Raw genomic sequence first — 115,343 nt, 5'->3', positions numbered from 1 at the left:
AGCCGGTTATTTCAGCCGCAGATCAGCAAGGTACTGTTTGCCGCCAGTAAGGCGGATCATGTGACGCCGGATCAGCATAAGGCCCTGACGTTATTGCTGCAGCAGTTATTGCAGCAACCGATCAAACAAAGTGTCTATGCCAGTGCAGCCACTGAAGCGATGGCGATTGCTGCTGTGCGCGCCAGTCAGGCCGGCTTTGTGCTGCAGCAGGGACAACGCCAGCCTTGTATCAGCGGCCGTGACCTGGCAACGGGCGAGCCGGTGACCCTGTATCCGGGCGAAGTGCCGGCGCAGATCCCGCCGGCCGGTTTGTATCAGCAACATCAGTTTCAATTTCCAGCCTTATTGCCGACAACGCAGGCCGCCGCCTTACCTTTACCCCATGTCCGGATGGATCATGTGCTGGAATTTTTGCTCGGAGACAAACTACGATGAAACCCTTAAAGTCGGCCCAGCATTTTAGCCAGGAGCAGATAGCAGCAGTCGAGCTCCCGAAAGCCCGTCAGCAGTTAGAACCCCAGCCGCTGTTACCGCTGGATGACGTGGCGCCGCCAGAGCCTTCCTCCTCCAGCCGGTTCAGTGTGTTATGGCTGGCGGTACTGTTCGCCTTGCTGGCATTAATCTCACTGGGGCTTTGGCAGTGGACTGCCTGGCTGACACAGCATTGGCAGCAAAGCCTGCTGGCTGGTGCCCTGGTAAGTCTGTTCAGTGGCGCTATGCTGACCATCCTGCTGGTGCTGTGTTACCGCGAGTGGCGCTTGTGGCGGCAACTGCAACGTAATCAGCAGTGGCAGCAACAGGCGCAGCGTATTGCGGCAAATGTGCAGTTTGGCGAGGCCTCACCGCTTTGCGATGCCATTTTGCGCGCTTTGCCGCCGGACGCGCTGACGCAAACTGCGATAGCTGACTGGCGTGCAGCGATCAAACCTGAACACAGCGACATCGAGATCCTGACCTTATTCGAGCAGCAACTGCTGCAACCCTTGGATCGGCAGGCGCAACAGCTGATCTGGCGCGGTGCGACCGACAGCAGTCTGGCTGTGGCGATCAGTCCGTTCGCGCTGGCAGATATGTTACTGGTGCTGTGGCGCAGCAGCCGGATGTTACGCCAGCTGGCCAGGCTCTACGGCGCACCTGTTGGTCAGTTACGTAGTCTGGTATTAATCAAGCAGGCGATAGCAACCTTACTTTGGGCCGGTAGCTCAGAATTGGCGCTGGACATGGCGGCGGATGTGTTGAGCAGTGAATTAACGGCAAAACTCTCTGCCCGGGCCGGGCAGGGCGTGGTTGCCGGTTTATTGGTAGCGCGGCTGGGCAATATCGCCATGACGCAATTACGGCCTTTACCCTTAGCGCAAAGTCAGAAAATTCAGCCCGCACAGCTGGCAAAAGCCCTGGTTGGACGTTTTAGCCCGGCTGAGCCGACTGCCAACAAAAGCTGACAGCAGTCACTGGTCAGAGTTTTTATTACTTCAGACAGCAAGCCGTCTGGCTTGCTTCCCATTTTAGCGTTTTCTGTTAATGCTGAAGAGAGTTGCAGTCATTAGCAGAACACCCTTATGAAAAATAATAATAAACATGCTGAAACCCTGTGTATCCATGCCGGCAAAACCAAACAGCCCTATGGCGCGCTCAGTACACCGATTTACCAAACCTCGACCTTCGTGTTTGACAACGCCGAGCAGGGCGCAGCCCGTTTCGCCGGCGAGCAGGACGGTTATATTTATACCCGCTTAGGTAACCCGACCACCCGCGAGCTGGAGCTTAAAGTGGCAGCACTGGAAGGCATGGCAGATGCTGCAGCGACGGCGACCGGTATGGGCGCCGTGGCAGCCGCGACACTGGCGTTTTTACAACAGGGCGATCACCTGATTGCCAGTAAAGCCATTTATGGCTGCAGCTTTGCGTTGTTTAGCCATCAGTTTGCCCGCTATGGTATTGAAGTCAGTTTTGTTGATATGACCGACCATGCGGCTGTGATTGCCGCCATTAAGCCTAATACCAAAATGCTGTTTGCCGAAACGCCGATTAACCCGCATTTGGTGGTATTGGATCTGGCTTTCTTATGTGGTCTGTGCCGGCAACATAATATCCTGTCGGTGATTGATAATACCTTCCTGACGCCACTATTACAGCAGCCGGCGAAATTTGGCGCTGATATTATTATCCACAGCGCGACCAAATATCTGAATGGTCATGGAGATGTGGTGGCCGGCATTATTGTCTCGGATGAAGAGAAAATCCGCACCATCAAACTGACGACGCTAAAAGATATGGGCGCCACTATCAGCCCACACGATGCCTGGCTGATTATCCGTGGTTTAAAAACCTTATCGGTACGGTTAGAGCGGCATTGCAGTAATGCGCAAAAGGTCGCCGAATATCTGGCGGCGCACCCGGCAGTGGCTGTGGTGCATTATCCGGGCCTGCCTGGTCATCCGGGCTATCGCTTTCTTGGTACGCAGATGCAGGCCGCCGGTGGCGTGCTGGCGTTTGAGCTCAACGCTAGCCTGGAGCAAAGCCGGGAGATGATTAACCGTTGCCGTTTGCTTAGCCTCGCGGTCAGTCTGGGCGATGCCGAGTCGTTGATTCAGCATCCGGCCTCGATGACCCATAGTCCCTATACTGCAGAAGAGCGGGCCGCCGCCGGGATCAGCGATGGCCTGATCCGGATCTCTGTTGGCCTGGAGCATGTTGATGATATTTTGGCCGATCTACAGCAGGCCTTGGCACCTTTGAGTGAAAACTTAGCAAAAGTCACCACAAAGCTTGCGCTAAATCCAAAACAGAGGCCGGAAACCTGCTATAACTAGACTGAGTCGACGTTATTTCCGGGAAGCCTTGCATGAGTAATCTGTTAAATTCGGTAAACCAAAGAACCAATCTGGCTGGGCAGAATCGTTTCGAATTGTTGCTGTTCCGGCTGAATGGGCCGCAGCCATTCGGGATCAACGTGTTTAAGGTGCGGGAGGTGATCCAGTGCCCGCAACTGACCGAGATGCCGGGATCTCATCCCTGTGTCAAAGGTATTGCGCATTTGCGTGGCGAACCGGTGATGGTGCTGGATTTAGCTGAAGCCACCACCGGCAAGGGCATAGGTAAAACTGAAAATGCCTTTGTGATTGTTACCGAGTACAACCGCAGTGTGCAGGGGTTTCTGGTCTCCAGTGTCGACAAGATCGTTAACCTGACCTGGGAGCAGATCAAACCGCCACCACAAGGTGCCGGTAAATCGCACTATCTGACGGCTGTTACTGAGATTGAAAATAAGCTGGTACAGATTATTGATGTTGAAAAAGTCTATGCCGAGATTATGCCGGTAGATGAAGATGTCAGTGAGGAAACCAAAGCCCAGTCGCAAGGACTGACCCTGGATAAAATCCTGGTGTTGGTCGCGGATGACTCGGCAGTGGCCCGTAATCAGGTGAAAAGAGCGCTTGATAGCATCAACGTTAAATCAGAACTGATGAAAGATGGCCAGGAAGCGCTTGATTGGCTACGTAACAAAGCCAAAGAGTGGGGGGATGACATCACCCGGCGGGTGCCGCTGCTGATTTCTGATATCGAGATGCCACGGATGGATGGCTATACGCTGGCGGCAGAAATTAAGGCTGAGCCGGCACTGCGTCCGATCCATATTATTCTGCATTCTTCGTTAAGCGGGGTGTTCAACGAGGCGATGGTGAAAAAAGTCGGCGCCGACCAATTTATTGCCAAGTTTCACCCGGATGAATTACTGACTGCCGTCAATCATTGGTTGGCAGAAAGTCAGCACGCTTAGTCCTGCGGGGCAGCATTGCCCCCATCATCACCGTGAAATGATTAGGGTGTAATGCTTTTGTTACACCTTAACCGTGGCTTTTTCCGGCATCAAAGATTAACACCGTCGCCACTATCGTCTAGTATCCGCTGCATCGGCTCCCTTTAAAAAAATATCAAAATACTGAGCCAGCAGCCATGCGCTGTTAACGATCAAGACAACAGGTAGTGTATGACTAAGACCAGTAAATATGTGTCGCGCCAATCGGATGCCAACGGCATTATCCATTGGAGTGATGAAGAAAATCAGATTTGGCACGAGTTGATCACCCGGCAGCTGGGTGTGATCGAAGGTAAAGCCTGTGATGAATATATGGCGGGGCTGCAACGCCTGAATTTACCCACCGATCGCATTCCGCAGTTGGAGGAAGTCAGTAAGGTATTACGTGCAACCACTGGCTGGGAATGTGCTGAGGTGCCGGCACTGATTAGCTTTGATCGCTTTTTTGAGTTGCTGGCTAATAAGAAATTTCCGGTTGCTACCTTTATTCGTAGCCGCGAAGAATTTGACTATCTGCAAGAGCCGGATATTTTCCATGAAATTTTTGGCCACTGCGCAATGTTAACCAACCCGGCTTTTGCTGAGTTTACTCATATTTATGGTCAGCTTGGCTTAGCGGCGAATAAGCAGGATCGGGTGTATCTGGCCAGACTGTACTGGTTTACCATTGAGTTCGGTTTGCTGCAAACGCCGGACGGGCTTCGCATTTATGGTGGCGGTATTCTGTCATCGCCGGGTGAAACCCGTTATGCGCTGGAGTCCGAGCTGCCAGAGCGCAAGCCGTTTGATGCGCTGGATGTGCTGCGTACGCCTTACCGTATTGATATTATGCAACCGATTTATTTTATGATTAACCGGATCGATGATCTGTTTGATATCGCCCATCTGGATCTGATGGCGCTGGTTGAGCAGGCGCGCGCCCTGGGTTTACATGCCCCGAAATTTCCCCCTAAAGAAAAGCAAGCAAGCTAGGAAACTAAGCATGACCGAATTAACTGCAATGAAATGTGAAGCCTGCCGTGCTGATGCACCAAAAGTATCAGAGGCCGAGTTGCCGGAATTAATGCGCCAGATCCCGGATTGGACGCCGGTGGTTCGGGACGGTATCTTACAGCTGGAACGCGAGTACAAATTTAAAAACTTCAAACAAGCCTGGGCCTTTCACAATAAAGTGGCCGAAATGGCAGAAGCGGAAGGCCATCATCCGGCGCTGCTGCTAGAGTGGGGCAAGCTGACCGTAACCTGGTGGTCACACTCGATCAAAGGCCTGCACAAGAATGATTTTATTTGTGCTGCCAAGACGGATGCGCTGCTGTCAGCCTAAGCCTACTGTCTTATTGTAACAGGACGCCAGAGGCGTCCTTTTTTGTTCATAATTCTTTACAAAAAAACTGGTCTGTCTGCTTTAATTTACCGTATGATGCAGCATCGGTCAGGCCAGAGGTGTAAGGCGGCTATGCGTTTAGAAATACAGTGTCAAAATCGATTAGGGCTGGCGCAAGATGTCCTCAATGTGCTGGTTAGCTATCAGTTGGATCTGCGCGGTATCGAAGTCGATCCGTCGTTAAATAAGATCTATGTGTCTTTCCCAACCGTGAATTTTGAGCAGTTTCAGGAATTGATGGCCAGGATGCGCCGCATCCAGGGCGTGGAGGATGTGAAAACTACCGCCTTTATGCCATCTGAGCGTGAACATAACGAAGTGATGACGCTGCTGCGCACCTTGCCCGATGGTTTGATTGCCATTGACCTGAAAGCCAATGTTACCGTGATCAATGAAGCGGCATTAGAAGCCTTGTCGGTGAGCTATGACGCTATCATTGGTCAGTCATTGCAAGGTATGGTGAAAGGTTTTAATTTCCAGCGTTGGCTGGAGGGCGAGGATGTGCTGGCGCAAACCCGGCGTTTAGAAATTCATAGTAAACGTTTTATCGCCGATATTTTGCCGGTCTTGGTGCCGGATGAAACCGGCCAGGACATTTTAGCCGGGGCGGTAATTAACCTGAAATCGGAAAGCCGGCTCGGTCAGCATATGATTGCCTTTAAAAAAGGCGATGCCGAGAGCTTTAACAGTATACAGGCCAGCAGTAATACCATGCGCAAGGTAGTACGGGAAGCCCGGCGCATGGCGCAGCTGGATGCGCCCATTTTAATCGTCGGCGAAACCGGTACCGGTAAAGAATTGTTAGCGCGGGCCTGTCATGCCGCCGGTGGCCGCAATGGCAAACCCTTTTTAACCGTACCCTGTGCCTCGATGCCGGATAATGTGGCCGAGTCTGAGCTGTTTGGTTATGGGCCTAATGCCTTCCCCGGCACCGCTGAGGGCAAGAAAGGGATCTTTGAACAAGCCAATGGCGGCACGGTGTTTCTGGATGAAGTGGGTGAGATGTCACCGCAACTGCAAACCAAATTACTGCGCTTTTTGCAGGATGGCAGTTTCCGCCGGGTGGCAGAAGAAAAAGAAGTGCGGGTTGATGTGCGGGTGATCTGTACTACCCAGAAAGATTTACCGGCGATGGTGCAGGAAGGCAAGTTTCGTGAAGATTTGTTCTACCGTCTGAATGTGCTGACGCTAAGCATACCGCCGCTACGTGATCGCAAACAGGATGTCCTGCCGCTGGCGGAGTTCTTTATTGCCCGTTACGCGGCACGGCTCGGGCGCAAAGCGCCGAAACTGACGGATAACTGCAGCCAGTTTTTGCAGCAGTATCCGTGGCCGGGAAATGTGCGGCAGCTGGAAAACGCGCTGTATCGGGCCGTTACCCTGCTGGATGGTAATGAGCTGGAAAAGCAACATCTGCAGCTGCCAAGCTATACCAATGACTTTGGTTACCTGGAGCAGGATTTTGATGGCACCCTGGATGAGGCGGTAAAACGTTTTGAGGCCAATTTACTACGTAAGTTGTTTCCGGCTTACCCCAGCTCACGGCAGCTGGCGAAAAAGCTCGGTTTAAGCCATACCGCGGTGGCGAATAAACTGCGTGATTATGGTATTAGCCGGAAGACTGTAAAAATTTAATTACGCTTTGTGTTGACTTCTATACGCTATTTTGGCCGCCGCTGCATAGTGGCGGCCTTTCCATTCATGTCGCTGCCGCTAAGTTAGCCACTGTATCACTAATTTTACACTTGCCAGGTCAGCGCCTGATATCGCAACAATAATGCCGCCTCTTCCTTTTTTCTGGCGCTACCGCATGATAGCGCTCAAGCGCTTGGCGCCATAAATAAAAGACAGGAGTAGACACATGACCGATATGATTAATCCGCTGGGTACCGATGGTTTTGAATTTGTGGAATATACCGCAGCCGATGCCGGGGGTATTCAGAAGCTGAAAGACTTATTCAGTTCACTCGGTTTTACTGAAGTGGCGAAACATCGCTCGAAAGAAGCCTGGCTGTATAAGCAGGGCGATATCAATTTTATTATCAACGCCGAGCCGAATTCACAGGCGGAAGAGTTTGCCCGTAAGCATGGCCCATCAGTCTGTGCCATGGCATTTCGGGTAAAAGATGCGGCTGCGGCGCTAAAACATGCCTTAGCAAACGGTGCCAAAGAATATAAGAATCAGATTGGCCCGATGGAGCTGAATATTCCGGCCGTGTATGGCATCGGTAGTAGCCTGCTGTACTTTGTTGATCGCTATGGTGCCAGCTCAGTCTATGATATCGACTTTAAATACTACGATAACTGGCAGGTCGAGATGGCCAAGCATGGTGTGGGTCTGGAGGTGCTGGACCATTTAACGCATAACGTGATGCGCGGTAATATGAACCTGTGGGCTGGTTTCTATGAACAGATCGGTAACTTCCGTGAAATCCGTTACTTTGATATTGAAGGCAAGTTGACCGGCCTGGTATCAAAGGCGATGACCGCACCTTGTGGCAAGATCCGTATTCCAATTAACGAATCTTCTGACGATAAGTCACAGATTGAAGAATTTATCCGCGAATACAAAGGTGAGGGCATTCAGCATATTGCCCTGACCACGGACGATATCTATCAAACGGTACGTACCTTACGTGAACGCGGCATGGACTTTATGCCAACGCCGGATACCTACTATGCCAAGGTCAATGAGCGGGTTGAAGGCCATACTGAAGATCTGGAGCAGTTAAAAGCGCTGCGCATTTTGATTGACGGCGCACCGATGAAAGACGGTATTTTGTTGCAGATCTTTACCAAGACGGTCATTGGCCCGGTGTTTTTCGAGATTATCCAGCGTAAAGGCAACGAAGGCTTTGGCGAGGGTAACTTTAAAGCCTTGTTTGAGTCGATTGAAGAAGATCAGATCCAGCGCGGAGTGTTGAGCAATGCGTAAATGGGCGTCCTTTCCATTAAAAGAAGGTGATGTATCACGTCAGGCGCATGCCGATTTCCCCGAGCAGGCGATTTACGAGCGGGAAACCGGTCGTAGTGGCTTTTTCGGTCCGGCTACGCATTTCCATCACCGCCATGCACCAACCGGTTGGAGTGACTGGCAGGGGCCACTGCGTCCCCGCTTGTTTGATTTTAACAACCTGGAAGTGAGTACCGACTCACCCTGGGCGGTCCCTTTGCTGCTACATAATGCGCATTGTAAATTCCGCACCTGGCGTTTGAGCGATAAGATGACGCGGCTGGTGCGCAATGCTGACGGCGATGAGTTACTGTTTATCCATGAGGGCAGTGCCGAGCTGTATTGCGATTATGGGCATCTGACCCTGCGCGATGGCGACTATGTGGTCATTCCGCGCTCCACCATGTGGCGGTTAGAGCCGCTGGAGCCGTTGTATGTGGTGCTGATTGAAGCCACTAACGACAGCTATCAGTTGCCGGAAAAAGGCCTGGTCGGCAATCATGCGATCTTTGATCCGGCGATGCTGGATACCCCGAAAATCGATGATGCTTTTAAAGCTCAGTACAGCGAAGATAGCTGGCAGGTTGAGGTAAAACGCCACGGCCAGGTGTCAGTGATTACTTACCCCTATAACCCACTGGATGCGATAGGCTGGCATGGTGATTTAGCCGTAATGCGTATCAACTGGCGCGATATCAGGCCCTTGATGAGTCACCGCTATCATTTACCGCCATCAGCGCATACCACCTTTGTAGCGCAGCGCTTTGTGGTCTGTACCTTTGTCCCCCGGCCAATTGAAAGCGATCCGGGCGCGTTAAAAGTGCCGTTCTATCATAATAACGACGATTATGATGAAGTGCTGTTCTATCATGCCGGCGATTTCTTCAGTCGCGATAATATCGAAAAAGGCATGGTCACCTTCCATCCGGCCGGTTTTACCCATGGTCCGCATCCGAAAGCCTTTCAGGCGGGTTTAGAGTACCGGAAAAAGTTTACCGATGAAGTTGCAGTGATGCTGGATACCCGGGATGCGCTGGAAGTCGGTGAGGCGGCCTTGGCTACCGAAAACCCGGAATATGTGAATAGCTGGAAAGTTAAAGCCTGAGCGCTCAGTTAAGGAATTGAGATGAAGTTAGCAACGTTAAAAAATCAGACCCGTGATGGGCAGTTAGTGGTAGTAAGCCGAGATCTGAGCCGCTGTATTGCTATTCCGCATATCGCCGCCACCATGCAGCAATTATTGGATCATTGGTCCAGCCTGGCGCCGAAGGCGGCTGAAATTTATCAGGCATTAAATGCCGGCACAGTACCGGGTGAGCAACGTTTTGTGCAGGCCGACTGTGAGTCGCCACTGCCACGTGCTTATCAGTGGGCAGACGGCAGTGCCTATGTTAACCACGTCGAGCTGGTGCGTAAGGCGCGTAACGCCGAGATGCCGGAAACCTTCTGGACGGATCCGCTGATGTATCAGGGCGGCTCGGATGATTTTATCGGCCCGCGCGATCCTATTGCTGCCGTCAGTGAGCAGCACGGGATCGACTTTGAAGGTGAAGTGGCCGTGGTGACGGATGATGTCCCTATGGGCATCAGTGCCGAACAGGCATTAAGCCGGATCCGGTTACTGATGCTGGTCAACGACGTATCGCTGCGCGGTTTGATCCCAAATGAACTGGCCAAGGGCTTTGGTTTTTTCCAATCCAAGCCGGCATCCAGCTTTAGCCCGGTGGCCGTGACGCCGGATGAATTGGGTAAATACTGGCAGGGGGGGCGCTTGCATCTACCACTGCTGTCGCATTACAACGGCATTGCTTTTGGTAAACCTAATGCCGGCCTTGATATGACCTTCCACTTTGGCGAATTGGTAGCACATGCGGCGAAAACCCGCAATCTGGGCGCCGGTGCTATTATTGGTTCGGGTACGGTATCGAATAAGCAAGGTACTGCCTACGGTACCTCGATTGAAGAAGGTGGTGTGGGTTATAGCTGTATCGCCGAAATCCGGATGATTGAAACCATTCGGGATGGCAAACCCAGTACCAACTTTATGCGCTTTGGCGATAGTATCCGCTTGGAAATGCTGGATGAGCAAGGCCAGAGTATTTTTGGCGCCATTGACCAGCAAGTGGTGGAGTATCAGGGGCAATGAAACTCTACAGCTACTGGCGATCTTCTGCCGCTTATCGGGTGCGGATCGCCCTGAATCTGAAGCAGCTGAGCTTTGAAACCATTCCGGTGCATCTGCTCAAGGACGGTGGTCAGCAGCATAGCAGCGCCTATCAGGCGCTAAATCCGGCTGAGCTGGTACCAACCCTGGTCGATGAGCAAGGTAGCCTGAGTCAGTCACTGGCGATTATCGAGTATCTGGATGAAACCTATCCCGAGCCGCGCCTGTTGCCGCAAGAGCCGTTTGCCCGTGCTAAAGTGCGGGCACTGGCGCTGGATATTGCTTGCGATCTGCATCCGTTAAATAATCTACGGGTGCTGCAGTATCTGACCGGGGAGCTGGCGTTGGATGAAGCGCAAAAGCTGCGCTGGATCCAACATTGGCTGACACTGGGCTTTAATGCGCTGGAGCAAAAGCTACAGCAAACGGCAGGTCAGTATTGCTATGGTGATGACGTTAGTCTGGCGGATCTGTGCCTGGTACCTCAGGTTTATAACGCGCTGCGTTTTAACCTGGATCTGAGCCGCTATCCGCTGATCAGCCGTATTTATCAGCATTGTCTGCAACTTGCTGCTTTTGCGTTGGCGGCTCCCGAACAACAGCCTGACGCACAACTTTAATTGCTGGCGCCCGGTATGGGCGCCAGCTTTTATCTATCACATTGCAGACCTATTCTGAAAGCTACTGCAAACATAGTGCCGCCGATTGTGTCCCGCACCGGGATCCGCTAAGCTGTGGTGTGGCTGTCATCTGCGCTGTGTGGCAAAATTCAGCCCGCTATGCCACAACCTGGTTACCGCAGTCAGTCTATTGCAGTTGTCATTTCTGAACAGGCAGGGAGTTATCAGTCACGGATGTCAATTATGGATCACTTTAGCTGGTGGCGTCAGGCGCCCTTTGCCAGTGCGCTGTTTCAGGATCTGCCCGCCAGTACCACGCAGAATCGTTGTATCGCTGCCAATGCAGTATTTAAAATTGTTACCGGGCTGGATGAGCAGCAACTGGCGCAGGCGCCGGCTGAAAACTTCAATGTCCGGGCAGTATTTTATTCGGCAAACACCCATCTTTATTATCAGGTAAACAGCTTTGCGCCTGAGCCGGGCTATCAGTTAGTCACCTTACACCAGTTGCCGGAGTTACCGGTCAGCCGTCAGGCTAGCATTCAACCTGACGCGGCTCGCCTTAGTGCCACCTTATTGGAAATTACCGAGCGTTTTATCGGTTTGCAGCCTGCTGCTGTGCCGGCAATGCTGCAACTGACGTTACAGCAGTTAGGCGAAGTGGTGCGGGCTGACCGGGCCTATTTGTTTGATTACGATTTTATCCGGCAAAGCTGCTCCAACACCTTTGAATGGTGTGCACCTGGTATTGCGCCCGAAATTCAGACATTACAACAAGTACCGCTGGCGGCCATTCCTCAGTGGCTAAATACCCACCGACATGGCCGGGAGATGTATCTGCCAGATGTACCCTCTTTGCCCGATGACGATGCACTAAAGCAGCTATTGCAACCGCAGGGGATAAAAAGTTTATTGACGATACCTATTGCTGATGAGCAGCAGTTATATGGTTTTGTCGGTTTTGATTCTGTTCGTCAGTATCACTACTATACTGAACAGGAGAGGTTGTTGTTGGGGATGTTTGCCCGCATTTTGGTTAAGCTGAAACACCAGGCCGCTGTTTTGGGGGAGGAGTGACGATGCTAAGATTTCCACAACGTTGGTTAAACCGGCTATTATGCTATGTTGGCTTGTTTGGGGTGCTGTTTCAGCTCACTGCCGCCTTGCATGCCTGGTGGCATCAGATCCCGTTACCCCATTTCTGGTTGTTGTTAGTGGCACCGTTATTATGCCTGGTATCCGGGCTTTGGTCACCATTACAGCCACAGCAAGAGCCGCAGTCGTGATAATTCAGCGTCGGGGTTTAAACATACCCTGGACGGTTACATCCTTTACTCCGTTCTGGTCGAAAATAAAGTTAATCTGTCCCGGGCCCCTGCTGAAATAAAAGATCTCACCATCCAGCTTTAACACATAGCGACCACGTGCGGTGCGGGCCAGTGGATCCCGGCTAACTTCAAGCCGACGCTCAGCAATCTCCAGGATAAAGGCTCGCAATGGCAGCTGACTGAAGTCAGTGATAAAAAGATCTTCATCATTTTGCAAAATAATATAGAGTGAATATTTTTGCGGTGGTGCCGGCAAGCGGGTTTGTTGCTCGCCGATACTAAACAGGTAACTGCCCTCTTCCCGAAACAGTGTTAACGGGAAGGTTTTCTGTATTTTCTGACCATCAGCCTGCTCCAGTTTGAGTTTGCCTTCAACCAAAAAGTCTGCCGCTGCGCTAAAGCTCAGTAATATCGCTATTAACGCCAGCAGAACTCTGATCATGGTGCTTAACCTCAACAATTAGACTGTACCAGCGTCGACTAACAAGGTGAGTTGTTGGCCAGGCTGTAAAAAGGTTTCTGTATTAATATTATTCCACTTTACAATATCTGCCACTGATACGCTGAATCTTTGCGCGATTTTTGATAAGGAGTCGCCAGGCCTGACCCGATAATTTAGCGTGCGGGTTGTTGCCAGTACCAGAGGTTGCTGCTTGCTGTAAATGGTGAGCTGCTGACCTTCACGAAGGGGAGCGCCAGCGGCAAGCTTATTCCACTCCCGGATCTGGGCTACCGTCACGTCATATTTTCGGCTCAGATCCCACAGCGTATCACCGCGTTGGATCTGATGCTTAACTGCCGTTGCCGGGGTCTGACCGCTGGTATTTGCCAATTGTGTCTGTTGCTCAGTATCAATGTTGTTGCCTCTTGGAAGCAACAGATTCTGGCCAATTCGGATATTGTTGTTTGTCAGATTATTCAGTTTCTGTATCGCTGCGACACTGATGCCATAACGTTTGGCGATCGCACCGAGGGTATCGCCGCTTTTAACCTGATACGGCTGCCACTGCATCATTTTTTCTACCGGCGTTTGGGCTAGCTGGGCAGAGAAATGTTCGGCTTTTTCTACCGGTAATACCAGTTGGTGTGGTCCTTCCGGTGCGGTTGCCCACTGGCTGTAGCCGGGATTTAACGCCTGTAAATCGGCAATACTAATGCCAGCCAGCTCCGCGGCGACGACCAGATCCAATTGCCGGCCGGCATCGACTATTGCAATCTTGGGTTCGTTAGCAATAAATTTCCAGACAATTTCAAACTCTTCCGGTCGCTTTAGAATGTCAACCAGTGCCAGTAATTTTGGGATATAGGCGGTAGTTTCAGCGGGTAAGTCAAGCGACCAGAAGTCTGTCGGTAAGCGCCGCTTTTTGTTAGCCTGGATCGCCCGCATAATACGACCTTCACCGGCGTTATAAGCGGCAATAGCGTTGAGCCAGTCATGCTCCAGGGTGTTATACAGATACTCTAAATAATCTAACGCCGCCCGGGTAGATTGCACCACATCTTTACGGCCATCGTACCAACTATTTTGCGCTAAACCAAAACGCTTAGCGGTGGCCGGCATAAACTGCCACATACCGGCAGCACGTGATGGCGATTGGGCGTAAGGGTCAAAGGCACTCTCAACGATAGGCAATAACGCCAGTTCGAGTGGCATTTGCCGTTTTTCCAGCTCTTCGACGATAAAAAACAAAAAGGGTTGCGCCCGACCGGCAATCCGATCCAGATAACCCTGGTTATCGGCATAAAAATTACGTTGCTCAATAATAGGGCGCGTTTGCGGAACTTTAAAAGATAACTGCGCCTGGATCCGTTGCCAGAGGTCTTCCAGCTCGGATGCCTCCAACAATTGCTCCTCAGTGAGGCCGGCACTCCACAAGCGTTCAGCAATCAATTCGGCAGATGCAGTATCTTTATGAAAATCAGTGGTTTTGGGTTTTACTGCAGGCTGAACCGCAGTATCAGCCGTGTTATCAGCGTTAGACCCTGTCGTACTGACACAGCCACTAAGCAGTGCCAGCAAAACTACGGCAGAGATTCTTACAGTCATAACAAGGTTCCAAATGTAAAACGACGATATTACCTGTCTGACCAGACATTGCAAGTCAGGATTTAAACTGGTCTTTGGCTTGTCTTAATAGGGTAAACAATGCCAACGCCGAGTTTTGGTTAAATTTACGCTGTAACACTATGTTTTCACAGCGTAAAAATGGATTAACTTTTCTCTCGTTCGCCAATAGCGCCGGTAGTGTAGGCTCAGATAACTGACGTTTTTGCTGGCAATGCTTTAGGTACAGCTGCAACTCGGTATTCTCTGGCTCTATGCTCAGGGCAAAGGCAATATTGGCAAGGGTGTATTCGTGGGTACAGCAGAGCAGGGTATCATCCGGCAGTGCCGTCAGGGATTGCAAAGACTGATACAGCTGCTTTGCGGTCCCCTCAAATAAGCGGCCACAACCAACGCTGAACAGGGTATCACCACAAAACAGAACGGGCGCTGAATAAAAACCAATATGACCGGCAGTGTGGCCGGGTAAGTCGAACACCCGGCATTGCCAGTTCAGCTCTGGCACAGTGACGCTATCACCACCCACGACAAGCTGTTCAAGCTCTTGAATTTTCGATTTTTCTGCAGCAGGTCCTATTACCCGGCAGGCTGGGTATTGTTGTTTTAATTGCCGGATACCTCCGGTATGATCAGCATGGTGATGGGTGATCAGGATCGCAGCCAGTGTTTTTTGCTGTTGCTGCAGAAACTGGATCACGACTTCAGCATCACCCGGATCGACAACTAAACAGTAGGGGTTGTGTTGCTCGGTCAGAACCCAGATATAATTATCATTAAAGGCAGGTAGCGGGATCAGTTCTGGCATTTGAAGGCTCCATGCATCGCAAACAAGGCTGCACCTTAACATGAAACCGGCATTACGTGAAAATCAGCTGCAAGCGCCGAAACACTGGCAAAGTTTTCGTCAGGGCCCGGCCTTGGCTGCGGCACTGGAACAGCAGCTGGCACCCTGGTGGCAGCAGATTTTCGGCTACTATTTGTTAAAGGTCGGCGATCTTAGCTGCCAGTTGGCCACGCCGGAATGCCGGGTGCGCCATCAGTTACGGCTGGGGTCCGGCAGTATTACCCCGGATTTGGTGGCTGAACCGGATGCCTTGCCGATCGCCAGTAGCAGTGTCGATGCGGTGTTATTGAGTCATTGTCTGGAGTTTCAGAATGATCCGCATCATGTGATCCGCGAAGCACACCGGGTGCTGGTTGCCGACGGCTATTTACTACTCAGTGGCTTTAACCCACATAGCTGGTTGGGGTTGTGGCGCTGTTTGCCTGCGTATCAGCAGCAACTACCCTGGCTGGGGCATTTCTTTAGCGCAGCCCGGATCAAAGATTGGCTGCATTTGATCGGTTTTGAAGTGATTGCCGAGCAGCGGTTTTTTTGCAGTGCCATGCTGGCGCAGGAGTTTAGGCAGAACAGCTGGCAGAAGTTTAACGAACGCTTTCTAAACCTGTTTGCCTCCAGTTACTTATTAGTAGCGCGTAAAAGAGAATTACCGCTGACTCCGATCCGTCCGAAGTGGCGGGTACAAAGTAGTTTTAGCCCGGCGCAGCAGGGCATCCGCGCCAGAGAAAAACTCTAGCCGACGCCTAAAACTACGCCCGCAATAGCGGGCGTGTTCTTGGAATGTAAGGGGGCTGATTTTATTCCGTCAGTTGTGTCAACTGATATCCCTGATCAGCTAGTAACTTCAGTAAGCCATCTTTGCCCGGCAAGTGCAGGGCGCCAACCAATACCATCACATGATTTTGTTCCAACGTGGTCAGGGTTTGCATCCAGGCATGATTACGTTTGGTCAATAAAATGGCTTCTATTTCCGGATATTGCTGCATTTCGGTTAAAAATAGCTTGTCCAGAGCGGCAACGTCACCGCTGCGCCAGGCCGCGATCATGTCATCTAACATTGCGGCAATCTTATCGATATCTCTTAAGGCAGAGCTAATAACTTCATCAGCATCTAACTGGTTCATGGCATCCAGCACCGCCAGATGTTCATCCAGGGTTTCCAAACCACCAAGCGTCTTATTTTGTTGCTGGCCTAATTGCCAGTAATGCATATCAACGCCGGTACCGGCCGCCCCCAGCCGTTGCAATTCCAGTACTGTCATGGTCATAGCAGTAAAGGCAGGTTTAAATTGCTCTAACGAGGTCAGTGGCCATTGCCGTTTTTCGGCTTCGGCTTTTAATTTGGCATAGATTTCTGGTGATAAGACTTGTTGCAGACTTTGCCCCGGGGCAAAGGTATTCTGCGACATCAGTTGCATCATGCCTTGCGGCTGGGTCATAGCGCCAAGATCGGTCTCAAACAGCAGCTTAGAGCTGGCATTAAAAGCGGTATCGTAGGCTTTGGGCAGCGGAAAATCACTTTCACTAAGTAGATGTACTGTACCTGCCAGATAAAAGGTTTTATCCCCTTTACTGACTTGCCAAACCGACGCGGCCGACAGCGACTGGCTGACGAATAGTAATAAAAGCAGGCTAAACTGAATCAGAAACCGCATACTCTTGCTCCTTCTGTTAGCGGTAAGGATGAACTGCAAGTTACCACATCAGATCATCCGGGATTTGATAGGCAGCGTAAGGGTCGTCCTCAGCCGCTACCTGGTGTTCCTGCCGGCTATTTAGTAACACTATACTTTCCGGCTGGCGCTGCTGGATCTTTTCAGCAATCTGCGCCGGCACCAGTGCATAGTGCTCACCTAAGCGGGCAATGGCTAGTAAACCACGGGTTAATTCACTATGCAACTTATCATTAACGTAAAGCCGTTTCACCAGCTTGCCATCGGTAAAGTTAAACGCCATTTCACCACTCATCTTAATCTGATTGCTTTCAATCAGCTGTTTCACCTGGGCGGCGATGGCTTTTTTCTGCAGTTCAGCCTGCTTTTGCCGGTTTAGCTCCTGATCCCGGGCGACCTGTTCCTGCCGACGTTGCTCAGCCAGCATGCTGGCTTCATTGACCACTTTTTGATTCTTCGGTGCCTGCACCCGTTGCTGATGTTGCTGCTTTTTTACGGCTTTGAGTTTCTTGGCATCAGCCAGGCCGGCTTTCAGCAATTGTTCTTTCAGAGCATTACTCATCGTTAATTTATCCAGGTGTTGCGAAAGGTGCCGCTATACTAGCGCGATGGGCGGGCGCAGACAATTAGGGTATAATAGGCGCCAGATTTTTGGAGAAAGATATTTTGCAATTTCAGGATATGGGGCTGGACCCGCGTTTGCTACGGTCTGTACAACATTTAGGCTTTGCCCGGCCCACCGAGATCCAGCAGGAAGCCATACCGGCAGTGATGGTTGGGCGCGATCTGCTGGTATCGTCAAAAACCGGCTCGGGTAAAACGCTGGCCTATTTGCTGCCGATGATGCAGCGGTTGTTAAAAAGTCGGGCATTATCGAAACAGGATGCGCGGGCGCTGATCCTAACGCCGACCCGTGAGCTGGCTAAACAAGTCTATGCCCAGTTACGACTATTCGTGGCCAATACCCCGGTGACTGCCGTGTTGCTGGTGGGAGGCGAGAATTTTAATGATCAGGAAAAGCTGCTGAAACGCCAGCCAGACATTATCGTGGCCACGCCTGGTCGCTTTGTTGATCACCTGGAGCATAAGTCGGTATTTTTACAGGGCCTGGAAATGCTGATCCTCGATGAAGCGGATCGGATGCTGGATCTGGGTTTCTTGCCACAACTGACCATCATTAATAAAGCCGCCGCTCACCGCTTACGGCAGACCTTGTTGTTTTCCGCCACGCTCGAGCATACCGACTTAGATGCGTTATCGCTGGCGCTGTTAATGAATCCGTTTCGGGTTAGTGTAAATAGCGGGCACGAGATACATAGTGATATCAGTCAGCGCTTTTATTTTGCCGATCATTTAACGCACAAAGAAGCGCTGCTAGCGAAGTTGTTACAGCAGGAAAGCCTGAAGCAATTGATTATCTTTACCGCAACCCGCGACGATGCCGGCCGGCTGGCCGAGTTTTGTCAGCAAGCCGGTTTGCCCGCTATCGGGCTAAGTGCGCGTTTAAATCAGGCACAGCGTAATAAAGTGATGCAGGATTTCGCCAGCGGCAAGTATCAGGTGTTGGTCACGACCGATTTGGCCTCGCGCGGCTTGGATCTGTTGCAAGTATCGCATGTCATTAACTTCGATTTGCCAAAACATCCGGAAGAATATGTACACCGCATAGGGCGTACCGGTCGTGCTGGTGCCAAGGGGACCGCAATCTCGCTGGTGGGGCCAAAGGATTGGTCAGCACTACAGAAAATAGAAGCCTTCTTGCGACGGCCAGCAGAATTCAGTGCCCTGGAGGGGTTGGCAGCACGCTTTAATGGTCAGCCGGTAGTTAAGGTGGCGCCGAAGAAAGCCGCGCAAACTAAGCTGACTAAACCAGGTGCTGGCAAGGCAGCACGGGTAGCGGCAAAACCTGCCGCCAGCCCAGCGGACACGGGCAAGCGTTTCTTTCAGGGCGGCGATGATGGCAGTGCACCGGTGCGGCGGAAAAAAATTCAGCCGGAGTGATTATTTTTTCAACATCTGCTGCTACACTCAAAAGGTGACATAGCAAAACTTGCCATGTCGCCGGTACGGCCTGTGCAGCAACGAAAGTTCTGCTCGCTCCGGTATTTATGTTGACCACAGCATCAGCGCCACTGATAATGCGGTTGAATATCTATCAGCTCGATTACCTGGCCGGTAATATTTAAGACGCCGGAGCTCCGGCAAACTTTTGTTTAAGTAAGAGAATGTTATGTCACAGTTAATTTCTGGTACAGTGAAGTGGTTCAACGAGGAAAAAGGTTTTGGTTTTATCGCCCGTGACGGCGGCAAAGACGTGTTTGTACACTTCCGCGCCATCAACGGCACTGGTCGTAAAACGCTGGTTGAAGGTCAGAAAGTAACTTTCGAAGTTACTGAAGGTCAAAAAGGCCCACAGGCTGAAAACGTCACTGTTACCGGTTAATTAGTCTCGTTTTTGTAAAAGAGCCGGCCTAGCGCCGGCTTTTTATTGCAGCCGACTTTATTGCCGGTTTAGTTGGCACTGCTGCTATGCTTTAAACCTGCAGGCTTAACCAGGCAGACAGACTGCACTATTATTAAATTCATTAGGATGCGTTAGCGCCACCTCAAATGGCAGACTTAACTGCTCTTCGCACTGTGTTTTAAAGCCCAATTGCAATCCCAGCAAGCGAATACCCTGATCCGCGCGTCTTTGCCAGGCCTGTGCTAACAGCTCGTTTAGTAAAACCGGATCCAGATGCTGGCTTTGCGTCTCGACTGTGGTCAGCCGAAAATCACTAAACTTTAATTTCACGCCGATTTTGGCCAGTAAATGCGCCTTGCCGCTTTGCTCGAGCCGGCATTGTAAATCCGGCAATAACTGTTGCAGCATCTGCTGGGCGTCAGTTAGCTGGTGTAAATCGCTGGCCAGGGTGCGCTCCACCGCAACCGATTTGCGCTCCCGGCTCGGTTGCACCTCCCGCAGATCGATACCCTGACAGCGCTCTAATAAACTGGCAGTTTGACTGCCGAACTCTTTGAGTAGGGCGCTTAGTAACGGCAGCGGCACTTCACCACCCGGCGGTACGATATCGCGGCAAAATTGCAATCCCAGCCTGGCCAGTTTCTCTGCTGCCTTAGGGCCGACACCGGGAATTTTGCGTAGTGGCAGAGCGGCAACAAAGTCAGCTACCTTAGCCGGCGTTAACACAAAAAGCCCATCCGGCTTATTTTCATCACTGGCAATTTTTGCCAGAAATTTATTTGGTGCCACCCCGGCGGAGACGGTCAGACCGGTTTCCGCGAACACGCTACGGCGGATATCTTCGGCAATCAGTGTCGCGCTGCCGGCAAAATGTGGGCTGGCACTGACATCAAGATAGGCTTCATCCAGGGATAAGGGTTCGACTAACGGCGTGTAGCGCAAAAAAATCTGGCGGATCTGCTTACTGACTGCCTGATATTTATCCATATTGCCGCGGACAAAAGTCAGCTGTGGGCAACGCTTTAACGCCTCATGACTGGACATCGCGGAGCGCACACCAAAGGCCCGCGCCGGATAATTACAGGTGGCGACAACACCCCGTTTACCGTCACTGCCGATGGCAAGCGGAATATCACGCAGCCGCGGATTATCGCGCATCTCCACGGCGGCGAAGAAGCAGTCCATATCCAGATGAATAATTTTCCGCGTCGAAGTCATCGTTACTTACAGCGCTGTATGAATAACCAGTAATGTAGCCGATGGTCGCGGCTTTGGCAACTTTGCTGCACATTTTTAGCCTGGTAAAAACGGCGCGGGTGGCAGATTTTGTTTTGCAGAAGTCTGGACGGCTGTTTTTTCGGTGCAACAATTTTTATTTCAGGGTAGAATAGCCGCCAGTTTTTCAGACTGTCGTTAACGTTAAGCGTGATAGCCGCGCCCAGGAGAAAGCATGTTAAAGCGTGATATGAATATTGCGGATTTTGATCCGGAATTATGGCAATCCATGGTTCAGGAAACTGAGCGGCAGGAGGCTCACATTGAGCTGATCGCGTCAGAAAACTATGCCAGCCCCCGGGTGCTGCAGGCGCAAGGTTCACAATTAACCAATAAATATGCTGAAGGTTATCCGCACAAACGTTACTACGGCGGCTGTGAATATGTGGATATCGCGGAAGATTTAGCCATTGCCCGCGCGAAAGAATTATTTGGTGCTGACTACGCCAACGTGCAACCGCACTCAGGTTCGCAGGCGAACTCTGCGGTATTCCTGGCCTTATTAAATGCTGGCGATACCATTCTGGGCATGAGTTTGGCCCATGGCGGTCACCTGACGCACGGTGCCACAGTAAGCGCCTCGGGTAAGCTCTATCACGCGGTACAGTACGGTCTGCATCCTGAAACCGGTGTGATTGATTATGATCAGGCTGAAGCCCTGGCCTTAGAGCACAAGCCGAAGCTGATTATTGCCGGCTTCTCGGCATACTCAGGTATTGTTGACTGGCAGCGCTTCCGTGAGATTGCGGATAAAGTCGGTGCCTACCTGATGGTGGATATGGCGCACGTTGCCGGTCTGGTGGCGGCGGGTCTGTATCCAAACCCGGTACCTATCGCCGATGTGGTGACCACCACCACCCATAAAACCCTGGCCGGCCCTCGTGGCGGTCTGATCCTGGCCCGGAAGAATGAAGCCATTGAGAAGAAACTGAATTCAGCAGTTTTCCCGGGCGGACAGGGTGGCCCGTTAATGCATGTCATCGCGGCGAAAGCGGTAGCCTTTAAAGAAGCGCTGCAGCCGGAATTTAAAGTTTATCAGCAGCAGGTGCTGGTAAACGCTAAAGCTATGTGTGCTGAGATGATCAGCCGTGGCTATAAGATCGTATCCGGTGGGACCGAGAACCATCTGTTCCTGATGGATCTGATTGATAAAGATATCACCGGTAAAGATGCCGATGCCTGGTTAGGGCAGGCGCATATTACGGTAAACAAGAACTCAGTACCGAACGACCCGCGTTCGCCATTTGTTACCAGCGGTCTGCGCATCGGTACTCCGGCCATTACCCGCCGTGGTTTTAAAGAAGCCGAAGCGCGTCTGGTTGCCAGCCTGATTTGTGATGTGCTGGATAGCCGTGGTGACGAGGCGGTAATTGCCAGGGTACGGGCTCAGGTGGCTGAAGTCTGTGGCCGCTTCCCGGTTTATGCCTAAGGCATAACTCGTGCTATGCTGTGATGGCCGCTAATGCGGCCATTCTTTTATGCAAAGCGCCGGCTAAACAGGCTGTTAGCGCCTTGTCCTGAACAGTTAGCTAGGGGGTAAAAGGTCAGTATGTATTGTCCCTTTTGTAATGCCGATGATACCAAGGTCATTGACTCGCGTCTGGTCGCCGATGGTCATCAGGTACGCCGTCGTCGCGAGTGCCTGGCTTGCCACGAACGCTTTACTACCTTTGAAGCGGCAGAGCTGGTGATGCCACGAATTATTAAACGTGACGGCTCCCGCGAACCCTTTAATGAAGATAAGTTACGCAGCGGTTTATTACGCTCGCTGGAAAAGCGGCCGGTGGCCACCGAACAAATTGAGCAACTGATTAATAAAATTAAATCCCAGCTCCGGGCTACCGGTGAACGTGAAGTCGCCAGTAATTTGCTGGGAAATCTGATTATGGATGAGCTGGTGAAAGTTGATAAAGTTGCTTATGTGCGCTTTGCCTCGGTGTACCGCTCCTTTAAAGATATCCGCGAATTTGGTGAAGAAATTGCCCGTCTCGGAGAGCAATAAGGTGAGTTTTAGTCAGGCCGATTATGCTTTTATGCGCCGCGCGCTGGCGCTGGCAGCACAGGGCCGTTTTACTACTGATCCCAACCCCAATGTGGGGGCGCTGGTGGTTAAAGATGGCCAGGTGCTCGGCGAAGGCTTTCATCAGCAAGCCGGCGGCCCACATGCTGAAGTCTTTGCCTTGCAACAAGCCGGTAGCGCCGCCCTGGGTTCGACCTGTTATGTGACGCTGGAGCCCTGTGCCCACTATGGTCGCACACCACCTTGTGCGGAAGCCCTGGTAAAAGCCGGTGTCGCCCGGGTGGTGATTGCCATGCTGGATCCGAATCCGCTGGTCGCCGGTAAGGGCGTCGCCATATTGCAACAAGCTGGCATTAGCGTTGCACACGGTTTATTAACTGAGGAAGCCAGAGCGCTTAATCCGGGTTTTTTAAGCCGGATGGAGCGGCAGCGGCCTTATCTGTATCTGAAACTGGCGGCCAGTCTGGATGGGCGTACTGCCCTGGCGAATGGCCAGAGTCAATGGCTAACCAGTGACGCCGCACGCGCTGACGTGCAGCTATGGCGGGCGCAGGTTAGCGCGATTTTATCCACTGCCAGTACTGTACTCGCCGATGCGGCACGTTTAACGGTACGGCAAAGTAGCGATGCCGCTGCAGAGCCGGCAGCCTTGATCCGGCCGCTCACCGATGGCAGTTTACGCCAGCCACTGCGGGTGATTCTGGACCGGCAGCAGCGGTTAAGCGGCAACGAGCCGCTATTCAATGAAGGTGGTCCGGTGCTGCTGTGTTATGCCGCTGACGCCGCGCCACGTAAGTTAGCCGTGACAAGGGTAACAGTGGAACAACTGCCACTGGCGCTAAGTGCTGACGGTCAGTTGGACCTGGCTCAGCTGCTAACTTTACTCGCAGCGCGACAGATTAATAGTCTGTGGACGGAAGCCGGCGCGATATTAGCGGGCAGTTTGCTAAAAGCTGGCTTAGTCGATGAATTACTGCTGTATCAGGCCCCACTGCTGCTGGGCGAGCAGGGCCGGCCGCTGGCGGTACTGGGTGATTTTCAGCAACTGGCGCAGACGCCAAAACTGGCGTTTAATGAGGTCATTAGTCTGGGGCCGGACCTGCGCCTGCGCGCCCGCCTTAGCGAGGAATAAGATGTTTACCGGTATTATTGAAGCCACTGGCACCCTTAGCCGGCTTAGCCCTAAGGGCGGCGATCTGAGTGTCACCATCCAGAGCAGTAGTCTGGATTTTAGCGACGTCAAATTGGGTGACAGTATCGCGACGAATGGCGTCTGTCTGACGGTCACTGCGCTGGGTAGCCAGTCATTTAGTGCCGACTTGTCGGCTGAAACCTTAGCCCTGACCCGCTTTGGTGAATATAAGGTCGGGCAGTTGCTGAATCTGGAGAAGGCACTGCTGGCAACCGGGCGTCTCGGCGGGCATCTGGTAAGTGGTCATGTCGATGGGGTGACGTCCTTGCTGGCTATGGAACAAAGCGCCCGTGCCTGGCAACTGTGGTTTGCGCTGCCGGCAGAACTGGCGCCCTTTATTGCCCACAAAGGCTCGGTGACTATCGATGGCATTAGTTTGACCGTAAATGAAGTACTGACTGACCGTTTTCGCTTAACCATAGTGCCGCATACGGCAGCACAAACTACCTTACTGACCTTGCAAAAAGGTAGTCGGGTGCATATAGAGGTGGATCTGTTAGCCCGCTATATCCAGCGGCTGTTAACCACACCGGTTGCGGCGCCTAAGGGCGGTGTTGATTTGGCGTTGCTGGCGCAGCGCGGCTTTTTATAAGAAGGTTAGTTATGCAACTGAATACCCCCGCTGAAATTATTGAAGATATCCGTCAGGGCAAGATGGTGATCCTAATGGATGATGAAGATCGTGAGAATGAAGGCGATCTGGTGATGGCGGCCGAATATGTCACGCCGGAAGCCATTAACTTTATGGCCAAATATGGCCGCGGTCTGATTTGTTTAACCCTGACCAAAAAGCGCTGCAAGCAGCTTAATCTGGCGTTAATGGTTGATGCCAACAAATCGCCGTTTTCGACCAATTTTACCGTATCGATTGAAGCCGCCGAAGGCGTTACCACCGGTATTTCGGCAGCCGATCGCGCCCGCACTGTGAAAGCGGCGGTCGCACGTGATGCCAGTCCGGCAGATATCGTGCAGCCCGGCCATATTTTTCCGTTAATGGCGCAGGACGGCGGTGTGCTGGTGCGGGCGGGTCATACCGAAGCCGGCTGTGACTTAGCGCGTCTGGCTGGTTTGGAACCGGCCGCCGTGATTGTCGAGATCCTGAATGATGACGGTACCATGGCGCGGCGCCCGGATCTGGAAGTCTTTGCCAAGCAACATGATATTAAGATTGGCACCATTGCCGATCTGATTGAATACCGTAATCTGAATGAAACTACCATCGAAAAGGTGGCAACCTGCCAGCTGCCAACGGAGATGGGTGAGTTTGAACTGGTGACCTTTAAAGATACTATCGATAATCAGCTGCATTTTGCGCTGGTGAAAGGGGAAATCCAGCCAGAACAACCAACCTTGGTGCGGGTACATTTACACAACACCTTCAGTGATTTATTACTGAGCAACCGTGGCGCTAACCTGAGTTTCCCATTGCATACCGCCATGCAGCGTATTGCTGATGAGGGCGGGGTGCTGGTGCTACTGGGTAAGCACGAGTCGACTGACGAGCTGGTGCAAATGGTGCAGAATTTCCAGGCCGAAGATAAAGGTGAAAAGCCCCGCTCTGCGCCCTGGAAAGGTACCTCCCGTAATGTTGGCGTTGGTTCGCAAATTCTGGCCAGCCTTGGTGTGCGGAAAATGCGGCTGTTAAGCCAACCGAAAAAGTATCATGCGCTGTCGGGTTTTGGCCTGGAAGTGGTGGATTACGTTTCTGAATAAGCCTCTGCCAGAACGTCGCAAACTATGCTATTATGCGCGGCTGATTTTAGTGGCAGTTAACAAGTAAGGACTGGCAATGCAGGTGATTGAAGCAGGCTATGCTGCAACAGGTAAAAAGATCGCGATCGTGGTCGCGCGCTTTAACAGTTTTATCGTCGAAAGTTTGCTTAGCGGCGCCGTAGATACCTTACAGCGTGTCGGCAATATCGCCGCTGAAGATATTACCGTGGTGCGGATCCCCGGTGCCTTCGAACTGCCATTAGCGGTGCAGCGGGTTGCCGCCAGCAAAAAATATGACGCTATCGTTGCGCTGGGCGCGGTGATCCGTGGTGGCACGCCGCACTTTGAATATGTGTCCGGCGAATGTGTCAAAGGTATCGCCCAGGTCGCGATGCAGTTTGACCTGCCAGTGGCCTTCGGTGTGCTGACTGTCGACAGTATCGAGCAGGCGATTGAGCGTGCCGGAACCAAGGCAGGCAATAAAGGCGGTGAAGCAGCGATGTCGGCACTGGAAATGATTAATGTGCTTGAGCAGCTGTAACAGGAAACCGGCATGAAACCAAATGTGCGTCGTCAGTCCCGCTCGTTAGCGGTACAAGGCATCTACAGCTGGCAAGTCAGCCAGAATCCGATTGCCGATATTGAACAGCAACTGTTGCTGGAAAACAATGTCAAACATCTGGATGTGCCTTACTTCCAGGATATTCTGCGTGGCGTGGTGTTACATCACAGCAAGCTCGATGAAGCCATTAAACCCTTTCTGGAACGGCCGTTTGAAGATATCGATCTGGTCGAGAAAGCCGTGTTACGGGTATCGGCTTATGAGCTGAAGTACCGCCTGGATGTGCCCTATAAGGTTGTCATTAATGAGGCGATCGAACTGGCCAAAGCCTTCGCCGCGGATGACAGCCACAAATTCGTCAATGGTATCCTGGACAAAGCCGTCCGGGTATTACGACCAGCATAACCTGCTTTATGGAGGCCGACGTAAGTCGGCTTTTTAATCTGTATGGGTGAATTTGATTTAATTGCCCGGTACTTTAGTCAGGCCGGGGCGAAACGCGCTGATACCCAAGTGGGGATCGGTGACGACGGTGCTGTACTGCAGGTGCGGGATGGCTTTGATCTGGTGATCACCACCGATACTATGGTGTGTGGCACCCATTTCTTTGCCGATGTGGATCCCCGGGCTTTGGGGCATAAGTTGGTGGCGGTCAATGTCAGTGATTTGGCGGCGATGGGCGCGGAACCCGCCTGGCTATCGTTAGCCTTAACCTTGCCGGAAGTTAACGAAGACTGGCTGGCGGAATTTGCTGCCGGTTTACATGAAACCGCCGATTATTATCACTGCCAGCTGATCGGTGGCGATACCACCCGCGGACCACTTAGTCTGACCATGATCGCCAAGGGTTTGGTGCCGCATGGTAAAGCCATTACCCGTAGCGGAGCCAAGGTCGGTGATTATATCTATGTCACCGGCACTTTGGGCGATGCGGCGCTTGGTTTAAAGTTAGTGCAAGGCCAACATCAGGTCAGTAAAAAGCATCAGGCCCACCTGCTGCAACGCTTTCATTATCCATCAGCCCGGGTCGCCCTGGGGCAGGCGCTGCGCAATCTGGCGAGCAGTGCGATGGATATCTCTGATGGTCTGGCCGGTGATTTGCCGCATATTCTGCGCCGCTCTGGCGTTGGCGCCTTTATTGATGTCAATCGCATTCCGATGTCACAAGCATTAAAAGACAGCTGTGATCAGGCCGAGGCCTTACAGTTAGCTTTATCCGGTGGTGAGGACTATGAGCTGCTGTTTACGGTGCCGGAGAGCCGCCGTGGTGCCCTTGATGTGCTGTTAAGTCCTTATGGCGTGCCCGTTACCTGTATCGGCCGTATTACCGGCGCCAGTGGCAAACTGGAATTAAAAGCCGGGGAACAGGCCATTAGTTATCAACATACCGGCTTTGTTCATTTCTGATGCAAAACACAAAATTTCAGCTGTCTAAATGGCAGCATTTCTTAGCTCTGGGTTTTGGCAGTGGTTTAGCGCCAAAAGCACCCGGCACCTTTGGTACCTTAGCTGCGGTGCCACTGATCTTATTATTCAGCCAGTTAGGCACGCTGTGGTACGGGCTGTTTTTGCTATTTGGCACCGCACTGGGTTGCTATATTTGTGGCAAGGCTGCGGCTGATGCCGGCGAGCATGATCACGGTGCTATTGTCTGGGATGAGATTATCGGCTTTATGCTAACGATGCTGCTGGTGCCGATTTCGGTGAGCAGTCTGTTAGTGGGCTTTGTATTATTCCGCTTCTTTGATATTGTCAAACCCTGGCCGATCCGTTGGTTTGATCAGCGGGTGCATGGTGGAGTTGGCATTATGCTGGACGACCTGTTGGCAGCAATACCGGCCTTACTGATTATGCACGCCTTGCTGAAGCAGGGTTGGTTATAAGGACACCTAATCTACGGAGGGGAGATGCGACTACTCTGCATGTTACTGGCGTTGTGCTATTTGTTGCCCGTGCAGGCCGCCACCTCTTCGGTGTTCGATTACGATATTAAACACTGGACCAGTGCCAACGGTCTGGCCAGTAACTCAGTACGTACCATCACGCAAGACCAGCAAGGTTATTTATGGTTCGGCACCCTCTACGGCTTGCATCGCTTCGATGGCCAGCAATTTGAAATCTTCACCACTGAAACTCATCCTCAGCTGGCCAGTAATGCGATTACCCAGCTACTAACCGATAAAGAAGGCCGGATTTGGGTCGGTACCAAAGCCGGTTTATCGGTGTTCCATCCGCAGCAATGGCAATTTCAGCGTTTACCGCTCTACAACGAAGTCACGTCATTACTCGAGCTGGATAACGGTGAAATCTGGGTTGCTGCCGACCAACTGTTCAGTGTCAGTCAGGGCCAGGTGAAACGGGTGGAACATATCAAAGCCGTTGTCAGCCAGCTAACGTATTTTCAGCAACAGCTGTGGGTTGCCGCGGCGGAATATTTGTATCAGCGGACCCCTGAGGGCGAGTGGTTACAACATGCGTTGCCAACAGAGTTAATGCAAACCCCACTCTACGATCTCAGTGGTACCGATGAGGGCTTATTTCTGGCCAGTGAATCCGGGCTATACCGGCTGACTGAACAGGGAGTAAGAGCGCAGTCTTTGCCGGACGGTAGTGTAGCACCGGTGTATCAGGTTATGCAGGATGCGCATGGCGCAACCTGGATCTCAGCCTATCGCAAGTTGTTCTACCGTTTCGGCCAGGAACATTGGCAAACTGTTACGCTGGAGGAGTTGGGCAGTTCGCCATGGTTTAGTGCGCTGTATCAGGATCAACAACAACATCTGTGGCTAAGCAGTTTTAGTGACGGCGTGTTTCGTGCCAGCCTGGCGCAGATCCGGCGATTATTGCCTGGTCATGATGCTGTGGTCCGCAGCCTCGGGCTGACACCACAGGGACAATTGCTGATAGCGGCCCAGACTGAGTTAGGTATTCTCGATAAGGCCGGCTTCTACCGGCAATTACTGGCGGAAGAGGCGTTGCAGGCGCAAACAGTCCATGACATGTTCTGGCCGGATGGTCAGACGCTGTGGTTGGCCATGGAGCGCGGACTGTATCAGCTGGATGAGGAGCAGGCGCGTTTACTGCCGGTATTCCCGCAGTTACAGGGACAAACGGTGAGAGCTATTTTGCCGGATCAGAAGGGACAGATTTGGATCGCGGCCTTGCAGGGCCTGTATCAGGTTATTGATGGCGAACTCCATTTCTCAGAGCTGAATCAGCAGCTTGAATCACGTCAGATCACCACCCTGAATCGTAACGAGCGGCAGCTATTACTGGGCACCAGCCGCGGTTTGTACCGCTGGCAGAATAACAGATTAAGCCGGCAGGGATCAGGTACTGCGCTCTACAACGCCTATATACTGGCGGCGCTGCTACTACCGGATGATACTATGCTGGTCAGTACTCTGGATGACGGGATCTTTATTATGTTACCAGGGCAGAGCTGGCAGCATTTGCACGGTGGTAATGGCCTGGTGCATGGTCCGGCAGTGAGTTTTTACTATCATCAACATAGCGGCTGGATTTGGGTTAGTACCCACAAGGGGATCTTTCGTTTGCAACGCGCCAGTTTGGAATCCGCCCGCACTGAAGGCTACCGGCTGGAAGAGATTTTATCGCCATTCGATCGGCAAATGGGCTCGCTGTCAAGCCGATGCTGCAATGGCGCTGGTGCAGCCAAGGTCGTGTACTGGCAGCAGCAGCTTTGGTACCCGACGTTAAAAGGCGTCGTCAGTGTGCCTGAGCTGCCGGCAGTCAGTGCGTTACCAGAGCCAAGGCCGCACCTGAAATCGGTTAATGCGCAGCATTTTTACCCGGTTTCCGCCACGCAGCGTAGTGTGGTGCTGGAGCAATATGAGCGCAATATGCAGCTTAACTTTACCGCGCTGGAGTTTGACCGGCCGGAAAGTCTGGTATTTCGCTATAAGTTAGAGGGTTTTGATCAGGATTGGCAAGTCAGCCCGCTGCGCCGCGAAGCGGTGTATACTAACCTGCCGCCGGGTAATTTTGAATTCTTATTGCAGGTAAAGTACCGGCATCAGCAATGGCAGGATGCGGCACAGACGCAACTGCAGCTGGTGATCCCACGCCGTTTTGATGAGACGCTGCTCTATCGTCTACTCTGGTTATTGCTATTTATCAGTACCCTCTACGGTTTGTTCTGGTTATACCGGCAGAACGCTCTGCTAAAACAAGAGCAATTGGCGCGTCTGGTGCAACAGCGTACGCAGGAATTGGAGAACAGCAATCAGCGATTGAATGTGCTGAACGAACAACTGCAGCAACTAACCCACCGTGATAGCCTGACCGGTTTACGCAATAGCCGTTTTCTGTCTGAGCAACTGCCAAAAGACATTGAGCACTTTCAGCGCAATATCGACAGCCTGCAACAGCAAGGCAAGATTATTGCGTTGCTGGTGCTGCAAGCGGATGGGCTGGATCAGCTGCTGGCCACTCATGGTAAAGGTCTGGCGGATAGCCTGTTGCAACACTTTAGTGCGGTGTTAAGCCGCGAAACCCGCGGCTCAGACTATGTTGTGCGCTTAGACGACGGGCGTTTTGTGGTAGTGTTTCGGGAAATTTTGCAACAACAAGTAGGCCCCTATAGCCGGCGGCTGTTGGATTTACTGTCCGGTAGCGACTTAGCGCTGGGTGATGGTAGTCCGTTGACCTTGTCCGTGTCGGGCGCCTATGCCTGGTATCCTTTGCCATTACTCGGTGGCAGCCTGTTAAGTTGGGAGTTTTCATTGCAGTTGGCCAGCCTGGCATTGCGACAATTGCAGCAGCATGGCCGGGTTGCCAGAGTCGCCAGTCTGCAGTTTGCCAGTCAGTTGGATGCGTTTGAATTTGAAGAAACTGCGGATTTAGAGCAACAGGTCAATCGCTTGCAGGCTGAGGGCCTGATTTGGCTTAAGACCGAATAACAAAGGCTCCGTCAGGAGCCTTTAGTTGCAGTGCATTATGATGATCAGGCTTTGCCTGGCTTACTTTGCCTGGCTTAGCGCGGTCAGCGCTTGCGCCTGTGTCAGGATCCCCTGGCTATCCAGGCCCAGCTCCTGATAAATTTCCTGCTGGCTGCCATGTTTAATAAACTCGTCCGGCAGTCCCAGGTTCATCACTTTACCTTGATAGTGATGCTGCACCAGGTATTCATTCACTGCCGAACCGGCACCACCCATCAGTGCATTGTCTTCCACGGTCAGGATCTGGCCATGGCTGCGCATCAGCTGCTGTAATAGCTGCTCATCCAGCGGTTTTACAAAACGCATATCTACCAGGGTTGCGTTAAGGGTGTCGGCCGCTAACTGACAGGCTGCCAATAAGGGGCCAAAGGCCAGGATCGCCAGCTGTTCGCCCTGACGCACCAGCCGGGCTTTACCGATAGGTAGTAATTCCATCTTTTCTTCTGCAGCAATACCGGTACCACTGCCTCTTGGATAGCGCACCGCTGCAACACCGGGATGTTGATAGCCGGTATACAACATCTGCCGGCATTCGTTTTCATCCGATGGCACCATAATGGTGATATTCGGGATGCAGCGCATAAAACTGATATCGAAGGCACCCTGATGCGTAGGGCCATCCGCGCCAACAATGCCGGCTCGGTCAATGGCGAATAACACATCCAGTTGCTGTAGAGCAACGTCGTGAATTAACTGATCATAGCCACGTTGTAAGAAACTGGAGTAAATAGCGACGACTGGCTTCAGACCCTCAATCGCCATCCCTGCGGCAAGGGTAACAGCATGCTGTTCGGCAATGGCGACATCGAAATAGCGTTTAGGAAAACGTCTGGAGTAGGCCACCAGATCTGACCCCTCGCGCATGGCCGGGGTTATTGCCTGCAGTCGTTCATCCTGCTCAGCCATATCGCAAATCCACTGGCCGAAAATATTCGAAAAGCTCGGTAAACCGGCTTTTTTGGCTGGTTGGCTGCTGGCACTGGGGTCAAACTTGGAGACTGCGTGATAGCCGATAGGATCGGCCTCGGCCGGGGCATAGCCTTTACCTTTTTTGGTGACTATATGCAGCAGTTGCGGCCCCTTTAGCTGACGCATATTGCGAATGGTGTCAACCAGCGACAGCACATCGTGACCGTCTATCGGGCCAATATAGTTAAAACCCAGCTCCTCAAAGAAGGTACCTGGTGTCACCATGCCTTTAAAATGTTCTTCAGCTTTGCTGGCCAGTTCATGCAACGGCGGCATACCACGCAGGATCTTTTTACCCCCTTCACGCAGGCTGGTGTAAAAACTGCCGGACAGAATGCGGGCAAAATACTGATTCAGCGCGCCAACGTTCTCAGAAATCGACATTTCGTTGTCGTTCAGGATCACCAGCATGTCGGGTTTGACCTCACCGGCATGATTTAGTGCTTCAAATGCCATACCGGCGGTAATGGCGCCATCACCAATTACGGCCACGACTTTACGCTGGCTTTTGGCTTGCTGTGCGGCAATAGCCATGCCCAGAGCCGCACTGATCGAGGTGCTGGAGTGACCGACGGATAATACGTCATACTCGCTTTCTTCGCGGTACGGAAACGGATGCAGGCCATCTTTTTGCCGGATGGTGTGCATCCGCTCACGACGACCAGTCAGGATTTTGTGTGGATAGGCCTGATGGCCGACATCCCAGATCACCCGATCAAAGGGGGTATTGTAGACATAATGCAGGGCGACAGTTAACTCTACCGTACCCAGGCCTGAGGCGAAGTGACCACTGCTCTGGCTGACCGTTTTTAATAAAAACTGGCGCAATTCCTGACTCAGTTGCGGTAATTGCTCCTGCGGCAGCAACCTGAGTTGCTCCGGCAGGTTAGCCTTGTCCAGTAGCGGATAATCCGTCATATCAATATGCATAGCTTAGTTACCAAATACCTTGGTTAAAACGTTCTGGCGATTATATAGTGGGCAAAGGCCCGCAGTTCAGTTGTCTCGAATGGTAAGCTGTCGAGAGCCCGCAGCGCCTGTTGATACAGTTCATCCGCTTTAGCTCTGGCGCCATCCAAACCTAACAGTGCCGGATAGGTTGCCTTGTTAGCCCGTAAATCTGAGCCTTGCGGCTTGCCGAGTGTCAGGGTGTCGCCCTCAATATCCAGAATATCGTCCTGAACCTGAAATGCCAGACCCAGAGCACCGGCGAAAGTGGTCAGATGATGCAGGATCTGCTCATCCTGCAGCGGACTGCAATAATAGGCCAGCTTTACACTACACTCAATTAAGGCGCCGGTTTTTAGCCGGTGCATTTGCTCCAGTCTGGCCAGACTGATCTGCTGATTGGTTTGCGCTAAATCAATGGCTTGCCCACCACACATGCCGGCGGCACCCGCTGCGCTTGCCAGTGCCCGCATCATCTGCACTTGCCGCTCTGCAGCGAGGTGCTGATAAGGGTGTGAACTTAGCACCTCGAACGCCAGTGCCTGTAACGCATCACCGGCCAGGATAGCTGTGGCTTCATCAAAGGCCTTGTGGCAGGTTGGCTTGCCACGGCGTAAATCGTCATTATCCATCGCCGGCAGGTCGTCATGGATCAGCGAATAGGTATGCAGCATTTCGATGGCCATCGCCGGGCCATCCAGGTCCGCCAGACTGGCACCGAGTAACTGGCCACACTGATAAACCAGATAAGGGCGCACCCGCTTACCACCAAGCAACAGGCTGTATGCCATCGCCGGGCAGAGTTCGGGGCTGGAAGACTTTCTGGCGTCCAACAAAAGGGTCAGTTGCTGCTCCAGACGTTGCTGGAACAGCGGCAGGCTGGCTGGGGTCAAATTAGTCTCCTGTCTCCGGACTAAAGGCCGCCAGACTCTCTTGCTGCTGCTGTTGCAGTAAAATCTGGACTTTCTGTTCGGCACCTTGCAGTTGCAGTTGACTGTGTTTAACCAGCGCTATGCCACGTTCAAATTGGCTCAGCGCCTGCTCTAACGACAGCTCGCCCTGCTCCAGTTGCTGGACAATGAGCTCCAGTTCCTGCATCGACTGTTCAAACGGCATGGTGTCTGCGTTTTTTTTATTCATCCGACTCCCCAAAAACTGTGCGCAACCTTATCCTAGCAGGCTATTATGGTCAATGCTGCACGACTTGGAAACGACTAAATTGGTATTTTGCGTTGAATTATTGCTTAATGTTCAGCAACTGAAGTCGATAACAGAGTGTTGGCTAAGGTAAAATTAAGCTATACGTATAAAAGTTAGTCAGCACAATTTCTGTCGGTTAAGGAGTGAGATGTGGATTTAGCGACGCTGATCGGAATGTTAGGCGCTATCGGCTTTGTGGTGATGGCGATGATTATCGGTAGTGCCGGTGATCCTGGGATGTTTGGCGATCTGGTCTCGGTGTTAATTGTGGTTGGCGGCTCAGTTTTTGTTGTGCTGTCAAAATTTACCCTGACACAGTTTCTCGGTGCCGGTAAGGCTGCGGTAAAAGCCTTTATGTTTAAGATTGAAGCCCCGGAAGAGCTGATTGAAAAGGCCGTGCAGCTGGGTGACTCAGCGCGCAAAGGTGGCTTCCTGGCGCTGGAAGAGGCGGAGATCCCGAATGCCTTTATGCAAAAAGGTATCAATATGCTGGTTGACGGCCACGATGCTGATGTGGTGCGGGCGACCTTGCAAAAAGATATTGCGCTGACCGAGAAACGGCATGAAAACGCTATCGGCGTATTTAAGAGTCTCGGCGATGTGGCGCCGGCGATGGGGATGATTGGTACTCTAATCGGTTTGGTGGCGATGCTATCCAATATGGACGATCCGAAAGCGATAGGCCCGGCGATGGCGGTTGCACTGTTAACTACGCTTTATGGTGCCTTTATTGCCAACGTTATTGCCATCCCATTGGCCGATAAACTGGCCATTCGCAATCAACAGGAAAAGCTTAATAATATGCTGATTTTGGATGCCGTACTGGGGATCCAGGATGGCCAGAACCCGAAAGTGATCGAAGGGATCCTGCGCAATTATCTGGCTCAGGGTAAACGTGAGGTCGCCGGAGAAGCCGCATGAGTGATAGCGAGCAAGAGTGTAAATGCCCACCCCCTGGTTTACCCCAGTATATGGGCACCTTTGCCGATCTGATGGCATTGTTAATGTGCTTCTTTGTGCTACTGCTGGCCTTTTCCGAAATGGATGTGTTGAAATTTAAGCAGATTGCCGGCTCCATGAAGTTTGCCTTTGGTGTGCAAAATAAAATTGAAGTGGATGATATTCCCAAGGGCACCAGTGTTATTGCGATGGAATTCCGGCCTGGCCGGCCCGATCCGACGCCGATTGAAACCATCCAGCAGCAAACAATGGAAATGACGCAACAGGTGATTGAATTTCAGGCGGGCGAAGAAGATTCGGCCGGTGGACGCCAGGAACAGCGAGAAGATCAGACTGGTGGCCAGTCTGCGTTAAATGCGGAAGAAACCGAAACCGCGGAAGCTATGGCTGAGGCTGCGCAGGAACAGATTAATGAAACGGTTAAGAAGATGGCGCAGGAGCTGGAGCAGCAGATTGTCGACGGAGCCATTGAACTGGAATCGCTGGGGCAGCAGATTATTATCCGTATTCGGGAAAATGGCTCTTTTCCGTCAGGCTCTTCCTTTCTACAACCCAGATTTAAACCCATTGTGCTGCAAATTGGCCGGATGCTGGTGGATATTCCGGGTGAAATTACTGTCAGTGGTCACACTGATGATTTCCAGGTCGCGGATGAGCTACATCTGAACAACTGGGATTTATCGGCAAAACGCGCGGTGTCGGTTGCCAGTGAGTTGCTGCGGGCGCCCGGCTTTGACCGTAATCGCTTAATCGTGGTAGGACATGCCGATACCAGGCCCCTGGTACCCAATAATAGCGAGCTAAACCGGCGCCGGAACCGGCGGGTAGAAATTGCGATTATGCAGGGTAAAGCCAAGGAGTCGGAGCCGGTCAGTTTACAACCGGTAAGCCCGCCTTAGGCTAACCTACAATCAGCTACGTAGCCAGCATGTGCCTTGTTCGCACTTTGCTGGCTTTTTCGCTATAATGCGCGCCTTTTTTTGCTACCGACAAGCCATCATGCTGGAATTTATTATCAAGCTGCACCCGGAAATCTCGATCAAAAGTAAGTCAGTGCGAAAACGGCAGACCATGCTGTTGGAGCGCAACCTGAGAACCATCCTGAAACAACTGGATGAGCAGGTAGAAGTGCTGAATAACTTTGACCACCTTACCGTGCGCAGCCAGCAGGCAACGGCGTCATTGCGCAGCCAGATGATTGAACGTTTGAGCTGTATTCCCGGTATCGTCAGTTTTTCCCAGATGCAAACCCGGCAGTTTACCGATCTGCACGATATTTTTCTGCAGGTGGCGGCGGTTTATGAAGCTCAGTTGCCGGGCAAGACATTCTGTGTCCGGGTCAGGCGGCAGGGGAGCCACAGTTTTAGCTCGCTGGAAGCCGAGCGTTATATCGGTGGCGGGCTGAACCAGCGGGTCGGCAGTGCCAGGGTACAACTGAAAAAGCCTGAGCTGACAATTAAGCTGGAAATTAAACAGGATCAGTTTTTACTGGTCAGCGAAAGCTTTGCTGGTATGGGCGGCTTCCCGCTACCGTCGCAATCTGATGTCTTGTCCTTGATTTCGGGCGGCTATGATTCAGCGGTGGCCAGCTATCTGATGATCCGCAAGGGGTTACGCACGCACTACCTGTTCTTCAATTTAGGTGGTGCCGCGCATGAAACTGGTGTGCGCGAAATGGCATTTTATCTGTGGCAAAAATACAGTTTGTCGCATCGGGTGAAATTTGTTAGTGTTGATTTTGCACCGGTAGTAACCGAAATTCTGGAGAAAGTGGAATCCGGCCTGATGGGCGTGGTGTTAAAACGGATGATGATGCGTGCCGCCAGTCAGGTAGCAGCAGATTTGGGTATCAAAGCGCTGGTGACCGGTGAGAGTATCGGTCAGGTTGCCAGCCAGACCATTGCCAACCTGGCGGTCATTGACCGGGTCACCGATACACTGATCCTGCGACCACTGATTTATCAGGATAAGCAAGAAATCATCGATCTGGCCAAGCAGATTGGTGCTGAGGAGTTAGCCCGTACCATGCCGGAATACTGTGGCGTGATTTCAAAAAGCCCGACTGTCAATGCTGTGCTGTCTGAGGTGGAGGCGACAGAAGCTGCCTTTGACAGTGCCATCCTGCAGCAGGTGGTCCGGGAGGCGAAAATTCTGGATATTCGCACCGTCGAGTATCAGGCTGAGCAACAGGCCCGTACCGTGGCGGTAGAAGAGGTCTTGCCCGCGGATGCGGTGGTGCTGGATATCCGAGCACCGGATGAAACTGAGGCTAAACCTTTGCAATTGCATAGCCACCAGGTACAACAGATCCCCTTTTTCCGTCTGGCATCGCAATTCCCGCAACTGGATCAGAGCAAACAATATTACTGTTATTGTGAGCGCGGCGTAATGAGCCGGCTACAGGCCTTACTGCTGCAGGAAATGGGTTATCAAAATGTGGCGGTGTACCGGCCCTGATAGCTCAGGCGGTATGACGAAGCGCCTGCCATAAGGCCAGGTTCTCTGGTACCGCCAAACCGTGACGGGCTGCGCGTGAGACAATATAGCCGGTGATAGCGGCGATTTCCGTTTGACGCCCGGCGTTGACATCTTGCTGCATCGATGAATAGTTGTGCGCAGTATTGGCGATCACCTGTTGTACTAACGCCAGTGTCGGCGCTGGCAACAGGCTGATACCTTCGGCCCCGGCTACCAGACAGACCTCATTCACAATAGCTGCCAATAAGGGTTGATAGTCTGCTGCGGCCAAAGCGCCGTTGCGACACTGATGAATTGCCGTCAGTGGATTGATCGCTGCATTGACAGCCAGTTTGCGCCACAAAGCCGGCCGGATATCGTCAGTCAATGTCACCGGTCCCAGCGCCGTATCCAGCATCGCCACCACGCTCGTCGTGGCTTGCTGTGCCTTAGCGTTTAAAGGCGCCAGTACGCTTTGCCCCAAACCACTATGTTGCACACCATCAGAGCTGCGCAAAGCCGCATGGCTGGTTGACAGAAACCACAATCCCTGGCCAGGAGCCAGCTGCTGTTGCAGCCACCCCAGATCCGGCATGCCGTTGTGGCTGACAATCAGCTGGGCATCGGCGGCAAGTACTGGCGCCAGTTGCCGCAAGCAGTTTTGCACGGCATAGGCTTTTACTGGGACTAGCAACAGCGTTAACGGTGCTTCGGCCGCGGGGAAATGCAGTGACCGTGGCTCTCCCTTTGCTGGTACAAAAATACAATCAAGGTTTGCTGCTTGCCGCAGCCAGAGATTGACCTGCCAGCCGGCTAGCTGCAACCGACTGGCAGCGAGCAAGCCGATGGCGCCACGGCCAACTATCTGACAGCGCGGCTGCGCGGACGGCAAAAGTGCCATAGCTTACGTCCAAGGTAAAATGCCAGGATGCCAGCGATATCTGCCAGCCAATCCCAGATATCGCCGTGGCGACGGGTGAAGTGCTCCTGCACGACTTCAATCAGCGCGCCATACAGTGCCAGCAAAAGAAACAATTTCCAGAATACCAGGCGAAAGCCTTTGAAAAACAGCCAACTTAGTACAACAAAAATCAGAAAGTGCGCCAGTTTATCCAGGTTAGCAATACCGGCACCGACGCGGTGACCACTGATTTCAGCCAGAAAACCTACAGTAGAAACAATTAACACCAGCACGCATAACAGACGATAAAAGGATTGGGGCACGTTACAACCTCCGCGAAAGTCGCTCGGATTGTAACAGTTTTCTGGTTATAATCGCCAGTAAACCGCATACAGGAGAATAAGATGCCGTCCTTTGATATTGTCTCAGAAGTCGATCAGCAGGAAGTGTTGAATGCTGTTGATAATGCCAATCGGGAATTACAAACCCGCTTTGACTTTCGCGGTGTCACCGCAGAATTTGCGTTAAAAGACAAAGTGGTGACCCTGACCGCTGATGCCGAGTTTCAGCTGCAGCAAATGGTGGAGATTTTTCTGACTAAGGCTGTGAAACGCGGTATTGATATCCGTTCATTCAAAGAGGGTAGTGTCACCTTCTCAGGTAAAACCTGTAGTAAGACCTTGAATCTGTTACAAGGTATTGAAACCGAGATGGCGAAAAAACTGGTTAAGCTGATTAAAGACAGCAAAGCCAAGGTACAGGCTTCGATCCAGGGCGAGCAGGTACGGGTGACCGGCAAAAAGCGCGACGACCTGCAGGAAGTCATTGCACTGGTGCGTGGCGCCGAGCTGGAGCAAGCGTTTCAGTTCACCAACTTTCGCGATTAAGGTTCAGCCATCCAGAAGTCTGTTGACATTCTGAGAGAAGGGCGTAAACTGCGACGGCTTTTATCTTCGGATAGAAGCCGTTTTTATTTTCAGGTGCCCCGGCAGATGCTGCCGAGGGTTAAACGGGAATCTGGTGTAACACCAGAGCTGCCCCCGCAACGGTAAGTGACTGTACCTGTTTCTGATGCCACTGTCGCAAGATGGGAAGGTGAAGCAGGTGGTGGCCCACAGCTGCCAGGTAACAAGCCCGGAGACCGGCCTGACAATCCGACCAACCTGATGCAATGTGCGGTGGGCACATTGGGAGATGCTATGTTGCAATTTCGTCTGGCAGCACCGCTGCTACTTACGCTTTGTTCAGCCACAACTATGGCTGAGTCTGTTGAACGCATTAATATTCACGCCAGCCGCACTGCCTTAGCAGAAGCCGATGTATTGGCCAGTATCTCAGTGCTGGAGCGTGAAGATATTCTGGCCCGGCAAGCTGCCGACTTACCGGCCCTATTAGCACAGTTGCCGGGCATTAACCTGTCGCGGGATGGTGGCCGTGGCCAAAGTACTGGTCTTTATCTGCGCGGCGGTAATACCGGTTACACCCTGGTGTTGATTGACGGCGTGCGCGCTGGCTCGGCCACCACCGGTGCCAAAGCCCTGAGTATGGTGCCGCTGGAATTAATTGAGCGGATTGAGGTGATCCGTGGACCCCGCGCGGCCTGGTATGGCGCCGATGCACTCGCTGGGGTGATCGTCATTAGTACCCGCCAGGGGCAGGGCGCTGAGCTGCAACTGAATGCCGGCAGTTACGGACAGGCCGCTGCCGATCTGGCGCTGGGCCAGCAATTTGGGGCGCTGCAGTTAAACAGCGCTTTCGGCTACAGCCGGGCCGACGGTTTTGACGTGCGGGATGGTCTGGATCCGGACCGGGATGGCTATCAACAGCGTTTTGCCAAATTTGCTGCTGCCCTGACCACGGTAGCGGGGGACTTTAATGCCCAGTTTGATATTAACTCCGGCACCTATCAGTATGATACCGCCTGGGGGAGTGAAGATCAGGGCGATGTATTGCATCGCAGCTATATTTTGGGTTGGCAGTATGCTGCCGACCAGCTGCAACAGCAGGCTCAGCTTAGCCGTAGCCTGGATGATGAGACCAGCTTTGGTCCAGACTCCCGCAGCCCCTTTGTCACCGAGCGCGAGGAGTTTAACTATCAGGCCAACCTGGCATTGAGCGAGGCGCTGAATTGGTTAGCGGGTGTTAACTGGTATAGCGAAGATGTACAGCGCTCGGGTGTCGGTTATCTGGAAAGCCGGCGCATCAATCAGGCGCTATTCAGTGGTGTGCATCTGAAGCAGGATAGCTGGTTACTAGAGGGCTCGGCCAGGCGCGATCTGACCGACCAATATGGCGCCAATAATACCTGGCAACTGGCGGCTGGTTATCGTTTTGCCGAACATTGGTTAGTACGGACCAGCCGTGGTGCGGCCTTTAAAGCGCCGACCTTTAATGATTTATACTATCCGGGCAGCGGCAATGCAGAGCTTGCGCCAGAGCGCAGTGTGGCGGATGAGATTGCGCTTAGCTATCAGGTTGCCAATGGTAGTTTTGAACTGGCCTGGTTCGAAACCCAGGTGCAGGATCTGATCCAGTTTGATATGACCAGTTTCCGGCCGGAAAATATCAGCCGGGCGCGTTTGTCCGGTGTCGAGTTCGCCGTGACCGCAGAGCTGGGCAGTTTGACCCAACAGCTGGCCTATACCTTGTTGAATACCAAAAATCAGTTAAGTGGTCAGCGTTTGGTGCGCCGGCCCAAACATACGTTACACTGGCGATTAGAGCAGCAATGGCAGGCGCTGAGCGCCTTTGTGACAGCGGATTATCAGAGTGATACCTATCAGGGCGATTTTGCCAGCCGCAGCGAGCTGGGCGGCTTTACGCTGTGGGGGCTGGGCCTGGCCTATCAGCTGCAACCTGCGCTGACGCTACGGGCCAAAGTGGATAACCTGCTGGATAAACAGTATCAAACCAGTGACGGTTACAATACCGCCGGTGTGAATCTGAATCTTAGCCTGCAATACCGCTTATTCTAAGCGATATGGTGCGCCAGAGGCCGTCGTTATGACGGCCTTTGTTTTAGCTGAGCTAAAAACTGCTGGCGAAACTTCTGCAGCTTCGGGGTGATGATCCAGTGGCAATAGCCTTGTTGCGGATTCTGGCGGTAATAGCCCTGATGATAGGCCTCTGCCGGATAAAAGGTACTGGCCGGACTGAGCTCGGTGACGATAGCGGCATCGAACAGACCGGCCTGATTGAGCTCGCTAATAAAGGCCTCCGCCTGTTGCTGTTGGCTGCCGCTGTGATAAAAAATGACTGAGCGGTATTGGCTGCCAATATCATTGCCCTGGCGGTTTAGCTGGGTCGGGTCATGCAGGGCAAAAAATACCTGACAGAGCTCGGCAAAGCTGATGCGCTCCCGGTCATAGCTAACCTGCACCACTTCTGCATGACCTGTCTGGCCACTGCAGACACTCTGATAATCCGGCGCTAACGTATGGCCGCCCATATAACCACTGAGCGCGCTGTGCACGCCATCAAGTTCATTCAGTGCTGCCTCCAGACACCAAAAGCAGCCGGCACCAAAGGTTGCCACTTCGTTTGCCATTTTTGATACTCCCTGCGCTGTGATTTGATCATCTACCTTAAGTTTAACGTAAGTAACACATTATTAGTTTAGATGGGATCAGTAAAAGATGACGATCGCTGTAGTCGGTGCCGGTATCGCCGGCCTGGCTTGTGCTAACCGGCTGCAACAACTGGGCAAGCCGGTTCAGCTATTTGATAAAGCCCGCGGGCCGGGTGGGCGTATGACCAGTAAACGCAGCGCTGAGGGTTATCTGGATTTAGGTGCGCAGTATTTTACCGCCCGGCATCCGTCTTTTATGGCACAGGTTCAACAATGGCAACAGCAAGGCGTGGTTGCGCCCTGGTTGGCAGCCATGTCGCAGTTTGTGGCGGGTAAACTGCTGCCATCTCCGGACGCTCAGCTGCGTTTTGTCGGTGTGCCGGCGATGCATAGCCCACTGCGACAGCTGGCGCAGGGGCTGGATATCCGCTATCAATGTCAACTGCAACGGATCTGGCAGCAAGATCATTATTGGTGGCTGCAGGATACAACAGGTCAGGACTATGGCCCTTTTAGCCAGGTCGTACTGACAGTACCACCTCAGCAAGCCGCAGCACTATTGCCAGCTGAGTTCAGCACACTGTTACCGCAACAGATACTGACCCCCTGTTGGGCGGTTGATTTGCAATTGACAAGGCCAAGCGGTAGCAATGTTGGCGGGATCTTTGTGAAAGACCCGCAACTGCCGTTGTCGTGGCTTTGCCGGCAAAATAGTAAACCCGGGCGTGCAGGCCCGGAGCATTGGCTATTGCATTTTACGGCCGCCTTTAGTCAGCAGCATCTGGAGCAGGCGGCCAGCTTCTGGCAGGAGCTGGCTGCCGAATTGCTGACTAAGGTTTTGGCACAGCCGGTCGAGGTTGCGGCTGCTATCTGCCATCGCTGGCGCTTTGCTCAGATTGCGGAGGTTGCACAGCCAGTACCGCCGGTTAGTCTTGCAGCTGGCCTTTGGCTGGCTGGTGACTGGTTGCGCGGCGGAAGGGTAGAAAATGCCTGGTTAAGTGGTACTGAGGTGGCGGAGCAGATACAAAATGACTGAACACTGGTTAATTATTGGCGCCAGCGGCGGTATTGCGCAGGGCCTGCTACAGAATTTATTGGCTGCCGGGCATCAGGTTTCGGCGATCAGCCGCCAGCCGTTAGCTGAGCCGATATCCGGTGTGAGCTGGTACCAACTACAGAGTGCAGAGCAGGGCGCAGCTGACGCGGTTTTGGCCAGGATTTTTCAGCTGCCCGTTACCGCCGTTGTGATATGCCAGGGCTGGTTGCATGGCGATGGGCATTTGCCGGAGAAAAGTCTGCAGCAAGTAAGCCGAGAGGCGCTGCAGCAGAGTATGGAGATTAATCTGTTTAGCCCGGTTTTCTATTTGCAGGCACTACAGCCCTGGCTACAGAAACAACCGGGGATCCGGGTAGCGGTACTCAGTGCTAAGGTCGGGAGTATCAGTGATAATCAGCTCGGTGGTTGGTACAGTTACCGGATGGCCAAGGCGGCGCTGAATATGCTGGTACGCTGCGCCAGTATTGAGCTTGGCCGTGTGAATAAAACTGCAGCGCTGTTTAGCCTGCATCCGGGCACCACCGACAGCGCTTTGTCAGCACCTTTTCAGCAGCGGCTGCCGGCAGGGCAGTTGCAAAGCGCAGCGGCAACGGCGGAACGTTTGCTAAGCGTGATCCGGCAAAGCCAGCTGACGGACTCCGGTTTGCTGCTGAATTGGGACGGGCAGCCGATCCCTTTTTAATGCTCTGATGCGGCACAATAAAAAACGGGAGCACCAGGCTCCCGTTTTTTATTGTTAATCTTAATCCACCTCCTATAGAGGTGGATTGTTACTTACGCCAGTTAGGACTTCGCAGGCGAGTTATCGCTATCGATAGCGCCCGGCACCACCTCATCAGCCGCATGTTCGTCCGGCGCAGCCGCTTCCAGACGTTCCAGCTCACGACTTAATGCTTTCGGTGAGCCAGTGTTACGGGCAATCGCAATATAGGTCACAGGCACTACGTAGAGCGTCAGCAGGGTCGCAAAGGCGACACCGCTTAAAATTACCATACCAATCACCATCCGGCTTTCTGAGCCCGGGCCTGTTGCCAGTACTAACGGCAAGCTACTCATCACGGTTGTAAAGGCAGTCATCACGATAGGGCGCAGCCGCTGCGCCGCAGCGCGCTTTACCGCCTCTTCAAAGGCGATCCCGGCATCACGCAGCTGGTTGGCGAACTCCACAATCAGGATGCCGTTCTTCGCCACTAAGCCTATCAGCATCACGAGTCCGATTTGACTGTAGATATTCAGTGTCATACCAGAGAAATACAGACCTGACAGGGCACCAACCAGACCAAGTGGCACGGTGATCATAATGACCAGCGGATGGATAAAGCTTTCAAACTGAGCCGCCAGTACCAGATAGGTGATAATCAATGCCAGTACAAATACCAGTGTTGTCGATTTACCACTTTCCTGGAACAGTAACGACTCGCCTTTGTAATCAATACCGACCGGCTCATCAATTTCGGTTCGGACAATCGTCTCCAGATACTCCAGTGCTTCCCCCAGACTGTAGCCGGGCGCCAGACCACCAGTGATAGTAATGGCACGCATCCGGTTATAGCGGTTCAGGCTTGAAGCCGTAGCTTCTTCACGCAAGGTCACCAGGTTATCCAGCGGAATTAACTCCCGGCTGCTGTCTGAGCGAATATAGACATTGCTGATTTTACCAGGGGCGCGGAAGTCATCATCCAGGCCCTCGATAATCACATCATATTCCCGGCCACGATCCAGGAAGGTGGTCACCCGACGGCCACCCAGCATCGCTTCCAGCGCCCGGCCAATGGCGCCGACCGAGACACCTAAATCACCGGCACGGTCGGTATCGATTTCTACCAATACCTGCGGTACCGTTTCTTTGTAATCGTGATCCAGCATCAATAAATTCGGATTCTCTGCTGCTCGGCGTAAAATAATATCGCGCCACTGTGCCAGTTCCTCATAGGTATTGCCCTGAATCACGAACTGCACCGGCCGGTTACCGCCGCCACCGCCGCCTAATCCACCACGCATAAAGGTGAAGGCCCTAACATCTGGCAGTTCGTTAATTTTTTGGCCAATTTCAGTCACTAGCTCCTGAGTCGGTCGTTTACCGTTATACCAATTCTCGGTACCCACTATGGCAATACCACCGCTGTTGCCCCAGCCTGGTACCCGGATCAGCATTCGCGTCAACTGACCGTCCTGGTAATAAGGGGTCAGGATATCTTCAATTAACCGCATATTGCGGCTATTGCTCTGATAGCTGGCGCCTTCAGCCGGACTCATCATTACAAAGAAGGTACCACGATCCTCTTGTGGGGCCAGTTCGCTTGGCAGCATTCGTACCAATTGATAGCTGGCCAGAAAACACAGCGCTACGACGATGAGTACCGGCCAACGGGTGTTGCAGACCACGGCTAACTGGCTCTTATAAGCGGCTTCCAGCTTAGCAAAAGCAGCGTGCAGCCAGGTACCCAGCTTGCTCTCGCGTTTGCGGTGACTCAGGATTTTTGAGCACAGCATAGGTGATAACGTCAGCGCCACCACACTGGAAAACGCCACCGCTGCTGCCACCGCCAGCGCAAATTCAGTGAATAGCTTACCCAACTGGCCCTGCATAAAGACCAGTGGCACAAAGACGGAAATCAGTACCAAGGTAGTGGCAACCACCGCAAAACCCACTTCACGGGCACCGCGATAGGCTGCCAACAATGGTGCTTCGCCCTGTTCAATCCGGCGGTAGATATTCTCCAATACCACGATAGAGTCATCTACCACCAGACCAATCGCCAGTACCATTGCCAGCAAGGTCAACAGGTTAATGGAGAAATCCAGAGCGAAGAGTACTGTTACCGCAGAGACCAGTGCCACCGGTACGGTAATAGCCGGAATAAAGGTGGCTCTGATATTGCCGAGGAACAGGAAAATCACCAAAATAACCATACACATGGCGATACCGAGGGTGTTATAAACTTCTTTAATCGACTGGGCAATAAAGACTGAAGAGTCATAGCCTGGCTCAATGGTCATGCCCGGCGGCAGATTAGCCTTGATGCGTTCCATTTCCGCCCGGGCGTTGCGTACCACTTCCAGCGTATTGGCTTTTGACTGTTTGATAATACCGATACCCAGGATATTCTTACCGTCACTGCGGAATTCACCTTCCTCATCTTCTGCCGTTAACATGACATCGGCAATTTCTGCCAGTCGTACCAGATAGTTATTAGCTCCGCGTTTAACGACGATGCGTTCAAAGTCCTGCTGGGTGCGGAAAGAGCGCACCACCCGAACCGTAAAATCGCGATCGATCGATTTAATATTACCGGCTGGCAGTTCGACGTTTTCGGCGCGAAGTACCGCCTCAACATCTTGTACTGTGACACCACGGGCAGCCATCGCGTCGCGATCTAACCAAATCCGCATCGCATAATCGCGGGCACCACCAAACTGCAGGCGAGCCACGCCATCGACTACCGAAAACCGCTCTGCAATATAGCGGTTGGCATAATCAGTCAGTTCCAGCGTGGTCATATTGTCGCTGTTAAGCAAAAACCAGGCGATGGTATCTTCGTCAGCATTGGCTTTAAAGACTTCTGGTGGGTCCGCTTGATCTGGCAGGTTATTCAGTGCGCGTGAAACCCGCTCGCGTACATCGTTAGCGGCTGCGTCGATGTCCCGCTCTACGTTAAACTCAATGGTAATGCTGGAGCGGCCATTGCGGCTGCTGGAGTTAATGCTTTTAATGCCTTCAACACCGCTGATCCGGTCTTCCAGCATTTGCGTTATTTTGCTCTCAACGATTTCGGCGGAGGCGCCCGGATAATTGGTATTGATACTAACAACAGGCGTATCGATATCCGGATATTCCCGCAGCGGCAGCATAGTGAAGCAAACAATGCCGAAAATCACCAGTAACAGGTTGATTACAGTAGCAAAAACCGGGCGTTTGACTGAGGTATCAGATAACCACATAGTTAGCCCTCAATTTTGCTGATAGTGACGCCGGTGCGGACCTTTTGCACCCCTTCGACAATAATTTCATCGCCCTCAGCTAAGCCTGATTCCACTTCTACCCAGCCAGGGATCCGCTGGCCAATTTGCACTTCCCGTTGTTGCACACGGTTTTCGGCATCGACAACAAACACATATTGCCGGTTCTGTTGCGGCACCAAAGCTTTTTCAGAGATTTGCAGCACCTGCCGGTTATCCAGTTGCAAACGGACATTGAGCAGCATACCTGGTCTTAACATCAGGTTATCGTTCGCAATCCGGCCATGAATAGTCACTGAGCGGGTCACCGGATCTAATCGGGTATCAATGGCGGTCACTTCACCTTCAAAAGGTAATTTGCCGTACGCAACGTTAGTTACAGTAAGCGGCATACCGACGGCCACATCGGCCAGATGCCGCTCAGCGATCCGAAATTCTACCCGTAACTGTTGAATATCATCCAGCGTAGTGATCACGGTGCCAGCATTAACGAAGGCGCCGCGGCTAATTTGACGCAAGCCGAGAAAACCACTGAATGGGGCGCGGATAGTCATGTCATTGAGCTGTTGTCTGGCAATATCCAGTTGTGCCAGGGTGCTGTTAACCCGGGTCTGTTGCTCATCCAGCAAGGATTGGGCGGTAGCCTGGGTGGTAGCCAGATTTTTTAAACGGTCAAGTTGCCGGCGCTGCTCGGTTAGTACAGCTTCCAGTTCGGCGACCCTGGCTTTTTGCTGCACGTTATTTAAACGTGCTATCACATCGCCGGCATTCACTTTCTGGCCTTCGCTAACATTGAGTTCGATTAAGAATTCGCTGCTTGGTGCAATTAGCTGTACCGAGTTATTGGCGATACCGGTACCTATGGCACTGACTTCCCGCATCATTTGCTGAGTGCTAACGGTGGCAGTTTTAACGGCAACAGCACCGCCAGGCCCACGGCTATTGCCATTGCTTTGTTGAGATTGCCAGTACAAAAAGCCAACAAAACACAATAAGGCCAATAAAATGAACCATATCAAGCGAGAGTGTAAAGGCGCCAAGGGAACTCCAATTTAATCAAAAAATAAACTCAGGGTATTGTATGGAAAGAATCGCCGTTCAGATTTCCTGTTATCGCACTCATCCTGCGGTCTGTCGTATCAGTCTAGCTGGTTCATGACGGTTAACCCAGAAGCGGTGAAATAACGTAAGATAATACAACAAGATTATGACAACGCGAGGTCGCAGTATGAAACAGGGGTTTGCTGGTTCTGCCAGTAGTGGCGGTGCCAGATTATTATTGAGTAGTTTGGCTGTATTACTGTTACTGCTGTTGTACACCCTGTTGTTCGCCAGCCAGTTTAGCTGGTGGTTGGGTATTGCTTATATGGCGTCTTTATTGGCAGCATTTCTGGGTTGGGCAAAATTGGCTGAGCCCAAATATAGTTTGGAACTTGATGAGTATGGCATCCGCTACTGTCACCGGGCAGGCAGTTGCCGTCTGGATTTTAGTGCCTTTGCTTATTGTGCGGTGCCGGAGCTGGATGGTAAGCCACTGGCTTTTATCGGCTTTAAGATCACAGATTTCGATGCGTTACTGCAGCAATTGCCGTTGCGGTTAGCGGTCAGAATGATGACAGAGCAGCGACCGCTGTATCTGGAAGCGATCCGGCAAAGCTGTGCCAGCGGCCAGTGTGCCACTGAGTTGTTAAAAGAAAAGGACTTTTTCAACAGTGGTAAACAGCGCTATGACGGTGTTCGAGCCGCCTTTGCGCAGCGTATGCAACGTCTGGCAGAGGCTTGCGGCTTTGAGTTTATGGTGCCGGTTAATGTATCGGCAGAGGTGGCCCAGCAATGGTGTCAGGCGATAAACAAGCAGCGGTTGGCCAGCTTACAAACAGGGAACTAGACACTGCTAAACTGCTGTATCATAATAACCTTAATCTAAACAACCGGCAGAGTAGTAATGAATAATTATGAAAAAGCTTTTCTGGTCAGTGGCCGGAATACCATCATTCATAAAAATAAAAAGCTGGACCTGGTGATTATTAACGATGATCAGGACCCGCCAATTTTGGTATCTCGACACGGCGTAAAAGTTTTTGAGGACGCAGTGCCATCTAGTCGCAGCGAAGCCAAGGAACGCTACCTGGAGTTGGTGGACGTATCGAGTGTCGATGTGTTCGGTGAGACTAAGACGTTGTTGTTTATTCAGGCGCTAAACAACAAAGAATATAAAATCGAGTATACTAAAAAGGGTACGGATATGTTTATCCGGGTTCACCAGGATAACTATATTTAACTACCCTTGGTGAGGTAGATAGCCAGAATAACGCGCTGACCAGCAGACAGCGCTTGCTTTTATGTAAAAAATTTGGTTCAGTAACGGCATCTTGTCTCAGGTAATGCTTTTTTCTTATAACGGATAGTGAAGTCCGGCCAGCACAGGGTGATAGCAGGAAGTAACTGACAAAAGCAATACCTGATAACTCCCTGAAGTAATGGGAATATTTATGGAATTTACTGAGCACGACCTCAATATAATAATCAAAGTGCCGGTTTCTGCTGCACCTCTGACTGCTGACGCCCTAAAACAAGCCATCATTGATGCCGGTTACGGCCGCTGCTTCCTAAACCAGAATAATCTGGCGAATCTCATCGCAGAATATCAGGAATACCAACAAAAAGTTAAAGCCATGACTTTGGCCGAAAACGCCAGGGTATTGACCTATCCGATTGCTGAGAAACGCCCTGCTCAGTTGGCATTTGAGATCGCCGAAGACAAGATGGCCGCCTATGCGATTATTACTGCTGCTTGGGGCGGTGCACCTATCTCCGCTAACGAGCTGGTGAAGGGCGCACAACAAGCCGGTATCGTCTTTGGTTTTCAAAAAGAAAATATTATCCGGTTGGTGCAACAAGCCAGCCGGGCCGAACCCGGTAGTCGTTTGAAGCTGGAAATTGCGACCGGCCGAGCCGTGGTCAATGGTATGAACTCGCGTTTTGAACCATTGATTCCGGATATGGTGCGGCGTCGTAATCAACCCTTGGTGGAGTCGGAGGCGAAAGCCGACTTACGTGACTTTGGCGCTATTCCTGCGGTTGCTGCGGGCCAGCCACTCATGCGCCGCTTTCCACCCACTTCTGGTGAGCCCGGTATCAATGTTGTTGGAGAAGCACTGCCGGCAGTGCCTGGCATCTTAATGGAGTGGCAATTAGGGCCTGGTGTCGGACTGAGTGCCGAAGATCCGGATCTGTTATTGGCAACTCAGGACGGTTTACCCCGAGCCATCGACAATGGTGCAACCGTTGACGAAGTTTTTACCGTCAAAAATGTTGATCTCACCACGGGGCATATTATTTTCAAAGGCTCAGTGGTTGTCACCGGTAATGTGATTTCTGGTATGAAAGTGGTCGCCGGTGGTAATGTCATTATTCAAGGTGTTATGGAAGGGGACTTAGTCGAAGCGGGTGGTGATATTAATATTGTCGGCTCCATTATCGGTCATCAACTTAATCCGCAGAGCGAGTCCCCTGAATACAGCACAGTGATCAGAGCGCAGGGCGATATTAATTGCAATATTGCGCAGTATTCTGCTTTTTTCTGCGGTGGCCAACTGATGGCGACCAAGTATCTGATGCATTGTTCGGTAGAGGCTGACACCGTGTTAGCGGGCAGTGGCGATAAAATTACCGGAAAAATTGTCGGTGGTCATTACCTGCTTGGTAAAACCTTGAGCTGCGGACAACTGGGATCTCCCTCCAGCGGTGTCGTGGTAATTAAAGTCAACCGTCATCTGACCCCATTATTGCAGCAACAAGAGTTAATGCGCAGTCAATTGAGCCAGGCCAGAGCGGTTTTAGATGAGCTAAAGCAGCGTATTGATAAGCAACGTAAATTACTGGCTGGCCAGACCGACGAGTTAATTCAGAAGCTGGAGCAGGAGTTTGCTGAGCAAAAAGAGCTGGCTAAAGCACTGATTGACGAGGTGCGGGCGTTGGAAGAGCAGCGGTTATTGTTGTTACCGGAGTTAAAGGTAAAAGCCATCCAGCAGTTATTCTCGGCAGTTGAAGTGCAATTTGGTAAAGAAATTATCCGTAGTCGCCGTGAGTACGGGCCTTCAGTTATTGAAATTCAGGATGGCCATCCGGCGATCAATCCACTGTAGTGCGACCAGGGGTAGCGTCTATGCGGTATTGAGTAATGCGCTCTGCTGGCTTTTTCTCTAAGCTATTCTCAGGTCTGGTTGGTAGGTGTCTGGTTGTGCGAGTTATCTGTTTTTTATTACTGCTAGTCAGTTCACCGCTGCTTGCCGACTGTAATATGGCCTTCCGCTATGGTGTGCTGATCTCTCCGGATCAGATCCGCATTATGCAAAATAACCGCACCTTCGTTCAAATCAATGAAGATAAACAGCTTTTTATCAAAGGCGAATGGTTTGAGCTTGAAGATGATTCGCAACAGTTACTCCAGCTCTATGCCCAGGGCTTGCGTCGTTTTGTACCGGAAATTGTTAGCCTGGCAGTGGATGGCGTTGAAGTTGGCTTATCCAGTATCGAGGCGATGTTGGCTGGTGTGGGTAATAAGTCGCAGCAAGCCGAGTGGCGTGCCCTGATCCGCGAAACCACCTTTCAATTTTTATCGCGCTTTGTGCGCACCGGTGATCATTTTTATCTGGCACCACAAAGCTTAAACGAGCTGGATAATTTCCTAAACGGTGAACTTAAACCGCAATTAACCATGCTAGCCCGCCATACTGTTGGTGCTGTCTGGGGCGCTTTGCGTGATGCACTGCGCCAGTCAGACAGCAACTTTGAAAAGGCCGACAGTCAGGATTGGCAAGCAGTAAATCAACTGATGGATAAAATCACCCTGGGTATGGATCAGAAAATGGTTGAGCTGGAAGCGAAATCAGCGCTGTTTTGTCAGCGAATGCGTGAGCTGGATGACATCGAAACCAAGCTGCAGCAGCAACTGCCTGAGCTGGCTGAATTTGATGTAGTGGTCGAAAAGGCGCCCTAGCTCGTGTTGAGTTTCTAGCTTAGACCACGCCATATTCATCGGTCAGCGATAACGGCATCGCATTGTCTACTTCGTCACTGATCGCATCCAGCGTCTTCTCGGCCTCCTCCAGTGAACTGACCTCCGCAATATGAAACAGCGCTTCGCCTTCATTCACCAGCGGCAGATTAGTGCGGCCGATAATCACCCCGGATAGCGTCGCCGTAACGGCAACCTCAAAGTCGGAATAAGGCGAATAGATATGCGCCAGCAGATCGCCCTGCTGTACGGTTTGCCCCAAGCTGACATAATAACGGGCGATGCCATCATGCTCGGCCCGCACCCAGCTGCTCTTCTTCGAAAACAGCGAGCGGGTTTTACCGAGTCGCTTGCCGCGACTTAGCATACCCAGTTGCTGCATCACATTGACGATACCGCGTACCCCAATCTTAATGGATTGCTCATCAAAGCGCAGTGCTTCGCCGGCTTCATAGAGTAAAATCGGGATCCCTAAATTGTTGGCGGTACCGCGCATGGTGCCATCGCGGCTGGCCGCCTTGATAATAATCGGCGCGTTAAAGCTTTCAGCCATACTCAGTGCCACCTTATCCTTGGCACTGGCTCTGACTTGCGGCAGGTTACTGCGGTGAATGGCACCGGTATGTAAGTCTATGGCATGGGTACATTTACTAAGGATTTGTTCGGTAAACTGAAACGCCATCCGGCTACCCAGGGAACCTTTTTCACTGCCGGGAAAGCTGCGATTCAGATCCCGGCGGTCCGGTAAATAACGCGATTGCTGCACAAAGCCGTAAGTATTAACAATGGGTACCACCACCAAAGTACCGCGCAACCGGTTCAGGCGGGGGACTTTCAGTAAGCGGCGGCAAATTTCGACCCCGTTAATTTCGTCGCCATGCAGCGCGGCCGTGACCAGCAACACCGGGCCGTCCTGGCGGCCATGCACCACATGGGCGCCGATATTCAGCTCAGTATGGGTATAGAGCTTACCAAAGGGGATGTCTACTACCGCCCGGCTTCCGGCCGGGATCTGACTTTCAGCGAGGAAAAAGGGGGCGCGTAGTTCGGACATTAGCCGGTTCCTTTGGTTCGGGCCGGTTTGCGGCTTTTTTGACTCAGCACCCGCTTCTCCAGATGCTGGATAATGGCAGCGGCAACATCTTTGTTGGTCGCCGCTTCAATACCTTCCAGGCCAGGTGAACTGTTGACTTCCATCACCACTGGGCCGTGATTAGAGCGTAATAAATCGACACCGGCAACATCCAGCCCCATAGTTTTCGCGGCAGCCAAGGCGGTGCGCCGCTCCTCTGGGGTCAGACTGACTTTGGTCGCGGTGCCGCCACGATGCAGATTGGAGCGAAACTCGCCGGCTTTCGCCTGCCGCTTCATCGCTGCAACCACCTTATCGCCAACGACAAAGCAGCGGATATCAGCGCCATTGGCTTCTTTAATATACTCCTGCACCAGAATATGCGCATTGAGCCCCATAAAAGCATCAATCACGCTCTCGGCCGCGGTACGGGTCTCGGCCAGCACCACACCAATGCCCTGAGTTCCCTCCAGCAATTTAATCACTAAGGGCGCACCGCCAACCATCTCAATCAGATCGGGGATATCGCCGGGCTTATCGGCAAAACCGGTGATCGGTAAGCCAATACCCTGACGGGCCAGTAGCTGCATTGAACGCAACTTATCGCGGGCGCGGCCAATGGCGACAGATTCATTCAGCGCATATACGCCCATCATTTCAAATTGCCGTAGCACGGCAGTGCCATAAAAGGTGATGGAAGCGCCAATGCGCGGGATCACCGCATCAAAACCTTCCAGTACCTCACCTTTATAGTGAATGGAAGAGCTAATGCGGTTAATATTCATATAACACATCAGGGGATCAATCACCCGTACTTCATGTCCGGCCGATGTCGCCGCTTCAACCAGACGTTTGGTGGAGTAGAGTTCTGCGTTGCGCGATAAGATCGCTATTTTCATGTTAGCTCCTGCTCAGTGATAACTACTGAACAACAGTGAGAACTGCCTGTTCTGGCAATGATGCCTGATATTATGCCAGTAAAAACAATGAACCTAAGCCAAGGAAAGCAAAAAAACCCACTACGTCGGTTACTGTGGTCAGTATTACAGAGCCAGAGAGTGCCGGATCGATATTCAGTTTATCTAACCAGCGCGGTATATAAACACCTGACACCGCAGCAATCACGATATTAATGACAATAGCGGCGCCAATAATACCGCCGATTAACCAATCACCAAACCAGAAGTAGGTAATAACGGCAATAACGATTGACCAGAGTACGCCGTTTAGCGCCGCTACGCCCATCTCTTTGCGTAGTAGTGCCATATAGGTTTGCTCGGTAATTTGCTCCAGTGCCAAGCCCCGAATCATCAAGGTTAAGGTTTGGCTACCGGCAATTCCGCCCATACTGGCAACAATCGGCATCAACACCGCCAGCGCAACTACCTGTTGTAAGGTGGCTTCAAAAAGACCAATGGTCCAGGCAGCCAGAAAAGCCGTCAGCAAATTAATACCAAGCCACAGCGCGCGGCGTTTGGCGCTGATCATAATGGGGGCAAATAAGTCCTCTTCTTCGTCCAAACCTGCGGTATGCATAAACTGGCTTTCTAGACTGCGGCGGACATTCTCCAGCGCTTCGCCAATGGATAGCCGCCCTAATAACTTGCCGTCACTATCGACTACCGCCAGTGCAGTATAACCCGAACGTGAGACGATATCGGAGCCCTGGTCCAGATCCAGCTCACCTTCAACCACAGGCGCATCAGGATCAATCAGCGGATCGACCGGTAAATGTGTCGCCTGACCGAGCAGGCGGCTGGCCTGGATCTGACCGGCATAGCGGCCAGTGCGGTCGATAACAAATAATGTATCCTGATATTCGGCATCATCCGGTAAATTCTGGAATAAACGGATTGCATCCCGCACCCTGGCATTTTTATTGATAATCAACAGGTCATGGTCGGCATAGCGCCCACACTGATCCTCATCATAGGTCAGTGCTGTCTCTAACCAGCGCCGTTGACTGGCATCGAGTCTGGAGCAGGCGTAATCATAAAATCGGGTTGGTAGCTCATCCAAAAGCTCCAGCAACGCATCAACGTCCATTTCTTCAACCAAAGTGCGCAGTTGCTGGTCATCCAACTGGCGGAAAATATTCTCCCGGGCATCGACCCGCATGTACATCAGGGCGTCAATCTGGTCGCTGACCGCCAGGCCCAAGTAGCAATTGAGCCGTTGCTCCAGCGGCATCGATTCCAATGCCAGTGCCAGCTCGGCAGGCTCCAGCTCAGTTAAGCGCGCCAGTAGTTGTTGCAGCTCATCCTCGTCAAAGCTGTCACGAACAATTTCTTCCAGATCTAAATGCGGGTGGTCAACCATAGATACTCCTGGGTGGTAACTGTGTTACCACCATTTTCTGAATTTAAACCACAACAGGCTGCCACAGCCGAGAAGGCCCATCATAAACAAGGTGATGAAGTAACCATTTTCACTTTCTAACTCTGGCATATAGCGGAAGTTCATGCCATAAACGCCGGCCAGAAAGGTCAGTGGAATAAAGATGCTACTGACGATAGTCAGTACCTTCATCCGCTCGTTGATTTGATGTGAGGTGGTCGACAGATAGCCCTGTACCAGATCACTAAGCTGGTCATAATACATCTCAGTCATCGAATGCAGCCGTTCAAATTTTTCATAAAAGTCGCGCAAATCGGCCAGCGCAAAACGCCGCAGCAGACTGTGCTGCTCTTCAAACAGGGCATCAGCAAAGAGATCTTTTTGATAGGCCAGGTTGCGACTGACTTTACGCAATACGGAGCGATAACGCATCATCATCGTCATCAGCTCGTCATTACCTTTATGCAGCATTCGGTCTTCCAGCTCACCCAATTCATCCTCAAACACCAGTAGTTTTTCCAGATAACTGGCTGCGACGATCAGCGTAAGTTGCTTCACCCAGTCGCTGATCTGGTTAGCACTAGGCTTTGCTAATTGTGGTTGCAGTTGGCTACACAGCGGTTGCTGGCGGCAATGCAGCTTGGTGATCAGAATGTCATGACAGAATAGCAGGTTAAGCTGAGCACTTTCGGTCAGTTCACTAAAGCCAGCGTCAGCATAAGCCCTTAAAATCAGTAAGTTAAATTCACCCACTGCTTCAAATTTTGGCGGGTGCCGGGATTTGCTAAAATCTTCGGCCATGGTAGCGGCGATGCCCAGGTCCTGCAGCAGTTGTTGCTCTTCTGCTGCGCTGGCCTGTTGTAAATCAAGCCACAGCGGCGGCGTATGCCGCGCATTCACTGGCAGGCGGCTGACCTGCTGTTGTTGCCAGCCTCCCAGCTCGGGATCATAATAATTGACGCTGATCATCCGTTATCCTCCATGGCGAGTGCCGCACCGCCAGGCAGTACGGCTGCTGCCCACCGCTATTTAGGCGCGTTTGCTGGCGATATAATCTTTTACCAGTTGCTCTAATACATCGAGCGGTACAGCGCCATTTTTTAGCACCACATTGTGAAACTCGCGGATATCAAAGCGCTCACCCAGTTCACTTTTCGCCAGCTCGCGCAGTTCCAGCAGTTTGATCATGCCCACCATATAGGCGGTGGCCTGGCCCGGCATCACAATATAACGCTCAATGGCTTTTACCGCATCGCCTTCTGGATTAGGGGTATTGTCGACCAGATACTGGATCGCTTGTTCACGGCTCCACTTTTTAGCGTGAATACCGGTATCGACCACTAAGCGGGCGGCACGCCATAATTCCATCGCCAGCCGGCCAAAATCAGCGTAGGGGTCCTGATAAAGGCCAACTTCTTTCGGTAGCAATTCAGAATACAGGCCCCAACCCTCAATATAGGCGGTGGCACCACCAAAGCGGCGGAATTTCGGAATACCGTCCAGCTCCTGCGCAATGGCCAGTTGCATATGGTGGCCCGGTATGCCCTCATGGTAGGCCAGCGCTTCCAACTGATACTTTGGCATATCGCTCATACGGTACAAATTGGCGTAATACACGCCGGGGCGGCTGCCATCCATCGAAGGGCGTTGGTAAAAGGCTTTGCCCGCGGTTTGTTCGCGAAATGGCTCAACCGCTTTGACTATCATCTCTGCCTTGGGCTTAACCAAGAACAGCTCGTCCAGCCGGGTACGCATATGGTCAATGACGGCAGTGGCTTCAGCCAGATAAGCCGCACGGCCTTCCTCGGTATCCGGATAGTAAAACTGGGGTGCCTCGCGCATAAACACAAAAAACTCCGCCAGATCGCCGGCAAAGCCCACCTGCTGCATAATTTGCCGCATCTCGCCATGAATGCGCTCAACCTGTTGGAGTCCCAACTGGTGGATCTGCTCGGCACTGTAATCGGTGGTGGTCATCCGGGCCAGACGGTTCTGATAAAAGGCCGCCCCATCCGGAAAGCGCCAGGCGCCATCATCGGTACCAGCTTGCTGCTCTAACTGCTGTAAAAAGCTGATCAGGCTGCGATAGGCTGGCCCAACACTGGTAATGAGTGCCACTCTGGCTTCATCCAGCAACAGCTTTTGCTCGTGCTCTGTTAACGGCAGCGCTGCCACCTTGCTGCTAAAATCTGCCAGCAGAGTACTGTCACCTTGCTCTGAAAACGGTGCGCCCTGCAGTAGATTTTCGCTGGCCGAATATAGGTGTGGAAACACAAATTTCGGCACTATGATGCCGGCTTCGGCACTTTGCGTGAGCAGGTGCTGTAACTGGCGAAATAATTCCGGTACCGCATTTAAGCGGGCGATGTAGGCTTTGGCATCGTCGACGGAGTCGATTTTATGTTGATTGATCAGCAGCGCCGGCACCTGCGAATGCACGCCAAACATCTGATTCACTGGATAGCTGTACAGGCGCCAGCGCGCATCTTCCAGCATTTCCCGCAGCTGCTTGTGCATTAACTGATAACTCAAACGGGTTTGGTTATCCAGCGCGGCAACATCAATCGCTTCCAGTAAAGCCAGATGCTGGCGGGTGAGTGCCAGTTCTGCTTCGAACGCCGCATCAGACAGATCCTGCCATTTGTCATAGTCATCTTTTATGCCGAGGCTGGTTTGTAATACCGGGTTGCGCTGCACCCGCTCGTTAAAGATTTGCTCAAACAGCTGGTTCGCGCGTTCATTCATATCCACCTGTTGCTGTGCAACCGTCGGCACTACGGCGCTGGGTTCAGCCGTTTTCGGGCCGCAGCCACTGATTAGCAGGCTACCGAGTAGCAGCGGCAGGGTGGCAGTTCGGAAAGTCAAATGTTGTCGCATAACAGACCTCTGTTTGGTTATTTAAATAAAGAGTGTCAGTAAATCATTCAGATAGCGGGCACCTTTGGCAGTAATTTGCCAATGCTCGTGGCTGACCGTTATAAGTTGTTTTTGCTCGGCTTTAGCTAGGGGGCTACTGATAACACTTAGCGGCAAACCGGTCAGGGCGCTAAAGTCACTGATTGGGCAGGGCTCCAGTAAGCGAAAGCGGTTCATAAAAAACTCAAAGGGCCGGTCTTCCGGCTCAACCTGAGTGCGCTCGTCCAGATAACCACGGCTTAAATCCATATAGCCCTTCGGGTGTTTAATCTTTACTGTACGCAAAATACTATTACGGCTGGGCAGGGTGATTTTACCGTGGGCGCCACAGCCGATGCCCAAATAATCGCCATAGCGCCAATAATTCAGGTTATGCCGGCACTGATGGCCGGCTTTACTGTAGGCTGAGGTTTCATATTGTTGATAACCGGCCGCAGCCAGCAGCTCAGCGCCGTGCTGCTGGATATCCCATAACAACTCATCCTCAGGTAACACCGGTGGCCGGCTGGCAAAGGCGGTATTCGGCTCAATCGTCAGCTGATACCAGGATAAATGCGGAGGGTTAAGGTCGATGGCTTGCTGTAAATCAGCCAGAGCGCCTGTTAGTGTCTGACCAGGCAAACCATGCATCAGATCCAGATTAAAGCTCTGTAGTGGCAGGGTCGCAGCCAGCCGCGCCGCGGCTTTGGCTTCTTCGGCATTATGAATGCGCCCCAGCGCGCTCAGTTGCTGCGTTTGAAAACTCTGCACCCCAATCGAAAAACGCGTCACTCCGCCAGCGACATAGCCGGCAAAGCGCTCCGCTTCAAAGGTGCCCGGATTGGCCTCCATTGTCACTTCTAAATCCGCAGCGACAGGGAGCCGCTGTTTAACCCCGTCCAGAATTTGGGTGATGCCGGCCGCGCTAAATACACTGGGGGTGCCGCCGCCGATAAAAATGCTGCTAAGTTGGCGGCCAGCGACCAGTGGCAGATCCTGATCTAAATCGGCCAGCAGGTGCGCAATATATTCCTGCTCCGGGATCCCTTGTTTCACAGCATGGGAATTAAAATCACAGTAAGGACATTTCTGAATACACCAGGGAATATGGATATAAAGTGATAGCGGCGGCAGGCTTAAACTCAAAGCGCGCGCTCCTTAACCTGCAGCGCGGCCACCAGTTGTCGCAGTGCCTGCCCACGATGGCTTAGCTGTTGCTTTTCTGCTTTGGTCAGTTCGGCTGCGGTTTTGCCAAGCTTTGGCAAATAAAACACCGGATCATAACCAAAGCCGCCATTGCCACTTTGCGTCAAGGCAATCTCACCTTGCCAGCTACCGTGGCAAATTAGCGGTGTCGGGTCTGCAGCATGTTGCAAATACACCAAAACACAATGAAAAGCGGCTTGCCGATGACTGGCAGTGATGCCGGTCATTGCCTCGAGTAGTTTGTCGATGTTGGCCTGATCGCCAGCGCCAACACCGGCATAGCGGGCAGAGTAAATACCGGGGGCGCCGCCCAGGGCCGCAACCGCCAGGCCTGAGTCGTCGGCAATTGCCGGCAAGCCGGTGATCCGGGCAGCATGGCGGGCTTTTAAGATGGCATTTTCAACAAAGGTCAAACCGGTTTCGTCGGCATCGCTTACGCCCAGTGCGGTTTGTGGCACAATGTCCAGCGCAAAGGGCGCCAGCATTGCCGACAGTTCTGCGACCTTACCGGCATTACCGGTGGCCAATACCACTTTTTGCATCAGCAAGTCCTATTCGGTATAGAGTTTTTGTTCAAAGTTCAGTTGCTGACGCTGATTACCCTGGCGGATATCCAGGCTAAAGCGGAACTGCTCTTCATTACGAAATGGCATGACGGCGATATAGTAAATGGCCTCGCCATCTTTAATTTCGCGAAAGGTCAGCTCACGTTGCTGACCGAGTAAGTTGCGGGCAATACCACTGATCACCACTTGCTGTGCCTGCTGGCTTTGGCTATCCAGTACCGAAATATTAATAATGGCGTTGCTTTTGTTGCGGCTTAAATTGGCGGCCCGCGCCACTTCCGGCGTTAAGAAGGTCGAGTTAAACGCGATATAATGCACATCCCAGTTACCCAACTGTTTCTTTTGTTCAGCCTGGGCGTTCGGGGTTAACAGTAGAGCAAGCAGCAAAGCGCTAATCAGCTTAAGTAGTGGGTGCATAATGGGACTCCTGTTAAACAAATCTTAACCAGTCGCTGAGCAGAATATTAATAAACTGCAGGGCGACCAGTACCACCAATACTGACAAATCCAGGCCGCCCAGTGGCGGAATAATCCGACGAACCGGCGCTAAAAAGGGTTCAGTTAACTGATGGAACACCCGTTCCATCGGGTTCCGGCCCTGACTAAACCAACTCATAATGGCCCGGATCACCAACACCCAAAACAGCAGGTTCAAGGCTTCTTTTAGTAATAACAGACCGCCTAACACAAAGCTGACACCAAGATTAAGTGACGGTGAAAACACCAGTTGCAGCACAATAAATTTGGCCGTGGCAATCAGATAGGCTAGCAGTAGGGTGGCGGTGTCTAACTGACCGAGGCTGGGGATCACCTTGCGTAATGGCAGTACCAGCGGGTTAGTGGCCTTGACCACAAACTGGCTAAACGGATTATAAAAATCGGCCCGCGCCAGCTGTAACCACAGGCGGAGCATTACCACCATCAGATAGAGCGTAAAGGCGGTATTAATAAGAAAAATTACTGCATTCATCAGATCACTCCCTGCTTAAAGCGTTTTCGCCATTTCTTCTGCACGGTCAATTGCCGCCTGCATCGCCGCAGCGACCATCTGTTCTAGGCCGGCAGCGCTGAAGCTGCTTATGGCTTCATGCGTGGTGCCGCCTTTCGACGTCACTTGCTGCCGTAATTCGTCGAAGCTGTGGTCGCTTTGTAGCGCCATGGTGGCAGCACCGAGCGCGGTTTGAGCGATCATGGCTTTTGCTTCGCTGCTGCTAAAACCGAGCTGCTCGGCTTTTTGCTGCATGGCTTGCATAAAATAGAAAAAGTAAGCCGGGGCACTGCCGGTCGCGGCGATAATATGATTAATCTGTGCTTCGTGCTCTAACCAGACCCGCATACCGGTACCGCTGAAAATATGGTCAACAAAGGCGCGCTCGTAGTTGGAGCAGCGACTGGGGAAGAGCCCTGTTACGCCCAGGCTAACAAGCGCCGGTGTATTCGGCATCGCCCGTACCAGGCGGATATCACCTAACCACTGCTCATAGCGCGCGACCGGTAAACCCGCCGCCAGGGTGATAAACAGCTTCTCCTGACATTCTGGTGCTTCGGCCAACAGTTGTTCGCACACCTGCTGCATCATTTGTGGTTTGACCGCCAGCACTATCACATCAGCCCAGCGGGCGGCCTCAATATTGCTGAGGCTGGTGGCAATCGCAAAGTCAGCCTTAAGCGCGGTCAGCTTGGGTTCACTGCGATTGGCTGCCAGAATATTTTCCGCCGGATAGCCGGCTTTTACCATAGCGGCGATGACACAACGTGCCATATTACCTGCGCCGATAAAGGCGACCCTGTTGTCATTCATGCTTGTCATAATTCCTTGCGCCAAAAATAGCCGTACCTAATCTTATCATAGTTGCGCCATATCGCAGAGCCAGTGGCCAGTCATCGGACATTCCCATCGATAATTCAACAGCTTGAGGATAGTGCTGCTGCAATAAGCGCGACAGTTGTTGCATTTGGGCAAAGTCGGCTTCCAGTCGTGCCGGGTCGGGTTCCGGAATCGCCATCAGTCCACTGAGTGTCAGGCCAGGCAAAGTGGCCACGACAGCTGCCAGCGGCAGCATCTGCTCTGCAGTGATACCTGCCTTACTGACTTCGGCACTGATATTAATCTGTAGCAACACCTTTAATGGCGGCAGATGTGCCGGGCGCTGCTCGGACAAGCGGCGGGCGATTTTCTCGCGCTCAAGGCTGTGTACCCAGCTGGCGGTTTCCGCCACCAGTTTGGTCTTATTTGACTGTAACGGCCCGATAAAGTGCCACTCCAGCTCACCCAAATGGGTAAGCGCAGCGGCTTTGCTGGCCAGTTCCTGCGGATAATTTTCGCCAAAGCGCCGCTGACCGGCAGCATAGGCCGCTTCAATATCTGCCGCAGTCTTGGTTTTACTGACCGCGATCAATTTTGGCGCCGGCCAGTCGCTGGGCCGGCTTTCGCTGAATTTGTGCAGTTGCTGATAGGCGAGGGCCAGTTGTTCTGCTATGTTATTCATCATAAATAGGTAAATTGGAGTGACTGGTTGTGGATATTACCGAATTATTAGCCTTTAGTGTTGAACATAAAGCCTCAGATTTGCACCTTTCTGCCGGTGTACCGCCGTTGATCCGCGTTGATGGTGATGTACGCAAACTGAATATTCCACCGCTAACCCATAAAGAAGTGCATGCGCTGGTTTATGAAATTATGACCGACAAGCAGCGTAAAGAATACGAAGAACGGCTGGAGTCGGATTTCTCATTTGAAATCCCCAATTTAGCCCGCTTCCGGGTCAATGCCTTTGTGCAAAATCGCGGTGCGGCGGCGGTATTCCGGACCATTCCCAGCGAAGTCCTGACGCTGGACGATTTGGGCGCGCCGGAGATTTTTAAAACCATTTCTGAGAATCCACGCGGTCTGGTGCTGGTTACCGGGCCTACCGGTTCGGGTAAGAGTACTACCCTGGCGGCGATGATCGACTATATCAACAGTACCCGCTTTGACCATATTCTGACTATCGAAGATCCGATTGAATTCGTACACAGCAATAAATTCAGCCTGATTAATCAGCGTGAAGTGCATCGCGATACCCATAGTTTTAGCAATGCTCTGCGCTCAGCGCTGCGGGAAGATCCGGATGTGATCCTGGTCGGTGAGTTGCGGGATCTGGAAACCATTCGTCTGGCGATGACGGCAGCAGAAACCGGCCACCTGGTGTTTGGTACCCTGCATACCACCTCAGCGCCTAAAACTATCGACCGGATTATCGACGTCTTCCCCGGTGAAGAAAAAGATATGGTGCGTTCGATGTTGTCTGAATCATTAAGAGCCGTTATTTCGCAGACGCTGCTGAAAAAGGTCGGTGGCGGTCGGATCGCGGCGCATGAAATTATGGTTGGGGTACCGGCGATCCGTAACCTGATCCGTGAAGATAAGATTGCCCAGATGTATTCCGTGATTCAAACCGGCGCCGCCCATGGCATGCAAACCATGGATCAATGCCTGGTGAACCTGGTAAACCGTGGTTTGGTCACACAGAAAGACGCCGCGGCCAAAGCTCAGGATAAGAATACCTTTGGCGCCATGGGCCGAATCTAGAGGTAGGTATGCAACTAGTTGATTATTTAAAGAAAATGGTTGAAGTTAAAGCTTCAGACCTTTTTGTTACCGCAGGCATGCCAGTGGCGGCCAAAATCAATGGCGAGCTGACACCGCTGGATGACAAGGCGCTGACCGAGATGGACTCATTAGCCTTGGTGTTGTCATCGATGAATGAAAAGCAGCAGCACGAATTTAATACGCAAAAAGAATGTAACTTTGCCATTCATAACGATGCTGGTCGCTTCCGGGTGTCGGCTTTCTGGCAGCGTGATAAGGCCGGTATGGTGATGCGGCGCATTGTGACCACCATCCCCAATGTTGAAGATCTGGGCCTGCCACCGATCATGAAAGAAGTGATCATGACCAAAAGGGGCCTGGTACTCTTTGTTGGCGGCACCGGTACCGGTAAGTCGACGTCTCTGGCCGCCCTGATTGGTTATCGCAACAAAAATGCCCGTGGTCATATTCTGACCATTGAAGACCCAATCGAATTTGTCCACGAACATGGTCGCAGTTTAATTACGCAACGTGAAGTTGGTATTGATACCGAATCCTTTGATGCGGCGCTGAAAAGCTCACTGCGCCAGGCGCCGGATGTGATCCTGATCGGTGAAATCCGTTCGCAGGAAACGATGGAGTTTGCGCTCTCTTTCGCCGAAACCGGCCATCTTTGTATTGCAACCCTGCACGCCAACAATGCGAACCAGGCCATTGACCGTATTATGCACTTAGTGCCGAAAGAGATGCACGATAAGTTATTGTTTGACCTGTCGTTGAACCTGAGGGCTATCGTTGCTCAGCAACTGGTCCCAACTGCAGACGGCAATGGCCGGGTAGCGGCGATAGAGGTGTTGTTGAATTCGCCGTTCGTGGCGGACTTAATCAGCAAGGGCGAAGTCGGAGAGATTAAGAGCGTGATGGCCAAGTCACGCGAGCTTGGTATGCAAACCTTTGACCAGGCACTGTATGACCTTTATCAACGCGGCACCATCAGCTATACCGACGCCATCCACCATGCTGATTCACCGAACGATTTACGTTTGATGATTAAGCTGCGTAATAACGAGGTTAAGGGCTCGGGTTTCCTATCTGGTGTGACGCTGGATGGGATGGATAAAGAATAGTGAGGTAAGCAGATGTCTTTACTAGCCATTATGACCCCAAGAACCAGACTGGTGACAACAACCGGGGAGGCTAATCTGGCATCATTGCGGGCTGTGTTTAGTCAGGCCCGTTTCCAGCATGTGCCGGTGGTGGACAGTATGGACCGCGTGGTAGGCATAGTGTCGGTTAAAGACTACTTTAAAGAGTTAAGTCCGATGATGGAGGCGGCCAGTGAACAGGCGATTGGCCTGATGATGCGCAGCCGTAAAGTCAGCCAGGTGATGTCGGCTCCGGTGTTTACCGTCGCACCTGATACCAGTGTCCGTCAGGCTGCCAGCATGCTGGTGGAGCGTAATATCAGTTGTTTACTGGTTACCGATGCCCAGCAACGCCTGTTGGGGCTGGTATCCTGGAAAGATCTGATGAAAGCCGCCTTACTGGCTAAACCAAAGCCTGCTCAGCCACCGGTATAACGCTGCTTTAAAATCATGACCCGTTCGATATAGGCGGTGGTTTCGGCGTAGGGCGGTACACCGCCAAAACGCCGGACTGCACCAGGTCCGGCATTGTAGGCAGCCAGCGCCAGTCTGAGATCGCCATCAAAGCTCTGCAGTAACTGTTGCAGATATAAGCTGCCGCCACGAATATTCTGTTCTGGCTGGCTGGGGTCCTGCACCCCAAGCATAGCGGCCGTTTCTGGCATCAGCTGCATTAGGCCCTGGGCACCACGACGCGAAATGGCTTGCGGATTAAAGGCCGACTCGGCATGGATCACGGCCCGGATTAAAGCCGGCTCAAGCACCAACTCGGCAGCAACCTGCTCAATCACCCGTGCAAAGCGGCGCTGGAACAAGGGCGTGGTATGCCAGTTGATTGGCGAACGCACCGCACAGGCAAAGCAATCAAACCGTAGCAGCTCATACTGCTGATCAACAGGTGGCCGGTCGGAAAAAACGGCAGAACCATCCTGGCGTAGGCTTTTATACACCAGGATCTGTGGTGCCGTTGGCTTGCTAACAGGCATAGCGGTGCTGTGCGGACTTAACCGCTGTACCGGTTTTGCTTCATCTGCTGTTAATGGCTGCACCAGCAGTGCCAACAGCAAAGGAGACCACTTCAGATTGCTAATCAAGCTACCCTTTCCTTAAAGACTCCGTTTTAAGCGGGCCGCCTGATAGCGCAGCAGCACCGCCACGCTAATAATAATGACAGGAATAGCGAGACTTTGCCAGCGCTCGGCGTTAAGCCCAGGCCACCAATATTGCAAGCTGCTCAGCAGTTTAGCCGCCAACTGCACGGCATAATAACTGATGGCAACCAGTGAAAACCCCTCCACCATCTGTTGTAGCTTCAGCTGCAACTTGGCTTTTTGCTCCATTGAGCTTAGCAGTTGCTGATTTTGTTGCTCCAGCTTCAGATTCAGCCGGGTGCGCAACAACTCAGTACAGCGACCCAGGCGGCTGGAGAGCAGTTGTTGCCGGCGCTGTACTGCCTCACTGGTTCGGTAGGCCGGGGTGAGGCGTTTTTCGGTAAAGTCCTGCAATGACAAATGATCCGGCAGTGGGCTTTCCTGCAACGCCTTTAGCCTGTCCAGTGTCAGCTGATAATAGGCTGCGGTAGCCTGTAAGCGGTTGCTGTTCTCGGCGATCAGCCGCTCGGTCGCAGCGGCCAGACCGGTGATATCATGCAGCAACTGCTCATCGCTACGTTTTTGCAGCTCAATACTCTGGGTTAGGCCTGCCAGCTGCAATTCCAGTTCGCTTAATTTTTGCAGGCTCTGGCGGGCCAGCGGCCAGCCGAGCAGTGACAGCTTACGGTAATTGCCGAGATCAAACAGCTGTTGTGCCAGCCGGCCAAGTGCATCGCCGGTTAAGCCTTTACTTAATAGCAGCATCCGGCCGGCACCTTCGGCATGCTTTTGAAAGTCAGTCCAGATCCGCGCCCGCCCAGCCGCTAACTCGCTGCTGATACAGTTATCGGCATTAAAACTTTGCCGGATCAAGCTCTCAGCGGGTGGCTGCTCTGCGGTCAGAATAGTAAGCTGCACAATGCGGAAAATCTGTCCGGGCAGCTCGCTGAACCAGTCGCGGCTGGGCAAAAAGCTAAGTGGATCATCAAACCAGGGCTCGGCCATGCCGGGGCGGATAAAGGTATAGCTGGAGAACTCGCCATGCCGCTCCCAGCGTAGCCATAGACCGTACAGCGGCAGCGTCAAATCCTGGGCATTGTCACTCAGCTGCTGACCTTGCTGCTGTGCCAGTTGCTGCATTTGCGACAGCTCTAGGCTACGTAGCGCCGGGCTAACGGTCAGCATAAAATGGCACAGCCGGCAGGGGGCGCTAACAGAGCCAAAGGTTCGCTGCTGCAATTCTTTATCCAGTACATCGCGTAACGGATGATTACGGCGGGATAAGCTTTCCATAGTGCACTCCGCTGTGGCTGAGATCATTAGCTTAACAGTAGGTACCAAAGCAGGTACTGTGCCAGCTTGCTTATGTTGATGCTTGGTGATGACAAAGCCTTAACAAAACGATGAATTTGCCAAGACAATGACCTGGCTTAATGCCGGTTTGTTATTGCCTGCCTGCGCCAGAAGCAGGCATTTTGCCTGTTTTCGGTGCAATCTGGTCAATACGCCCCGGCAAACCCAACACGCAGGGCCGGGAATGGCGTAAAATAATGCTAATCAGGTAATAAACAGGGCAGTTATGCAAAGCAACAAGGCCGTTTGGCTGGCAGTCGCCAGCGTATTATTGGCGATGGTCACCATTCAAAGTGGAGCCTCAATTGCCAAACAACTGTTTCCGCTGATTGGTCCGGCGGGGACTACAGCGCTGCGGGTCGGATTTTCAGCTCTGATGCTGTGGCTGGTATTCCGGCCCTGGCGGCAGTTACCACAGGGGCGCAGTTGGCGCGCGGTGATTGTCTATGGCGCTTGCCTCGGCGGCATGAATCTGCTGTTTTACCTGGCGATTGCCCGTATTCCACTGGGGATTGGTGTGGCGCTGGAATTTACCGGCCCTTTGGCGGTGGCGTTATTTAGCTCGCGGCGCAAATTAGACTTAGCTTGGGTCGCGCTGGCATTGGGCGGTATTTTGTTACTGTTACCGGATATGACCAGTGTCGATGCGTTGGATCCGGTTGGGGTGATGTTAGCGCTTGCCGCTGGTGCCTGCTGGGCCGGCTATATTCTATTTGGTCAGCGCGCTGGTAATCTGGCCTCGGGTGGCATTACGGTGGCCCTTGGCATGACGGTGGCCGCCGCCTTTTTAGTACCGATTGGTCTGGTCAGTGCCGGTAGCAGTTTATTCAGCTGGCAGGTGATCCCACTGGCTATCGCCGTAGCGGCGCTGTCCAGTGCCTTACCCTATAGTCTGGAGATGGTGGCATTAAAGGCGCTGACGGCCAAAAGTTTTAGTGTACTGATGAGTATGGAGCCGGCGATCGCTGCCTTGGCCGGTTTTTTATTGCTGGCGGAGTTGCTCAGTGTCACACAGTGGTTAGCGATCTTACTGGTGATCAGTGCCTCTTTGGGGAGCACCTTAAGTAAAACGAAAGAGAGCTAACCGCGTTATCCGCTTTAAGGCAGCAGTGGCGCATCGCTCAATTTAGCCAAGGCGCTAGCATAAAAAAGCGGCCCGAGGGCCGCTTAGTCGAATGAGTTGAATGAGTTGAGTGGCTTACGACTTACTGCGCATCGGTCTGAGCAGCGGCGACGATGGCATCCGGCTGTTGCCGGTAGTCACGGGCCAATAGCAAATACATCGCCGGTACTACATAGAGGGTAAAGAAGGTACCAATGGTCATACCGCTGGCAATGACCACCCCCATCGCATAGCGCGAGGCCGCGCCGGCCCCGGTGGCAACCAACAGTGGGATCACGGCCAGAACCGTTGCTGCCGTGGTCATCAGAATAGGACGCAGCCGCAGCGCAGTCGCTTCCTCAATGGCATCGCGTTTTGATTTGCCTTCCTGCTGCAGCTGGTTGGCGAATTCAACAATCAGGATACCGTGCTTGGCAATCAGACCGACCAGCGTCAGCAGACCGACCTGGGTGTAGATATTGATACTGGTAAAGCCCAGACTGGTAAAGATCAAGGCGCCGCAGACACTCATCGGTACTGTTACCATAATAATAATGGCATTTTTGTACGATTCGAACTGGGCAGCCAGCACCAGGAAAATTACAATCAGCGCAAAGAAGAAGGTAATCACCAGTTGCTGGCCTTCCTGCTTGTACTGCCGCGACTGGCCGGCGTAATCAATACTAAAACCTGCCGGCATCACTTCAGCCGCAATATTATCCAGCACTGCTAACGCCTCCCCCAGGGGCACGCCCGGTCGGGGTACGCCGGAGATTTTTACCGCATTCAGCTGCTGAAAACCGCGCAGGGCTTGCGGCTGTACCGACTCCTGTAAGGTTACCAGCGTCGATAACGGGATCAGTTCGCCTTGCTGATTACGGGTATAGTAGTCCTTTAACTGCGCCGGATTCAGCCGCTCACTGCGCTCAATTTGCGGAATAACCCGGTAAGAGCGGTTATCCAGCGCAAAGCGGCCAGCGTCGGCACCGGCCAGTAACGAGCCCAAATCTGCCGCCAATTGCTGCATAGACACACCCATTAAGGCGGCCTTTTCCCGGTCGACCAGCACGGTTTGCTTCGGCTTATCGATCTTTAAATCGCTATCGACAAAGATAAAGCGACCTGACGCCATCGCCCGGCCCAGCACTTCCTGTACCACTTCCTGCAGCGCAGCAAAGGGTTGGGTCGAACCAATAATAAATTCAATCGGGGTACCATCACCGGAAGAGGGCAGCGAAGGTGGCACCAGCGCAAAGGCATTCAGGCCCGGAATACCGGCCAGATGCGGCTGAATATTCTGCTCCAGTACCTGAGCGGTAGTGCGTTCGCGCTGATCCCAGGGCGCCAGGACAAAGCCGGCGATAGCGGTATTGGTGCCGCCCATGCCATTAATGATAAAGACGTTACGGATCTCCGGTGCCTGCTCCGGTAATTGATTCAGCTTAGCGGTATTACGCTCCAGATAATCCAGGGTGGCAAAGCTGTCCGCCTGTAAAATCGAGAACACAAAGCCCTGATCTTCAGCCGGTTCCAGTTCGGATGGGCTGGTAACAAACAGGAAGTAGCAGGACACCAGCACTATGGCAGCAAAGGTCAGTACCACTGGCATGGTATTCAGGGTGTTATGTAACTGGCGCTGATAAGCGGCGCGCAACTGCTCAAAGCGCGCATCCAGCCAGGCTTCCAGCGATTTTTCTTTTTTACCGTCTGCGCTGTGTGGCTTCAGAATATAGGCACACATTACCGGTGACAGCGTCAGCGCCACCACGCCAGAGAGGATCACCGAAGCAGCCAGTGTAAAGGCAAACTCAACAAACAACACTCCGGTTAAACCGCCAACAAAACCTATCGGCAGGAATACCGCCACCAGCGTGGTCGACATCGAGATAATCGGCCAGGCCAGTTGTCGCGCGCCCATAATGGCAGCATCGATGCGGGAATGGCCCTCTTCGATAAAGCGGTGAATATTTTCCAGCATAATGATCGCATCATCGACCACGATACCGATCGCTAATACCATCGCCAGCAGCGTCAGCAGGTTAATCGAAAAACCCAGGATCCACATCAGGAAGAAGGTGCCGACCAATGACACCGGAATGGCCACGGCGGGGATAATGACGCTACGGATTGAGCCTAAGAAGGCGTAAATCACCAGTACGACAATCACCAGTGCCAGCACGATAGAGATCACCACCTCGTCAATGGCGTTTTCAATATACTCGGTTGAGTCATACGGAATATCGGCGTCCAGACCCTGCGGCAGCTGCGGGATAATATCGCGATCCCAGACCTTGCGCACCTCAGCAATCACATCCAGGGCGTTAGCATCCGGCGAAATCTCAATACCCATAAAGGTCGCTGCCAGACCATTAAAACTCACGGAGCTGTCATAACTTTCCGCGCCCAGCTCGACAGTGGCGACATCGCTTAACCTTACTACCGCCTTACCGTCGCTGCTGATAATCAGCTGTTTAAATTCTTCCGGTGAGCGCAGATCAGTCGCTGCATTCAGATCGACGGCGACCATCTGCCCTTTGGTGGAACCCAGCGCCGCCAGCACATTGTTACCACGCAGCGCAGCATTAACATCCGAGCCGGTCAGGTTGTAGGCGGCCAGTTTCACCGGATCCAGCCAAATCCGCATCGCAAAGGTGCGGGCACCCAGAATTTCGGCGCGTTGCACCCCTGGAATCGTCGCCAGCTGGGGTTCCACGACCCGCACCAGATAGTCGGTGATCTGGTTATTACCCAGTACTTCGGAATAAAACGACAGATACATCGCCGCCACATTCTGGCCGACTTTGAGTGAAATCACCGGATCGCGGGCGTTTTCCGGCAGTTCCGAGCGAATTTTATTCACCTGGGCGGCGATCTGGGTCAGCGCCTCGTTCGGGTCATAATCGAGCCGTAAAAAGGCCTGAATAGTACTGACCCCGGATACCGAGGTGGAAACCAGATAATCAATGCCTTCAGCCGCGGCGATTTCCCGCTCCAGCGGCGTGGTAATAAAGCCCTGGATCAGGTCGGCATCGGCACCGACATAGACAGTGCTGACGGTAACGACGGCATTTTTAATTTCCGGGAACTGCCGCACATTCATCTCTGAGATTGCACGCAGGCCCAGTAGCAGGATCAGCAGACTGACCACACTGGCCAGGATCGGCTTTTTAATAAAGATATCGGTAAAGCGCATACTGCAATCCTTACTGGTTAGCCGGCGTTGGGTTTAATTCAGCGCTGGGCGCGGCCGAACTGTTTTCCACAATATTTACCACGGCGCCGTTGCGCAGCTTCAATAAGCCTGAGGTCGCCACCTGCTCACCAGGCTCCAGACCTGCGGTCACGGCAATCAAATCACCACGGGCTTCGCCGGTGCGGATAAAGCGCTGTTGCGCCACCTGTTGACCGTCCTGTTCGGTAATCACAAACACTGAGTTGCCATAAGGATTAAACTGCACTGCTGTTTGTGGGATCAGGGTAACAGTGTTGGGTTCACCTGTTGTCATGCTGACGCGGGCGAACATACCCGGGCGCAGTAACTGCTGCGGATTAGCGAAGGTGGCCTGGACTTCGATACTGCGGCTCGACTCGCGAATACCCGGTGCCACCGCCGTGATTTCACCAACAAATGCCTGTTCAGCATAGGCATCCACCCGCACTGTTAACGGCTTACCGACTTCAATCAACGCCAGTTGCTGCTCGGGCAGGGTAAAGTTCAGATAGATAGGATCCAGCGATTGCAAACTGACGACAATGGTGCCGCCAGTCAGTAACTGCCCGAGACTGACCTGACGAATACCGGCCACACCATCAAAGGGCGCATACAGCGATTTTTGCGAAATTCGTGCCTGCTGTGAGGCGACAGCAGCGCTCGCCTGAGCGGCTTCACTTTCGCGCCGACGCAGATCCAGCTCCGAGACGCCTTTATCGCGGAACAGCCGTTCCAGACGGCTTTGCTCCAGCTTTGCCAATTGCTCAGCGGCCTTTAACCTTGCCAGCTCGGCCTGGTCAACGCTGTCGTCCAGTTGCACTAACAGCTCACCTTTTTTAATCAGGGCGCCATTCTCAAAGCGAATGCTGCGGATAATGCCACTGGCTTCGGTGGTAAGCTCGGTGCTGTTAACTGCGGCAAAGCTGCCGATGGCATTGACGGCAGGTTGCCAGGCATCACGGCTAACAGTGGCTGCGGTAATAGCAGCCGGTGGCATCGGCATATTGTCGAAGAATTGATTCATAAAATAATTACCGACGGCTTTAAAACCAAAGATACCGCCGAACAGCACTGTTACCAGGACAAGCATAATAATCATACGCTTAAGCATGATGTCTCCTTACAAGGGCAGGCGCCCGATTAACTAAAACTAAAAATCTGTTATACATTTAGCGGGTCCACATTAAGCGGGCACAGGTTATGAAATAACTGCTCAACGCGTTGTTTTAAATCCTGAATTTGCGCGGTCAAGGTTGCTGTATCGGTAATATCCAACAAGGGTTGCCACTGCATACCATTTAATAGCAGATGCATATGGCGGTAACGTTGCAACGAATCTTTGTTTAAGCCAAAGGCTTCAAACAGGCCAGCGGTTTGTTCCAGATTGTGACTGCCACAGCAGAGCGCCCACGGCGCGATTGACAGTTCCAGTGCTGAGCACTGATGATCGGGTAGTTCACCGGCGTCAATGGCCGCGCGCACTATGCCGCTTACCAGCGCGGACAGCGGCTTGCTATTATCCAGGATCAGCTGCCGGCGACTAGCAGAGGCGTTTTCCCAGACCACCTCGGTAAAGACATATTGTTCCAGCCTGGCATGGCTGGGGTGATACTGGCGCGCCAAATCTTCTGCGACACAAAGTGCCAGGATTTTGTTGCGGTGTGGGATCGCCAGTGCCGCTATCTGTTCAAATAACCGCAGTTGGTTGCAACCGTTGCGGGCCACTAATGCCAGCAATAAATCTTCTTTCGAACTGAAATGCTGATACAGGGTGCCGGTCGCGTATTCACAGGCTTTCGCCAGTGGCGCCATCTGCAGTTGCAAAATACCATCGCGGGCAATCAACTCAGCGGCTTTATCCAAAAACAATTGTTCACGGGCGGCGCGCTGGCGTTCTTTACGTTCGTTTACCGTCATAGGATCTGTAGCTCTTATAAACAGGTTCGAATTATGAACCTGATTCAAAAAATGAGCAAGGCTCAAATTATCTACCGCGTAAAAAGTTGATCCAGCTTGCTACCCAGAGCTGAAAAATTCGCTATAACTATCAACAACACTTTCAAGCCAAGGAGTAGTAATGACTATTAACACTGTCGCTGAATTGATGACGCCCGATCCGTTATCGGTAAAACGGGATGCCACCCTAAAAGACGCGCATGATCTGATGCGGGAGAAAAATATTCGCCATATCCCGGTGATTGATAGCAATGGTGAATTGATTGGTATGTTGACACAAAAAGTCATGATTGCCGCAGTGATGAGCCTGCTGGCGAAGTATGGCGCCACTGCGCTGGAGCGCAAGGAGAAGCAGCAATTAGTAGCAGAATTAATGCTTACTGATTTTGCTACCGTTACCCCGGAGCAAAGTCTGCAGCAGGTGGCCAGTTTCTTCGTACAAAACCGCCATGGTTGCTTGCCGGTGGTGAACAGTCATAACAAATTGCTGGGCATTTTGACCTCATCGGATTTTGTGCGCCTGGCCGCAGAATTGCTGGAACAACGCACATAAAAAAACCTCTGCCGCGGCAGAGGTTTTACTGTTAAGTTAGCGCACCAGGCTTAGCGTGGGCGGTGAGTGTTTGCTTATAGTACACCCATTTCCTGCAGCAAATTGTCGGCTTTGTCGACGATTTGCATCTGCCACAACATAAAGCGCAGATCGACCTGGATTGAACGGGTATTTGCCGGGTTGAAATCCCAATCTGAGATAATCGAATCCAGGGTACCATCAAAGGCTAAGCCAACAAATTCACCCTTGCTATTCAGGATCGCCGAGCCGCTGTTACCACCGGTAATATCCAAAGTAGCCAGATAGTTTACCGGTACCGAGTTCAGGCTGTCTTTGCCATAAGCGCCATAGTTTTTCGCTTTGATCGCATCCAGCTGATTTTGTGGCGCATTAAACTCGCCCTCGCCGGTGGCTTTGGCGGTGATACCACGCAAAGTGGTAAAGGCGGTCCAGGCATTACCATCTTCGTTACCATGACCACGGCCCTTAACATTACCAAAGGTCACCCGCAGGGTGCTGTTGGCATCCGGATAAACGGCTTTGCCCTGCGATTGCATAAAGGCAATTTTTGCACGCATATAGCTGGCGTATGCTTGCTGGATCTTACCGGCTAGCTCTTCCTGCTCGGCTTCACGTTTCAGATCCGCTTTATACAAGGCCACGGCAGCTTTAACAAAAGGATCCTGTTTGCCAGCAAAGTCCAGTGGGCTGGCGCTTAACAGTGCCAGTCGCTCAGCCTGTTCGGTCAGCTTAGTATTGGCATACCAGCTGTCGATCAGCGCAATTAAGGCAGCTTCTGACATATTGTCCTGAATACCCATAGCTTTATCAAAGTCAGCATTACGCTGCTTTTTCGGCTGGGCGGCATATTTTTTCAGGTTATGCAGATCCAGGGCTTTTTCAACCTTAACGTCAAAGGTTCTGTCCATACCGGCCATAAAAGCCTGGAAGCGCGGCAGATCGCGTTGTTGGAAGCCTGCTTTACGTTCTGCGTCTGGTTTAGTGCTCTCATTAGCCAGCCGGTAAAGGCTGCGGGCTGTGCCCAGCAAACGTGGCGTGGCATTAGCCAGTAAGAAATTACTGCGGCCTTCCGTTTGCTGTTGCTCTAACAGCTTTTCGATGGCGGCTAAATCTTTGGCATAGGCTTGCTTGTTGGCACGATCACCGTTGACCCAGTTTTTTAGCGCCTGATGTTCGGCCTGCTTACGCTGTAAAAAGTCGCTTTGTGCATAGCTATCCAGCATACCCTGGCGATTTTTCAGCACGTTATTTAAACCAGCGACCCGACTGGCATATTTCAGCGCCGCATCGCGATCATTGGCGGTTTCACGGCCGATAATCTCTAACAACTCACCCAGATACTGCACCGTAGTGGGGTAGCTCCAGTCAAAGGTGTCGGCAACTTCTGACGGTAAGCGGTGGCGGTTGGTGCGGCCGGGATAGCCCAGTGCCATCACAAAATCGCCTTCTTTTAAGCCGTCTTTAGCCAGTTTCAGGTGGAAGTCTGGGGTGTAAGGTACGTTATCTTTATGGAAGTCGGCAGACTTGCCATCCGGACTGACATAGGCGCGCAGGAAGCTATAATCGCCGGTATGGCGTGGCCACATCCAGTTATCGGTATCGCCACCGAATTTACCGACGCCTTCAGCCGGGGCATGCACCAGACGGACATCTTTAATTTCCAGCTGTTTAATCAGGTAGTATTCCAGCGAGCCATAAAACGCTGCCACGGTGCAGCGGTGACCGGCATCTTGCTCACAGTCAGCAACGATGGCTTTCTGATTCGCCTCAATCGCATCCAACCGCTTTTTACCGGTTAATTTTGCGGTCTTGGCATCGATAACGCGCTCAGTCACCTTGTCTACGGCCTTGGTGACAAAGATCCGGCTACCTGGTGCCGCTGGCACTTCGTCGGCCAGGGTTTTGGCTAAAAAGCCATTTTTCAGCAGGTCATTTTCAGCGGTGGAATTATGCGCAATGCTGTTATAAACACAGTGGTGGTTAGTGGCAACTAAACCCTGTGGTGAGACAAAAGAGGCTGAGCAACCGCCCAGACTGACGATGGCAGCCATTGGGAATTCGGTTAGTTTGGTCAGGTTAGCCGGATCCAGTTCCAGACCAGCCGCTTTTAATTGGCCGGCAATTTCTGGCAATTGTTGTGGCATCCACATGCCTTCATCAGCAAAGGCCAGGCTGCTGGTCATTGCCAGTAACAGTAAGGTTTTTTTCATAGGTTTGTTCTTTATGGTTATGGGGAAAAAAGCACGCCATCTTCCGCTCTGCCAGCGCGCCTTGTCAAGGGACAGACATTTTCTGTTACAAAATGTCTGCTGAACCGGAATGTCGAACATTAGATTGGCTTGATATATGATAACTTTCGGTGCAAAAAATCCGTCATTATTTTCGCTGGCCTGCGGTTTTCAGCTACACTAGAAAAAGTAAATAAAAGACAAGTGCTTAGTTTTTTATTTCGGTACTTTCGATTGTATTAGCCCCGTTATATGAGGTCTTTATGAAAAAAACCGCTGTTGCGCTCGCGATTCTGACCGCCAGTGTTGCTGCCCCGGTGTGGGCAGACGTTACCATCAATGGCTTTGCGTCAATCAAAGCCGGGATGACTACCGGTAGTGATGAATCTTTATATGGTTATGATAAAGATATTGATTTTAAAAATGAAAGTTTATTCGCATTACAGATAAAGTCAGATCTGGGCGAGAAATTATCGATAACGGGGCAGCTGGTTGGCCGTGGTAGCAAAGACTTTGATGTTGGCTTTGAGTGGGCGTTTTTGACCTATCAGCTGGCGGATAATATGCATATTAATGCCGGCCGTTTACGTACACCGTTTTTTAAATTCTCTGATTTTAAAGATGTCGGTTATGCCTACGACTGGTTGCGGGTGCCGCAGGGCGTTTACGGGCTGGGTTTTGACAATATCGAAGGGATTTCATTTTATCGTACTGCACAGCTTGGTAGTGTTGAGTCAACGTTACAGGTAGTAGCGGGTGGTTATGATGGTAAGGCGACCATCAGTGGCGTAGAGGTCGATGCCGAAATAAAAAATATTCTCGGTTTAAGCTGGGAATTGACGCAGGGTAATCTGAGTGGCCGGGCGGCTTATTTAGTCGGTAAAGTGACGGTTGCAGCCGAACAAGTGAGTTTGGCGCCGAATTTTACCATTGGTAATCTGTTTACTACGCTCAACAGTATTGGCCGCAACGATATTGTAAAAAGTGTGGATATTGAGCGGGAAGATGGCAGCTTTCTGGGACTGGGACTGACCTATGATGACGGCGACTGGATCCTGGTCAGTGAATATACCAAGGTTAAGGTGAAAGATACCTTTATTGCCGATCAGAATAATTACTATGTCTCGGTGGGGAAGCGCTTTAATAGTTTCACTCCGTACCTCTCGTATGAAGTTGAAGATAACAACAGCCGCGATCAGATTTATCTGCCTTACCAAGGTGTTTTGCCGCCTCAGTTATTGGTACCGCTGCAAGGATTAGTGCGTACGCAGGAGCGCGACGCCAAGACCTGGAATCTGGGGTTGCGCTATGATTTCCATCCGGCGGCAGCCTTCAAAGCACAGTACTCTTCTGAGAAAAATGACACTACGGGTCAGCGCGCCGGTGTAGTGGCTGTTGGTGTTGATTTAGTGTTTTAAGAGGTTGTTATGATTAAAAAACTGATAATAATTGCCGCAACAGTCTTTGCTTTGCCGGCACTGGCGCAAATCGCGGTGATCGTGCATCCATCTAATAGCGCCAATCTGACCAATGAAGAGTTAGTGCGGATTTACACCGGACGCTCCAATGCCTTTAATGCCGTTAATCTGGCGGAGACTGTGCCACTTCGGGCTCAGTTCGACGAAAAGGGCGTGGGCCGTACCTCGGCGCAGTTAAAAGCGCACTGGTCTAAGTTGGTTTTTACCGGCAAGGGTACACCGCCGACAGAGCTGGCGAGTGAGCAGGAGGTGCTTAATTTTGTTGCCAGTAATCCGCAGGCTATTGGCTATATCAGTGCCGCCAGTGTATCTGATGCAGTAAAAGTTGCGCTAACCATCAACTAACTGATCGTCCGGCGCCATTGGCGCCGGACTAATGAGTCGTACCGATGAAGAATTTATCCATAGTGGCAAAAATCTGGCTGGTAATAGGGTTGGCAGTGATCGCCTTTTCGACAGTTGTAGCGGTCAGTTTGTTTTTTACCAGCAAAAATAATGCAACGACCCACAATATGCGTGACTTTATGTATGAGACCGCCAAACTATCTTCGCAGGCTCGTACCAGTTTTGTCTCATTGGATGAGTTTTTTACCCAGGCCGTGACGCTGTCTGATCCGGATTTGTTAGCCACTGCCAAACAAAATCAGCAAAGGATCAGCGATATGCTGACCCGGTTACAAAACCTGAACCCAGAGCGCAGCACGACATTACAGCAGCTGCAACAGGAAGCCCAAAGCTACGCCGAATTATCTTCGGCGATTGCGCAACAATTTATTGATGGTGACGCCGATTTTGAGCAGATCCAGCAGCAGGTCAGTCGCAAAACCGCACTGTATGAAAAAGTCTATGCCGAGTTAACACAATTTGAGCAGCAGTCCGATCAGCGTTTTGCGCAAGCTATTGATGCGGTGTCAGATAATTCCGAGCGAGCTCTGACCGTGATTTTATTGCTTGGCGGGGTTTTACTGGTAACCACGGCTGGCCTCGGGCACTTTATCGCCAACCGCATTAGCCAGTCAGCGAAAACCTTAGGCAGCTCATTAGCAGAATTGGCCAGTGGCAAGGGCAATTTAGCCAGCCGTTTGCCGGTGCAGGGCGATGACGAGCTGGCAGTGGTAGCGCGGGAGTTTAATATTTTTATCAAGATGTTGCAGTCGTCTTTTAATGAGCTGGCACAGGCAATCGATCCCTTGACGCAGAGCTCTGATCATTTATCGACTGGCATGAAGGCATTAGAAGGACGAACCTCGGAGCAGAGTGCTGATTCGGAAACCGTAAGTCAGAGTATGGCCGAACTGCAATTGTCGGTGAAGGATATCAGTCAATCAGCCAATGAGGCGGCTAACTCGGCCGAAAAAGCCAGTCAGTTGGCGAAACAGGGTTTTGATAAAACCAGTAATGCGGTCAATTTTTCCCGTGGTTTATCCAGTGAGATTACTCAGGCGCAGAGTGTAATTACTGAACTGGCGGAAAAAACCAAAAATGTGACACAGATCCTCAGTAGTATTAATGCCATAGCGGACCAAACCAACCTGCTGGCATTGAACGCAGCCATTGAGGCGGCACGAGCCGGTGAACATGGACGGGGATTTTCGGTGGTTGCTGATGAAGTTCGCAATCTGTCGGGTAAAACGGCACAGTCAGTGGTTGAAGTACAGCAGGTAGTCGGCGAACTGACACAAAATGTCAGTAAAGCGGTAAGTATTATGCAGCAAGCGGTAAAGAATGCCGCTCACTCGGCTGAGTTGGCGTCAGATGCAGGCAGCTCTATTGAGCAGATCAGCGGTGAAGTGCAGCAAATCAGTTTACTTAACGCGCAGATCGCTGCAGCCACCGAAGAGCAAACCATGGTTGCGGAGCAAATTGTCGCTAATACTGCGAAGATGCTCAGTTCCTTCAGTAGCTCGAAAGCCATTCAACAGGATGTGCATGGTATCGCTGCTGAGTTGCAGGCACTGGCGCAGTCATTGCAAACCATAAGCAGCAAATTTGAGACCTAGCCACTATACCAGCAAAGCTGTTGTCCGCTTTGCTGCTTAGCCTGGTACATGGCGTTGTCGGCCCGGCGCAGGATTTCGTCAGCGAAATCCTGCTCACCATGAAACAACACCATGCCGATACTGCAGGTACACTGATAGCAGGTATTGCTCTGGTCGGTCAGGGTGAAGGGTAATGCCAGTTGCTCAGTAATTTTTTCTGCCAGTTGCTGTGCTTGTTCTCTTGCTTCTGCATATTCAGCAAGTAATTCCGGTAATAAAACAATAAATTCATCGCCACCCAGGCGGGCCACGGTATCGGTTTGCCTAACCAGACTTTGTAACCTTATAGCAAATGCGCGCAACAGCAGATCACCGGTTTTATGGCCGTAGCGATCGTTCACTGGTTTAAAATTATTCAGATCCAGAAACATCAGGGCGCCATAACGGTTGCTGCGTTTACTTAACGCTAACGCCTGCTGCATTCGTTCATCCAATAGCCGGCGGTTCGCCAGCCCCGTCAACTCATCATAAAACGCCATACGGCGGATCTTTTCTGCCAGCAAAGAGCGGCTGATCGCCAGCTCTGCCAGATTGCTAAAGGCTTGCATCTTTTGGGTGAATTCCGCATCGGGTCTGGCGACCTGGCGTTGATAAATACCGAAGGTACCCAGTACCCGGCCATGGGCAGTTTTTATCGGGATTGACCAACAAGAGCGCACATCAGCCAGCGCAACCAACTGTTGGTACTGTTGCCAGTTAGGGTGAGTTAGCAGATCCTCCGCGATCAGCATTTCGCCATTATAAGCCGCGGCGCCGCATGAGCCGGCAAAGGGACCCGGCTTTAACCCGTCTACCGCCTGATTATAGGCCTCAGGTAACGAAGGTGCTGCGCCGTGGCGTAACACTCCGCTCTGTTGGTCAAGCAACAGGATCGAGCACAACAGCTGTGGATACTGCTGCTCAATTTGTAGCACTAACTCTTGCAGTACCTGCTGTAGCGGATCGCCCTGACTAATCATGCTCAGGATTTGATTCTGCATTTGTAGCTCAAGGGTACGGCGTTTAACCTGTTGTTCAACCTGATCCAGCAGTTGCTGGCTGAGAAACTGGTTATAACTGAGCTCGGAAATTTGTTCGGCCATTGAACTGATTAAAGCCAGCATCGGTGGGATCTTGTCGGCCGGAATTATCGGCAGCTGCATAATCGCAGCCAGATAGCTGTCTTCATCAAACTGGTTTGTTTTAGCCTGTTGTCGGAAATAGGTTAGATCGGGTGCTTCCTGAAAAAACTGACCAATAAAAATATTCGCCAGATAGCGACCATTTACCCGCACCGGTGCGGCGCAATCGGTCAGGCCGTTATGACAGCGGTAGATCGCTTGCTTTTGTTCGGTTAGTAGTTGCGTCGCCAGCTGGGTATCGCTTTGTAAACAGCCTTTTAGGGTCTCAGGTTGTTGCCGGTGAAAATGCAGGCAGGCTTGCTGCCAGCTTGATGAGGCCAGTACCTTACCCTGTAAATCAATCAGCGCTATGGTCACGCCCAGCGCCTGCTGGAAATTCTGGAACACGGTATGTAAACGATGTAAATCCAGCGTTTTTTCTAACGATAAGCCGGATACTTCTGGTTGACTAGGTAAGGAGAGATTCCATTTTATAATCAGCGGATCGGTAATGGGGCTATCAGAACCGCTGCTATGGTCAGCATTTGCCATTTCAGGAGTTACCTGTTGCCTAAGCTATGCTGTTGCACCTTGGCGGCAGCATGTAACTGCCGACAATGGACTACAGTGTATAAGGTATAGCACAAACTGGTTAGTTTGCCGGAAAAACAGCTGATTTTTCTGTACTGCCTGGGATTGCTGTTGGCCGACATCTTAGCGATGCCGTTGTTTTAAAATCGTAATCACATCGGCCAGCTCCAGCTGTTGGCTGCGTAGCAGTACCAGCAGGTGGAACAGCAGATCAGCGGCTTCGTTTTTCAGCTCTTCGCGATCACCGGCCATCGCTGCTAATGCCGATTCGACGCCTTCTTCACCGACTTTCTGCGCGATGCGTTTCACGCCCTTGGCAAATAAACTGGCGGTATAGCTGCTTTTCGGATCGGCACCCTCACGGCTTTTAATCACTTGTTCTAAGTCATATAAAAACGCCAGCTGTGGGCTATTAGCGTCATTATCATGCCAGCAGGTTTCGGTACCAACATGGCAGGTTGGCCCTTGCGGCATGGCCAGTACTAACAGGCTGTCACTGTCACAATCGCTGTCGATACTGACCAGCTGCAGGGTATGACCCGAGCTTTCGCCTTTGGTCCATAGCCGCTGCTTGCTGCGGCTAAAAAAAGTGACATTGCCGCTTTGCAGTGTATGCTGCAGCGCATCCGGATTCATATAGCCTTGCATTAGCACCTTGCCAGAGATGGCATGTTGCACTATCGCCGGTAACAGTTGGCTATCGGGCCAGCTAAGCTGGCTGATTTGTTGTTGATTCATGTTGAACTCTCAAAAGTGAGTGTGCACAACACCGACACTACACGCAAAGACGCCGTGAATACATCCCTGTAGGCTCCTCTTTGGCATCCATGCCAAAGACGCTTTGCTTAGCAGTGTCGGTGTTGTGCTCGATACATAGGTGTAGTCAACGGGATGAGCAAACGCGGATGTACTTTTTTCTGTGACCGTTGGAGGCCATGGATGGCCGGAATCGAGCCCCATGGATGGTTCATGGCGTGTCACAGAAAAAATGTACGCAGTGTTTGCGTGTTCGAAGCACATGACTTTACTACTAAGGCCGAATACTAATCCCATCCGCAATTAACTTCGCTTTTAGCTCGCTGATCTGAATAATGCCTTTATGAAACACACTGGCCGCCAGGGCGCCATCGACATCTGCGGTACTAAACACCTCAGTAAAATGCTGCATAGTCCCGGCGCCGCCACTGGCAATCAGCGGTACCCGACAAAGATCCCGGATACTTTTTAGCTGTGCTAAATCATAACCCTGCCGCACGCCATCCTGATTCATACAGTTCAGCACAATTTCACCGGCACCTAAGCGCTGTACCTCGGCGACCCAATCGCGGGTCAGCCACTGGGTTTTTTGGGTGCGGCTCTCATCACCGGTAAACTGATACACCTGATACTGGCCGGAGGCGACATCAAAAAAGCTGTCGATACCGACCACTACGCATTGCTGGCCAAAGGTCGCATTCAGCTCGGCAATCAGCTGTGGGTTGGCCAGGGCTGGGCTATTAATCGACACCTTATCGGCACCCATTTCCAGAATTTTGCCGGCATCGGCGACCGACTTAATACCGCCTGCGACACAAAACGGGATATCAATGACCTCGGCTATGCGTCTTACCCAGCTTTTATCGACCACCCGGCCATCACTGGAGGCGGTAATATCATAAAACACCAGCTCATCGGCACCGGCTTCGGCATAGCGCTGCGCCAGCGGCACGATATCGCCGATAATTTCATGGTTACGAAATTGTACGCCTTTGACCACCTTGCCATCGCGCACATCTAAACAGGGAATTAACCGTTTTGCCAGCATGCGATCGCCTCCTGCAGTGTAAATTTACCTTCCAACAGCGAGCGGCCTAAAATCACGCCGGCCACACCGGAGCCAATCAGCGCCTGGATATCACTAAGCGCGCCAATACCGCCCGATGCCTGCCACGCCAGTTGTGGGTACTTGCTGCACAGCTCACGATATAAGGCAACATTAGAGCCGCTCAGGGTGCCGTCTTTACTGATGTCAGTGCATAGCACATGTTTAGCGCCGGCCGCGATATAGCCATCTAACACCTGTTCCAGGGTGACACCGGATGCTTCAATCCAGCCATGGCTGGGCAGGGTTTTTTCGCCTTTGGCATTAATGGCGACATCCAGTGCCAGCACGATCCGTTCACCGCCGTAGGTTTTGATCCAGCTTTGCACCAGTGCCGGCTCGCGAATGGCTAAGCTACCAATCACGACGCGGCTGGCACCGGCGGCCAATAAATCTTTTATGTCTTGCTCAGTACGTACACCGCCGCCGACCTGAATTTGCAGTGGCGACTGGGTCATCAATTCAGTTAACAAGCCAAGCTGACGTTTGCTGGCATCTTTGGCACCGGATAAATCCACCACATGTAACAGCGGCGAGCCGGCTGCGGCGTAGCTGTCGCGCAGGCTAATCGGACTAAATTCGTACTCGGTGGTTTTATCATAAGCGCCCTGATACAGGCGGACGACCTTGCCGTCGATTAAATCTATGGCTGGAATAATCACAGCTGCCACTCCAAAAAGTTTTGTAATAAACGCGCCCCGACCTTGCCTGAGCGCTCGGGGTGAAACTGGGCGCCGGCGACATTGTCTTTACCAATTACCGCAGCAAAGTCAGAGCCATAGTGGCACTGTGCTAAGCTATATTGGCTGGGAACCACCGCAAAGCTGTGCACAAAATACAGATAATCTTGCGCAGTAAAGCCTTTTAATAGCGGATGCTTGCTAATGCTATGTAAGGTATTCCAGCCCATATGCGGTAAACGTAAACCGGCGGCATTAAGCGGTGCCACTTCGCCCGGAATTAACCCCAGACAAGCCACATCGCCTTCCATACTATGGGCGGTCAGCATTTGCATGCCCAGACAAATGCCCAGTACCGGCTGTTGTAAGCCTTGTAAGGTGCTGATTAAATCACGCTCAGCCAGATTATGCATCGCCGCCTTAGCGGTACCGACGCCGGGTAAAATTACCCGCTCAGCTTGTTTGATGATTGCAGCGTCAGCACTTATCACCGGCTCCACGCCAAGGCGTTTGATGGCAAAATACACCGAGCTGATATTGGCACAGCCGGTGTCGACAATAACCAGCTTGGCCATTACAGCACTCCTTTTGAGCTTGGCAGCGCTTCACCACTAACGGTAATGGCCTGACGTAGGGCGCGGCCAAAGGCTTTAAATAAGCCTTCCACCATATGATGTTTATTGCCCGGGGTAATGCTCAGGTGTAGCGACATCGCCATCGCATCGCTCAGTGAGCGGAAAAAGTGCGGTACCATCTCAAGGTTCAAACCACCGACACTGCCTTCGCCCAGTTCGGCGTTAAAGACAAACAGCGGCCGGCCGGATAAATCCATGACGCATTCTGCCCGGCACTCGTCCATTGGCAACACAAAGCCAAAACGGTTAATGCCACGCTTATTGCCCAATGCTTGCTTTAATGCCTGACCCAGCGCCAGGGCGGTATCTTCGACGCTGTGGTGATCGTCAATATGCAAATCGCCTTTTACCGCAACCTGCAACGAAAAGCCGCCATGGGTGGCAATTTGCTCCAGCATATGGTCAAAAAAACCGACACCGGTGTTAAAGCTATTGTTGCCGCAGTTATCCAAATCAACCTTAACCTTGATATCGGTTTCGCGCGTCACCCGGCTTACCTCAGCTTTGCGGCCACGGCTTAACAATTGTTTAGTGATTTCGGCCCAGCCCAGCGTGTCGCGATTATATTGAAACGACGGTAGCCCCATATTTTCGGCCAGCTGCACATCGGTCAGCCTATCGCCAATCACGTAGGAATTGGTAAAGTCGATTTTGCCTTGCTGCAGATAGTCTTTTACCAGGCCAAGTTTCGGCTTGCGGCAGCTGCAGTTATCGCTGTCAAAGTGCGGACAAATCAGCACATCGTCAAACTGGATCCCTTGCGAGGTTAACAGCTGCATCATCTTATTGTGTGGCGCATCGAAGGTGTCACGCGGAAAGCTGCTGGTACCCAGACCATCCTGATTGGTCACCATCACCAGCCGGTAACCGGCCGCCTGCAATTTTAACAGTGCTGGTACTAAACCCGGCTCATAAGCCAGTTTTTCCAGACTATCCAGTTGCTTGTCAATTGGCGGCTCTTCCACCATGGTGCCATCGCGGTCGATAAATAAAATAGGTTGGCCACTCATGCGCTTACTCTCTTATTCGCTGAAAAATAGTTAAGCATTGCCTGCTTAAGGCGCTGCATTTCATCCGGGTTGCCAATGGATACCCGCACCACCTGGCTTAAACCCAGCTGCGAGGATTGATTGCGGATAAGAATATCCTCATTAATTAGCGCCGCCACGCAAGCCGCGGCATCGGCTACCTGCAACAGTACATAGTTGGCATTGCTGGGCCAGACTTTTTGCACACCCTCTAAGCCTTGGGCAAACTGGCAAAACTCCTGGCGCAGCTGATTAATGGCCGCCACGCTTTGCTGCATTTGTGCAATACCCGCCGGTGCTAAAGCCTGAGCGGCGATTTGCGCGACCGGCTCGGCGATAGGATAAGGTGCGATCAGCTTTTTCAGGGCGTTAATTACCTCAGGGGCGGCCAGGGTAAAGCCACAGCGTAACCCGGCCAGGCCAAAGGCTTTGGACAGGGTACGCAGTATCACCAAATGCGGGTAACGGCTTAAGAGTGGCGCCACAGAAGCACTGGGTGCAAATTCAATATAGGCTTCATCGACGACAACCAGCGCCTTCCCCTGAAACTGTTCCAGCACAGCGATAATTTGCTCGCGCGGGATCAGGTCGCCGGTCGGGTTATTCGGGCTACAGATAAATACCAGCTTAGGCGTGGTGGCAAAGATACCGGCCAGATCCAGCTGCTCGTTATTAACCAGTAATACCTTGTTGACGGCGGTCTGGTTACTCTCGGCGCTGATGGCATACATGCCATAAGTGGGTGGACAAATGGTAATGCTATCTTGTTTGGGTTCACAAAAGCTGCGGATCAGCAGCTCAATGCCCTCATCGGCACCCCGGCTGACCAGTACCTGCTCTGGCGCGACACCGGCATAGGCGGCATAGGCATCAATGACGGCTTTGGGCTGACAGGACGGATAACGGTTAAAAGTGCCATCCAGCTGATAGGCCGGAGCCAGCGCATTTTCATTGGCATTAAGCCAAACCGCACCGCCACTCATGCTGCTGCGGGCTGAGGCATAAGGCACTAAGTCCTGTACCAGTTTCCGGGCCAGATCGCTGACGCTGTTATTTTTGCTGTTTTTGCTATTGTTAGTGCTATTGATAGTATTTGCTGTGCTCATCATGCTGCTCTGCCTTAATTCTGTTCTTGTACTGCGCTTTCTAGGGCTGCTAAGCGCAGCCGCACGGCATTGGCGTGCGCTTCTAAGCTCTCTGCCTCGGCCAGCGTAACAATCGCCGGGCCAATATTGCGCATGCCGGTTGCCGACAAGCGCTGCACTGTGTAGCGGCGGAAAAAATCACTTAGCGACAAACTCGACACGGTACGGCTATAGCCATAGGTTGGCAGCACATGGTTGGTGCCGCTGGCATAGTCACCGGCCGACTCCGGCGTCCACTGACCAACAAAGATGCTGGCGGCGCTGGTAAATTGCGCGGTTAAGGCTTCGGCATTGGCGGTTTGCACAATTAAGTGCTCCGGCGCATAGGCATTGGTCACGGCCACTGCCGTGGCCTGATCCGGCGTTAAAATAGCGCGGCTGTGCGCCAGTGCCTTGGCGGCAATCTCTTTACGTGGTAAGGCCGCCAGCTGTGCTGAGAGCTGCAAATCAACCTGATCGATCAGGCTCTGGCTATCGCTGACTAAAATGACCTGTGAATCCGGGCCATGTTCGGCTTGCGATAACAAGTCGGCGGCAATAAAGGCCGGATTGGCCAGCGCATCGGCCAGCACCAGCACTTCAGACGGGCCGGCAGGCATATCAATCATCGCACCACGCGGATCCTGACTTACCTGCTGCTTAGCTTCTGTCACATAACGATTGCCGGGGCCATAGATTTTATCTACTTTGGCAATCGTCTCAGTGCCATAGGCCAGCGCGGCGATCGCCTGGGCGCCGCCAATAGTATAGATCTCGGTAATGCCGCAGAGGTTAGCAGCATAGATAATTTCCGCTGCGATATCTGTCGCTGCCGGTTTGCCCGGCGGAGTGACCAGCACCGCACGCGGGCAAGCTGCTAATTGTGCCGGTACACCAAGCATCAGTACCGTGGAAGGTAGCGGCGCGCTGCCGCCAGGAATATAGAGGCCAACACTTTGGATCGGCTGATTCTTTAGCTCACAAATCACGCCAGCGCTGGTTTCAACTTCGATATCGCGCGGCAGCTGGGCGGCGTGAAACTTGCGGATATTGTCGTAGGCCAGTTCAATCGCGGCTTTGCGCTCCTGACTTAGCAGACTTAACAGCCGTTGTTGTTCATCGAGACTGAGCTTAAGCGGGTTATTATCCAGTTTGTCAAAGCTGGCACTGAAAGCCCTTAAGGCGGCATCACCTTCGCTTTGTACCTTAGCAATAATCTCGCGCACCTGGGGTGCCAGGGCTGCGGCATCCGGCAGCGCCGGGCGGGCTAATGCCTGTTGCTGTGCAGAAGTGTCTAACGTGGCCCAATCGATACGCTGCATGATGTTACTCCATCATCTTCTCAATCGGCAGCACCAGAATAGAGCTGGCGCCAAGTGCTTTTAACTGCTCCATGGTTTCCCAGAACAGGGTTTCGCTACTGACCACGTGAATGGCGACCACATCGTTATTCCCCGCCAGCGGCAACAGTGTTGGGTTTTCGGCGCCAGGTAAAAGTGCAATCACTTCATCTAAGCGGGAGCGTGGTGCGTGCAGCATAATGTATTTACTTTCATTTGCCTGCATCACGCCCTGAATGCGTGGCATCAGTTTTCTAATCAGTTTTAGCTGACCGGCATCTGTCAGACCTTTGCGCTGAATCAATACCGCTTTGCTGCGGTAAATCACTTCGGCCTCTTTTAAACCATTGGCTTCCAGCGTGGCGCCGGTAGAGACCAGGTCACAGATCGCATCGGCCAGGCCAGCACGCGGTGCCACTTCTACTGAGCCGGTGAGCATCACGATGCGGGCATTGACGCCTTGTTGTTTTAAAAAGCGTGCCAGTAAGCGCGGGTAAGTAGTGGCAATTGTTTTGCCATCCAGGCTTTGTACACCCTGGTAGTTTTCCTCTTGCGGTACCGCAATTGATAAGCGGCAGCCGCCGAAATCCAGTCGCGCCAGCACCTCATAGTCGAAGTTTTCCTGATCTAACTGGCGCTGTAGTGATACTTCTTCCAGCACGTTTTCGCCGATAATGCCCAGATCACAGACGCCATCCATCACTAAACCCGGAATATCGTCATCCCGTACCCGCAGAATATCAATCGGCATATTTTCGACATGGGCAATTAGGCGCTGTTCACGTAGGTTAATTTTTAAGCCACAGCTACTAAGCAGTGCTTGCGAGTCCACGGACAGCCGCCCGGATTTTTGCATCGCGATACGTAAACGTTTACTTTCAATGGCCGGACTCATACGTCACTCCTGATAGTCGAAAAATAAAAAACCTGAAAACAAAAAACCCCGTGGCACTGGCCTGCGGGGTTTGATATGACAGTATCCACCGGAGGCCTTAGCAATAGCCCTCCGCCTAAGCCGGAAGGCTAGGTGCTATGATGATGGTGCAGTGATACAGTGAACAGTGTCATGGGTTAATCCTGTACGTTAGATGCTATACAAGTTACTCCTGGCAAGCCTTGGTTGCAACTATTATTTTCAGTGGCAAATACGGCAATGTTTTTTAATTTGTTTATTAATCAGTGCTTTGTATTTTTTCGGCTTGTTTCGCATTAAAGTTTTTCAGTGTTTAAAGTTCAAGACTGGCAACTAATTGCCTGTTTTGTGGTCAGGTTGTATAGGCAATATTGCTGATTAAAGTTTAGGCTAATGCAGTCGATAACAGTATGGTATTGCAACTTAACGCTTTACGGCGGCCACGTTTTTAACACAGGCAGGAGGAATGATGGACGTTTTTATGCCCTTTATTCAACGCACCCCGGGAACCCCTGTCGAACAGGATCCACGGCAGGTGCTGCCTGTGTTTAAAGAAGCCCGGCTGGAGCCGCTAAAACGCAATGAGCAAAAGTTTTTAATTCTGCGCCGCTTTGCCAAAAAAGCGCAGTCAGATGACTTTCCGCCAGCACCCTACACCACGCCAGAGGAAGAGCAGCACGTCGATAAAGATGGCCATGTAGATATTTTTATCTGATTTTCGGCGCTGACAAGGCATAATAGCCGGCAATTGCTTTGTATTTTGCTTCTTTCTTCGTCTGGTTGAAGCCTTATTACTATTCTGGAGCTGCTGTGCTGCGTTATTGTGATGCCGTTACCCGAGGTACTGATGTCGGCTAAGGTCAAACATGCCTTTGCCGAACAGGGCACCCTGGCAAAACAGATCCCGGGCTTTAAGCCGCGTGCGGCGCAGCTGGAGATGGCACAGGCCATAGCAGAAAGTATCTCGGCCAATGGTGTTTTGGTGGTGGAAGCGGGTACCGGTACCGGTAAAACTTACGCCTATCTGGTGCCGGCACTGCTGTCCGGTAAAAAGGTGATTTTATCAACCGGCACCAAAAACCTGCAGGAGCAGCTGTACTTTCGCGATCTGCCAACGGTATTACAGGCGCTGGCCCTGCCGGTAAAGACTGCGCTGTTAAAAGGGCGGTCAAATTATTTATGTCTGTTTCGCTTAGAGCAGCATTATCAACATATCCCTAGTGCTGATCCTGAGCTGATTAATGACCTAAGCCTGATCAAAAAATGGGCCGCGGAAACGCAAAGCGGTGATATCGGTGAGCTCAGTTATATCGCCGAAGACTCGCGGGCGCTGCCTTATGTCACCAGTACCACCGATAACTGCCTGGGTAAAGACTGCCCGGTGTATGAAGACTGCCATCTGCTAAAGGCGCGCAAAGAGGCGCAAGCGGCTGATCTGGTGGTCGTCAATCATCATTTATTTTTTGCCGATCTGGCGCTAAAAGATACCGGCTTTGGTGAGCTGTTACCTGACATGGAAGTGGTGATCTTCGACGAAGCGCATCAGATCCCGGATATCGCCAGCGATTATTTTGGTGAGCATTTCTCCAGCCGGGTGTTGCTGGATCTGTGTAAAGACTTAGAGCAAATCGGCAAAACTGAACTGAAAGATCTGATCCAGCTAAGTAAAGCCGCCGATAAACTCTCCAGCCTGACCCGCGACTGGCGGTTGCAGTTTGCCGCCGAGCCAGCGCGTGGCAACTGGCGGCAGGCCTATCAGCAAAGCAATATGCAAACGGCAGTGATCCGCATTAATGATGCGCTGGAGATGCTGTATCAGATTGTAAAAAGCAGTCTTGGACGCAGTCAGGCGCTGGATAACTGCTATGAGCGGCTGGCGCAGCTAAAAAGTCAGTTACCGAAATTGCTGCAAACCGAGCAAAGCGGTGTCAGCCTGTGGTTTGAAACCAGCCGCTTGCACGTGACATTGCATTTAACGCCGCTGAGTATTGCCGATAAATTTCAAAAACTGGTATTTGCCGCTGAACGCAGCTGGATCTTCACCTCGGCCACGTTGTCAGTAGATGAGGGCTTTGCCCATTATCAACAGCAAATGGGCCTAGACGGTGCTCGTACACTGTTGCTGGAAAGCCCTTTTGACTATGCGCAGCAGGCACTGCTCTGTGTGCCACGGTTTTTACCCGAGCCCCATGAGCCGGCGATGGCGCATGCTTTGCTCAGTTTAGCTGTTCAGCTGATCCAGGCGAATAATGGCCGCTGTTTCTTTCTGTTTACCAGCCATCGTATGCTGCAATGGATGGCTGGCGCCTTGCCGGAGCAGATCCGCCAGCCGGTGCTGGTGCAGGGCAGTACCGGTAAACGTTTGCTATTAGAGCAGTTTGTGCAGCTGGAAAATGCGGTGTTATTGGGCACCGGCAGTTTCTGGGAAGGGGTGGATGTACGGGGCGATACCTTAAGCTGCGTCATTATCGACAAGCTGCCCTTCGCTTCGCCGGACGATCCCTTGCTGCAGGCACGCAGTGAAGACTGTACAATGCGCGGCAAAGATCCGTTCGCCGAGGTACAGTTACCCCAGGCGGTGATTACGTTAAAGCAGGGCGTAGGGCGGCTAATTCGCGATGTCAGCGACCGCGGTGTGCTGGTGATCTGTGATAACCGGCTGGTGACTAAGCCCTATGGCGCTACGTTTTTAAAGAGCCTGCCACCGATGCGCCGTAGTCGCGATCTGGCTGAGGCCTGTCAGTTTTTACATGCTATGCAACAGGATAAATGATGAAGTTTTTAGCCCTGGATACCTCTACCGAAGCCTGCTCGGTCGCTTTAGCTCTGGATGGCCAGATCTTAGCGCTGGATGAAGTTTGCCCGCAGCAACACAGCAAACGCATTTTACCTATGCTACAGCAGCTGTTAAGTGATGCTGGCGTCAGCCTTTATCAGTTAGACGGTATTATCTTTGGTCGTGGCCCCGGCAGTTTTACTGGCGTCAGGATTGGCGTGTCCGTCGCCCAGGGCCTGGCTTTTGGCGCAGATTTGCCGGTATTCGGGGTGTCAACCCTGGCGGCGATGGCACAGGCGGCAGCAGTGCAGCAAAACGCCACAGAGGTGATTGCCGCTATTGATGCCAGAATGGCCGAAGTTTATATCGCAGCTTATGCGTTAGATGAAGCGGGTTTAATGCAAGCGATAACGCCGGAAATTGCGGCTAAGCCGGCCGCTTTACCTGAGGTTTTGACCTCACTGTCTTTTACTTCACAGGTGTTGGGTGTTGGCACCGGTTGGCAAACTTATCCGCAGGCACTACAGCAGCTGGCGCCAGCGCTGATTGCTGATTCGATTCTGTACCCGTCAGCGCAGTTTATGTTGCCTTTTGCCAGCCGAGCCTGGCAGCAACAGTTATTTGTCAGCGCCGAGCAGGCCGAGCCGGTCTATGTACGCGATGAAGTCACCTGGCAAAAACTCCCCGGCCGCTAACTTATCCACAGCACTCCGGTACCGGTACGACCTCCGAGGTCCTACCGGTACCTGGGGGCGCTAGCGTTGAGTTGTAACCTGAATTCCAACAGCGCTGTATTTTGCCCATTTACCAGTCATTCTAGCCTCGAATGACAGTTTATTTCGCTCGACTTGGTCTGACATAAACTGTTGATAACTCTGGCTATCACCGTATCTGATTACTGAAGCTGATACTGTGCTTGGGGCTGCATCGTCAAACTTATTGTTGATGCCATAATCCGCCGGTACAATTTCATCTGGATACGTGCCTTGTAATGGACCAATAAAGCTTTGGAAATAATGAGTTCCGTCTTTTAGTGTGGTTTGCGCATATAGATAAAAGGTATTAAAACCTTGCACTGCGCCAAGGTTGTAATTGTTGTTAGATGAAGGTAAATCCTGTACTAAGAATCTTTCTAGCGACTCCTGTGCGTCAGAGAATGGAACGTTTAGGCTAAGAGGTCCGGTCAATGGCGGCGTGATATTTTGGCGTTGAGAGGCAGAGCGGAACACAGTGGTGCCATCAACGGTATCTACCCGATTTTCAGCCGCTCGGATTGACACAAAAGTAACCCCATCGAGTTGATTAAACACATAAATTTCGTTGCTATATAGTCGAGTTCTCAAACCAAACAAACCGCTCTCGGTATAATGAGTTTCAACTAAAGATGCGTTACTGGTATTGAGACTGACCGGGATTATTGATGCCATCTGATTTAACGACAGCTCAATATTGCCAGTAACTGCATACTGCTTGATACTTGCGGCTATCGCATTAGCTGAGCCACCATTAGATACTGCTGTCAGTAGAGGCCAGCTGCCGTTTGTAACGCGACACAATCCGACTTGTTCAAACACAATCTCATTGAAAGCTGCCTGAGTTTTACGTTGCTCTGCGCTACTAAAGCCGGTTAACTGCGTAGTTGCAGGATTAAGTGCACCGTATGATGATGTCACTCGCACATCCACATTACGACATTCACAGCCGTCAGAGGTCTTGCCCGGAACGACTATTGTGCCGATATCACCAACTGGGTGTTGGGCGTAGGAGTTAACCTGAAACTCTTTTTCACCAGTAGTGCTAAATGAAATGACACTGAGGTTTACCAGGTTAGAGCCTGATATCGAGCCAGATATTTTTCCGGTGGCATCAGCACGGAGTCGACTCAGTACCCGCCAATTCTGGTCATGGAGCAAAATTTCAGCATTTGATGAGTTGCGAACGGTTCCACACATAGTTTCCTGAACAACACTCGCCGTTATGGTGTTGCTGATTCCCGGAGTCGGTGTTCCGCCACTGCCTGTTCCTGGTTGTGTCGTTGAAGTGTCGCTGTTGCCACCGCCACAAGCCGATAACATGCCAACAGCCAGCAGACAGGCTAAACGTTTGAATTTATGCACAGCTAATCCTTTAGTAATTTTGATTTTTTATGGTATTCACCAAGTTTGGTGGCATAGCGCTATTTTGGGGTTGCGCCATGTTATCATCGTTGTTAATTAAATACATTAATGGTTAGAGCTGACTTTATTAAATGACATGATTACGTTAGCGGGCTGGGGAAGTGCCAGATTATTGCAGCCCATTCACTCGTAGGATGGTAATAAATTTAAGGTCGCATAACCGAAAGTTGACATTAGCGCCTAATAATTGCCTATAATTAGGCCAGTTATTACTAAGTAGCGGCTTATATGAGCATTAACGCCAGCAATAATATCAATGCCAGCAGTTTGCTAAACCCGGCGACGAATCGTCCGCAACCGGTGCGGCAAACTACGCCTGAGCGCCAAGCTGCAGAGGCGCAAAGCACGCAACAAGCGGCAGGAATCCGTGTTGAACGGGCAGTGATTGAGCGTTTGGATAATGAACGTGAGGCTGAGCGCAATCGGCAAAACTTTCGCGATAGCAGCGAACCCCAGAATGAACGGGCGATAGCCGCTTACCAAAGCTTGCAAAATGAACAGCGTCGCAGTGAAGTACAAGCGATGCTGGGTGTTGATCTCTACGCCTAACTTTTGTCTTCTGGCTAATTTTTGAAATAGCCATCAATATCCATTTCTTGATGTGGTACGCCGATTACATCAATACAACGGCCACTAATCCGCAATTAGCTGGTCGACGCTAAAGTCCTCAACAAACTGTCCCTCTCTGGCTTGCAAGGCACCCTGAGCTAAATGTGCACGTAAGGCTTCAAGTTTTGCCTTACGTTCTTCAAGCGTTCTCAATGCATCACGCACCACTTCACTGGCCGAACCGTAGCGACCGGTTGCAATTTCCTTCCTGATAAAGGTTTCCCAATGCTCGCCCAAACTCAAACTTGTCGTTGCCATATAAGGCCTCTCGTATTCATAAATGATAATAATGAATATAATCTTGAAGTGTATAAATGACAAGCAGCCTGACTATTTTCAATTGTTTTGCGTTAAAGCACTACTGAACTGTTCGCTATACTTTACGTATAAGCTCCAACTGCAATGGAGTATTTATGACCTCAACGATTTTAATTACCGGTGCCAGCTCTGGCATTGGCCGCGAAACCGCACTGCATTATGCCCGTAATGGCTGGACGGTATATGCGGTGGCGCGCTCTGCGGATAAGTTAGCAGAACTTTCAGCCGAGGTGCCGCAGCGTATTGTGCCGGTAAGTTTGGATCTGACCGATAGCGCAGCCTTAACCAGCTGGTTTGCCAAGTTGCCGGCTGAGCTGCGTTTCGATGTGGTGCTGCTTAACGCTGGTAACTGCGAATATGTAGAGGCGACTAACCTTGATATCAGCGCTTTTGAGCGGACTTTTGAGCTCAATGTGCTGGCTGTGGTGCGGGCGGTAAAAGGCGCGCTACCTCGGCTTAGCGACGGTAGTACTCTAGCCATCGTCAGTTCGATGGCGCATTTCTTCCCCTTTACCCGGGCTGAAGCCTATGGCGCCAGTAAAGCCGCAATTAGCTATTTCGCTGATAGCTTACGGGTCGATTTAGGTGAAACCGGGATTAAGATCTGCCTGATTGAACCGGGCTTTATCGATACGCCACTCACCCAAAAAAATGACTTTGCGATGCCATTTTTAATGCCGGTCGCTCAGGCTGCAGAGCGTATTTACTCTGGTATCGCAGCGGGCAAACCGCGGCTGCGCTTTCCAAGGCGTTTAAGCCTGATGCTAAAGCTGTTAAGTGCTTTGCCTTATGGCCTGCGGATTAAATTGGCGAACCGGATGAAACAACAATGAGTGCCGCCGTGTCTAAGCTTAACTGGCGGGCCATTATCGGCTTTGAGTTGTGCTGGTTTTTGCTGGTGTATTTCCAGCAGCTGGCGTTCTGGCCGGTACTGGCGTATTTGATTTATGGTTTGTGGCGTCTTATTGGCACGCGGCGACGGCTGGCTGTTGTGATTATTGCGCTACTGGGTGTCGCGATTGACTCAGCATTGATCCAGCTGGATATTTTAAGTTTTGCCCTGCGCGACAGCTTGCCACTGTGGTTTTGGTTGCTGTGGGGTGTTTTTGCCCTGGCAGTGGTGGAGTTGTTAGCCGATTTTCTACAAAAGCCCTGGTTAGCTTTTGTATTGGGGGCAGCTGGCGGGCCTTTATCCTATATCGGCGGCGCCGCGTTAAGTGGCGGTGTGCTTAGCTTCCCGGCCGGCTACCTTTCTTATGGAGTATTAGCGTTGATTTGGGGCGGTCTCGCCGTCCTTTATGGTCAAAGCAGGAGGTTTTATGTTTAGAGTATCAGCATTTGCATTATTGCTGGGACTGGCAATGCCGGCTACGGCCTTACCGGATCTCACAACAGTAGGCGAGGGCAGCTATCGCTATTTGTTCTGGCAGCTATACGATGCCCGGCTGGCGACAGCTGATGGCCGCTTTGTCGATTACCAGCAAAGTACCCCCTTGTTGCTAGAGCTCACCTATAAGCGCAAAATCAGCCGTGATCAGTTTATTAAAGCCACCGTCGATGAGTGGAAAAAGCTAGGTCAAAGTAGTCCCGAGCAGCAGCAACAGTGGGCCGAGCAGTTAAAAAACTTATGGCGGGATGTAAACAAAGGGGACAGCCTTGGCGCTGTATTATTAGCGGATAATAGCGTGGAGTTCTATTTGAACGGCCAGAGCACTGGTGTGTTGGCCGATCCAGATTTTGGACCGGCATTTTTTAATATCTGGCTTCACCAGAATACCAGTGCACCCGAACTTCGGGCGCAGCTGATTGCCAGCGAGTAAGACTTACTCGCTGGTTTTAGGGGTTTGATTGGTACTGATATAGCGGATCAGCTGTTTCGCGATATCGGTATTATCCATAAAGCCGCGGAAGGCCCCGCTGTATTTACCATAGGCCATCACCGGTACATCTGCCGCAGTATGGGCACCGGTAGTCCAGCCGGTATAGGAATACTTTGCTACCAGTCTGACCGCAACTTCACGTAGATCTTTTTGCTCTTTACCACGAGCGGCCAGCAACTGCTTTTGTTCTTCATCGGTAATATTAATGCCGGTCAAGGCTTGCCAACGTGCCAGCGCTGCCTGTTCGCTGTCTGACGCATTCATTTCATCGGCAATCCGGCGGCCAGTCGCCTTAACACCACGTATTACCTCGGGTAACCACAAATATTTGCCATCGGCACCCAGAGACATACCACCCGTCTCATGATCTGCAGTAATAACTAACAAGGTATCCGGGTTAGCATCCACATAGGCTTTTGCCACAGCTACCGCTTTGGCAAAGTCATGCATTTCGGCCATAGCGCAGGCGATATCATTATCATGACCACACCAGTCAATCTGGCTGCCCTCAACCATTAATACAAAACCTTTCTCGGCCGGGCTTAACAGTTCTAACGCTTTTTGCGTCAGGGTGGCGAGTTGACTGGGATGTTCTGAATTTAATGCAGCCGGCAGACCGATGTGATCCAGCAGCGCCAGCGCTGGCTTGGTCGTCAGCTGCTTCAGATCCTGCCAGTTATCAGCATACTGATAGCCATGCTGTTTAAATTCAGCGACCAGATTGCGGTCATCACGAATAAAGTACGAAGTACCGCCTCCTAAAATCACATCGGCCACTGGCTGGCCATTAATCCGGTAATCCAGGTACATATCAGCAATAGCTTCGTAATTACGACGATGCACGTTATGGGCAACAAAGGCGGCCGGCGTAGCATGGTTAACCTGAGAGCTGGCAACAATACCATTGGCTTTGCCCAAACGCTTGGCCAGCTGCATCATGGTGCCAATCGGAATATGCTGGCGGTTTACCGAAATAGCGCCGTTAAAGCTTTTTACACCGGTAGCCAGCGCGGTGGCACCTGCGGCAGAGTCGGTAACCAGGGTGTCATCGTCAGGATAGGTACTGGAGGCACCAACCAGTAATTGATCAAAGATCGTCTGCTGCACCGGCCGCTCGCCCTGATTCAGGTAATAACGATAGGCGGTTAAATAAGCCGGGCCCATACCGTCACCAATCATATAAATTATATTTTTCGGGGCAGCGACAGCGGGTAAGGCCAGGAGACAACTTACAGATAACAGCAAACGAAAACGCATCAGATAACCTTTTTTGCAAACAGGAGGGAACCTGCAACAGTGTAAGAGATCCAAGCTAATGAACCAAGCGCCTTGCGGTCAAGTGGCAAAAAACCGTGTTTTGCTGGACTTTTAGGCGAAAGCAACGCTATCTTAAATTCAGCTGGTCTGCGTTGCAGACTCACTGAAGTCTCTAAAAGGTTGTAGCGATGAAAAAAACAATAACAAGCATCCTCGCCGCTTGCTGTCTGTTGGCTATCCCAGCAGTGGTCCAGGCCGAACCATGGCAAACCCGTTTAACTGAGTTGGCAGAAGATCCGGCACGTGGTGCAGCTAATCTGCATCGCAATCAGTATCGTAACCCGGTAGAGACACTGCTGTTTTTTGGTATTGAGCCACAGATGTCGGTACTGGAGTTATGGCCAGTACGCGGCTGGTATACCGAGATCCTGGCGCCCTTTGTCAAAGAGCAGGGGCAACTGACGATTGCAACCTTCCGGCAGGATCTGGGTAACAGAGCCGATGCCAAGATGCAATTCTGGGCCAGACTCAGCGGCAGACTTGAGCAACGGATTGACGAACAAAGCGAACATTTTGGACCTGTGCGCCGCATTGTGCTGGACCCACCGCAGCTGTTGCCTGCGCCCGCGGAAGCGAAATTTGATATGGTATTAAGTTTTCGCAATGTGCATATCTGGAACCAGGAGGGGCATTTACTGGCGACCCTGGAGCAATTATATCGGGTGTTAAAACCTGGCGGTATTTTGGGGATGGTGGAGCACCGAGCTGCTAAAGTTACTGAGCTAACCAGTGTCGCCAGTGAAGGCTACACCGACGAAGCCTATTTAATAGCAGTAGCGGAGCGGGTTGGGTTTCAGCTGGTGGCTAGCAGCGAGATTAATGCCAATCCGCGCGATACTAAAAACCATCCGAAAGGGGTTTATACTCTGCCGCCAACTCTGGCCCTTGGACTTGAGCAGCGCGATTACTATCTGAGTATTGGTGAAAGTGATCGCATGACACTGAAATTTATTAAGCCGGAGTAGCCAGAAGCAGGCCGCGGATTGTGTGTTGCCGGCTTTTATGGGATGATTAAGCTAGAGTAAAAGCTCCAAAGCTGTACAACAATAAAGTCGCCGGATGTCCCGTTCAGTCGGGCTCCAGGCAGGCACGGTATAACAATTATTAAGGAGTAGACGGTGGATAGAGTCTGGTTAAAGCGTTACCCCTCAGGTGTACCGGCGGAAATTAATGCCGATCATTATTCATCCTTGCTAGATATTTTTGAGCAGAGCATTGCCAAATTCGCTGACAAAGTTGCCTTTGTTAATATGGGCAAGAGCATCACCTATCGTGAATTAGATCGGCAAAGCCAGGCTTTTGCTGCCTATCTGCAACACGAGCTGGGCCTGAAAAAAGGCGATGCCGTGGCCATTATGATGCCCAACCTGCTGCAATACCCGGTAGCATTAATGGGTGTGCTGCGTGCCGGTTGCAGCGTGGTAAACGTCAATCCGCTTTACACACCACGTGAGCTGCAACACCAGTTAACTGATTCCAAAGCCCGCGCCATTGTTATCGTTGAAAACTTTGCCCATACCCTGATGGCCGTGGAAAAGAACATCCAGGTTGAGCATGTTATTCTGACAAAGATGGGCGATATGCTGGGCACTGTTAAAGGCACCCTGGTCAATCTGGTGGTAAAACACCTGAAAAAACTGATCCCGGCCTACCAGCTGCAAAAATTTGTGCCCTTTAAGCAGGTGCTGCAGCGCGGCACTGCTTTAAGCTGGCAAAAACCGGTAATGAGTGGTGCAGATATTGCCTTTTTGCAGTATACCGGCGGCACTACCGGTGTTTCTAAAGGCGCTATGCTTACTCACCGCAATATGGTGGCAAACCTGGAGCAGGCCAGTGGCTTTCTCGATAAATTCCTCGATGAAGGCAAAGAAAATGTGGTTACTGCCTTACCGCTGTATCATATCTTTGCGCTGACGGCGAACTTCTTTGTCTTCTTCAAGCACGGTGGCACTAACCTGCTGATCACTAATCCGCGTGATATGCCCAACTTTGTCAAAGAGCTGGCCAAGTTTCCCTTTACTGCCATTACCGGGGTAAACACCCTGTTTAATGGTCTGCTAAATACCCCGGGCTTTGCTGAATTAGATTTTAGCCGGCTGAAGTTGTCGTTAGGCGGCGGTATGGCAGTACAAAGACCGGTTGCAGAGCGCTGGAAAAAAGTCACCAAAACCCGGCTGCTGGAAGGTTATGGCCTGACCGAGTGTTGTCCACTGGTAACCTTAAGCCCTTTTGATCTGGACGACTTTAATGGCAGTATCGGCTTGCCGGCACCTTCAACCGATATCCGGTTGGTAGACGAAAACGGCAACGATGTACCTCAAGGTGAAGCCGGTGAGATGATTGTACAGGGGCCACAGGTGATGCTGGGCTATCTGAATCGACCGGAAGAAACCGCCAAAACCATCAAAGACGGTTGGTTATATACCGGTGATATCGCCACTATGGACGCCGATGGCTTCTTCTATATCGTGGATCGCAAGAAAGATATGATTCTGGTCTCGGGCTTTAACGTGTTCCCGAATGAAATTGAAGAAGTGGTGGCGATGAGTGAAAAGGTACTCGAAGTCGCGGCTGTCGGGGTACCCAACGAGACGACCGGTGAAGCGGTAAAAGTCTTTGTGGTGAAAAAAGACCCGTCGTTAACCGAGCAGGAAGTGATTGCGCACTGTAAGCAACATTTAACCGGCTATAAGGTACCAAAGCTGGTAGAATTCCGCACTGAACTGCCAAAAACCAACGTAGGTAAGATCCTACGCCGCGAACTTCGCGGATAATAAAAAAAGCCGGCAGCCGCCGGCTTTTTTGTTTTAGAGAGCACAAGATGTCGTTACTTAGCACCAATCAGGCACTGGCGGAGTTTTGTCAGCAGGCCCTACAACAACCCTTGCTGGCACTGGACACCGAGTTTATCCGGCAAAGCACGCTGTATCCAAAGCTGGGGCTGATCCAGCTTTATGACGGGCAGCAGCTAGCACTGGTCGACCCACTGTGTATCACCGATTGGCAGCCATTACAGCAGTTATTAGCCGCGCCTGACGTGACTAAGATCCTGCACTCCTGTACTGAAGATTTGGAAGCGTTGGCGACGATCGGCATTCAGAGTATTCAGCCGTTGTTCGATACCCAGTTGGCGGTTGAGATCCTGGGCTGGGGCGGTAGCATGGGTTATGCGCGTTTAGTTGAGCAACTGACCGGCGCTATGCTGGATAAAAGCGAATCCCGTACCGACTGGCTAGCCAGGCCGCTGGCGCAGAAGCAGCTGGACTATGCCGCCAATGACGTCAAGTTTCTATTGCCGGTGTACCAGAAATTGCTGCAGGAGCTTGGTGCAGGGCAAAAATTGACCCTGTTGCTGGCCGAAGGACAGCAGTTACTGGCCCGGCGCCAGCAGCAACTGCCTGCCGAGTTTAAATACCTGGAAATTAAAAACAGCAGTCAGCTTAACAGCCGTGAGCTGGCGATTTTACGTGAGCTGGTTAGTTGGCGCTATCAATATGCCAGCGCAAAAGATTTGGCGCTGGGGCTGGTGGTGAAGGATGCGCAGCTATTTGAATTAGCTAAACGCAAACCTGGCTCGGTTGAAAGTCTGTTGAATATTCCGGGGATGTTGGCCAAGGATCTGCGCCGCCATGCGAAAATTTTGATCGAGCTGATTCAAACGGCAAAGCAATTATCTGCCGAGCAATGTCCGCAACGCTTTTATCATCTGCAGAGTTTCGCCGGTGAAAAAGTGGTGCTGGCGGAAATTGGTCAGGCAGTAAAGGATGCTGCCGCAGCGGCTGATATTCCGGCGTCTTTTCTGGCAACACGGCGTCAGTTACATGAATATTTCAATTGGTGTTGGCGGGTTAGTGATGACGAGCGATCGTTGCTACCTCTGCCGGAGTTTCTCAGCAGCTGGCGTCAAGCTCTGTTGCAAAGCCATTTGCGGCTACCTGCTCATGTTAATGGGACCGCCATTACGTAATTTTAACCTTTTTAGATCAGATTATTTTTTTCAATAAACCATTCAGTTTTTTGCGACCGGCAAAGTGATCCTGCGTTTTTTTGCCGGCGTAAATTTTCGTCGCAACTATTAACTGAAGGGAAAGCACAATGAAAAAGATAGTCTCACTTGCCGTCGCCACCACTATGCTGGCGACGCTCAGTGCCTGTAACAGCAGTGATCCTATTGTCATTCCACCAGCTCCGCCACCACCACCGCCATCGTCTGTGGTGGATGCGACCTTGCGCGTCGTTCATGCCTCTTCTGATGCGCCAGATGTCAATGTGTTAATTGGTGGCTATCCGGCAATTACCGGTTTATCTTATGGTCAGAGTTCTGAGAACTTCCCACTGGGACCCAATACTTACAACGTGGCCGTGCAGGCGATTCTGCCAGGCACTGCAACACCGAATGTGATTGGACCTCTTAATCTGACATTAGCTGAAGCCACTAACTACAAGGTCTTTGCAGTAGGCTCGGTCGCCGGTTCTACACTGGAGCCTTTAGTAGTCACCTCAGATGTGAAAGCCCTGGCGGCTGGCAATGTGCGGTTACAGGTGGTGCATGCTGCTTCTGCAGCACCAACGGTTGATATCCATGTTACAGCGCCAAACGATCCGCTCGGCTCAGCCTTAGCTACGTTGGACTTTAAAGGGTTTACTCAAGCCTTAGATGTTCCAGCAGGCGATTACCGTGTTCGCATTACCTTACCAGGTCAAAGCACAGTTGTGTTTGATTCCGGCACCTTGTCTCTGGCTGGTGGTACCGATCTGGTCGTTGCGGCGATTAATAATCGCTTCTCTGGTGCGTCACCTGTGTCGTTACTGGCTGTAACGCCAAATGGTGATGAGTTGGATATTAAAGATGCCAATACTACATCATCAGTTCGGGTGGTACATAATGTGTCAGACGCGCCGGCAGTCGATGTGATTGTGAACGATGCGATTAAACTGGTTGAGGGTTTGGCTTTCCCTAATTTCACCCCTTATGTCGGCGTAGCGCCAGACACATACAATGTGAAGGTGGCGGCAGCTGCGGATAACAGTGTGGTGGTGATTAACAATGACCTGACACTGGAAGCCGGTAAGTTCTACAGCGTGCTGGCTGTTGGTTCTTTAGGTAACAATACCATCGAGCCACTGGTGCTGAGTGATAATCCGCGTCGTGTTGCTACTGAAGCACGGGTACGTATTGTTCACGGTTCAACGCTGGCCGGTCCGGTTGATATCTATGTTACTGCAACTAACGATATCAGCACCGCAACGCCGGCATTCAGAAACGTACCCTTTAAGGCAGAAACCGGTTACGTCAGATTAGCTGCCGGCAACTACGTCGTGACGGTTACTCCAGCAGGTACTAAAACTGCGGCCATTGGTCCTGTTCCTCTGACGCTACAAGCGAACAAGATTTACACTGCAGTAGCGCGCGATGGTGCCGGGTTAAATGCTGATGTGGGTCTGATTTTACTGGATGACTTCGTACAATAAGACGAAGAGCAATTAATCTTCAGCAAAGCCGGAGCTCGCTCCGGCTTTTTCTTTGCTTGTACCATGCGGTAAAGGTTCACACGCATAGCCCTATCTTCGTTATAATGCCGCCGCTGGTTAAACCTCAGCGTTAACCACAACCGGAGTGCTTATGGCGTTAACACGAGAACAGCGATTAGGTGGCGCCTTTGCCGCCAGCGCTTATACCCTGTGGGGCATAGCTCCGCTGTATTTTAAACAAATTGATTTTATTCCGGCGCCGGAAATTCTGATCCACCGTATTGTCTGGGCTTTTCTGCTATTGCTGTTGATCCTGTTACTGTTAAAGCAGGGGCGTGACACGCTGGCAGTCTTTGCCAAGCCTAAGCTGGTGGCTTGGTTACTGCTGTCATCTGTGCTGCTTGGCGGCAACTGGGGGCTCTTTATCTGGGCCGTCAATAATAATCATATGCTGGATGCCAGCCTCGGCTACTATATCAATCCCTTGCTGAATGTACTGCTCGGCATGCTGTTTTTAGGCGAGCGTTTACGTAAGCTGCAGTGGTTGGCGGTGGTTCTGGCATCGCTTGGTGTACTGTGGCAAATCATTGGTTATGGTGCTGTCCCCTGGATAGCCCTGGCGCTGGCCAGCTCCTTCGCCATCTATGGTTTACTCAGAAAGAAGCTGGCAGTAGATGCCATTAAAGGACTCTTTGTCGAATCTTTATTGTTGTTGCCGTTAGCACTTTGGTATTGGTGGGCTTATGCCGAGAGTCCGGCCGCTAATTTGCTGGCTAACAGTGCCGGCCTTAACCTGTATCTGGTCGCTGCCGGCCTGGTCACAACAGTGCCGCTGCTGTGTTTTATCGCTGCTGCCCGGCGCCTACAGTTATCTACTATGGGCTTTTTTCAGTATATTGGGCCAACCCTGATGTTTATCTTTGGCGTCTGGTTATACCGGGAGCCCTTCGCACTGGAACGGCTGTTTACCTTTGGTCTGATCTGGCTGGCACTGCTCTGCTACAGCCTGGATGCCTGGCGGCATAATGTCAGAAAACGGGCATAAAAAAAGCCAGCTTAACGCTGGCTTTATCGGACCAGGTACGGTTAACGGCTGGTTTTCAGCTCGGTATTAAATACAATACCGTGCTGTTCAATACCAAAACCAAAACCCAGCTGCATATTGCTGTCCATCATCCGCTTCAGCTCATCTGGTACCGGTTGGCCGGACATTGCCGCCGCATCAGACAGAGCGCTGAAAAACTGCTTATAGTCTGCGCCTACAGCCATAATGCCATTCTTGGTCAGTTTTTCGCTGGCCAGCTGAGTGGCCTGAGCCTTAGCTTTATCCCCAACATACAACATCAGATGATTGGCACTGGCTTTTAAGCGCAGATCCAAACCCAGCATAGCAGCTGGCGGGAATACCTCGCTGACGGAAATTTCTTCACCTGCAGCCGGTAACTGGATACCTGCTAACATTGGCGCCATTGCAATGGCATTCGCCGCCAGCGTTTGCGGATTATCAGCAGAAACCGTGACCAATGCATCGGCCTGATTTGGCTGACCGGTCGCAGGATCCAGGCTAAAACCGTTAATAGTGACTGAGAAACCCTGTAAACCGTTGGCTGCCATCCCGGCCATCGCCAGCATCATCAGCGGGTTTTGTGCTTTCATCTGTTCCTGCACGGCAACCAGTGGCTCACAGCTGACAGATAAATCCGTCATACCAGCCCAGATCTTGCTGACGGACGGGGTTAACTGACTGATTTCGGTTCCCAGTGCCAGATAGAACATCGAGCTGTGCACCTTGCCATTCAGAGCTGCAGGGATAAAGCCCTGTAAGCCTTGTAAGCCCTCTAACGCGACCTTGCTGCTGGTTGGCACCAGCATCTTGCTGCGGATATGGAACTGGCCGTTAGCCTGGGTCACCAGCTCGCTGTCCATCACCATACCAGGCCAGGTTTGCGCGAGCATCTGCATATCTGTGCGGCAAGCCGGGGTTTGCCAGCTTTGCAAAGCTTCTGGCACTTCACCGTTAAAGGTCAGTTGCAGATCACGCGCCAGTTGATTACCGTCAGTGGTGGTCAGTGCCAGTGCCAGCTGTTCAGTGCTAAAAAAGCCCAGACCATCGGTTTTCAGTTGATACTGCTTAACATAGTTTTCCAGTTTGCCACTGTTCGCCAGATTTTTCGCCGGCTGTTCCAGTGCCAGACTTTGCAGGCGGTGTGAGTCTGATAGCGCATGGTGGTGCAGGGCAATGGTAGCCCAACCACGTTCAGTGCTGACCAGTAATTCAAAGCCTTCAGGCGCGTCGTCAGTGCGGTAGCGGCGGAAGCTGTGGCCGTTCAGACTGGCGTCCTGATAGCTCAGACCACTGCGTTGCCCCAGATTATCCAAAAAGCTTAAAAAAGCCTGTTCATTGGCCAGTTCCAGCCGAATCACCGGCGCTGCACCAACCAGATAGAATAAGGAGCGTGACGCGTTGGCAATACCGGTTTCGCGTTCAAACTGCTCCGGGCTACCCAGCGCATTAATAAAGCCTTCAAACAACGCCAGCGCAAACTGACCGGCAGCCGGAGCCTGCTGTTGTAACACTGCTAAACCCTGTTGCAGGTCTTCGCCCTTCAGGTAGTCCGGTGTAATACCAACGGTAGCCAGATAACTGACCATATCCAGCGCTTTAAACTGGCCGGAAAACAGCACCGTATCAGCCGGTACATAGGCCAGCTCGGCATGAAAAGCCTGGCTGTCCTGTTTACTCAGAAAATAATAACCGGCGGCGCCGGCAGCAACCACAGCGGCGGCAATCAGGGTCTTACGCATTGTCTGCTCCTTTGACAGATAAAAAGTGAAAAGCGCCTGTTAGCGCTTTTCGTCAGGGAAGGTGATGTTTAACTCCAGTACAGATAACTCATCACCACGTTGCTCCAGTGATACCGCGACCTGATCGGCCGGAATATCCACATATTTGCGGATCACTTCCAGGATGTCGCGCTCCAGCTGGGGCAGGTAATCCGGCCCGGAGCGTCTTTTCCGCTCATGGGCCACAATAATTTGCAGGCGCTCTTTGGCAGTGCTGGCGGTATTTTTTTTAGTTGAACGAAAATAATCCAGTAACGACATCAGTTAGCCTCCAAACAACCTTTTAATAAATCCTTTTTTCTCCACCGTCAGAAAACGGAATGGCACTGCTTCACCCAGCAGACGCTTTACCGTGTCCAGATAAGCCTGGCCAGCGTCACTTTCTTCATCCAGAATAACTGGCTGGCCTGAGTTCGACGCATTTAGCACCGCTTGCGACTCTGGAATAACGCCTACCAGCTCAATGGCCAGAATTTCTTTCACGTCTTCGACACTGAGCATTTCGCCTTTGATCACCCGCTCCGGGTTATAACGAGTCAACAGCAAATGCTCTTTAATCCCTTCCAGGCCTTGTTCAGCGCGGCGGGATTTACTCGACAGCATACCCAGGATGCGATCTGAATCACGTACTGAAGACACTTCCGGGTTGGTTACCACGACGGCTTCGTCGGCAAAATACAGGGCCATCATGGCGCCAGATTCGATACCGGCCGGTGAGTCACAGATAATAAAATCAAATTCAGCAGACAGCTCATTTAACACCCGCTCTACGCCTTCTTTGGTCAGGGCGTCTTTATCGCGGGTTTGCGAGGCCGGCAGGATAAACAGGTTGTCGACCCGCTTATCTTTAATCAGCGTTTGTTTCAGATTGGCTTCGCCATTAATCACATTAACGAAGTCGTAGACCACGCGGCGTTCACAGCCCATGATCAGATCCAGATTCCGTAAGCCGATATCAAAATCGACAATTACAGTTTTTTTACCGGCTAACGCCAGGCCCGTGCCAATAGCGGCACTGGAGGTGGTTTTACCGACACCACCCTTGCCAGAGGTAACCACAATAATTTTTGCCATAGTGACTTTCCTTACACTAATTCTGAAATGACTAAACTTTCGCCCTGCCAGCGGATGCAGGCCGGTTTACCCCAAAACTCGCCTTGCAGACTATGGCTTAACCAGTAATTCCCGGCTATTGAGACCAATTCGGCCTGCATGTTGTAACAGTAAATGCGTTTGCTGCTGTCGCCACTGGCACCGGCAATGGCTTTGCCACGCAGCGAACCATAAATATGAATATTGCCATCGGCAATCACTTCTGCGCCGGCGCCAACGGCACCCTTGATAATTAAATCGGCGCCCTTGGCATAGATTTGCTGACCGGAGCGAACATTCTGCTCGACAATCTTGCTATCCATTGCCTGGTGTTGTACCACCACCTGTGCCGGTGCTGAACGCTCTGGCGCGGGGCTCTGTGGTGCCGGCTCTACCGCTTTGGCAGTATTGCTCTTGCCGGCTTGCAATACCGCTAAACCGGCTTGCTGCGCAGCCGCTTTTTGCGCGGCATTGGCACCCGTTACCCCGACCAGTACCAGCTTTAACTCGGTAAATAACTGTTTTAGCGCGGCAAAGTCAGGGTTGCTGTCGTTATCCTGTAAGTTAATCACCAGCGGTGCCTGATAGAAAAAGGCCGGCGCTTGTGCCAGTTTGGCAGTTAACAGGGATTGCAGACTGCTGATGCTAAGATCGGAGCAATGTAACACGGATAAAGGGAATAAACTGCCCTTTAATTCTAAGGAGTGTTCAGACATAAAAGTTCAGCGCTTTTACTATTATTATTACTGCTGTCGCAGCGAGAATTTTTCTGCGTCCGACAAGCTCTGTCGTTACGCTTGATCAGCGGTTCATGTTATAGTCTTGCCATCTGTTAGGCAAGTTGATGAAGTAGTTTTATTCTATGTTATGTGCGGTATATCGCAGCCCACGAAAAGAGGGCACCTACCTGTATATTGAAAAGCGGGACGACTTTAGCCAGGTACCAGCTCCCTTACTGGACACGTTTGGGCAACCGCAGCTGGTGACAGTGTTAAATCTGGCCAAACGGGAACATTTAGCCCTGGCCGATATTCAAAAGGTGAAAGCGGCGCTGCAGCAGCAAGGCTTTTACCTGCAATTACCCCCGCCAGTAGCTAATCTGCTGGATGAGCATCGCGCGGCTTTGCCGCAAACGACGCTCAGCAACAAGGAGTCAGAATGAAAAAGAAGCTTATTGCCAGCCTGCTGCTGGCAGCCGGTTGGTTCAATGGTCAGAGTCTGGCCGAAGAAGCAAAACCGGATTTTCAAAGCTATACCGCAGCCCTGAAAGCCGAAGCACAAAGCCGCGGCTATGATCAGGCGTTGCTGGAAGCCGTGTTTAGCAGCCTGCAATTTCATGAGCGGGTGGTCAGCGCTGACCGCAGCCAACCGGAAGTAGTCGAAACGCTGGATACCTATTTGCCGAAGCGGGTCAGTGAAACCCGGATCCGCATGGCGCGCGAACGTTATCAGCAATATCAGCCACAGCTGGAAGAAATTGGTAAGCGCTACGGCGTGCAACCGCGCTTTATCGTGGCGTTGTGGGGTCTGGAGAGCAGCTTTGGCCGTTTTCAGGGTAACTATTCGATCCCGTCAGCGCTGGCAACGCTGGCCTATGAAGGCCGGCGTGAAGCCTTTTTCCGCACTGAGTTTTTCCATGCTCTGGATATTTTAGCGCAGGGGCATATCGATCTAGAGAATATGAAAGGTTCCTGGGCCGGCGCCATGGGGCAAAGCCAGTTTATGCCAAGCTCCTTTCTCGCCTATGCCCAGGATGGTGACGGTGATGGTAAAAAAGATATCTGGACTAACGAGCTGGATGTATTTGCCTCTATTGCCTATTACCTGAAACGCCAGGGCTGGAATAACAGCCTGACCTGGGGCCGCGAAGTAACATTGCCGGCCGGCTTTGACGCCGCTCATGCGATTCAGCGTGGTAGCCTGGCGCGTAATGAGTGGTTAAGCCGCTGGGATGCTTCAGCCCGTAGTATGGCCGACTGGCATAAGCTGGGGGTACGGCGCTTAAATGGTGAAGCGCTGCCGCAACGCGAAATCAGCGCTGCTCTGGTGTTACCGGATGGCCCGAAAGGCCGTGCCTTCCTGGCGTATGACAATTATAAAAGCCTGATGCACTGGAACCGCTCTTATTATTTTGTCACCAGTGTCGGCTATCTGGCAGATCTTATTGTCGCGGAGCAAAGTTAATGTACCAACATCAGGATTGGCAGGGGCAGGCGCTTGACCTGCCGCCGGGTAAGGTTGTTTGTATCGGGCAAAACTACCAGGATCATATTGCCGAAATGCAAAGTAAAACGGCGCCCGAAGCGCTGTTTTTTATCAAACCGGCTACCTCGCTGGTGCCGCTGGCGCCGGCTTTTAGCATCCCCGCTGATCGCGGCGAGGTGCATAATGAGCTGGAGCTGGCGGTATTGATCGCCAAACCGTTGAAAAATGCCGGCTTTGCTGAGGTTACTGAGGCTATCTGGGGCTATGGGCTGGCATTGGATCTGACGCTACGCGACGTGCAGGGGCGTTTAAAACAACTGGGGCGGCCCTGGGAAATTGCCAAAGGCTTTGATGGTGCCTGTCCGATGTCACCGCTGGTGCCCAAAGCACAAGTACAACATCCGCAACAGCTGGATTTTAGCTTGTTGGTGAATGGTGAGCTGCGCCAGCAGGGTAACAGTGCCAATATGATCCGCGGTATTACCCAACTGATCAGTGAAATGAGCCAGCATTTTACCCTGCTACCCGGCGATCTGGTGCTGACCGGCACGCCGGCTGGCGTTGGCCCTTTGCAGGCTGGCGATAAGCTGAGTGTGATCCTGGCCGATCTGCTAAAAATAGATAGCCGGGTTGAGGTATAAATGAGCCTGACCGAACGCTTCTGGGAGCAAAAAAGCCTAAGCGAGATGAACGACGCTGAGTGGGAAGCCTTATGTGATGGCTGTGCCAAATGCTGTCTGAACAAGTTTATTGATGATGACGAGGAAGAAGGCCCGACCGCTGAGCTAAAACAAGGTGAAGAGGTGGTTTTTACCAATATCGCCTGTCGTTATCTGAATAGTCATAAGTGCGAGTGCACTCAGTACAGTCAACGCACCGTGCTGGTACCGGATTGTATTAAGCTGACCAAAGACAATCTGAAAGATATTTTCTTTATGCCCAATAGTTGTGCTTACCGTCGGTTACATGAAGGCCGGGGGTTGCCGTCCTGGCATCCACTGTTAAACGGCGGTAAAAAAAGTCTGATGCACAAGAAGCAAATGTCGGTGCGCAATAAAACTATCTCAGAAGATCTGGTCAACCTGGATGACTTTGAAGATTACATCGTCAGCTGGCCATTAAACGATTTGGATTAAGCAATGAGCCTGGAAGAATCGATTATTGCCGACAGCGTCTTGCTGACGGAATTAAGCCGTTATCTGAGCCCGGCGATGGTACAGCTTGGCCTGTCACTGCTTTCGGTGCTGGCTTATATTCTGATCAGCCGGCGGCTGGTGCCGCTGATTTACGGTTTACTGGCTGGTGGCCGGATGCGGCCGGAGATGAATAAAAGAGCCATAGTGGTTTTCCATATCCTGCTCATGCTGTTGCTACTGGTAGTGCTAAGCATTATCTGGGGTGTGGATATCCGTGGTTTGCTGGTGCTGGCCTCCTCAATTATCGCGGTAGCCGGTGTCGCCTTATTTGCGTCCTGGTCGCTGATCAGCAATGTCACTGCCTTTTTTATCCTGCTGGGGCAGAAGGACTTTGCCGAAGGCAGTAAGGTAAGGATCATTGATGGCAATAATGCACTGGAAGGCGATATTGCCGAGATCCATTTGTTTAATACCGTGCTGCGCACCAAAGAGCAGGAGCGGGTGATCTACCCGAATAACCTGATTGTATCGCGGCCGGTGGTGATTATCAGTGCGGCCCCGGCGCCGGTGCGTAAAAACATCGATGTATTGGCAAAGGCCGAACGTTGGCGTAAAAAAAATCTGCAAAGTCAGCCCGTTAATCGAATTAGCAAGTGACACTGGCTAACAAAGCCGGTAGATTTGTCGTTAATACTCTAATCAGCTCAACACAGCCGGATGCGCTTAAAACAGATCAAACTGGCAGGTTTTAAATCCTTCGTTGACCCTACTACAGTGCCGTTTCCGCAAGCGATGACGGCCATAGTGGGGCCAAACGGCTGTGGCAAATCCAATGTGATTGATGCGGTGCGCTGGGTGCTGGGCGAAAGCTCGGCGAAAAACCTGCGCGGTGATGCAATGACCGACGTGATCTTTAACGGCTCGGCGCAGCGCAAACCGGTGTCGCAGGCCTCCGTCGAGCTGGTGTTTGAAAATACTCAGGGCCGGCTGGCCGGCAATCTGGCGGATCGCAGTGAAATTGCAATCAAGCGCGTCGTGACCCGTGATGCCCAGTCGTTGTACTTCTTAAATGGCAGCAAGTGCCGCCGCCGCGATATTACCGATATTTTCCTTGGCACCGGCCTGGGCCCCCGCAGCTATGCCATTATTGAACAGGGCATGATCTCGCGCCTGATCGAATCTAAACCGCAGGAGCTGAGGGTCTTTATTGAAGAGGCCGCCGGCATTTCCCGCTATAAAGAGCGGCGGCGCGAAACCGAAAACCGCATTAAACATACCCGGGATAATCTGGATCGCCTGACCGACGTGCGCGAAGAGCTGGGTAAAAATATCGACAAACTCAAGCGGCAGGCCGCTACCGCACAGCGCTATAAAGAGCTGAAAGCGCAGGAGCGCACACTGCGTGCCCAACTGACAACGATTAAATGGCTGGGCTTTAACGACACGCTAAACAAGCTGGAACAGCAGCTGCGCGAGCAGGAAACCGAGCTGCAGAAATATCAGGCGGCGCAGGCGGGCGATGAGCGGGTGCTGACCGAATTACGTGAACATGCCCATACTGCACGGCAACAGCAGGAGCAGTGTCAGCAGCAGTACTATCAGTTGGGTAACAGGATCAGTGCACTGGAGCAGCAAATTGTCGGCCAGCGTCAGCAACAACAGCTACTTAGTCAGCAGATCCAGCAAAAGCAGCTGAGTCTGGCCGGTTTTCATGAGCAACAGCAGCAGGAGCAGCTGCAACGCGCCGAGCTTGAAGCGCAGCTGGAAGAGCTGATACCGGAACTGCTAGTGTTGACTGAGCAGCAGGAAGAGTTACAGGCACAATTGCTGGCAGCGACGGAGCAGGCAGCCGAGGCACAGCTTAACTGGCAAGACTGGCAACAACAGCATTATCAGCGCCGCGAGCAACTGCAGCAGTGGCGGCTGCAACTGCAACATTGGGCGCAGCAGCAACATCAGTTGGCCGCACAGCAACATAAGTTAACTGAACAGCTGGCCCGGCTGGAACCTGAGCAGGCAGAGCAAGAGCTGGCGCTGGCAGAAGCCAGGCATCAGGAGCTGGCAGAGCAAGTCGCTGCATTGCAGCTAGAGCAGGCAGAGCTTAGTGCCGCACTGGCGCAGCAACAACAGCTGAGCGCGCAGGCAACCCAACAGCGCCAACAGTGGCAAAACCAACAGCAAGTGTTGAGAATAGAGCATCAACGTCTTAGCCAGAGTCAACAGCAAGCCAGCAGCAGCGGGCCTTTACTGGCAGAGCAGCTGCAAATTGCAGATGGCTGGGCGCTGGCTGTTACGCTGGCACTGGGCGCACTACAACAGGCTGAGCTGGCTGCTCATACTGCGGGCAAAGCGCTGTATGTGACCGCAGTGGCTGGCGACAACGCGGCGCCGGCAAATACCCTGGCCAGCGTGGTGCGCTCAGGGGTATATCCGGATTATTTCCGGCAAATTTTATTGGCGGCGGATGAAGCGCAGGCGCTAACGATGCTGACACAGCTTAAGCCCGGACAATCGGTGATCTGTGCTAAGGGTAAATGGTTCGGCACTAACTGGGGCCAGCAAAGCCAGGCGTCGCTGACCGATAGCCGTTTGTTACGCCAGGAGCGGTTACAACAATTAGGGCAGGAGTTAGCTGTCGTTGAGCAGGAGCTTGCAGCAGCTGCGGCAGCAGAGCAACAACAGCTTGAATTGCAACAACAGGCACAGCAGCAACTTAGCCAGCTTAATGCAGCACTCAGCAGCCAGCAACAAGCCCGGCAGCAACAGCATACGGTGGTGCAGTTAAAACAGCAGGCGCTGCAGCAATTAAGGCAACAGAGCACACAGCTGCAGCAGCAACTGGCAGAATTACAGTTACAGCAACAGGCGCTGGCGGCAAGTGCAGAGCAAACCGAACTTAAGCTTGCAGAGGCGGAGCAAGAGTATCAGCAGGCGGTAACGCAGGAGCAGCAGTTACAGCAGCGCCAGCAACAGGCCAGGGCGCAGGAAGAGACGTTGCGCCAGCAATTGCAACAACAGCAAGGTCAGCACAGCCAGCTGCAAATGCAGCAACGGCTCTGTCAGCAGCAATTGCAAAGTGTCGAACTGAGTTTAAGTCGCGCGGCTTTGCAACAACAGCAATGGCTGGAGCAACTGGCCGAATTGCAGCTACAGCTGGACGAACAACAGGATCCGGCATTGCAACTGCAAGAGGAGTTGCAGGAAAGCTTGCTGCAGCGCAGTGACGCCGAACAGGCGCTAACCAGTGCCAATCAGCAGTTGGCTGCCATCCAGCAACAGATCCGTGAGCTGGAGCAGGGACAAAGCGGCATTACCCAGCGTTTAAGCAGCCAGCAAAAAGCGCTGGAAAATCTGCGGCTGGATGCTGAAGGCTACCGGATCCGTGCTAATAATATGCTGGAGTTGTTGCGTGAGCAGCAGGTGAATATGAAAGAGGTGCTGGCTGAATTGCCGGCCGATGCCGATGAAGCACAGTGGCAGCAACAGCTGGATAAAACCGTGGAGGCAGTTAGCCGGCTTGGCGCCATTAACCTGGCAGCGATTGAAGAGTATGAGCAACAGGCCGAGCGCAAAGCCTATCTGGATGCCCAGCATCAGGATCTGACTTCAGCGCTGGATACGCTGGAAACCGCGATCCGTAAGATCGATCGCGAAACCCGGCAACGCTTTAAAGAGACCTTTGATCAAGTGAATGACGGCTTAAAACAGCTGTTTCCAAAGGTGTTTGGTGGCGGCAGTGCCTATCTGGATCTGACCGATGATGACCTGCTGGAAACCGGGGTCAGTATTATGGCCAGACCGCCGGGTAAAAAAAACAGTACAATTCATTTATTATCGGGTGGTGAAAAAGCCTTAACCGCTTTATCATTAGTGTTTTCAATATTTAGACTTAACCCGGCACCGTTTTGTATGCTGGATGAGGTTGACGCCCCGCTGGATGATGCCAACGTAGGGCGCTTCTGTAATCTGGTGCGGGAAATGTCGGATACCGTACAATTTATTTATATCAGCCACAATAAAATTGCCATGGAAATGGCCGCGCAATTGATGGGGGTGACGATGCAGGAACCCGGTGTGTCCCGCGTGGTCGCAGTAGATGTGGATGATGCTGTCAAACTGGCAGTAGCCTAAAAGAGCAAAAGGTATAACAAATGGCTAGCGAGTTGCGTTTGGTATTAATTATTATCGGGGCCCTGGTGTTGGGCGGCTTGTTTTTGCATGGTCTGTGGACCGTGCGAAAAAACAGTAACAAGGTACAGCATCGCTATCATCCGGAGGAGGACAGCAAAGACGAGCGTCCGGGTGAAGGTTTTGACGAATACGGTATTGGTCAGGTTAGGGTGGTA

The 115,343-nt window shown here is 51.9% G+C and carries 111 protein-coding genes and 1 riboswitch (2 of these 112 only partly in view); of the genes, 64 read left to right on the top strand and 47 right to left on the bottom strand.

Annotated features, from left to right (window positions below):
* The 13 genes from H1D31_RS12005 to H1D31_RS11945 form a co-directional block, all read left to right on the top strand.
* A protein-coding gene (locus H1D31_RS12005) for a YcjX family protein (protein WP_261259131.1) crosses the window boundary here: on the top strand, positions 1-435 show its 3' portion. It extends 951 nt beyond the left edge of the window; only the last 435 of its 1,386 coding nucleotides appear in the window; its start codon lies beyond the left edge, outside the window; the stop codon is at positions 433-435.
* Positions 432-1,442, top strand: a complete 1,011-nt coding sequence (locus H1D31_RS12000) for a YcjF family protein (RefSeq protein ID WP_261259129.1) — start codon at positions 432-434, stop codon at positions 1,440-1,442. The genes H1D31_RS12005 and H1D31_RS12000 overlap by 4 nt, the downstream gene beginning before the upstream one ends.
* Positions 1,443-1,559: 117 nt before the next feature.
* Positions 1,560-2,813 carry a trans-sulfuration enzyme family protein gene (locus tag H1D31_RS11995; RefSeq protein WP_261259127.1) on the top strand — a complete coding sequence of 418 codons (1,254 nt, stop codon included), beginning with the start codon at positions 1,560-1,562 and terminating at the stop codon, positions 2,811-2,813.
* Positions 2,814-2,845: 32 nt separating this feature from the next.
* The gene (locus H1D31_RS11990; RefSeq protein WP_261259125.1) at positions 2,846-3,781 is read left to right on the top strand and encodes a chemotaxis protein CheV; all 936 of its coding nucleotides are present in this window, start codon (positions 2,846-2,848) and stop codon (positions 3,779-3,781) included.
* A gap of 210 nt (positions 3,782-3,991) precedes the next feature.
* Positions 3,992-4,792 (top strand): phenylalanine 4-monooxygenase, encoded by an 801-nt coding sequence (phhA, locus tag H1D31_RS11985; protein ID WP_065955147.1) that lies wholly within the window; start codon positions 3,992-3,994, stop codon positions 4,790-4,792.
* 10 nt (positions 4,793-4,802) lie between these two features.
* A complete protein-coding gene (locus H1D31_RS11980) occupies positions 4,803-5,144 on the top strand; it encodes a 4a-hydroxytetrahydrobiopterin dehydratase (RefSeq protein WP_008951460.1) in 342 nt (113 codons plus the stop codon).
* Between the two features lie 132 nt (positions 5,145-5,276).
* Positions 5,277-6,839 carry a transcriptional regulator TyrR gene (tyrR, locus tag H1D31_RS11975; RefSeq protein WP_008951461.1) on the top strand — a complete coding sequence of 521 codons (1,563 nt, stop codon included), beginning with the start codon at positions 5,277-5,279 and terminating at the stop codon, positions 6,837-6,839.
* Between the two features lie 226 nt (positions 6,840-7,065).
* A complete protein-coding gene (gene hppD / locus H1D31_RS11970) occupies positions 7,066-8,139 on the top strand; it encodes a 4-hydroxyphenylpyruvate dioxygenase (protein WP_261259123.1) in 1,074 nt (357 codons plus the stop codon).
* On the top strand, positions 8,132-9,262 hold the full coding sequence (locus H1D31_RS11965) for a homogentisate 1,2-dioxygenase (protein ID WP_261259120.1): 1,131 nt from the start codon (positions 8,132-8,134) through the stop codon (positions 9,260-9,262). Before hppD ends, H1D31_RS11965 begins: the two co-directional genes overlap by 8 nt.
* Before the next feature lie 21 nt (positions 9,263-9,283).
* Complete coding sequence (locus H1D31_RS11960) at positions 9,284-10,303, top strand: fumarylacetoacetate hydrolase family protein (protein ID WP_065955145.1); 1,020 nt, start codon at positions 9,284-9,286, stop codon at positions 10,301-10,303.
* Positions 10,300-10,941 carry a maleylacetoacetate isomerase gene (maiA, locus tag H1D31_RS11955; RefSeq protein ID WP_008607544.1) on the top strand — a complete coding sequence of 214 codons (642 nt, stop codon included), beginning with the start codon at positions 10,300-10,302 and terminating at the stop codon, positions 10,939-10,941. The genes H1D31_RS11960 and maiA overlap by 4 nt, the downstream gene beginning before the upstream one ends.
* Before the next feature lie 114 nt (positions 10,942-11,055).
* Positions 11,056-12,018, top strand: a complete 963-nt coding sequence (locus H1D31_RS11950) for a GAF domain-containing protein (RefSeq protein WP_261259117.1) — start codon at positions 11,056-11,058, stop codon at positions 12,016-12,018.
* Between the two features lie 2 nt (positions 12,019-12,020).
* Complete coding sequence (locus H1D31_RS11945; protein ID WP_008607549.1) at positions 12,021-12,227, top strand: hypothetical protein; 207 nt, start codon at positions 12,021-12,023, stop codon at positions 12,225-12,227.
* Between the two features lie 4 nt (positions 12,228-12,231).
* Here H1D31_RS11945 and H1D31_RS11940 read toward each other — a convergent pair whose 3' ends face one another.
* Genes H1D31_RS11940 through gloB form a run of 3 tightly spaced genes read right to left on the bottom strand, consistent with a single transcriptional unit; the run spans position 12,232 to position 15,139 of the window.
* On the bottom strand, positions 12,232-12,711 hold the full coding sequence (locus H1D31_RS11940; RefSeq protein ID WP_261259116.1) for a hypothetical protein: 480 nt from the start codon (positions 12,709-12,711) through the stop codon (positions 12,232-12,234).
* Between the two features lie 18 nt (positions 12,712-12,729).
* On the bottom strand, positions 12,730-14,316 hold the full coding sequence (locus tag H1D31_RS11935; protein WP_261259114.1) for a LysM peptidoglycan-binding domain-containing protein: 1,587 nt from the start codon (positions 14,314-14,316) through the stop codon (positions 12,730-12,732).
* A 55-nt stretch (positions 14,317-14,371) separates the two neighbouring features.
* On the bottom strand, positions 14,372-15,139 hold the full coding sequence (gene gloB / locus H1D31_RS11930; protein ID WP_261259112.1) for a hydroxyacylglutathione hydrolase: 768 nt from the start codon (positions 15,137-15,139) through the stop codon (positions 14,372-14,374).
* Positions 15,140-15,179: 40 nt separating this feature from the next.
* Between gloB and H1D31_RS11925 the strand changes: the two genes are divergently transcribed.
* Entirely contained in the window at positions 15,180-15,911 is a 732-nt protein-coding gene (locus H1D31_RS11925; protein WP_261259111.1) for a class I SAM-dependent methyltransferase, read from the top strand.
* Positions 15,912-15,972: 61 nt separating this feature from the next.
* On the opposite strand, the gene H1D31_RS11920 is transcribed toward H1D31_RS11925, so the two are convergent.
* Positions 15,973-16,830: a TraB/GumN family protein gene (locus H1D31_RS11920; RefSeq protein ID WP_261259110.1), complete on the bottom strand. Its 858-nt coding sequence runs from the start codon at positions 16,828-16,830 to the stop codon at positions 15,973-15,975.
* A 40-nt stretch (positions 16,831-16,870) separates the two neighbouring features.
* The gene (locus H1D31_RS11915; protein WP_261259108.1) at positions 16,871-17,410 is read right to left on the bottom strand and encodes a DUF2058 domain-containing protein; all 540 of its coding nucleotides are present in this window, start codon (positions 17,408-17,410) and stop codon (positions 16,871-16,873) included.
* A 104-nt stretch (positions 17,411-17,514) separates the two neighbouring features.
* Between H1D31_RS11915 and H1D31_RS11910 the strand changes: the two genes are divergently transcribed.
* Together H1D31_RS11910 and H1D31_RS11905 are read left to right on the top strand one after the other, a co-directional pair.
* Complete coding sequence (locus H1D31_RS11910) at positions 17,515-18,849, top strand: DEAD/DEAH box helicase (protein WP_261260091.1); 1,335 nt, start codon at positions 17,515-17,517, stop codon at positions 18,847-18,849.
* Positions 18,850-19,078: 229 nt separating this feature from the next.
* On the top strand, positions 19,079-19,291 hold the full coding sequence (locus tag H1D31_RS11905) for a cold-shock protein (protein WP_008607558.1): 213 nt from the start codon (positions 19,079-19,081) through the stop codon (positions 19,289-19,291).
* A gap of 105 nt (positions 19,292-19,396) precedes the next feature.
* Here the strand turns inward: H1D31_RS11905 and dinB are convergent, their stop codons facing one another.
* The gene (dinB, locus tag H1D31_RS11900) at positions 19,397-20,530 is read right to left on the bottom strand and encodes a DNA polymerase IV (protein WP_261259106.1); all 1,134 of its coding nucleotides are present in this window, start codon (positions 20,528-20,530) and stop codon (positions 19,397-19,399) included.
* A gap of 232 nt (positions 20,531-20,762) precedes the next feature.
* Between dinB and glyA the strand changes: the two genes are divergently transcribed.
* The 10 genes from glyA to H1D31_RS11850 all read left to right on the top strand — a co-directional run bounded on the left by glyA (position 20,763) and on the right by H1D31_RS11850 (position 30,996).
* Entirely contained in the window at positions 20,763-22,016 is a 1,254-nt protein-coding gene (gene glyA / locus H1D31_RS11895; protein WP_261259105.1) for a serine hydroxymethyltransferase, read from the top strand.
* Positions 22,017-22,136: 120 nt separating this feature from the next.
* Positions 22,137-22,589 (top strand): transcriptional regulator NrdR, encoded by a 453-nt coding sequence (gene nrdR / locus H1D31_RS11890; protein ID WP_008607564.1) that lies wholly within the window; start codon positions 22,137-22,139, stop codon positions 22,587-22,589.
* Position 22,590: 1 nt separating this feature from the next.
* Positions 22,591-23,739 carry a bifunctional diaminohydroxyphosphoribosylaminopyrimidine deaminase/5-amino-6-(5-phosphoribosylamino)uracil reductase RibD gene (ribD, locus tag H1D31_RS11885; RefSeq protein WP_261259103.1) on the top strand — a complete coding sequence of 383 codons (1,149 nt, stop codon included), beginning with the start codon at positions 22,591-22,593 and terminating at the stop codon, positions 23,737-23,739.
* A gap of 1 nt (position 23,740) precedes the next feature.
* Positions 23,741-24,391, top strand: a complete 651-nt coding sequence (locus tag H1D31_RS11880; protein ID WP_008951478.1) for a riboflavin synthase — start codon at positions 23,741-23,743, stop codon at positions 24,389-24,391.
* 11 nt (positions 24,392-24,402) lie between these two features.
* Positions 24,403-25,512, top strand: coding sequence for a bifunctional 3,4-dihydroxy-2-butanone-4-phosphate synthase/GTP cyclohydrolase II (gene ribBA, locus H1D31_RS11875; RefSeq protein WP_008984160.1), 1,110 nt, complete (start codon positions 24,403-24,405; stop codon positions 25,510-25,512).
* A gap of 76 nt (positions 25,513-25,588) precedes the next feature.
* Complete coding sequence (gene ribE / locus H1D31_RS11870; RefSeq protein WP_008607568.1) at positions 25,589-26,053, top strand: 6,7-dimethyl-8-ribityllumazine synthase; 465 nt, start codon at positions 25,589-25,591, stop codon at positions 26,051-26,053.
* Between the two features lie 12 nt (positions 26,054-26,065).
* Entirely contained in the window at positions 26,066-26,479 is a 414-nt protein-coding gene (gene nusB / locus H1D31_RS11865) for a transcription antitermination factor NusB (RefSeq protein ID WP_008607569.1), read from the top strand.
* 42 nt (positions 26,480-26,521) lie between these two features.
* Positions 26,522-27,481 carry a thiamine-phosphate kinase gene (gene thiL, locus H1D31_RS11860; RefSeq protein WP_008607570.1) on the top strand — a complete coding sequence of 320 codons (960 nt, stop codon included), beginning with the start codon at positions 26,522-26,524 and terminating at the stop codon, positions 27,479-27,481.
* Positions 27,481-27,957, top strand: coding sequence for a phosphatidylglycerophosphatase A (locus H1D31_RS11855; RefSeq protein ID WP_261259093.1), 477 nt, complete (start codon positions 27,481-27,483; stop codon positions 27,955-27,957). Before thiL ends, H1D31_RS11855 begins: the two co-directional genes overlap by 1 nt.
* 24 nt (positions 27,958-27,981) lie before the next feature.
* Positions 27,982-30,996, top strand: coding sequence for a two-component regulator propeller domain-containing protein (locus H1D31_RS11850; RefSeq protein WP_261259091.1), 3,015 nt, complete (start codon positions 27,982-27,984; stop codon positions 30,994-30,996).
* Between the two features lie 60 nt (positions 30,997-31,056).
* Here H1D31_RS11850 and dxs read toward each other — a convergent pair whose 3' ends face one another.
* The 3 genes from dxs to xseB are packed head-to-tail and all read right to left on the bottom strand — an operon-like array spanning position 31,057 to position 34,092.
* The gene (gene dxs, locus H1D31_RS11845) at positions 31,057-32,934 is read right to left on the bottom strand and encodes a 1-deoxy-D-xylulose-5-phosphate synthase (RefSeq protein ID WP_008607573.1); all 1,878 of its coding nucleotides are present in this window, start codon (positions 32,932-32,934) and stop codon (positions 31,057-31,059) included.
* Positions 32,935-32,957: 23 nt separating this feature from the next.
* Positions 32,958-33,845, bottom strand: coding sequence for a (2E,6E)-farnesyl diphosphate synthase (ispA, locus tag H1D31_RS11840; RefSeq protein ID WP_008607574.1), 888 nt, complete (start codon positions 33,843-33,845; stop codon positions 32,958-32,960).
* Between the two features lies 1 nt (position 33,846).
* Positions 33,847-34,092, bottom strand: coding sequence for an exodeoxyribonuclease VII small subunit (gene xseB, locus H1D31_RS11835; RefSeq protein ID WP_008607575.1), 246 nt, complete (start codon positions 34,090-34,092; stop codon positions 33,847-33,849).
* 210 nt (positions 34,093-34,302) lie between these two features.
* On the opposite strand from xseB, the gene pomA reads away from it, so the two are divergent.
* The 3 genes from pomA (at position 34,303) to thiI (ending at position 37,569) form a co-directional block, all read left to right on the top strand.
* Entirely contained in the window at positions 34,303-35,073 is a 771-nt protein-coding gene (gene pomA, locus H1D31_RS11830) for a flagellar motor protein PomA (protein WP_008607576.1), read from the top strand.
* Positions 35,070-36,011: a flagellar motor protein MotB gene (locus H1D31_RS11825; RefSeq protein WP_039925146.1), complete on the top strand. Its 942-nt coding sequence runs from the start codon at positions 35,070-35,072 to the stop codon at positions 36,009-36,011. Before pomA ends, H1D31_RS11825 begins: the two co-directional genes overlap by 4 nt.
* A 100-nt stretch (positions 36,012-36,111) precedes the next feature.
* The gene (gene thiI / locus H1D31_RS11820; protein WP_261260090.1) at positions 36,112-37,569 is read left to right on the top strand and encodes a tRNA uracil 4-sulfurtransferase ThiI; all 1,458 of its coding nucleotides are present in this window, start codon (positions 36,112-36,114) and stop codon (positions 37,567-37,569) included.
* A 4-nt stretch (positions 37,570-37,573) separates the two neighbouring features.
* Here the strand turns inward: thiI and H1D31_RS11815 are convergent, their stop codons facing one another.
* The gene (locus H1D31_RS11815) at positions 37,574-38,470 is read right to left on the bottom strand and encodes a ketopantoate reductase family protein (protein ID WP_261259084.1); all 897 of its coding nucleotides are present in this window, start codon (positions 38,468-38,470) and stop codon (positions 37,574-37,576) included.
* Positions 38,431-38,793: a VanZ family protein gene (locus H1D31_RS11810; protein ID WP_008607580.1), complete on the bottom strand. Its 363-nt coding sequence runs from the start codon at positions 38,791-38,793 to the stop codon at positions 38,431-38,433. The genes H1D31_RS11815 and H1D31_RS11810 overlap by 40 nt, the downstream gene beginning before the upstream one ends.
* Positions 38,794-38,874: 81 nt before the next feature.
* Between H1D31_RS11810 and H1D31_RS11805 the strand changes: the two genes are divergently transcribed.
* On the top strand, positions 38,875-39,357 hold the full coding sequence (locus H1D31_RS11805; protein ID WP_008607581.1) for a YajQ family cyclic di-GMP-binding protein: 483 nt from the start codon (positions 38,875-38,877) through the stop codon (positions 39,355-39,357).
* Between the two features lie 74 nt (positions 39,358-39,431).
* Positions 39,432-39,635, top strand: a riboswitch (cobalamin riboswitch).
* A 34-nt stretch (positions 39,636-39,669) separates the two neighbouring features.
* Positions 39,670-41,445, top strand: a complete 1,776-nt coding sequence (locus tag H1D31_RS11800) for a TonB-dependent receptor domain-containing protein (RefSeq protein WP_065955127.1) — start codon at positions 39,670-39,672, stop codon at positions 41,443-41,445.
* Between the two features lie 26 nt (positions 41,446-41,471).
* Here H1D31_RS11800 and msrA read toward each other — a convergent pair whose 3' ends face one another.
* Complete coding sequence (gene msrA, locus H1D31_RS11795; protein WP_261259078.1) at positions 41,472-42,017, bottom strand: peptide-methionine (S)-S-oxide reductase MsrA; 546 nt, start codon at positions 42,015-42,017, stop codon at positions 41,472-41,474.
* Between the two features lie 88 nt (positions 42,018-42,105).
* On the opposite strand from msrA, the gene H1D31_RS11790 reads away from it, so the two are divergent.
* Positions 42,106-43,074, top strand: coding sequence for an NAD(P)/FAD-dependent oxidoreductase (locus H1D31_RS11790; RefSeq protein WP_261259076.1), 969 nt, complete (start codon positions 42,106-42,108; stop codon positions 43,072-43,074).
* Positions 43,067-43,777 (top strand): SDR family NAD(P)-dependent oxidoreductase, encoded by a 711-nt coding sequence (locus H1D31_RS11785; protein WP_261259074.1) that lies wholly within the window; start codon positions 43,067-43,069, stop codon positions 43,775-43,777. Before H1D31_RS11790 ends, H1D31_RS11785 begins: the two co-directional genes overlap by 8 nt.
* Before the next feature lie 101 nt (positions 43,778-43,878).
* Here the strand turns inward: H1D31_RS11785 and H1D31_RS11780 are convergent, their stop codons facing one another.
* Together H1D31_RS11780 and H1D31_RS11775 are read right to left on the bottom strand one after the other, a co-directional pair.
* Complete coding sequence (locus H1D31_RS11780) at positions 43,879-47,037, bottom strand: efflux RND transporter permease subunit (RefSeq protein WP_065955123.1); 3,159 nt, start codon at positions 47,035-47,037, stop codon at positions 43,879-43,881.
* Positions 47,038-47,039: 2 nt separating this feature from the next.
* Positions 47,040-48,056 (bottom strand): efflux RND transporter periplasmic adaptor subunit, encoded by a 1,017-nt coding sequence (locus tag H1D31_RS11775; protein WP_008607588.1) that lies wholly within the window; start codon positions 48,054-48,056, stop codon positions 47,040-47,042.
* Positions 48,057-48,283: 227 nt separating this feature from the next.
* Between H1D31_RS11775 and H1D31_RS11770 the strand changes: the two genes are divergently transcribed.
* From H1D31_RS11770 to H1D31_RS11755, 4 genes are all read left to right on the top strand, one after another.
* Entirely contained in the window at positions 48,284-48,943 is a 660-nt protein-coding gene (locus H1D31_RS11770; protein WP_261259070.1) for a DUF2982 domain-containing protein, read from the top strand.
* 57 nt (positions 48,944-49,000) lie between these two features.
* Positions 49,001-49,336 carry a hypothetical protein gene (locus H1D31_RS11765; RefSeq protein WP_008607590.1) on the top strand — a complete coding sequence of 112 codons (336 nt, stop codon included), beginning with the start codon at positions 49,001-49,003 and terminating at the stop codon, positions 49,334-49,336.
* A 211-nt stretch (positions 49,337-49,547) separates the two neighbouring features.
* Complete coding sequence (locus tag H1D31_RS11760; RefSeq protein WP_261259068.1) at positions 49,548-51,203, top strand: DUF342 domain-containing protein; 1,656 nt, start codon at positions 49,548-49,550, stop codon at positions 51,201-51,203.
* Positions 51,204-51,298: 95 nt separating this feature from the next.
* Complete coding sequence (locus tag H1D31_RS11755; RefSeq protein WP_261259065.1) at positions 51,299-52,057, top strand: YggN family protein; 759 nt, start codon at positions 51,299-51,301, stop codon at positions 52,055-52,057.
* 19 nt (positions 52,058-52,076) lie between these two features.
* On the opposite strand, the gene H1D31_RS11750 is transcribed toward H1D31_RS11755, so the two are convergent.
* The 11 genes from H1D31_RS11750 to H1D31_RS11700 form a co-directional block, all read right to left on the bottom strand.
* On the bottom strand, positions 52,077-53,129 hold the full coding sequence (locus tag H1D31_RS11750; protein ID WP_261259060.1) for a succinylglutamate desuccinylase/aspartoacylase family protein: 1,053 nt from the start codon (positions 53,127-53,129) through the stop codon (positions 52,077-52,079).
* Entirely contained in the window at positions 53,129-54,046 is a 918-nt protein-coding gene (gene rimK, locus H1D31_RS11745) for a 30S ribosomal protein S6--L-glutamate ligase (protein WP_008951500.1), read from the bottom strand. Before rimK ends, H1D31_RS11750 begins: the two co-directional genes overlap by 1 nt.
* Before the next feature lie 70 nt (positions 54,047-54,116).
* Positions 54,117-55,466, bottom strand: coding sequence for a magnesium transporter (gene mgtE / locus H1D31_RS11740; protein WP_261259057.1), 1,350 nt, complete (start codon positions 55,464-55,466; stop codon positions 54,117-54,119).
* Between the two features lie 24 nt (positions 55,467-55,490).
* Complete coding sequence (locus H1D31_RS11735; RefSeq protein ID WP_261259055.1) at positions 55,491-56,453, bottom strand: magnesium transporter CorA family protein; 963 nt, start codon at positions 56,451-56,453, stop codon at positions 55,491-55,493.
* A gap of 60 nt (positions 56,454-56,513) precedes the next feature.
* Positions 56,514-58,361, bottom strand: a complete 1,848-nt coding sequence (locus H1D31_RS11730) for a DUF885 domain-containing protein (RefSeq protein ID WP_261259053.1) — start codon at positions 58,359-58,361, stop codon at positions 56,514-56,516.
* Positions 58,362-58,382: 21 nt separating this feature from the next.
* Positions 58,383-59,525, bottom strand: coding sequence for a radical SAM family heme chaperone HemW (gene hemW / locus H1D31_RS11725; protein WP_261259050.1), 1,143 nt, complete (start codon positions 59,523-59,525; stop codon positions 58,383-58,385).
* Positions 59,522-60,127, bottom strand: coding sequence for an RdgB/HAM1 family non-canonical purine NTP pyrophosphatase (rdgB, locus tag H1D31_RS11720; RefSeq protein ID WP_065955117.1), 606 nt, complete (start codon positions 60,125-60,127; stop codon positions 59,522-59,524). The genes hemW and rdgB overlap by 4 nt, the downstream gene beginning before the upstream one ends.
* Positions 60,128-60,136: 9 nt before the next feature.
* A complete protein-coding gene (locus H1D31_RS11715; protein WP_008607602.1) occupies positions 60,137-60,568 on the bottom strand; it encodes a DUF4426 domain-containing protein in 432 nt (143 codons plus the stop codon).
* Positions 60,569-60,581: 13 nt separating this feature from the next.
* On the bottom strand, positions 60,582-61,121 hold the full coding sequence (locus H1D31_RS11710; RefSeq protein WP_008607603.1) for a YggT family protein: 540 nt from the start codon (positions 61,119-61,121) through the stop codon (positions 60,582-60,584).
* A 15-nt stretch (positions 61,122-61,136) separates the two neighbouring features.
* Positions 61,137-61,952 (bottom strand): pyrroline-5-carboxylate reductase, encoded by an 816-nt coding sequence (proC, locus tag H1D31_RS11705; protein ID WP_065955116.1) that lies wholly within the window; start codon positions 61,950-61,952, stop codon positions 61,137-61,139.
* The gene (locus tag H1D31_RS11700; protein WP_065955170.1) at positions 61,945-62,640 is read right to left on the bottom strand and encodes a YggS family pyridoxal phosphate-dependent enzyme; all 696 of its coding nucleotides are present in this window, start codon (positions 62,638-62,640) and stop codon (positions 61,945-61,947) included. The genes proC and H1D31_RS11700 overlap by 8 nt, the downstream gene beginning before the upstream one ends.
* 29 nt (positions 62,641-62,669) lie before the next feature.
* Here H1D31_RS11700 and H1D31_RS11695 point away from each other — a divergent pair, with 29 nt between their 5' ends.
* From H1D31_RS11695 to H1D31_RS11685, 3 genes are read left to right on the top strand one after another with little or no spacing between them, the layout of a single operon-like run.
* The gene (locus tag H1D31_RS11695; RefSeq protein WP_065955115.1) at positions 62,670-63,722 is read left to right on the top strand and encodes a type IV pilus twitching motility protein PilT; all 1,053 of its coding nucleotides are present in this window, start codon (positions 62,670-62,672) and stop codon (positions 63,720-63,722) included.
* 8 nt (positions 63,723-63,730) lie between these two features.
* Positions 63,731-64,849, top strand: a complete 1,119-nt coding sequence (locus H1D31_RS11690; RefSeq protein WP_065955114.1) for a PilT/PilU family type 4a pilus ATPase — start codon at positions 63,731-63,733, stop codon at positions 64,847-64,849.
* A 12-nt stretch (positions 64,850-64,861) separates the two neighbouring features.
* Positions 64,862-65,302 (top strand): HPP family protein, encoded by a 441-nt coding sequence (locus tag H1D31_RS11685; RefSeq protein WP_065955113.1) that lies wholly within the window; start codon positions 64,862-64,864, stop codon positions 65,300-65,302.
* Here the strand turns inward: H1D31_RS11685 and H1D31_RS11680 are convergent.
* Both H1D31_RS11680 and H1D31_RS11675 read right to left on the bottom strand, forming a co-directional pair.
* Positions 65,287-65,961 (bottom strand): lytic transglycosylase domain-containing protein, encoded by a 675-nt coding sequence (locus H1D31_RS11680; RefSeq protein WP_261259043.1) that lies wholly within the window; start codon positions 65,959-65,961, stop codon positions 65,287-65,289. The two genes, H1D31_RS11685 and H1D31_RS11680, sit on opposite strands and share 16 nt — an antisense overlap.
* A gap of 12 nt (positions 65,962-65,973) precedes the next feature.
* Complete coding sequence (locus H1D31_RS11675; protein WP_261259041.1) at positions 65,974-67,251, bottom strand: DUF3422 domain-containing protein; 1,278 nt, start codon at positions 67,249-67,251, stop codon at positions 65,974-65,976.
* Between the two features lie 286 nt (positions 67,252-67,537).
* On the opposite strand from H1D31_RS11675, the gene H1D31_RS11670 reads away from it, so the two are divergent.
* Positions 67,538-68,395 (top strand): EamA family transporter, encoded by an 858-nt coding sequence (locus H1D31_RS11670; RefSeq protein WP_261259039.1) that lies wholly within the window; start codon positions 67,538-67,540, stop codon positions 68,393-68,395.
* A 121-nt stretch (positions 68,396-68,516) separates the two neighbouring features.
* Here the strand turns inward: H1D31_RS11670 and H1D31_RS11665 are convergent, their stop codons facing one another.
* From H1D31_RS11665 to H1D31_RS11655, 3 genes are read right to left on the bottom strand one after another with little or no spacing between them, the layout of a single operon-like run.
* Positions 68,517-71,606, bottom strand: a complete 3,090-nt coding sequence (locus H1D31_RS11665; RefSeq protein WP_261259038.1) for an efflux RND transporter permease subunit — start codon at positions 71,604-71,606, stop codon at positions 68,517-68,519.
* 10 nt (positions 71,607-71,616) lie between these two features.
* The gene (locus H1D31_RS11660) at positions 71,617-72,735 is read right to left on the bottom strand and encodes an efflux RND transporter periplasmic adaptor subunit (protein WP_261259037.1); all 1,119 of its coding nucleotides are present in this window, start codon (positions 72,733-72,735) and stop codon (positions 71,617-71,619) included.
* A gap of 50 nt (positions 72,736-72,785) precedes the next feature.
* A complete protein-coding gene (locus tag H1D31_RS11655; RefSeq protein WP_008607619.1) occupies positions 72,786-73,541 on the bottom strand; it encodes a TetR/AcrR family transcriptional regulator in 756 nt (251 codons plus the stop codon).
* A 160-nt stretch (positions 73,542-73,701) separates the two neighbouring features.
* Between H1D31_RS11655 and H1D31_RS11650 the strand changes: the two genes are divergently transcribed.
* Positions 73,702-74,133 (top strand): HPP family protein, encoded by a 432-nt coding sequence (locus tag H1D31_RS11650; protein WP_008607620.1) that lies wholly within the window; start codon positions 73,702-73,704, stop codon positions 74,131-74,133.
* A 74-nt stretch (positions 74,134-74,207) separates the two neighbouring features.
* On the opposite strand, the gene H1D31_RS11645 is transcribed toward H1D31_RS11650, so the two are convergent.
* On the bottom strand, positions 74,208-76,364 hold the full coding sequence (locus H1D31_RS11645; RefSeq protein ID WP_065956260.1) for a S46 family peptidase: 2,157 nt from the start codon (positions 76,362-76,364) through the stop codon (positions 74,208-74,210).
* A 281-nt stretch (positions 76,365-76,645) separates the two neighbouring features.
* Here H1D31_RS11645 and H1D31_RS11640 point away from each other — a divergent pair, with 281 nt between their 5' ends.
* Genes H1D31_RS11640 through H1D31_RS11630 form a run of 3 tightly spaced genes read left to right on the top strand, consistent with a single transcriptional unit; the run spans position 76,646 to position 79,860 of the window.
* Complete coding sequence (locus H1D31_RS11640; RefSeq protein ID WP_065956259.1) at positions 76,646-77,800, top strand: porin; 1,155 nt, start codon at positions 76,646-76,648, stop codon at positions 77,798-77,800.
* Positions 77,801-77,809: 9 nt separating this feature from the next.
* Positions 77,810-78,205 (top strand): substrate-binding domain-containing protein, encoded by a 396-nt coding sequence (locus tag H1D31_RS11635; RefSeq protein WP_008607623.1) that lies wholly within the window; start codon positions 77,810-77,812, stop codon positions 78,203-78,205.
* A gap of 44 nt (positions 78,206-78,249) precedes the next feature.
* Complete coding sequence (locus tag H1D31_RS11630) at positions 78,250-79,860, top strand: methyl-accepting chemotaxis protein (protein WP_065956257.1); 1,611 nt, start codon at positions 78,250-78,252, stop codon at positions 79,858-79,860.
* On the opposite strand, the gene H1D31_RS11625 is transcribed toward H1D31_RS11630, so the two are convergent.
* The 9 genes from H1D31_RS11625 to hisG form a co-directional block, all read right to left on the bottom strand.
* Positions 79,857-81,551, bottom strand: a complete 1,695-nt coding sequence (locus tag H1D31_RS11625; RefSeq protein ID WP_261259034.1) for a PocR ligand-binding domain-containing protein — start codon at positions 81,549-81,551, stop codon at positions 79,857-79,859. The genes H1D31_RS11630 and H1D31_RS11625 overlap by 4 nt on opposite strands.
* Positions 81,552-81,713: 162 nt before the next feature.
* Entirely contained in the window at positions 81,714-82,328 is a 615-nt protein-coding gene (hisIE, locus tag H1D31_RS11620) for a bifunctional phosphoribosyl-AMP cyclohydrolase/phosphoribosyl-ATP diphosphatase HisIE (protein ID WP_261259032.1), read from the bottom strand.
* Between the two features lie 292 nt (positions 82,329-82,620).
* Positions 82,621-83,394, bottom strand: a complete 774-nt coding sequence (gene hisF / locus H1D31_RS11615; protein WP_008607630.1) for an imidazole glycerol phosphate synthase subunit HisF — start codon at positions 83,392-83,394, stop codon at positions 82,621-82,623.
* Complete coding sequence (hisA, locus tag H1D31_RS11610) at positions 83,376-84,113, bottom strand: 1-(5-phosphoribosyl)-5-[(5-phosphoribosylamino)methylideneamino]imidazole-4-carboxamide isomerase (protein WP_261259031.1); 738 nt, start codon at positions 84,111-84,113, stop codon at positions 83,376-83,378. Before hisA ends, hisF begins: the two co-directional genes overlap by 19 nt.
* Entirely contained in the window at positions 84,110-84,706 is a 597-nt protein-coding gene (gene hisH, locus H1D31_RS11605) for an imidazole glycerol phosphate synthase subunit HisH (RefSeq protein ID WP_261259030.1), read from the bottom strand. The genes hisA and hisH overlap by 4 nt, the downstream gene beginning before the upstream one ends.
* Positions 84,706-85,776 carry a bifunctional histidinol-phosphatase/imidazoleglycerol-phosphate dehydratase HisB gene (hisB, locus tag H1D31_RS11600; protein WP_261259029.1) on the bottom strand — a complete coding sequence of 357 codons (1,071 nt, stop codon included), beginning with the start codon at positions 85,774-85,776 and terminating at the stop codon, positions 84,706-84,708. Before hisB ends, hisH begins: the two co-directional genes overlap by 1 nt.
* Complete coding sequence (gene hisC / locus H1D31_RS11595) at positions 85,773-86,900, bottom strand: histidinol-phosphate transaminase (protein ID WP_261260089.1); 1,128 nt, start codon at positions 86,898-86,900, stop codon at positions 85,773-85,775. Before hisC ends, hisB begins: the two co-directional genes overlap by 4 nt.
* A 14-nt stretch (positions 86,901-86,914) precedes the next feature.
* Positions 86,915-88,240, bottom strand: coding sequence for a histidinol dehydrogenase (hisD, locus tag H1D31_RS11590; protein WP_261259027.1), 1,326 nt, complete (start codon positions 88,238-88,240; stop codon positions 86,915-86,917).
* A 4-nt stretch (positions 88,241-88,244) separates the two neighbouring features.
* Entirely contained in the window at positions 88,245-89,153 is a 909-nt protein-coding gene (gene hisG / locus H1D31_RS11585; RefSeq protein WP_008607636.1) for an ATP phosphoribosyltransferase, read from the bottom strand.
* Between the two features lie 487 nt (positions 89,154-89,640).
* On the opposite strand from hisG, the gene H1D31_RS11580 reads away from it, so the two are divergent.
* From H1D31_RS11580 to tsaB, 3 genes are all read left to right on the top strand, one after another.
* Complete coding sequence (locus H1D31_RS11580; protein WP_008951523.1) at positions 89,641-89,886, top strand: hypothetical protein; 246 nt, start codon at positions 89,641-89,643, stop codon at positions 89,884-89,886.
* Positions 89,887-89,997: 111 nt separating this feature from the next.
* Positions 89,998-91,944, top strand: a complete 1,947-nt coding sequence (locus H1D31_RS11575; protein ID WP_261259024.1) for an ATP-dependent DNA helicase — start codon at positions 89,998-90,000, stop codon at positions 91,942-91,944.
* Positions 91,944-92,642, top strand: coding sequence for a tRNA (adenosine(37)-N6)-threonylcarbamoyltransferase complex dimerization subunit type 1 TsaB (gene tsaB, locus H1D31_RS11570; RefSeq protein WP_065956250.1), 699 nt, complete (start codon positions 91,944-91,946; stop codon positions 92,640-92,642). The genes H1D31_RS11575 and tsaB overlap by 1 nt, the downstream gene beginning before the upstream one ends.
* Positions 92,643-92,702: 60 nt before the next feature.
* Here tsaB and H1D31_RS11565 read toward each other — a convergent pair whose 3' ends face one another.
* Positions 92,703-94,064, bottom strand: a complete 1,362-nt coding sequence (locus H1D31_RS11565) for a hypothetical protein (RefSeq protein ID WP_261259021.1) — start codon at positions 94,062-94,064, stop codon at positions 92,703-92,705.
* Positions 94,065-94,352: 288 nt separating this feature from the next.
* Between H1D31_RS11565 and H1D31_RS11560 the strand changes: the two genes are divergently transcribed.
* The gene (locus H1D31_RS11560; RefSeq protein ID WP_261259018.1) at positions 94,353-94,673 is read left to right on the top strand and encodes a hypothetical protein; all 321 of its coding nucleotides are present in this window, start codon (positions 94,353-94,355) and stop codon (positions 94,671-94,673) included.
* Positions 94,674-94,757: 84 nt separating this feature from the next.
* Here the strand turns inward: H1D31_RS11560 and H1D31_RS11555 are convergent, their stop codons facing one another.
* A complete protein-coding gene (locus H1D31_RS11555) occupies positions 94,758-94,991 on the bottom strand; it encodes a type II toxin-antitoxin system ParD family antitoxin (RefSeq protein WP_261259016.1) in 234 nt (77 codons plus the stop codon).
* A gap of 155 nt (positions 94,992-95,146) precedes the next feature.
* On the opposite strand from H1D31_RS11555, the gene H1D31_RS11550 reads away from it, so the two are divergent.
* The 3 genes from H1D31_RS11550 to H1D31_RS11540 are packed head-to-tail and all read left to right on the top strand — an operon-like array spanning position 95,147 to position 96,871.
* Positions 95,147-95,884 (top strand): SDR family NAD(P)-dependent oxidoreductase, encoded by a 738-nt coding sequence (locus H1D31_RS11550; RefSeq protein WP_261259014.1) that lies wholly within the window; start codon positions 95,147-95,149, stop codon positions 95,882-95,884.
* Positions 95,881-96,378 carry a DUF2878 domain-containing protein gene (locus tag H1D31_RS11545; RefSeq protein ID WP_261259013.1) on the top strand — a complete coding sequence of 166 codons (498 nt, stop codon included), beginning with the start codon at positions 95,881-95,883 and terminating at the stop codon, positions 96,376-96,378. The genes H1D31_RS11550 and H1D31_RS11545 overlap by 4 nt, the downstream gene beginning before the upstream one ends.
* A complete protein-coding gene (locus H1D31_RS11540) occupies positions 96,371-96,871 on the top strand; it encodes a chalcone isomerase family protein (protein WP_261259012.1) in 501 nt (166 codons plus the stop codon). Before H1D31_RS11545 ends, H1D31_RS11540 begins: the two co-directional genes overlap by 8 nt.
* Before the next feature lie 3 nt (positions 96,872-96,874).
* Here H1D31_RS11540 and H1D31_RS11535 read toward each other — a convergent pair whose 3' ends face one another.
* Positions 96,875-98,188: an alkaline phosphatase gene (locus tag H1D31_RS11535; RefSeq protein ID WP_261259010.1), complete on the bottom strand. Its 1,314-nt coding sequence runs from the start codon at positions 98,186-98,188 to the stop codon at positions 96,875-96,877.
* A 188-nt stretch (positions 98,189-98,376) separates the two neighbouring features.
* Between H1D31_RS11535 and H1D31_RS11530 the strand changes: the two genes are divergently transcribed.
* From H1D31_RS11530 to rarD, 5 genes are all read left to right on the top strand, one after another.
* Positions 98,377-99,213, top strand: coding sequence for a class I SAM-dependent methyltransferase (locus H1D31_RS11530; RefSeq protein ID WP_261259009.1), 837 nt, complete (start codon positions 98,377-98,379; stop codon positions 99,211-99,213).
* Positions 99,214-99,366: 153 nt separating this feature from the next.
* Positions 99,367-101,022, top strand: a complete 1,656-nt coding sequence (gene fadD, locus H1D31_RS11525; RefSeq protein WP_261259006.1) for a long-chain-fatty-acid--CoA ligase FadD — start codon at positions 99,367-99,369, stop codon at positions 101,020-101,022.
* A 47-nt stretch (positions 101,023-101,069) separates the two neighbouring features.
* Positions 101,070-102,215: a ribonuclease D gene (rnd, locus tag H1D31_RS11520; RefSeq protein WP_261259004.1), complete on the top strand. Its 1,146-nt coding sequence runs from the start codon at positions 101,070-101,072 to the stop codon at positions 102,213-102,215.
* A gap of 128 nt (positions 102,216-102,343) precedes the next feature.
* Positions 102,344-103,720 (top strand): DUF4397 domain-containing protein, encoded by a 1,377-nt coding sequence (locus tag H1D31_RS11515; RefSeq protein WP_261259003.1) that lies wholly within the window; start codon positions 102,344-102,346, stop codon positions 103,718-103,720.
* Between the two features lie 151 nt (positions 103,721-103,871).
* On the top strand, positions 103,872-104,765 hold the full coding sequence (gene rarD, locus H1D31_RS11510; protein ID WP_261259001.1) for an EamA family transporter RarD: 894 nt from the start codon (positions 103,872-103,874) through the stop codon (positions 104,763-104,765).
* A 41-nt stretch (positions 104,766-104,806) separates the two neighbouring features.
* Here rarD and H1D31_RS11505 read toward each other — a convergent pair whose 3' ends face one another.
* Genes H1D31_RS11505 through minC form a run of 4 tightly spaced genes read right to left on the bottom strand, consistent with a single transcriptional unit; the run spans position 104,807 to position 108,372 of the window.
* Positions 104,807-106,525 (bottom strand): hypothetical protein, encoded by a 1,719-nt coding sequence (locus H1D31_RS11505; RefSeq protein WP_261258999.1) that lies wholly within the window; start codon positions 106,523-106,525, stop codon positions 104,807-104,809.
* A gap of 39 nt (positions 106,526-106,564) precedes the next feature.
* On the bottom strand, positions 106,565-106,825 hold the full coding sequence (gene minE, locus H1D31_RS11500; protein WP_008607670.1) for a cell division topological specificity factor MinE: 261 nt from the start codon (positions 106,823-106,825) through the stop codon (positions 106,565-106,567).
* Between the two features lie 3 nt (positions 106,826-106,828).
* A complete protein-coding gene (minD, locus tag H1D31_RS11495; RefSeq protein WP_008607671.1) occupies positions 106,829-107,638 on the bottom strand; it encodes a septum site-determining protein MinD in 810 nt (269 codons plus the stop codon).
* A gap of 11 nt (positions 107,639-107,649) precedes the next feature.
* Positions 107,650-108,372, bottom strand: coding sequence for a septum site-determining protein MinC (gene minC / locus H1D31_RS11490; RefSeq protein WP_261258761.1), 723 nt, complete (start codon positions 108,370-108,372; stop codon positions 107,650-107,652).
* 146 nt (positions 108,373-108,518) lie between these two features.
* On the opposite strand from minC, the gene H1D31_RS11485 reads away from it, so the two are divergent.
* The 7 genes in view from H1D31_RS11485 to zipA are tightly spaced (at most 60 nt apart) and all read left to right on the top strand, a layout consistent with a single transcriptional unit that may run on beyond the window.
* Positions 108,519-108,818 carry a YcgL domain-containing protein gene (locus H1D31_RS11485; protein WP_065956525.1) on the top strand — a complete coding sequence of 100 codons (300 nt, stop codon included), beginning with the start codon at positions 108,519-108,521 and terminating at the stop codon, positions 108,816-108,818.
* Positions 108,815-109,840 (top strand): lytic transglycosylase domain-containing protein, encoded by a 1,026-nt coding sequence (locus H1D31_RS11480; protein WP_261258706.1) that lies wholly within the window; start codon positions 108,815-108,817, stop codon positions 109,838-109,840. Before H1D31_RS11485 ends, H1D31_RS11480 begins: the two co-directional genes overlap by 4 nt.
* Positions 109,840-110,502: a fumarylacetoacetate hydrolase family protein gene (locus H1D31_RS11475; protein ID WP_261258704.1), complete on the top strand. Its 663-nt coding sequence runs from the start codon at positions 109,840-109,842 to the stop codon at positions 110,500-110,502. Before H1D31_RS11480 ends, H1D31_RS11475 begins: the two co-directional genes overlap by 1 nt.
* Positions 110,503-110,997, top strand: a complete 495-nt coding sequence (locus H1D31_RS11470; protein WP_261258702.1) for a YcgN family cysteine cluster protein — start codon at positions 110,503-110,505, stop codon at positions 110,995-110,997.
* A gap of 3 nt (positions 110,998-111,000) precedes the next feature.
* Positions 111,001-111,654 carry a mechanosensitive ion channel family protein gene (locus tag H1D31_RS11465; RefSeq protein ID WP_261258700.1) on the top strand — a complete coding sequence of 218 codons (654 nt, stop codon included), beginning with the start codon at positions 111,001-111,003 and terminating at the stop codon, positions 111,652-111,654.
* 60 nt (positions 111,655-111,714) lie between these two features.
* Positions 111,715-115,128 carry a chromosome segregation protein SMC gene (gene smc / locus H1D31_RS11460; RefSeq protein WP_261258698.1) on the top strand — a complete coding sequence of 1,138 codons (3,414 nt, stop codon included), beginning with the start codon at positions 111,715-111,717 and terminating at the stop codon, positions 115,126-115,128.
* Between the two features lie 20 nt (positions 115,129-115,148).
* Positions 115,149-115,343, top strand: the start of a protein-coding gene (zipA, locus tag H1D31_RS11455; RefSeq protein WP_261258696.1) for a cell division protein ZipA. Its footprint extends 693 nt past the window's final position; only the first 195 of its 888 coding nucleotides appear in the window; its start codon is at positions 115,149-115,151; its stop codon lies beyond the right edge, outside the window.

The organism is Alishewanella sp. BS5-314, assembly GCF_025377695.1.
Lineage (GTDB): Bacteria > Pseudomonadota > Gammaproteobacteria > Enterobacterales > Alteromonadaceae > Alishewanella > Alishewanella aestuarii.
The sequence above is the reverse complement of the archived record's forward strand: the minus strand, read 5'-3'. Positions and strand labels throughout refer to the sequence as shown.

Bases quoted from the DNA above. Each gene is read 5' to 3' on its own strand.
- hisC (WP_261260089.1), bottom strand. From the start codon at position 86,900: ATGAGCACAGCAAATACTATCAATAGCACTAACAATAGCAAAAACAGC.
- ribE (WP_008607568.1), top strand. From the start codon at position 25,589: ATGCAGGTGATTGAAGCAGGCTATGCTGCAACAGGTAAAAAGATCGCG.
- H1D31_RS11670 (WP_261259039.1), top strand. From the start codon at position 67,538: ATGCAAAGCAACAAGGCCGTTTGGCTGGCAGTCGCCAGCGTATTATTG.
- H1D31_RS11940 (WP_261259116.1), bottom strand. From the start codon at position 12,711: ATGATCAGAGTTCTGCTGGCGTTAATAGCGATATTACTGAGCTTTAGC.
- H1D31_RS11625 (WP_261259034.1), bottom strand. From the start codon at position 81,551: ATGGCAAATGCTGACCATAGCAGCGGTTCTGATAGCCCCATTACCGAT.
- H1D31_RS11995 (WP_261259127.1), top strand. From the start codon at position 1,560: ATGAAAAATAATAATAAACATGCTGAAACCCTGTGTATCCATGCCGGC.
- H1D31_RS11945 (WP_008607549.1), top strand. From the start codon at position 12,021: ATGCTAAGATTTCCACAACGTTGGTTAAACCGGCTATTATGCTATGTT.
- H1D31_RS11690 (WP_065955114.1), top strand. From the start codon at position 63,731: ATGCAACTAGTTGATTATTTAAAGAAAATGGTTGAAGTTAAAGCTTCA.
- H1D31_RS11535 (WP_261259010.1), bottom strand. From the start codon at position 98,188: ATGCGTTTTCGTTTGCTGTTATCTGTAAGTTGTCTCCTGGCCTTACCC.
- hisB (WP_261259029.1), bottom strand. From the start codon at position 85,776: ATGAGTGGCCAACCTATTTTATTTATCGACCGCGATGGCACCATGGTG.
- rnd (WP_261259004.1), top strand. From the start codon at position 101,070: ATGTCGTTACTTAGCACCAATCAGGCACTGGCGGAGTTTTGTCAGCAG.
- gloB (WP_261259112.1), bottom strand. From the start codon at position 15,139: ATGCCAGAACTGATCCCGCTACCTGCCTTTAATGATAATTATATCTGG.
- minC (WP_261258761.1), bottom strand. From the start codon at position 108,372: ATGTCTGAACACTCCTTAGAATTAAAGGGCAGTTTATTCCCTTTATCC.
- H1D31_RS11655 (WP_008607619.1), bottom strand. From the start codon at position 73,541: ATGACGGTAAACGAACGTAAAGAACGCCAGCGCGCCGCCCGTGAACAA.
- rarD (WP_261259001.1), top strand. From the start codon at position 103,872: ATGGCGTTAACACGAGAACAGCGATTAGGTGGCGCCTTTGCCGCCAGC.
- tyrR (WP_008951461.1), top strand. From the start codon at position 5,277: ATGCGTTTAGAAATACAGTGTCAAAATCGATTAGGGCTGGCGCAAGAT.
- hisH (WP_261259030.1), bottom strand. From the start codon at position 84,706: ATGGCCAAGCTGGTTATTGTCGACACCGGCTGTGCCAATATCAGCTCG.
- H1D31_RS11735 (WP_261259055.1), bottom strand. From the start codon at position 56,453: ATGATCAGCGTCAATTATTATGATCCCGAGCTGGGAGGCTGGCAACAA.
- nrdR (WP_008607564.1), top strand. From the start codon at position 22,137: ATGTATTGTCCCTTTTGTAATGCCGATGATACCAAGGTCATTGACTCG.
- rdgB (WP_065955117.1), bottom strand. From the start codon at position 60,127: ATGCAAAAAGTGGTATTGGCCACCGGTAATGCCGGTAAGGTCGCAGAA.
- H1D31_RS11540 (WP_261259012.1), top strand. From the start codon at position 96,371: ATGTTTAGAGTATCAGCATTTGCATTATTGCTGGGACTGGCAATGCCG.
- tsaB (WP_065956250.1), top strand. From the start codon at position 91,944: ATGAAGTTTTTAGCCCTGGATACCTCTACCGAAGCCTGCTCGGTCGCT.
- H1D31_RS11920 (WP_261259110.1), bottom strand. From the start codon at position 16,830: ATGCGGTTTCTGATTCAGTTTAGCCTGCTTTTATTACTATTCGTCAGC.
- mgtE (WP_261259057.1), bottom strand. From the start codon at position 55,466: ATGGTTGACCACCCGCATTTAGATCTGGAAGAAATTGTTCGTGACAGC.
- H1D31_RS11640 (WP_065956259.1), top strand. From the start codon at position 76,646: ATGAAAAAAACCGCTGTTGCGCTCGCGATTCTGACCGCCAGTGTTGCT.
- H1D31_RS11665 (WP_261259038.1), bottom strand. From the start codon at position 71,606: ATGCGCTTTACCGATATCTTTATTAAAAAGCCGATCCTGGCCAGTGTG.
- H1D31_RS11710 (WP_008607603.1), bottom strand. From the start codon at position 61,121: ATGAATGCAGTAATTTTTCTTATTAATACCGCCTTTACGCTCTATCTG.
- H1D31_RS11770 (WP_261259070.1), top strand. From the start codon at position 48,284: ATGAAACAGGGGTTTGCTGGTTCTGCCAGTAGTGGCGGTGCCAGATTA.
- dinB (WP_261259106.1), bottom strand. From the start codon at position 20,530: ATGACTTCGACGCGGAAAATTATTCATCTGGATATGGACTGCTTCTTC.
- H1D31_RS11915 (WP_261259108.1), bottom strand. From the start codon at position 17,410: ATGAGTAATGCTCTGAAAGAACAATTGCTGAAAGCCGGCCTGGCTGAT.
- H1D31_RS11960 (WP_065955145.1), top strand. From the start codon at position 9,284: ATGAAGTTAGCAACGTTAAAAAATCAGACCCGTGATGGGCAGTTAGTG.
- H1D31_RS11475 (WP_261258704.1), top strand. From the start codon at position 109,840: ATGTACCAACATCAGGATTGGCAGGGGCAGGCGCTTGACCTGCCGCCG.
- H1D31_RS11925 (WP_261259111.1), top strand. From the start codon at position 15,180: ATGAAACCGGCATTACGTGAAAATCAGCTGCAAGCGCCGAAACACTGG.
- ribBA (WP_008984160.1), top strand. From the start codon at position 24,403: ATGCAACTGAATACCCCCGCTGAAATTATTGAAGATATCCGTCAGGGC.
- rimK (WP_008951500.1), bottom strand. From the start codon at position 54,046: ATGAAAATAGCGATCTTATCGCGCAACGCAGAACTCTACTCCACCAAA.
- dxs (WP_008607573.1), bottom strand. From the start codon at position 32,934: ATGCATATTGATATGACGGATTATCCGCTACTGGACAAGGCTAACCTG.
- H1D31_RS11470 (WP_261258702.1), top strand. From the start codon at position 110,503: ATGAGCCTGACCGAACGCTTCTGGGAGCAAAAAAGCCTAAGCGAGATG.
- H1D31_RS11485 (WP_065956525.1), top strand. From the start codon at position 108,519: ATGTTATGTGCGGTATATCGCAGCCCACGAAAAGAGGGCACCTACCTG.
- H1D31_RS11480 (WP_261258706.1), top strand. From the start codon at position 108,815: ATGAAAAAGAAGCTTATTGCCAGCCTGCTGCTGGCAGCCGGTTGGTTC.
- minD (WP_008607671.1), bottom strand. From the start codon at position 107,638: ATGGCAAAAATTATTGTGGTTACCTCTGGCAAGGGTGGTGTCGGTAAA.
- H1D31_RS12000 (WP_261259129.1), top strand. From the start codon at position 432: ATGAAACCCTTAAAGTCGGCCCAGCATTTTAGCCAGGAGCAGATAGCA.
- H1D31_RS11635 (WP_008607623.1), top strand. From the start codon at position 77,810: ATGATTAAAAAACTGATAATAATTGCCGCAACAGTCTTTGCTTTGCCG.
- H1D31_RS11790 (WP_261259076.1), top strand. From the start codon at position 42,106: ATGACGATCGCTGTAGTCGGTGCCGGTATCGCCGGCCTGGCTTGTGCT.
- H1D31_RS11465 (WP_261258700.1), top strand. From the start codon at position 111,001: ATGAGCCTGGAAGAATCGATTATTGCCGACAGCGTCTTGCTGACGGAA.
- hisG (WP_008607636.1), bottom strand. From the start codon at position 89,153: ATGAGTCCGGCCATTGAAAGTAAACGTTTACGTATCGCGATGCAAAAA.
- H1D31_RS11545 (WP_261259013.1), top strand. From the start codon at position 95,881: ATGAGTGCCGCCGTGTCTAAGCTTAACTGGCGGGCCATTATCGGCTTT.
- H1D31_RS11780 (WP_065955123.1), bottom strand. From the start codon at position 47,037: ATGTGGTTATCTGATACCTCAGTCAAACGCCCGGTTTTTGCTACTGTA.
- H1D31_RS11550 (WP_261259014.1), top strand. From the start codon at position 95,147: ATGACCTCAACGATTTTAATTACCGGTGCCAGCTCTGGCATTGGCCGC.
- H1D31_RS11965 (WP_261259120.1), top strand. From the start codon at position 8,132: ATGCGTAAATGGGCGTCCTTTCCATTAAAAGAAGGTGATGTATCACGT.
- H1D31_RS11700 (WP_065955170.1), bottom strand. From the start codon at position 62,640: ATGAATAACATAGCAGAACAACTGGCCCTCGCCTATCAGCAACTGCAC.
- hppD (WP_261259123.1), top strand. From the start codon at position 7,066: ATGACCGATATGATTAATCCGCTGGGTACCGATGGTTTTGAATTTGTG.
- H1D31_RS11805 (WP_008607581.1), top strand. From the start codon at position 38,875: ATGCCGTCCTTTGATATTGTCTCAGAAGTCGATCAGCAGGAAGTGTTG.
- H1D31_RS11580 (WP_008951523.1), top strand. From the start codon at position 89,641: ATGGACGTTTTTATGCCCTTTATTCAACGCACCCCGGGAACCCCTGTC.
- smc (WP_261258698.1), top strand. From the start codon at position 111,715: ATGCGCTTAAAACAGATCAAACTGGCAGGTTTTAAATCCTTCGTTGAC.
- H1D31_RS11765 (WP_008607590.1), top strand. From the start codon at position 49,001: ATGAATAATTATGAAAAAGCTTTTCTGGTCAGTGGCCGGAATACCATC.
- H1D31_RS11880 (WP_008951478.1), top strand. From the start codon at position 23,741: ATGTTTACCGGTATTATTGAAGCCACTGGCACCCTTAGCCGGCTTAGC.
- H1D31_RS11980 (WP_008951460.1), top strand. From the start codon at position 4,803: ATGACCGAATTAACTGCAATGAAATGTGAAGCCTGCCGTGCTGATGCA.
- H1D31_RS11515 (WP_261259003.1), top strand. From the start codon at position 102,344: ATGAAAAAGATAGTCTCACTTGCCGTCGCCACCACTATGCTGGCGACG.
- H1D31_RS11855 (WP_261259093.1), top strand. From the start codon at position 27,481: ATGCAAAACACAAAATTTCAGCTGTCTAAATGGCAGCATTTCTTAGCT.
- hisIE (WP_261259032.1), bottom strand. From the start codon at position 82,328: ATGAATCAACAACAAATCAGCCAGCTTAGCTGGCCCGATAGCCAACTG.
- nusB (WP_008607569.1), top strand. From the start codon at position 26,066: ATGAAACCAAATGTGCGTCGTCAGTCCCGCTCGTTAGCGGTACAAGGC.
- H1D31_RS11530 (WP_261259009.1), top strand. From the start codon at position 98,377: ATGAAAAAAACAATAACAAGCATCCTCGCCGCTTGCTGTCTGTTGGCT.
- proC (WP_065955116.1), bottom strand. From the start codon at position 61,952: ATGAATGACAACAGGGTCGCCTTTATCGGCGCAGGTAATATGGCACGT.
- maiA (WP_008607544.1), top strand. From the start codon at position 10,300: ATGAAACTCTACAGCTACTGGCGATCTTCTGCCGCTTATCGGGTGCGG.
- hisD (WP_261259027.1), bottom strand. From the start codon at position 88,240: ATGCAGCGTATCGATTGGGCCACGTTAGACACTTCTGCACAGCAACAG.
- H1D31_RS11935 (WP_261259114.1), bottom strand. From the start codon at position 14,316: ATGACTGTAAGAATCTCTGCCGTAGTTTTGCTGGCACTGCTTAGTGGC.
- phhA (WP_065955147.1), top strand. From the start codon at position 3,992: ATGACTAAGACCAGTAAATATGTGTCGCGCCAATCGGATGCCAACGGC.
- H1D31_RS11850 (WP_261259091.1), top strand. From the start codon at position 27,982: ATGCGACTACTCTGCATGTTACTGGCGTTGTGCTATTTGTTGCCCGTG.
- H1D31_RS11815 (WP_261259084.1), bottom strand. From the start codon at position 38,470: ATGGCACTTTTGCCGTCCGCGCAGCCGCGCTGTCAGATAGTTGGCCGT.
- H1D31_RS11560 (WP_261259018.1), top strand. From the start codon at position 94,353: ATGAGCATTAACGCCAGCAATAATATCAATGCCAGCAGTTTGCTAAAC.
- H1D31_RS11645 (WP_065956260.1), bottom strand. From the start codon at position 76,364: ATGAAAAAAACCTTACTGTTACTGGCAATGACCAGCAGCCTGGCCTTT.
- minE (WP_008607670.1), bottom strand. From the start codon at position 106,825: ATGTCGTTACTGGATTATTTTCGTTCAACTAAAAAAAATACCGCCAGC.
- H1D31_RS11760 (WP_261259068.1), top strand. From the start codon at position 49,548: ATGGAATTTACTGAGCACGACCTCAATATAATAATCAAAGTGCCGGTT.
- H1D31_RS11825 (WP_039925146.1), top strand. From the start codon at position 35,070: ATGAGTGATAGCGAGCAAGAGTGTAAATGCCCACCCCCTGGTTTACCC.
- H1D31_RS11555 (WP_261259016.1), bottom strand. From the start codon at position 94,991: ATGGCAACGACAAGTTTGAGTTTGGGCGAGCATTGGGAAACCTTTATC.
- H1D31_RS11660 (WP_261259037.1), bottom strand. From the start codon at position 72,735: ATGCTTAAGCGTATGATTATTATGCTTGTCCTGGTAACAGTGCTGTTC.
- thiI (WP_261260090.1), top strand. From the start codon at position 36,112: ATGCTGGAATTTATTATCAAGCTGCACCCGGAAATCTCGATCAAAAGT.
- glyA (WP_261259105.1), top strand. From the start codon at position 20,763: ATGTTAAAGCGTGATATGAATATTGCGGATTTTGATCCGGAATTATGG.
- hisF (WP_008607630.1), bottom strand. From the start codon at position 83,394: ATGCTGGCAAAACGGTTAATTCCCTGTTTAGATGTGCGCGATGGCAAG.
- H1D31_RS11750 (WP_261259060.1), bottom strand. From the start codon at position 53,129: ATGTCCGAACTACGCGCCCCCTTTTTCCTCGCTGAAAGTCAGATCCCG.
- xseB (WP_008607575.1), bottom strand. From the start codon at position 34,092: ATGAATAAAAAAAACGCAGACACCATGCCGTTTGAACAGTCGATGCAG.
- H1D31_RS11800 (WP_065955127.1), top strand. From the start codon at position 39,670: ATGTTGCAATTTCGTCTGGCAGCACCGCTGCTACTTACGCTTTGTTCA.
- H1D31_RS11575 (WP_261259024.1), top strand. From the start codon at position 89,998: ATGCCGTTACCCGAGGTACTGATGTCGGCTAAGGTCAAACATGCCTTT.
- H1D31_RS11905 (WP_008607558.1), top strand. From the start codon at position 19,079: ATGTCACAGTTAATTTCTGGTACAGTGAAGTGGTTCAACGAGGAAAAA.
- H1D31_RS11785 (WP_261259074.1), top strand. From the start codon at position 43,067: ATGACTGAACACTGGTTAATTATTGGCGCCAGCGGCGGTATTGCGCAG.
- H1D31_RS11505 (WP_261258999.1), bottom strand. From the start codon at position 106,525: ATGCGTAAGACCCTGATTGCCGCCGCTGTGGTTGCTGCCGGCGCCGCC.
- H1D31_RS11685 (WP_065955113.1), top strand. From the start codon at position 64,862: ATGTCTTTACTAGCCATTATGACCCCAAGAACCAGACTGGTGACAACA.
- H1D31_RS11650 (WP_008607620.1), top strand. From the start codon at position 73,702: ATGACTATTAACACTGTCGCTGAATTGATGACGCCCGATCCGTTATCG.
- thiL (WP_008607570.1), top strand. From the start codon at position 26,522: ATGGGTGAATTTGATTTAATTGCCCGGTACTTTAGTCAGGCCGGGGCG.
- msrA (WP_261259078.1), bottom strand. From the start codon at position 42,017: ATGGCAAACGAAGTGGCAACCTTTGGTGCCGGCTGCTTTTGGTGTCTG.
- H1D31_RS11675 (WP_261259041.1), bottom strand. From the start codon at position 67,251: ATGGAAAGCTTATCCCGCCGTAATCATCCGTTACGCGATGTACTGGAT.
- H1D31_RS11730 (WP_261259053.1), bottom strand. From the start codon at position 58,361: ATGCGACAACATTTGACTTTCCGAACTGCCACCCTGCCGCTGCTACTC.
- H1D31_RS11990 (WP_261259125.1), top strand. From the start codon at position 2,846: ATGAGTAATCTGTTAAATTCGGTAAACCAAAGAACCAATCTGGCTGGG.
- H1D31_RS11715 (WP_008607602.1), bottom strand. From the start codon at position 60,568: ATGCACCCACTACTTAAGCTGATTAGCGCTTTGCTGCTTGCTCTACTG.
- H1D31_RS11630 (WP_065956257.1), top strand. From the start codon at position 78,250: ATGAAGAATTTATCCATAGTGGCAAAAATCTGGCTGGTAATAGGGTTG.